The organism is Duganella sp. LjRoot269 (assembly GCF_964254095.1).
Classification (GTDB): Bacteria; Pseudomonadota; Gammaproteobacteria; order Burkholderiales; family Burkholderiaceae_D; genus Rugamonas; species Rugamonas hordei.
Genome location: NZ_CAXUSL020000001.1, coordinates 1 through 115,343, shown reverse-complemented (window position 1 = coordinate 115,343; position 115,343 = coordinate 1). Strand labels below are relative to the sequence as shown.

General features: G+C 64.5%; 75 protein-coding genes, 1 pseudogene and 1 other annotated feature (1 of these 77 running past the window's edge). Of the genes and pseudogenes, 38 read left to right on the top strand and 38 right to left on the bottom strand.

Features of this window, described 5'->3' with window-relative positions:
• The 4 genes from ACSQ3S_RS00380 to ACSQ3S_RS00365 all read left to right on the top strand — a co-directional run.
• A protein-coding gene (locus ACSQ3S_RS00380) for a heme utilization protein (protein ID WP_436141280.1) crosses the window boundary here: on the top strand, positions 1 to 7,339 show its 3' portion. 1,859 nt of this gene lie to the left of the window's left edge; only the last 7,339 of its 9,198 coding nucleotides appear in the window; its start codon lies off the left edge, out of view; the stop codon is at positions 7,337 to 7,339.
• Between the two features lie 443 nt (positions 7,340 to 7,782).
• The gene (locus tag ACSQ3S_RS00375) at positions 7,783 to 16,356 is read left to right on the top strand and encodes a heme utilization protein (RefSeq protein ID WP_436141279.1); all 8,574 of its coding nucleotides are present in this window, start codon (positions 7,783 to 7,785) and stop codon (positions 16,354 to 16,356) included.
• Positions 16,357 to 16,521: 165 nt separating this feature from the next.
• The gene (locus ACSQ3S_RS00370; protein ID WP_436141278.1) at positions 16,522 to 18,699 is read left to right on the top strand and encodes a peptidase domain-containing ABC transporter; all 2,178 of its coding nucleotides are present in this window, start codon (positions 16,522 to 16,524) and stop codon (positions 18,697 to 18,699) included.
• Complete coding sequence (locus tag ACSQ3S_RS00365) at positions 18,672 to 20,039, top strand: HlyD family type I secretion periplasmic adaptor subunit (RefSeq protein WP_176653459.1); 1,368 nt, start codon at positions 18,672 to 18,674, stop codon at positions 20,037 to 20,039. The genes ACSQ3S_RS00370 and ACSQ3S_RS00365 overlap by 28 nt, the downstream gene beginning before the upstream one ends.
• Before the next feature lie 24 nt (positions 20,040 to 20,063).
• On the opposite strand, the gene ACSQ3S_RS00360 is transcribed toward ACSQ3S_RS00365, so the two are convergent.
• From ACSQ3S_RS00360 to ACSQ3S_RS00265, 20 genes are all read right to left on the bottom strand, one after another.
• Positions 20,064 to 20,969, bottom strand: a complete 906-nt coding sequence (locus ACSQ3S_RS00360) for an NAD-dependent epimerase/dehydratase family protein (protein ID WP_436141277.1) — start codon at positions 20,967 to 20,969, stop codon at positions 20,064 to 20,066.
• A complete protein-coding gene (rfbC, locus tag ACSQ3S_RS00355; protein WP_436141276.1) occupies positions 20,966 to 21,523 on the bottom strand; it encodes a dTDP-4-dehydrorhamnose 3,5-epimerase in 558 nt (185 codons plus the stop codon). The genes ACSQ3S_RS00360 and rfbC overlap by 4 nt, the downstream gene beginning before the upstream one ends.
• A gap of 17 nt (positions 21,524 to 21,540) precedes the next feature.
• Positions 21,541 to 22,308, bottom strand: coding sequence for a hypothetical protein (locus ACSQ3S_RS00350; RefSeq protein WP_176653462.1), 768 nt, complete (start codon positions 22,306 to 22,308; stop codon positions 21,541 to 21,543).
• Positions 22,308 to 22,928: a hypothetical protein gene (locus ACSQ3S_RS00345; RefSeq protein ID WP_436141275.1), complete on the bottom strand. Its 621-nt coding sequence runs from the start codon at positions 22,926 to 22,928 to the stop codon at positions 22,308 to 22,310. The genes ACSQ3S_RS00350 and ACSQ3S_RS00345 overlap by 1 nt, the downstream gene beginning before the upstream one ends.
• 7 nt (positions 22,929 to 22,935) lie before the next feature.
• Positions 22,936 to 24,261, bottom strand: a complete 1,326-nt coding sequence (gene rfbH, locus ACSQ3S_RS00340; RefSeq protein WP_176653464.1) for a lipopolysaccharide biosynthesis protein RfbH — start codon at positions 24,259 to 24,261, stop codon at positions 22,936 to 22,938.
• A 24-nt stretch (positions 24,262 to 24,285) separates the two neighbouring features.
• On the bottom strand, positions 24,286 to 25,362 hold the full coding sequence (gene rfbG, locus ACSQ3S_RS00335; RefSeq protein ID WP_436141274.1) for a CDP-glucose 4,6-dehydratase: 1,077 nt from the start codon (positions 25,360 to 25,362) through the stop codon (positions 24,286 to 24,288).
• Entirely contained in the window at positions 25,359 to 26,132 is a 774-nt protein-coding gene (rfbF, locus tag ACSQ3S_RS00330) for a glucose-1-phosphate cytidylyltransferase (RefSeq protein WP_353405512.1), read from the bottom strand. The genes rfbG (ACSQ3S_RS00335) and rfbF (ACSQ3S_RS00330) overlap by 4 nt, the downstream gene beginning before the upstream one ends.
• 129 nt (positions 26,133 to 26,261) lie before the next feature.
• Entirely contained in the window at positions 26,262 to 27,587 is a 1,326-nt protein-coding gene (locus ACSQ3S_RS00325; RefSeq protein ID WP_413449525.1) for a methyltransferase domain-containing protein, read from the bottom strand.
• A gap of 54 nt (positions 27,588 to 27,641) precedes the next feature.
• Positions 27,642 to 30,431: an O-linked N-acetylglucosamine transferase family protein gene (locus ACSQ3S_RS00320; protein ID WP_353405516.1), complete on the bottom strand. Its 2,790-nt coding sequence runs from the start codon at positions 30,429 to 30,431 to the stop codon at positions 27,642 to 27,644.
• Positions 30,421 to 31,494, bottom strand: a complete 1,074-nt coding sequence (locus tag ACSQ3S_RS00315) for an NAD-dependent epimerase/dehydratase family protein (protein WP_176656071.1) — start codon at positions 31,492 to 31,494, stop codon at positions 30,421 to 30,423. The genes ACSQ3S_RS00320 and ACSQ3S_RS00315 overlap by 11 nt, the downstream gene beginning before the upstream one ends.
• A gap of 3 nt (positions 31,495 to 31,497) precedes the next feature.
• Positions 31,498 to 32,523, bottom strand: a complete 1,026-nt coding sequence (dmpG, locus tag ACSQ3S_RS00310; protein WP_176656070.1) for a 4-hydroxy-2-oxovalerate aldolase — start codon at positions 32,521 to 32,523, stop codon at positions 31,498 to 31,500.
• The gene (locus tag ACSQ3S_RS00305) at positions 32,516 to 33,427 is read right to left on the bottom strand and encodes an acetaldehyde dehydrogenase (acetylating) (protein WP_436141273.1); all 912 of its coding nucleotides are present in this window, start codon (positions 33,425 to 33,427) and stop codon (positions 32,516 to 32,518) included. Before ACSQ3S_RS00305 ends, dmpG begins: the two co-directional genes overlap by 8 nt.
• 6 nt (positions 33,428 to 33,433) lie before the next feature.
• Complete coding sequence (locus ACSQ3S_RS00300) at positions 33,434 to 34,366, bottom strand: NAD-dependent epimerase/dehydratase family protein (protein WP_436141272.1); 933 nt, start codon at positions 34,364 to 34,366, stop codon at positions 33,434 to 33,436.
• 1 nt (position 34,367) lies between these two features.
• Positions 34,368 to 36,203 (bottom strand): thiamine pyrophosphate-binding protein, encoded by a 1,836-nt coding sequence (locus ACSQ3S_RS00295; RefSeq protein ID WP_436141271.1) that lies wholly within the window; start codon positions 36,201 to 36,203, stop codon positions 34,368 to 34,370.
• The gene (gene rfbH, locus ACSQ3S_RS00290) at positions 36,203 to 37,528 is read right to left on the bottom strand and encodes a lipopolysaccharide biosynthesis protein RfbH (RefSeq protein WP_176653464.1); all 1,326 of its coding nucleotides are present in this window, start codon (positions 37,526 to 37,528) and stop codon (positions 36,203 to 36,205) included. Before rfbH (ACSQ3S_RS00290) ends, ACSQ3S_RS00295 begins: the two co-directional genes overlap by 1 nt.
• Before the next feature lie 24 nt (positions 37,529 to 37,552).
• A complete protein-coding gene (gene rfbG / locus ACSQ3S_RS00285; protein WP_436141274.1) occupies positions 37,553 to 38,629 on the bottom strand; it encodes a CDP-glucose 4,6-dehydratase in 1,077 nt (358 codons plus the stop codon).
• Positions 38,626 to 39,399 (bottom strand): glucose-1-phosphate cytidylyltransferase, encoded by a 774-nt coding sequence (gene rfbF / locus ACSQ3S_RS00280; protein WP_353405512.1) that lies wholly within the window; start codon positions 39,397 to 39,399, stop codon positions 38,626 to 38,628. Before rfbF (ACSQ3S_RS00280) ends, rfbG (ACSQ3S_RS00285) begins: the two co-directional genes overlap by 4 nt.
• A gap of 143 nt (positions 39,400 to 39,542) precedes the next feature.
• Entirely contained in the window at positions 39,543 to 42,326 is a 2,784-nt protein-coding gene (locus tag ACSQ3S_RS00275; protein ID WP_436141270.1) for an O-linked N-acetylglucosamine transferase family protein, read from the bottom strand.
• A 19-nt stretch (positions 42,327 to 42,345) separates the two neighbouring features.
• Positions 42,346 to 45,543 carry an O-linked N-acetylglucosamine transferase family protein gene (locus tag ACSQ3S_RS00270; RefSeq protein ID WP_436141269.1) on the bottom strand — a complete coding sequence of 1,066 codons (3,198 nt, stop codon included), beginning with the start codon at positions 45,541 to 45,543 and terminating at the stop codon, positions 42,346 to 42,348.
• A 114-nt stretch (positions 45,544 to 45,657) separates the two neighbouring features.
• Positions 45,658 to 55,551 carry a beta strand repeat-containing protein gene (locus tag ACSQ3S_RS00265; protein ID WP_436141268.1) on the bottom strand — a complete coding sequence of 3,298 codons (9,894 nt, stop codon included), beginning with the start codon at positions 55,549 to 55,551 and terminating at the stop codon, positions 45,658 to 45,660.
• Positions 55,552 to 55,759: 208 nt separating this feature from the next.
• Between ACSQ3S_RS00265 and nudC the strand changes: the two genes are divergently transcribed.
• Genes nudC through ACSQ3S_RS00250 form a run of 3 tightly spaced genes read left to right on the top strand, consistent with a single transcriptional unit; the run spans position 55,760 to position 58,497 of the window.
• Positions 55,760 to 56,584: an NAD(+) diphosphatase gene (nudC, locus tag ACSQ3S_RS00260; RefSeq protein WP_436141267.1), complete on the top strand. Its 825-nt coding sequence runs from the start codon at positions 55,760 to 55,762 to the stop codon at positions 56,582 to 56,584.
• Between the two features lie 57 nt (positions 56,585 to 56,641).
• Complete coding sequence (folE, locus tag ACSQ3S_RS00255) at positions 56,642 to 57,208, top strand: GTP cyclohydrolase I FolE (RefSeq protein ID WP_161097328.1); 567 nt, start codon at positions 56,642 to 56,644, stop codon at positions 57,206 to 57,208.
• Positions 57,209 to 57,213: 5 nt separating this feature from the next.
• Positions 57,214 to 58,497, top strand: coding sequence for a thioredoxin family protein (locus tag ACSQ3S_RS00250; protein WP_436141266.1), 1,284 nt, complete (start codon positions 57,214 to 57,216; stop codon positions 58,495 to 58,497).
• Here ACSQ3S_RS00250 and ACSQ3S_RS00245 read toward each other — a convergent pair.
• Positions 58,487 to 60,142, bottom strand: a complete 1,656-nt coding sequence (locus ACSQ3S_RS00245; protein ID WP_436141265.1) for a M20/M25/M40 family metallo-hydrolase — start codon at positions 60,140 to 60,142, stop codon at positions 58,487 to 58,489. The genes ACSQ3S_RS00250 and ACSQ3S_RS00245 overlap by 11 nt on opposite strands.
• Positions 60,143 to 60,188: 46 nt before the next feature.
• Positions 60,189 to 61,079, bottom strand: coding sequence for a LysR family transcriptional regulator (locus ACSQ3S_RS00240; protein WP_436141264.1), 891 nt, complete (start codon positions 61,077 to 61,079; stop codon positions 60,189 to 60,191).
• A gap of 109 nt (positions 61,080 to 61,188) precedes the next feature.
• Between ACSQ3S_RS00240 and ACSQ3S_RS00235 the strand changes: the two genes are divergently transcribed.
• From ACSQ3S_RS00235 to ACSQ3S_RS00225, 3 genes are all read left to right on the top strand, one after another.
• Positions 61,189 to 62,187 carry an aldo/keto reductase gene (locus tag ACSQ3S_RS00235; RefSeq protein WP_436141263.1) on the top strand — a complete coding sequence of 333 codons (999 nt, stop codon included), beginning with the start codon at positions 61,189 to 61,191 and terminating at the stop codon, positions 62,185 to 62,187.
• Between the two features lie 152 nt (positions 62,188 to 62,339).
• Positions 62,340 to 62,630: a DUF4148 domain-containing protein gene (locus ACSQ3S_RS00230; RefSeq protein WP_176655902.1), complete on the top strand. Its 291-nt coding sequence runs from the start codon at positions 62,340 to 62,342 to the stop codon at positions 62,628 to 62,630.
• Between the two features lie 158 nt (positions 62,631 to 62,788).
• Positions 62,789 to 64,384, top strand: a complete 1,596-nt coding sequence (locus ACSQ3S_RS00225; RefSeq protein WP_353405186.1) for a methyl-accepting chemotaxis protein — start codon at positions 62,789 to 62,791, stop codon at positions 64,382 to 64,384.
• A gap of 93 nt (positions 64,385 to 64,477) precedes the next feature.
• On the opposite strand, the gene ACSQ3S_RS00220 is transcribed toward ACSQ3S_RS00225, so the two are convergent.
• The 3 genes from ACSQ3S_RS00220 to ACSQ3S_RS00210 all read right to left on the bottom strand — a co-directional run bounded on the left by ACSQ3S_RS00220 (position 64,478) and on the right by ACSQ3S_RS00210 (position 67,202).
• Entirely contained in the window at positions 64,478 to 64,888 is a 411-nt protein-coding gene (locus ACSQ3S_RS00220; protein ID WP_176655900.1) for a hypothetical protein, read from the bottom strand.
• Positions 64,889 to 64,911: 23 nt separating this feature from the next.
• Positions 64,912 to 66,492, bottom strand: a complete 1,581-nt coding sequence (locus ACSQ3S_RS00215; protein WP_436141262.1) for a methyl-accepting chemotaxis protein — start codon at positions 66,490 to 66,492, stop codon at positions 64,912 to 64,914.
• A gap of 110 nt (positions 66,493 to 66,602) precedes the next feature.
• Complete coding sequence (locus ACSQ3S_RS00210; protein WP_436141261.1) at positions 66,603 to 67,202, bottom strand: NADPH-dependent F420 reductase; 600 nt, start codon at positions 67,200 to 67,202, stop codon at positions 66,603 to 66,605.
• Between the two features lie 111 nt (positions 67,203 to 67,313).
• Here ACSQ3S_RS00210 and ACSQ3S_RS00205 point away from each other — a divergent pair, with 111 nt between their 5' ends.
• Positions 67,314 to 68,237: a LysR family transcriptional regulator gene (locus ACSQ3S_RS00205; protein ID WP_436141260.1), complete on the top strand. Its 924-nt coding sequence runs from the start codon at positions 67,314 to 67,316 to the stop codon at positions 68,235 to 68,237.
• A 1-nt stretch (position 68,238) separates the two neighbouring features.
• On the opposite strand, the gene ACSQ3S_RS00200 is transcribed toward ACSQ3S_RS00205, so the two are convergent.
• Positions 68,239 to 68,853: an OmpW/AlkL family protein gene (locus ACSQ3S_RS00200; RefSeq protein WP_413449031.1), complete on the bottom strand. Its 615-nt coding sequence runs from the start codon at positions 68,851 to 68,853 to the stop codon at positions 68,239 to 68,241.
• 175 nt (positions 68,854 to 69,028) lie between these two features.
• Here ACSQ3S_RS00200 and bufA2 point away from each other — a divergent pair, with 175 nt between their 5' ends.
• The 11 genes from bufA2 to ACSQ3S_RS00145 all read left to right on the top strand — a co-directional run bounded on the left by bufA2 (position 69,029) and on the right by ACSQ3S_RS00145 (position 77,255).
• Complete coding sequence (gene bufA2 / locus ACSQ3S_RS00195; protein WP_176655895.1) at positions 69,029 to 69,295, top strand: BufA2 family periplasmic bufferin-type metallophore; 267 nt, start codon at positions 69,029 to 69,031, stop codon at positions 69,293 to 69,295.
• A 44-nt stretch (positions 69,296 to 69,339) separates the two neighbouring features.
• A complete protein-coding gene (gene bufB, locus ACSQ3S_RS00190; RefSeq protein ID WP_436141259.1) occupies positions 69,340 to 70,170 on the top strand; it encodes an MNIO family bufferin maturase in 831 nt (276 codons plus the stop codon).
• Positions 70,167 to 70,922, top strand: a complete 756-nt coding sequence (locus tag ACSQ3S_RS00185; RefSeq protein ID WP_436141258.1) for an HvfC/BufC N-terminal domain-containing protein — start codon at positions 70,167 to 70,169, stop codon at positions 70,920 to 70,922. Before bufB ends, ACSQ3S_RS00185 begins: the two co-directional genes overlap by 4 nt.
• Before the next feature lie 91 nt (positions 70,923 to 71,013).
• Positions 71,014 to 71,517 carry a (2Fe-2S)-binding protein gene (locus ACSQ3S_RS00180; RefSeq protein WP_176655892.1) on the top strand — a complete coding sequence of 168 codons (504 nt, stop codon included), beginning with the start codon at positions 71,014 to 71,016 and terminating at the stop codon, positions 71,515 to 71,517.
• Positions 71,514 to 73,712: a molybdopterin cofactor-binding domain-containing protein gene (locus tag ACSQ3S_RS00175; protein ID WP_436141257.1), complete on the top strand. Its 2,199-nt coding sequence runs from the start codon at positions 71,514 to 71,516 to the stop codon at positions 73,710 to 73,712. The genes ACSQ3S_RS00180 and ACSQ3S_RS00175 overlap by 4 nt, the downstream gene beginning before the upstream one ends.
• A gap of 14 nt (positions 73,713 to 73,726) precedes the next feature.
• Positions 73,727 to 74,131: a sulfur oxidation c-type cytochrome SoxX gene (gene soxX / locus ACSQ3S_RS00170; protein ID WP_436141256.1), complete on the top strand. Its 405-nt coding sequence runs from the start codon at positions 73,727 to 73,729 to the stop codon at positions 74,129 to 74,131.
• Positions 74,128 to 74,577 (top strand): SoxY-related AACIE arm protein, encoded by a 450-nt coding sequence (locus ACSQ3S_RS00165; protein WP_436141255.1) that lies wholly within the window; start codon positions 74,128 to 74,130, stop codon positions 74,575 to 74,577. The genes soxX and ACSQ3S_RS00165 overlap by 4 nt, the downstream gene beginning before the upstream one ends.
• The gene (soxZ, locus tag ACSQ3S_RS00160; protein ID WP_436141254.1) at positions 74,577 to 74,903 is read left to right on the top strand and encodes a thiosulfate oxidation carrier complex protein SoxZ; all 327 of its coding nucleotides are present in this window, start codon (positions 74,577 to 74,579) and stop codon (positions 74,901 to 74,903) included. Before ACSQ3S_RS00165 ends, soxZ begins: the two co-directional genes overlap by 1 nt.
• The gene (soxA, locus tag ACSQ3S_RS00155; protein WP_436141253.1) at positions 74,900 to 75,655 is read left to right on the top strand and encodes a sulfur oxidation c-type cytochrome SoxA; all 756 of its coding nucleotides are present in this window, start codon (positions 74,900 to 74,902) and stop codon (positions 75,653 to 75,655) included. Before soxZ ends, soxA begins: the two co-directional genes overlap by 4 nt.
• 12 nt (positions 75,656 to 75,667) lie before the next feature.
• Positions 75,668 to 75,982 carry a c-type cytochrome gene (locus ACSQ3S_RS00150; protein WP_436141252.1) on the top strand — a complete coding sequence of 105 codons (315 nt, stop codon included), beginning with the start codon at positions 75,668 to 75,670 and terminating at the stop codon, positions 75,980 to 75,982.
• A gap of 10 nt (positions 75,983 to 75,992) precedes the next feature.
• Positions 75,993 to 77,255, top strand: a complete 1,263-nt coding sequence (locus ACSQ3S_RS00145) for an FCSD flavin-binding domain-containing protein (protein WP_436141251.1) — start codon at positions 75,993 to 75,995, stop codon at positions 77,253 to 77,255.
• A gap of 1 nt (position 77,256) precedes the next feature.
• Here the strand turns inward: ACSQ3S_RS00145 and ACSQ3S_RS00140 are convergent, their stop codons facing one another.
• Positions 77,257 to 78,735 carry an efflux transporter outer membrane subunit gene (locus tag ACSQ3S_RS00140; RefSeq protein WP_353405169.1) on the bottom strand — a complete coding sequence of 493 codons (1,479 nt, stop codon included), beginning with the start codon at positions 78,733 to 78,735 and terminating at the stop codon, positions 77,257 to 77,259.
• Between the two features lie 98 nt (positions 78,736 to 78,833).
• Here ACSQ3S_RS00140 and ACSQ3S_RS00135 point away from each other — a divergent pair, with 98 nt between their 5' ends.
• The 3 genes from ACSQ3S_RS00135 to ACSQ3S_RS00125 all read left to right on the top strand — a co-directional run bounded on the left by ACSQ3S_RS00135 (position 78,834) and on the right by ACSQ3S_RS00125 (position 82,073).
• Positions 78,834 to 79,346 carry a winged helix-turn-helix transcriptional regulator gene (locus ACSQ3S_RS00135; RefSeq protein WP_176655884.1) on the top strand — a complete coding sequence of 171 codons (513 nt, stop codon included), beginning with the start codon at positions 78,834 to 78,836 and terminating at the stop codon, positions 79,344 to 79,346.
• 28 nt (positions 79,347 to 79,374) lie between these two features.
• Positions 79,375 to 80,466 (top strand): HlyD family secretion protein, encoded by a 1,092-nt coding sequence (locus tag ACSQ3S_RS00130; protein WP_436141250.1) that lies wholly within the window; start codon positions 79,375 to 79,377, stop codon positions 80,464 to 80,466.
• Positions 80,467 to 80,534: 68 nt separating this feature from the next.
• Positions 80,535 to 82,073, top strand: a complete 1,539-nt coding sequence (locus tag ACSQ3S_RS00125; protein WP_436144973.1) for a DHA2 family efflux MFS transporter permease subunit — start codon at positions 80,535 to 80,537, stop codon at positions 82,071 to 82,073.
• Here the strand turns inward: ACSQ3S_RS00125 and ACSQ3S_RS00120 are convergent.
• Both ACSQ3S_RS00120 and ACSQ3S_RS00115 read right to left on the bottom strand, forming a co-directional pair.
• Positions 82,056 to 83,264, bottom strand: a complete 1,209-nt coding sequence (locus ACSQ3S_RS00120; RefSeq protein WP_436141249.1) for a DUF2252 domain-containing protein — start codon at positions 83,262 to 83,264, stop codon at positions 82,056 to 82,058. The two genes, ACSQ3S_RS00125 and ACSQ3S_RS00120, sit on opposite strands and share 18 nt — an antisense overlap.
• Positions 83,265 to 83,273: 9 nt before the next feature.
• Complete coding sequence (locus ACSQ3S_RS00115; RefSeq protein WP_436141248.1) at positions 83,274 to 84,005, bottom strand: substrate-binding periplasmic protein; 732 nt, start codon at positions 84,003 to 84,005, stop codon at positions 83,274 to 83,276.
• Between the two features lie 143 nt (positions 84,006 to 84,148).
• On the opposite strand from ACSQ3S_RS00115, the gene ACSQ3S_RS00110 reads away from it, so the two are divergent.
• The 7 genes from ACSQ3S_RS00110 to ACSQ3S_RS00080 all read left to right on the top strand — a co-directional run bounded on the left by ACSQ3S_RS00110 (position 84,149) and on the right by ACSQ3S_RS00080 (position 99,863).
• Positions 84,149 to 90,082 carry a pre-peptidase C-terminal domain-containing protein gene (locus tag ACSQ3S_RS00110; RefSeq protein WP_436141247.1) on the top strand — a complete coding sequence of 1,978 codons (5,934 nt, stop codon included), beginning with the start codon at positions 84,149 to 84,151 and terminating at the stop codon, positions 90,080 to 90,082.
• Positions 90,083 to 90,410: 328 nt separating this feature from the next.
• On the top strand, positions 90,411 to 92,303 hold the full coding sequence (locus tag ACSQ3S_RS00105; RefSeq protein ID WP_436141246.1) for an SPFH domain-containing protein: 1,893 nt from the start codon (positions 90,411 to 90,413) through the stop codon (positions 92,301 to 92,303).
• Between the two features lie 202 nt (positions 92,304 to 92,505).
• Positions 92,506 to 93,663 carry a polysaccharide lyase family 7 protein gene (locus tag ACSQ3S_RS00100; RefSeq protein ID WP_436141245.1) on the top strand — a complete coding sequence of 386 codons (1,158 nt, stop codon included), beginning with the start codon at positions 92,506 to 92,508 and terminating at the stop codon, positions 93,661 to 93,663.
• Positions 93,664 to 93,795: 132 nt separating this feature from the next.
• Positions 93,796 to 94,344, top strand: a complete 549-nt coding sequence (locus ACSQ3S_RS00095; RefSeq protein ID WP_176655877.1) for a type 1 glutamine amidotransferase domain-containing protein — start codon at positions 93,796 to 93,798, stop codon at positions 94,342 to 94,344.
• A gap of 134 nt (positions 94,345 to 94,478) precedes the next feature.
• Positions 94,479 to 95,408, top strand: coding sequence for a hypothetical protein (locus tag ACSQ3S_RS00090; RefSeq protein ID WP_436141244.1), 930 nt, complete (start codon positions 94,479 to 94,481; stop codon positions 95,406 to 95,408).
• Positions 95,409 to 95,504: 96 nt separating this feature from the next.
• Positions 95,505 to 98,828, top strand: coding sequence for an SNF2-related protein (locus ACSQ3S_RS00085; RefSeq protein ID WP_436141243.1), 3,324 nt, complete (start codon positions 95,505 to 95,507; stop codon positions 98,826 to 98,828).
• A 45-nt stretch (positions 98,829 to 98,873) separates the two neighbouring features.
• Entirely contained in the window at positions 98,874 to 99,863 is a 990-nt protein-coding gene (locus tag ACSQ3S_RS00080) for a hypothetical protein (protein WP_436141242.1), read from the top strand.
• A 31-nt stretch (positions 99,864 to 99,894) separates the two neighbouring features.
• Here the strand turns inward: ACSQ3S_RS00080 and ACSQ3S_RS00075 are convergent, their stop codons facing one another.
• Positions 99,895 to 100,215, bottom strand: a complete 321-nt coding sequence (locus ACSQ3S_RS00075; RefSeq protein ID WP_436141241.1) for a nucleotidyltransferase domain-containing protein — start codon at positions 100,213 to 100,215, stop codon at positions 99,895 to 99,897.
• Positions 100,216 to 100,391: 176 nt separating this feature from the next.
• Between ACSQ3S_RS00075 and ACSQ3S_RS00070 the strand changes: the two genes are divergently transcribed.
• Positions 100,392 to 101,638 (top strand): IS3 family transposase gene (locus tag ACSQ3S_RS00070; protein WP_436141240.1). Its coding sequence is split into 2 segments (ribosomal slippage): positions 100,392 to 100,680 and positions 100,680 to 101,638, totalling 1,248 coding nucleotides; the frame shifts between segments, so codons are not numbered across the junction.
• Positions 100,670 to 100,786, top strand: a sequence feature (AL1L pseudoknot). (Overlaps the previous gene by 117 nt.)
• On the opposite strand, the gene ACSQ3S_RS00065 is transcribed toward ACSQ3S_RS00070, so the two are convergent.
• Entirely contained in the window at positions 101,604 to 101,912 is a 309-nt protein-coding gene (locus tag ACSQ3S_RS00065; RefSeq protein ID WP_436141239.1) for an HI0074 family nucleotidyltransferase substrate-binding subunit, read from the bottom strand. The genes ACSQ3S_RS00070 and ACSQ3S_RS00065 overlap by 35 nt on opposite strands.
• A 279-nt stretch (positions 101,913 to 102,191) precedes the next feature.
• On the opposite strand from ACSQ3S_RS00065, the gene ACSQ3S_RS00060 reads away from it, so the two are divergent.
• The gene (locus tag ACSQ3S_RS00060) at positions 102,192 to 102,593 is read left to right on the top strand and encodes a hypothetical protein (protein WP_436141238.1); all 402 of its coding nucleotides are present in this window, start codon (positions 102,192 to 102,194) and stop codon (positions 102,591 to 102,593) included.
• A gap of 504 nt (positions 102,594 to 103,097) precedes the next feature.
• Here ACSQ3S_RS00060 and ACSQ3S_RS00055 read toward each other — a convergent pair.
• A complete protein-coding gene (locus tag ACSQ3S_RS00055; RefSeq protein WP_436141237.1) occupies positions 103,098 to 103,328 on the bottom strand; it encodes a hypothetical protein in 231 nt (76 codons plus the stop codon).
• A 124-nt stretch (positions 103,329 to 103,452) separates the two neighbouring features.
• Between ACSQ3S_RS00055 and ACSQ3S_RS00050 the strand changes: the two genes are divergently transcribed.
• Both ACSQ3S_RS00050 and ACSQ3S_RS00045 read left to right on the top strand, forming a co-directional pair.
• Complete coding sequence (locus tag ACSQ3S_RS00050; protein WP_436141236.1) at positions 103,453 to 103,884, top strand: helix-turn-helix domain-containing protein; 432 nt, start codon at positions 103,453 to 103,455, stop codon at positions 103,882 to 103,884.
• Positions 103,885 to 103,901: 17 nt separating this feature from the next.
• Positions 103,902 to 104,762: an HNH endonuclease gene (locus tag ACSQ3S_RS00045; RefSeq protein ID WP_436141235.1), complete on the top strand. Its 861-nt coding sequence runs from the start codon at positions 103,902 to 103,904 to the stop codon at positions 104,760 to 104,762.
• Between the two features lie 214 nt (positions 104,763 to 104,976).
• Here ACSQ3S_RS00045 and ACSQ3S_RS00040 read toward each other — a convergent pair whose 3' ends face one another.
• Both ACSQ3S_RS00040 and ACSQ3S_RS00035 read right to left on the bottom strand, forming a co-directional pair.
• Entirely contained in the window at positions 104,977 to 105,531 is a 555-nt protein-coding gene (locus tag ACSQ3S_RS00040; RefSeq protein ID WP_436141234.1) for a hypothetical protein, read from the bottom strand.
• Between the two features lie 25 nt (positions 105,532 to 105,556).
• Positions 105,557 to 106,408, bottom strand: coding sequence for a hypothetical protein (locus tag ACSQ3S_RS00035; RefSeq protein ID WP_436141233.1), 852 nt, complete (start codon positions 106,406 to 106,408; stop codon positions 105,557 to 105,559).
• Positions 106,409 to 106,453: 45 nt separating this feature from the next.
• On the opposite strand from ACSQ3S_RS00035, the gene ACSQ3S_RS00030 reads away from it, so the two are divergent.
• Together ACSQ3S_RS00030 and ACSQ3S_RS00025 are read left to right on the top strand one after the other, a co-directional pair.
• The gene (locus ACSQ3S_RS00030) at positions 106,454 to 106,882 is read left to right on the top strand and encodes a hypothetical protein (RefSeq protein ID WP_436141232.1); all 429 of its coding nucleotides are present in this window, start codon (positions 106,454 to 106,456) and stop codon (positions 106,880 to 106,882) included.
• Positions 106,883 to 107,190: 308 nt separating this feature from the next.
• Positions 107,191 to 107,515, top strand: a pseudogene (locus tag ACSQ3S_RS00025) (helix-turn-helix domain-containing protein); the annotation flags it as partial.
• Positions 107,516 to 107,692: 177 nt separating this feature from the next.
• Here the strand turns inward: ACSQ3S_RS00025 and ACSQ3S_RS00020 are convergent.
• The 4 genes from ACSQ3S_RS00020 to dnaA all read right to left on the bottom strand — a co-directional run.
• Entirely contained in the window at positions 107,693 to 109,672 is a 1,980-nt protein-coding gene (locus tag ACSQ3S_RS00020) for a reverse transcriptase domain-containing protein (RefSeq protein ID WP_436141231.1), read from the bottom strand.
• A gap of 502 nt (positions 109,673 to 110,174) precedes the next feature.
• Positions 110,175 to 112,679 (bottom strand): DNA topoisomerase (ATP-hydrolyzing) subunit B, encoded by a 2,505-nt coding sequence (gene gyrB, locus ACSQ3S_RS00015; protein WP_436141230.1) that lies wholly within the window; start codon positions 112,677 to 112,679, stop codon positions 110,175 to 110,177.
• A gap of 54 nt (positions 112,680 to 112,733) precedes the next feature.
• Positions 112,734 to 113,840 carry a DNA polymerase III subunit beta gene (dnaN, locus tag ACSQ3S_RS00010; RefSeq protein WP_161084215.1) on the bottom strand — a complete coding sequence of 369 codons (1,107 nt, stop codon included), beginning with the start codon at positions 113,838 to 113,840 and terminating at the stop codon, positions 112,734 to 112,736.
• A gap of 105 nt (positions 113,841 to 113,945) precedes the next feature.
• On the bottom strand, positions 113,946 to 115,343 hold a 1,398-nt coding region (gene dnaA / locus ACSQ3S_RS00005; RefSeq protein ID WP_176655856.1), incomplete at its 5' end, for a chromosomal replication initiator protein DnaA.

The window sequence follows — 115,343 nt, the reverse complement described above, 5'->3', positions numbered from 1 at the left end:
CATCGCCGCGCTGACCACCGACCAGGTTGTCGCACTGACCTCGGCCCAACTGAGCAGCATGAGCTCGGCCCAAGTGGCCGCGCTGTCGAGCAACGCCATCGGCGCGATTGAAACCGCTGACATCGTCGGCCTGACCACCGCCAACGTCGCCGCGCTGCGCAGTTCGCAGCTGGTGGGCCTGGCCACGGCACAAGTCGCCGCGCTGTCGACCAACCAGGTCGCCGCGCTGAGCACCGCTGCCGTGTCCGGCTTGACCACCAACCAGATCGTTGCGCTGACGACCGCGCAAGCGAGCGCGCTGAGCACCGCGCAAGTGGCCGGCCTGAACACCAACGCCATCGCCGCGCTGGAAACGGCCGACTTCGCAGCACTGAAGTCCGACGCGATTGCCGCCCTGAGCGCCAATCAGGTCAAGGCGCTGACGACCGACCAAGTCGTCGCGCTGACCACGACCGAAGCGGCCGCGCTGAGCACCGCGCAGGTGGCGGCGCTGTCGTCCAACGCCATCGCCGCGCTGGAAACGGCCGATCTGTCGGCCATCAAGACGGCCGCCATCGCCGCCCTGAGCTCCGCCCAGGTCGCGGCCCTGACGACCAAACAAGTCAACACGCTGGCCACCGCTTCGCTGGCCGCGCTGAGCACCGCCGGCATCGCCGCGCTGACCACCGACCAGGTTGTCGCGCTGACCTCGGCTCAACTGAGCAGCATGAGCTCGGCACAAGTCGCCGCGCTGTCGAGCAACGCCATCGGCGCGATTGAAACCGCTGACATCGTCGGCCTGACCACCGCCAACGTCGCCGCGCTGCGCAGTGCGCAACTGGTGGGTCTGGCAACCGCACAGGTTGCCGCGCTGTCGACCAACCAGATCGCCGCGCTGAGCACCGCCGCCGTGTTCGGCCTGACCACCAACCAGATCGTCGCGCTGACCACCGCGCAAGCGAGCTCGCTGAGCACCGCACAAGTGGCCGGCCTGAGCACCAACGCCATCGCCGCGCTGGAAACGGCCGACTTCGCAGCACTGAAGTCGGACGCGATTGCCGCGCTGAGCGCCAATCAGGTCAAAGCGCTGACGACCAGCCAGATCGTTGCACTGACCACGGCCGAAGCGGCCGCGCTGAGCACCGCGCAAGTTGCCGCGCTGAGCACCGCCTCGGTTGCCGCGTTGGAAACGGCCGATCTGTCGGCCATCAAGACGGCCGCCATCGCCGCCCTGAGTTCCGCCCAGGTTGCCGCGCTGGGCACGACGCAAGTCAACACCTTGGCCACCGCTTCGCTGGCCGCGCTGAGCACCGCCGGCATCGCCGCGCTGACCACCGACCAGGTCGTCGCGCTGACTTCGGCCCAACTGAGCAGCATGAGCTCGGCACAGGTCGCCGCGCTGTCGAGCAACGCCATCGGCGCGATTGAAACCGCCGACATCGTCGGCCTGACCACCGCCAACGTCGCCGCGCTGCGCAGCGCGCAGCTGGTGGGCCTGGCCACGGCGCAGGTCGCCGCGCTGTCGACCAACCAGATCGCCGCGCTGAGCACCGCCGCCGTGTTCGGCCTGACCACCAACCAGATCGTGGCGCTGACCACCGCGCAAGCGAGCTCGCTGAGCACCGCACAAGTGGCCGGCCTGAGCACCAACGCCATCGCCGCGCTGGAAACGGCCGACTTCGCAGCACTGAAGTCGGACGCGATCGCCGCGCTGAGCGCCAATCAGGTCAAAGCGCTGACGACCAGCCAGATCGTTGCACTGACCACGGCCGAAGCGGCCGCGCTGAGCACCGCGCAAGTTGCCGCGCTGAGCACCGCCTCGGTTGCCGCGTTGGAAACGGCCGATCTGTCGGCCATCAAGACGGCCGCCATCGCCGCCCTGAGTTCCGCCCAGGTTGCCGCGCTGGGCACGACGCAAGTCAACACCTTGGCCACCGCTTCGCTGGCCGCGCTGAGCACCGCCGGCATCGCCGCGCTGACCACCGACCAGGTTGTCGCACTGACCTCGGCTCAACTGAGCAGCATGGGTTCCGCGCAAATCGGCGCCTTCTCCAGCAACGCCATCGGCGCGATTGAAACCGCCGACATCGTCGGCCTGACCACCGCCAACGTCGCCGCGCTGCGCAGCGCGCAGCTGGTGGGCCTGGCGACCGCACAGGTCGCCGCGCTGTCGACCAACCAGATCGCCGCGCTGAGCACCGCCGCCGTGTCCGGCCTGAGCACCAACCAGATCGTCGCACTGACCACCGCGCAAGCGAGCTCGCTGAGCACCGCACAAGTGGCTGGTCTGAGCACCAACGCCATCGCCGCGCTGGAAACCGCCGACTTCGCAGCACTGAAGTCGGACGCGATCGCCGCCCTGAGCGCCAATCAGGTCAAGGCGCTGACCACGAATCAAGTGGTTGCACTGACCACGACCGAAGCGGCCGCGCTGAGCACCGCGCAAGTTGCCGCGCTGAGCACCGCCTCGGTTGCCGCACTGGAAACGGCCGACTTGTCGGCCATCAAGACGGCCGCCATCGCCGCCCTGAGCTCCGCCCAGGTCGCCGCGCTGACCACCACGCAGGTCAACACGCTGGCCACCGCCTCGCTGGCCGCGCTGAGCACCGCCGGCATCGCCGCGCTGACCACCGACCAGGTCGTCGCGCTGACTTCGGCCCAACTGAGCAGCATGAGCTCGGCACAAGTCGCCGCGCTGTCGAGCAACGCCATCGGCGCGATTGAAACCGCCGACATCGTCGGCCTGACCACCGCCAACGTCGCCGCGCTGCGCAGCGCGCAGCTGGTGGGCCTGGCCACGGCGCAGGTTGCCGCGCTGTCGACCAACCAGATCGCCGCGCTGAGCACCGCCGCTGTGTTCGGCCTGACCACCAACCAGATCGTGGCGCTGACCACCGCGCAAGCGAGCTCGCTGAGCACCGCACAAGTGGCCGGCCTGAGCACCAACGCCATCGCCGCGCTGGAAACGGCCGACTTCGCAGCACTGAAGTCCGATGCGATCGCCGCGCTGAGCGCCAATCAGGTCAAAGCGCTGACGACCAGCCAGATCGTTGCACTGACCACGGCCGAAGCGGCCGCGCTGAGCACCGCGCAAGTGGCCGCGCTGAGCACCGCCTCGGTTGCCGCGCTGGAAACGGCCGATCTGTCGGCCATCAAAACGGCCGCCATCGCCGCCCTGAGTTCCGCCCAGGTTGCCGCGCTGGGCACGACGCAAGTCAACACCTTGGCCACCGCTTCGCTGGCCGCGCTGAGCACCGCCGGCATCGCCGCGCTGACCACCGACCAGGTCGTCGCGCTGACCTCGGCCCAGCTGAGCAGCATGAGCTCGGCGCAGGTCGCCGCGCTGTCGAGCAACGCCATCGGTGCGATTGAAACCGCCGACATCGTCGGCCTGACCACCGCCAACGTCGCCGCGCTGCGCAGCGCGCAGCTGGTGGGCTTGGCCACGGCGCAGGTCGCCGCGCTGTCGACCAATCAGATCGCCGCGCTGAGCACCGCCGCCGTGTCCGGCCTGACCACCAACCAGATCGTTGCGCTGACCACCGCGCAAGCAAGCTCGCTGAGCACCGCGCAAGTGGCCGGCCTGAGCACCAACGCCATCGCCGCGCTGGAAACGGCCGACTTCGCAGCACTGAAATCGGACGCGATCGCCGCCCTGAGCGTCAATCAGGTCAAGGCGCTGACCACGAATCAGGTGGTTGCACTGACCACGGCCGAAGCGGCCGCGCTGAGTACCGCGCAAGTGGCGGCCCTGTCGAGCGACGCCGTCGCCGCACTGGAAACGGCCGATCTGTCGGCCATCAAGACGGCCGCCATCGCCGCCCTGAGCTCCGCCCAGGTTGCCGCGCTGGGCACGACGCAAGTCAGCACCTTGGCCACCGCTTCGCTGGCCGCGCTGAGCACCGCCGGCATCGCCGCGCTGACCACCGACCAGGTCGTCGCGCTGACCTCGGCCCAGCTGAGCAGCATGAGCTCGGCGCAGGTCGCCGCGCTGTCGAGCAACGCCATCGGCGCGATTGAAACCGCCGATCTGGTCGGCCTGACCACCGCCAACGTGGCCGCGCTGCGCAGCGCGCAACTGGTTGGCCTGGCCACGGCGCAGGTCGCCGCGCTGTCAACCAACCAGGTCGCCGCGCTGAGCACCGCTGCTGTATTCGGCCTGACCACCAACCAGATCGTCGCACTGACCACCGCGCAAGCGAGCTCGCTGAGCACCGCACAAGTGGCCGGCCTGAGCACCAACGCCATCGCCGCGCTGGAAACGGCCGACTTCGCAGCACTGAAGTCCGATGCGATTGCCGCCCTGAGCGCCAATCAGGTCAAGGCGCTGACCACGAATCAAGTGGTTGCGCTGACCACGGCCGAAGCGGCCGCGCTGAGCACCGCGCAAGTGGCCGCGCTGTCGAGCGACGCCGTCGCCGCGCTGGAAACGGCCGACCTGTCGGCCATCAAGACCACCGCCATTGCCGCCCTGAGCTCCGCCCAGGTTGCCGCGCTGACCACCACGCAGATCAACAACCTGGCCACCGCCTCACTGGCCGCGCTGAGCACCGCCGGCATCGCCGCGCTGACCACCAACCAGGTCGTCGCGCTGACCTCGGCGCAGCTGAGCAGCATGGGTTCGGTGCAAGTCAACGCTCTGACCAGCAACGCCATCGGCGCGATCGAAACCGCGGATCTGGTCGGCCTGACCACCGCCAACGTGGCCGTGCTGCGCAGCGCGCAGCTGGCTGGCTTGGCGACCGCACAGGTTGCCGCGCTGTCGACCAACCAGATCGCCGCGCTGAGCACCGCCGCCGTGTCCGGCTTGACCACCAACCAGATCGTGGCGCTGACCACCGCCCAAGCGAGCTCGCTGAGCACCGCGCAAGTGGCCGGCCTGAGCACCAACGCCATCGCCGCGCTGGAAACGGCCGACTTCGCAGCACTGAAGTCGGACGCGATCGCCGCCCTGAGCGCCAATCAGGTCAAGGCGCTGACGACCAGCCAGGTCGTCGCACTGACCACGGCCGAAGCTGCCGCGCTGAGCACCGCGCAAGTTGCCGCGCTGAGCACCGCCTCGGTTGCCGCGTTGGAAACGGCCGACTTGTCGGCCATCAAGACGGCCGCCATCGCCGCTCTGAGCTCAGCCCAGGTCGCCGCGTTGGGCACTACGCAAGTCAACACGCTGGCCACCGCCTCGCTGGCCGCGCTGAGCACCGCCGGCATCGCCGCGCTGACCACCGACCAGGTCGTCGCACTGACCTCGGCTCAGCTGAGCAGCATGGGTTCCGCGCAAATCGGCGCCTTCTCCAGCAACGCCATCGGCGCGATTGAAACCGCCGACATCGTCGGCCTGACCACCGCCAACGTCGCCGTGCTGCGCAGTTCGCAGCTGGCAGGCCTGGCGACCGCACAGGTTGCCGCGCTGTCGACCAACCAGGTCGCCGCGCTGAGCACCGCCGCCGTGTCCGGTCTGAGCACCAACCAGATCGTCGCGCTGACCACCGCGCAAGCGAGCACCTTGGGCACCGCGCAGGTTGCCGCGCTGAGCACCAACGCCATCGCCGCGCTGGAAACGGCTGACCTTGCCGCCTTGTCGACCAACGCGGTTGCCGCGCTGAGCGCGAACCAGGTCAAGGCGCTGACCACCAGCCAGGTCGTGGCCCTGAGCACCGCCGAAGCGGCCGCGCTGAGCACCGCGCAAGTGGCCGCCCTGTCGAGCAACTCGATAGCCGCGTTGGAAACAGCCGACCTGTCGGCCATCAAGACGGCCGCCATCGCCGCCCTGAGCTCCGCCCAAGTCGCCGCGCTGACCACCGCGCAAGTCAACACGCTGGCCACCGCCTCGCTGGCCGCGCTGAGCACCGCCGGCATCGCCGCGCTGACCACCAGCCAGATCGTCGCGCTGACCTCGGCGCAACTGTCTTCGCTGGGCACCGCACAAGTGGTGGCGCTGAGCTCCAACAGCATCGGCGCGATCGAGACGGCCGACCTGGTTGGCCTGAGCACGATCGACGTCGCCGCGCTGCGCACCGCGCAGCTGGCCGGTCTGGCCACGGCACAGGTTGCAGCGCTGTCGACCGGCCAGGTCGCCGCGCTGGCCACCTCGGCCTTCGCCAGCGGTCTGAGCACTGCACAGATCTCCGCCTTGACCACCGCCCAGGCCGCATCGCTGAGCGTGAGCCAGGTTGCCGCGCTGTCGACCAACAACCTCGCCGCGCTGGCCACCGCCGCACTGGCTGCCTTCACCACCCAGGAAATCGGCGCGCTGACCGCCAACCAGCTGGGCGCGCTGAATTCCAGCCAGGGCGTGGCGCTGACCTCGACCCAGGTCGCCGCGCTGACCACCGCCCAGGCTGCCGGCCTGTCGACCGCGGCGCTGGCCGCGCTCGACACCGCCGACCTGGTCGCGCTGAGCACCGCCGCGATCGCCGCGCTGAGCACCAGGCAGTTCGTCACGCTGCGCACCGCTGAAATCGCCTCGCTCACCACCAACCAGGTGCACGCGATGACCTCGGCGCAACTGCATGCGATGACCACCGACCAGGTCCATGCGCTGACCACCACGCAGACCCAGGCGCTGTCGTTCCTGACCCCGGTCGCGCTGGACTTGAACGGCGACGGCGTGCAAACCACGGCGCTGGGCAAGGGCGTGCAGTTCGACCTGCTGGCCAACGGCAACAAAGTCAACACCGGCTGGACCGCCGGCGGCGACGGCCTGCTGGCCCTGGACCGCAACCATGACGGCGTGATCAACGACGGTAGCGAACTGTTCGGCTCCGGCACCACGCTGGCCAACGGCCAGAAAGCGGCCACCGGCTACCAAGCGATGGCGGAACTCGACACCAACGGCGACGGCACCATCGACGCCAAGGACAGCGCCTTCGCCGACCTGCGGGTCTGGGTCGACGGCAACACCGATGGCGTCAGCCAGGCCGACGAGCTGAAGTCGCTGGCCGACCTGGGCATCACCAAGCTCAACCTGGACGTCAAGGTGGGCGGGGCAGTCAACAACGGCAACATCCTGGGTCTGACCTCGACCTTCGAGACGGCCGACGGCGCCACCCATGCGGCGGCCGACGTGTGGTTCGCCACCACGCCGGCCAGCAACCTGAGCGGCAGCGTCAGCAACCTGGCGCAGGCGATGTCGGCCTTCGCCGGCTGCAGCACGCCGGCGGCCGCGGCGCCGAAGCTGGATATCCAGGGCAACGGCGTGGGCGGCAGCGTGGCCCAGCTGGCCGACGCGCTCAAGCAGTTCGACGCCAACGGCAAGCCGGTTCTCGGCGCCGAGAGCCAGGCGGCCACCGACAGCGCGCTGCGTCTGAAAGCGTTGCAGTCGCAGGGCGGCCACGGCTTCCTGGCGGCGCCCGGCAAGTAAAGTAGTACCCCGGCGCAAGCCGGATGTAGTGCCACGCGGCAGGGCTCAGGCCCTGCCGTTTGTCCCAAAAAAGTTGTTTTTGAGAAATCATGGCCCGGTTTTTGCATTGCACTGAGTAAACAAAAAAGCTTAATGCAGCGCAAAAAAGGGTCGCTTTGTACGTTCAGGGCGGTGGCCCGCCGGTTTTTGGGCCGTGATTGAATGAAACTATGCGCTGTTCCCTCGCTATTAAAATGTTAACCGGAGGCAAAATCATGGCTGGCGTATCCTAAAGTTGCCTTCGATATTGACGTTAAGAACTAAAGTGCGCGATTTCGTGATCACGCGCATGTAAAACGCAAAGAAATTCCAGTAGCACCCAATTCAGATGGAGCCGCGGGCGAGACCTGTCGGCTCCATCATCTGTCTGTATAGAACTGTGCAGTGCCCCAAGGAGAATGGAAATGAGCCTCGTAACAAGCATGAGTACCGACCAGATCGCAGCTCTGTCGACCCAAACCATTGCTGCCCTCGCTACCAGCGATATCGTAGCGCTCAATTCAGACCAGACTCGGGCATTGACGACCGATCAGGCGGTGGCGCTGACCACCACCCAGATCGCCGCACTGACCACCAAGCAAATGTCGAACGGCTTGACGACCGACCAGATCGTCGCGCTGAGTTCCAATCAGGTAGGTGTGCTGAGCTCGGCTCAGGTCAACGCCATGGCGACCGCCTACATTGCCGCCCTCGAAACGGCCGACTTCGCCGCACTGAAATCGGGTTCGATCGCCGGCCTGTCGACCGGCCAGCTGGCCGCGCTGACCACCGACCAGGTCGTCGCGCTGACCACCAGCCAGGCCAACGCGCTGAGCAGCGCCCAAGTCGCAGGCTTGAGCACCAACGACATCGTGGCCATGGAAACGGCCGATGTGCTGGCGCTGAAAACCGTCGTCATCGCCAGCCTCAGCACCAGCCAGATGGCCGCGCTGACCACCGACCAGGTAGCCAGCCTGTCGACCGCGCAAGTCGCGTCGCTGAGCACCGCCAACCTGGCATCCGGCCTGACCACCGACCAGATCGTCGCCATGAATTCCAACCAGCTGGGCACGCTGAGCACCGCCCAGTTCGGCGCGCTGGGCACCAGTGCCGTGGCCGCGATTGAAACGGCCGACCTGGTCGCCCTGAAAACCAGCCTGATCGCATCGATCAAGTCGTCGCAGCTGGCAGCCCTGACCACCGACCAGCTGTCGAACCTGACCACCACCCAGATTTCCGCGCTGACCACCGCCAGCATGACCGCGCTGAGCACCGACCAGGTCGTCGCGCTGACGTCCAACCAGGCTGCCGCGCTGACGTCGCAGCAAATCGGCGCGCTGTCGACCAACGCCATCGCCGCGATTGAAACGGCCGATCTGGCCGCGCTGAAGACCGCCGTCATCGCCGGCCTGTCGACCGCCCAGGCCAAGGCCCTGACCACCGACCAGATAGTGGCGCTGAGCGCCGGCCAGGTCGGCGCGCTGAGCACCGGCCAGGTGGCCGCGCTGGGTACCGCCTCCATCGCCGCGATTGAAACGGCCGACATCGGTTCGCTGAAGAGCGCCGCCATCGCCGCGCTGAGCACCGCGCAGACCGCCGCGCTGACCACCGACCAGATCGGCGCACTGGGTACCGCGCAAGTGGCGGCCATCACCACTGCCAACGTTGCCGCCCTGACCACCGACCAGATGGTGGCCCTGACCTCGAACCAGCTGGGCGTGCTGAGCACCGCGCAATTCGGCGCACTGACGACCGGCGACGTGGCCGCCATCTCCACCGCCAACATCGTCGGCCTGAAAACCGCGATCATCGCCTCGCTGAAGACCGCGCAGCTGGCGGCGCTGACCACCGATCAACTGTCGAACCTGACCACCAACCAGGTCGCCGCCATCACCACCGCCAACATCGCGGCGCTGAGCACCGACCAGGTTGTCGCGCTGACGTCCAACCAGTTCGGCGCCCTGAGCTCGGCCCAGGTGAGCGCCTTCAGCACCAACGACATCGCCGCCATTGAAACGGCCGACCTGGCCGCACTGAAAACCGGCGTCATCACCGCGCTGACCAGCAGCCAGACCAAGGCCCTGACCACCGACCAGATCGTCGCCCTGAGCAGCAGCCAGGTCGGCGCACTGACCAGCGGCCAGGTCGCCGCGCTGGGCACCGACGCCATCGCCGCGATTGAAACGGCCGACCTCGGCGCGTTGAAGACCTCGGCCATCGCCGCGCTGAGCACCGCGCAGACCGCCGCGCTGACCACCGACCAGATCGTCGCGCTGAGCACCGCGCAAGTGGCCTCGATGACCACCGCCAACCTGGCCTCGGGTCTGTCGACCGACCAGATCGTGGCGCTGAGCTCGAACCAGCTGGGCGCGCTGAGCACCGCGCAATTCGGTGCGCTGTCGACCCAAGACATCGCCGCCATCGAGACCGGCGACATCGTGGGCCTGAAAACCGCGATCATCGCCTCGCTGAAAACCGCGCAACTGGCGGCTCTGACCACCGACCAGCTGTCGAACCTGACCACCAGCCAGATCGCCTCGATCACCTCGGCCAACATCGCCGTGCTGACCACCGACCAGGTTGTCGCCCTGACGTCCAACCAGATCGGCGCCCTGAGCTCGGCGCAACTGAGCGCCTTCAGCACCAACGACATCGCCGCGATTGAAACGGGCGACATCGGCGCGCTGAAATCGGCCGTCATCGCCGGCCTGACCAGCAACCAGACCAAGGCCCTGACCACCGACCAGATCGTCGCCCTGAGCAGCAGCCAGATCAGCGCGCTGTCGAGCTCGCAAGTTGCCGGCCTGAGCACCGCCGCCATCGCCGCGATTGAAACGGCCGACGTCGGCGCGCTCAAAACGGCCGCCATCGCCGCGTTGAGCACCGCGCAGACCGCCGCGCTGACCACCGACCAGATCGTTGCGCTGAGCACCGCGCAGGTCTCGGCTTTCACCACCGCTGATCTGGCTGCAGGCCTGACCACCGACCAGATGGTGGCGCTGAGCTCGAACCAGCTGGGCGCGCTGAGCACCGCGCAATTCAACGCGCTGTCGACCGGCGACGTGGCCGCCATCTCGACCGCCAACATCGTCGGCCTGAAAACCGCGATCATCGCCTCGCTGAAGACCGCGCAGCTGGCCTCGCTGACCACCGACCAGCTGTCGAACCTGACCACCAGCCAGATCGCCGCCATCACCACCGCCAACATCGCGGCGCTGAGCACCGACCAGGTTGTCGCGCTGACGTCCAACCAGTTCGGCGCCCTGAGCTCGGCGCAGCTGAGCGCCTTCAGCACCAACGATATCGCCGCGATTGAAACGGCCGACATCGGCGCGCTGAAATCGGCGGTCATCGCCGGCCTGACCACCAGCCAGACCAATGCCCTGACTACCGACCAGGTGGTGGCGCTGAGCAGCGCCCAGATCGGCGCCTTGAGCAGCGCCCAAGTCGCCGGCCTGAGCACCGCCGCCATCGCCGCGATTGAAACGGCCGACGTTGGCGCACTGAAAACGGCCGCCGTCGCCGCGATGAGCACCGCGCAGACCGCCGCGCTGACCACCGACCAGATCGTTGCGCTGAGCACCGCGCAAGTGGCCTCGATGACCACCGCCAACCTGGCCTCGGGCCTGTCGACCGACCAGATCGTGGCGCTGAGCTCGAACCAGCTGGGCGCGCTGAGCACCGCGCAATTCGGTGCGCTGTCGACCCAGGACATCGCCGCCATCGAGACGGCCGACATCGTGGGCCTGAAAACCGCGATCATCGCCTCGCTGAAAACCGCGCAACTGGCGGCGCTGACCACCGACCAGCTGTCGAACCTGACCACCAGCCAGATCGCCTCGATCACCTCGGCCAACATCGCCGTGCTGACCACCGACCAGGTTGTCGCCCTGACGTCCAACCAGATCGGCGCCCTGAGCTCGGCGCAACTGAGCGCCTTCAGCACCAACGACATCGCCGCGATTGAAACAGCCGACATCGGCGCGCTGAAATCGGCCGTCATCGCCGGCCTGACCAGCAACCAGACCAAGGCCCTGACCACCGACCAGATCGTCGCCCTGAGCAGCAGCCAGATCAGCGCGCTGTCGAGCTCGCAAGTTGCCGGCTTGAGCACCGCCGCCATCGCCGCGATTGAAACGGCCGACGTCGGCGCGCTCAAAACGGCCGCCATCGCCGCGCTGAGCACCGCGCAGACCGCCGCGCTGACCACCGACCAGATCGTTGCGCTGAGCACCGCGCAGGTGGCCTCGATGACCACCGCCAACCTGGCCTCGGGTCTGTCGACCGACCAGATCGTGGCGCTGAGCTCGAATCAGCTGGGCGCGCTGAGCACCGCGCAATTCGGTGCGCTGTCGACCCAGGACATCGCCGCCATCGAAACCGGCGACATCGTGGGCCTGAAAACCGCGATCATCGCCTCGCTGAAGACCGCGCAACTGGCGGCCCTGACCACCGACCAGCTGTCGAACCTGACCACCGCGCAAGTGGCGGCCATCACCACCGCCAACATCGCGGCACTGAGCACCGATCAGGTTGTCGCGCTGTCGTCGAACCAGTTCGGCGCCCTGAGCTCGGCACAACTGAGCGCCTTCAGCACCAACGACATCGCTGCGATTGAAACGGCCGACATCGGCGCGCTGAAATCGGCGGTGATCGCCGGCCTGAGCACCAGCCAGGTCAAGGCGCTGACCACCGACCAGATCGTCGCCCTGAGCAGCAGCCAGATCGGCGGCCTGACCAGCGGCCAGGTGGCCGCCCTGAGCACCGGCGCCATCGCCGCGATTGAAACGGCCGACCTCGGCGCGTTGAAGACCTCGGCCATCGCCGCGCTGAGCACCGCGCAGACCGCCGCGCTGACCACCGACCAGATCGTTGCTCTGAGCACCGCGCAAGTGGCTTCGATGACCACCGCCAACCTGGCTTCGGGCCTGTCGACCGACCAGATCGTTGCGCTGAGCTCGAACCAGCTGGGCGCGCTGAGCACCGCGCAGTTCGGTGCGCTGTCGACCCAGGACATCGCCGCCATCGAGACGGCCGACATCGTGGGCCTGAAAACCGCGATCATCGCCTCGCTGAAAACCGCGCAACTGGCGGCGCTGACCACCGACCAGCTGTCGAACCTGACCACCAGCCAGATCGCCTCGATCACGACCGCCAACATCGCGGCCCTGACCACCGACCAGGTCGTCGCGTTGTCGTCGAACCAGTTCGGCGCCCTGAGCTCGGCACAACTGAGCGCCTTCAGCACCAACGATATCGCCGCGATTGAAACGGCCGACATCGGCGCGCTGAAATCGGCGGTGATCGCCGGCCTGAGCACCAGCCAGGTCAAGGCGCTGACCACCGACCAGATCGTCGCCCTGAGCAGCAGCCAGATCGGCGGCCTGACCAGCGGCCAGGTGGCCGCCCTGGGCACCGACGCCATCGCCGCGATTGAAACGGCCGACCTCGGCGCGTTGAAGACCTCGGCCATCGCCGCGCTGAGCACCGCGCAGACCGCCGCGCTGACCACCGACCAGATCGTCGCGCTGAGCACCGCGCAAGTGGCCTCGATGACCACCGCCAACCTGGCTTCGGGTCTGTCGACCGACCAGATCGTGGCGCTGAGCTCGAACCAGCTGGGCGCGCTGAGCACCGCGCAATTCGGTGCGCTGTCGACCCAGGACATCGCCGCCATCGAGACCGGTGACATCGTGGGCCTGAAAACCGCGATCATCGCCTCGCTGAAGACCGCGCAACTGGCGGCCCTGACCACCGACCAGCTGTCGAACCTGACCACCGCGCAAGTGGCGGCCATCACCACCGCCAACGTCGCGGCCCTGACCACCGACCAGGTTGTCGCGCTGACGTCGAACCAGTTCGGCGCCCTGAGCTCGGCACAACTGAGCGCCTTCAGCACCAACGATATCGCCGCGATTGAAACGGCCGACATCGGCGCGCTGAAATCGTCCGTGATCGCCGGCCTGAGCACCAACCAGGCCAAGGCCCTGACCACCGACCAGATCGTCGCCCTGAGCAGCAGCCAGATCGGCGGCCTGACCAGCGGCCAGGTGGCCGCCCTGAGCACCGGCGCCATCGCCGCGATTGAAACGGCCGACCTCGGCGCGTTGAAGACCTCGGCCATCGCCGCGCTGAGCACCGCGCAGACCGCCGCGCTGACCACCGACCAGATCGTTGCGCTGAGCACCGCGCAAGTGGCCTCGATGACCACCGCCAACCTGGCCTCGGGTCTGTCGACCGACCAGATCGTGGCGCTGAGCTCGAACCAGCTGGGCGCGCTGAGCACCGCGCAATTCGGTGCGCTGTCGACCCAGGACATCGCCGCCATCGAGACCGGTGACATCGTGGGCCTGAAAACCTCGATCATCGCCTCGCTGAAAACCGCGCAACTGGCGGCGCTGACCACCGACCAGCTGTCGAACCTGACCACCGCGCAAGTGGCGGCCATCACCACCGCCAACGTCGCGGCCCTGACCACCGACCAGGTCGTCGCGCTGTCGTCGAACCAGTTCGGCGCGCTGAGCTCGGCACAACTGAGCGCCTTCAGCACCAACGATATCGCCGCGATTGAAACGGGCGACATCGGCGCGCTGAAATCGGCGGTGATCGCCGGCCTGAGCACCAACCAGGTCAAGGCGCTGACCACCGACCAGATCGTCGCCCTGAGCAGCAGCCAGATCGGCGGCCTGACCAGCGGCCAGGTGGCCGCCCTGAGCACCGGCGCGATCGCCGCGATTGAAACGGCCGACCTCGGCGCGCTGAAGACCTCGGCCATCGCCGCGCTGAGCACCGCGCAGACCGCCGCGCTGACCACCGACCAGATCGTTGCGCTGAGCACCGCGCAAGTGGCCTCGATGACCACCGCCAACCTGGCCTCGGGTCTGTCGACCGACCAGATCGTGGCGCTGAGCTCGAACCAGCTGGGCGCGCTGAGCACCGCGCAATTCGGTGCGCTGTCGACCCAGGACATCGCCGCCATCGAGACCGGTGACATCGTGGGCCTGAAAACCTCGATCATCGCCTCGCTGAAAACCGCGCAACTGGCGGCCCTGACCACCGACCAGCTGTCGAACCTGACCACCGCGCAAGTGGCGGCCATCAGCACCGCCAACGTCGCGGCCTTGAGCACCGACCAGATTGTGGCCCTGACGTCCAATCAGCTGGGCGCCCTGAGCTCGGCCCAGTTCAGCGCCTTCAGCACCAACGATATCGCCGCGATTGAAACGGCCGACATCGGCGCGCTGAAAACCGCCACCATCGCCGGCCTCAGCACCAGCCAGGCCGCGGCGCTGACCACCGATCAGGTGGTTGCCCTGAGCAGCAGCCAGATCGGCGCCTTGACCAGCGCCCAGGCCGCGGGCCTGAGCACCGGCGCCATCGCCGCGATTGAAACGGCCGACATCGGCGCGTTGAAAACCGCAGCCATCAGCGGCTTGCGCAGCGCCCAGCTGGCTGCCTTGTCGACCGACCAGATCGTTGCGCTGAGCACCGCGCAAGTGGCCTCGCTGACCACCGCCAACCTGGCCAGCGGCCTGACCACGGATCAAGTGGTGGCGCTGTCGTCGACGCAGATCGGTACCCTGAGCACGGCGCAAGTGAGCGCGCTGAGCACCGGCGCCGTGGCCGCGATTGAAACGGCCGACATCGGCGCGTTGAAGACCTCGGTGATCGCATCGCTGCGCTCGGCCCAGGTCGCGTCGCTGACGACCGACCAGGTGGGCGCGCTGTCGACCGCCCAGGTCGCCGCACTGAGCACCGCCAACATCGCCTCGGGTCTGACCACCGACCAGGCTGTTGCGCTGAGCTCGAACCAGGTCGGCGCGCTGAGCACCGGTCAGGTGGCCGCCCTGGCGACTGCCGCGGTGGCGGCGCTGGGTACCTCTGACATGGCTGCGCTGAAGACCAATATCGTGGCGTCGTTGCAGACCGCGCAGATCACCGCGCTGACGACCGATCAGATCGTTGCGCTGTCGAGCCAGCAGCTGCAAGCGTTGACGACCGGCCAGATCAAGGCACTGTCGACCAACCAGCTGGTGGCGATCGAGACCCAGGACTTCGTCGGTCTGAAAACCTCGGCCATCGCTTCGCTGAGCACCGCGCAGCTGCGTAGCCTGACGACCGACCAGATCCACGCGATGACGACCTCGCAAGTGTGCTCGATCACCAGCGCCCAGGTGCCTGGCCTGTCGACCGACCAGATCGCGGCACTGCCTTCGCCGCTGGGTACGCCGATCGTGCTGGACCTGAACGGCAACGGCATCAACACCCTGGGCCTGTCGGCTGGCGTGAACTTCGATCTGCTGGCTAACGGCAGCAAGGTCAACACCGGCTGGGTGGGCGGCGGCGATGGTCTGCTGGCCCTGGATCGCAACGGCGACGGCGTGATCAACGACGGTAGCGAACTGTTCGGTTCCGGCACCACGCTGGCCAACGGCCAGAAAGCCACCAACGGCTACGCTGCGCTGGGCGAGCTGGACACCAACGGCGACGGCACCATCGACGCCAAGGACAGCGCCTTCGGCAACCTGCGTGTCTGGGTCGACGGCAATGCCGACGGTGTCAGCGAGGCCGACGAGCTGAAATCGCTGGCCGACCTGGGCATCACCAAGCTGAACCTGGATTCGAAACAAAACGCGTCGCTCAACAACGGCAACATTGTTGGCATCACGTCGACCTTCGAGACCAGCGACGGCGCCAGCCACGCAGCGGCGGACGTCTGGTTCCAGATGAGCACGACGGTGGCGGCCAGCCTGAGCTCCTCGGTCAGCGGCCTGTCGGCAGCGATGTCGAGCTTCAGCGCGGCAGCGGCGACGGTGACCACCACCGCCAAGCTGGAAGTGCCGAACAGCGTCAACACGGCAGTGGCCGCGATGGCGGATGCGATCAGCAATTACGACAACAAGCTGACCGCGACCTCCAACGCCGCTTCCACCGAGGAAACGCTGCGACTGAAAGCGCTGCAAGGCGGCAACCACAGCGGTTTCCTGGCTGCCAAGTAATCAGCTTCCAGTAAGGAAGTAAGGACGGCAAGACCTGCGGGTCTTGCCGTTTTTTTTTTAAGCCCCGGAACAACGTGGTAATTCGGGCTGTGTTTCAGCAACACAAAACCCTCCGCCAAGCACTGCACTAGGTTAGAATCCGAAGGCTGGCACGATAGTGCGCCAATGCAAGTTTTAACCTTGATCAGGCTTATGCACGATAAATTCCCCCATACCGCGATACAGTGTCTGACAGCCATCGCGCAGCATCACGGTTTGCAAATCAATCCGGAACGCCTGATCGACGACTACGCGCTGCGCGCGGAAGAGCCGGGCACCGGCGCGCTGCTGCGCATCGCCTCCGATATCGGCCTCAAGGCCAAGGCCGACAAGCTGACCTGGTCGCGCCTGATGGCGCAGGGCGGCGTGTTCCCGCTGATGGCGCGTCTGAACGACGGCAACATGGTGATCGCGGTCGGCGTCAAGCCCGGCGAAAACGGCGCGGAGGACACGGTCGCCGTGCTGAACCCGGCCAACGCCAACGCCGCCGTGGTCATGGTGACGCGCGCCGACTTCGAACGGCGCTGGAGCGGCGACGTGCTGTTCGTCAAACGCCAGCACAAGCTGTCCGACCCCAACCAGCCGTTCGGCCTGCGCTGGTTCATTCCCGAGATCCTCAAGCAGAAGGCGGCGTTCCGCGACATCTTCATCGCCGCCGTCGCCATGCAGCTGCTGGCGCTGGCCTCGCCGATCTTCTTCCAGCTGGTGATCGACAAGGTGCTGACCCACCAGAGCGTGACCACCTTGCAGGTGCTGGCGGTCGGCATCGTCGCCGCGCTGGTGTTCGACGCCACCTTCGGCTTCCTGCGCCAGACGCTGACCCTGGCCGCCTCCAACAAGATCGACATGCGGCTGACGCGCCGCGTGTTCGGCCACCTGCTGTCGCTGCCGATCGACTTCTTCGAGACCACCAGCGCCGGCGTGGTCACGCGCCACATGCAGCAGCTGGAAAAGATCCGCAACTTCCTCACCGGCCGCCTGTTCTTCACCGGCCTGGACCTGATCGCGCTGGTGGTGTTCGTGCCCATCCTGTTCAGCTATTCGTTCAAGCTGGCGATGATCGTGCTGCTGTTTGCGGCAATGATCGCCTGCGTGGTGATGGCCATGGTGCCGACCTTCCAGCGCCGCCTCAACGCGCTGTACTCGGCCGAGGGCCAGCGCCAGGGCATGCTGGTGGAAACCATCCACGGCATGCGCACCGTCAAGGCGCTGGCGATCGAGCCGTCGCAGCGCCGCATCTGGGACCAGCGCTCGGCCGAGGCGATCACCATGCATTTCCGCGTGGGCCAGATCTCGATCGCCGGCAACGCCGTCACCGACTTCCTCGGCAAGCTGCTGCCGGTCACCCTGATCGTGGTGGGCGCGGCCGACGTGTTCGACAGCACCTTGTCGGTCGGCGCGCTGATCGCGTTCCAGATGCTGTCGGGCCGGGTGACCCAGCCTTTGATTTCCATCGTCGGCCTGGTCAATGAATACCAGGAGACGGCGCTGTCGGTGCGCATGCTGGGCGAGGTGATGAACCGCGCGCCCGAAGGCCGCGCCGGCGCCAACGGCCTGCGCCCCATCCTGCAGGGCGAGATCCGCTTCGACGACGTCACCTTCCGCTATCCGGGCGCGCAGGCGATGGCGCTGGACAAGGCCCGCTTCACCATCGAGCCGGGCACCGTGGTTGGCATCGTCGGCCGCTCCGGTTCCGGCAAGACCACCTTGACCAAGCTGATCCAGGGCCTGTATCCGGTGCAGGAAGGCATCGTCCGTTTCGACGGCATCGACGCGCGCGAGATCGAGCTGTCGCATCTGCGGCGCCAGATCGGCGTTGTGCTGCAGGAGAATTTCCTGTTCCGCGGCACCGTGCGCGAGAACCTGTCCGTCACCAAGCCGGACGCCACGTTTGAAGAGCTGGTCGAGGCCGCGGCCGCCGCCGGCGCCGACGAGTTCATCGAGCGCCTGCCGCTGGGCTACGACACCGTGCTGGAGGAAAACGCCTCCAACCTGTCCGGCGGCCAGAAGCAGCGGCTGTCGATCGCCCGCACCCTGGTGGCCAAGCCGCGCATCCTGATCCTGGACGAGGCGGCTTCGGCGCTGGATCCGGAATCGGAGGCGATCTTCATCAACAACCTGTCGCGCATCGCGGTCGGCCGCACGGTGGTGATGATCTCGCACCGCCTGTCGACGCTGGTCAACGCCGACAAGATCATGGTCATGCAGCAGGGCCGTCTGATGGACGCCGGCCGCCACGAAGAACTGCTTACACGTAGCGAAACTTACCAGCACTTATGGAACCAGCAAACAAGTCACCTCTAAGCTTCAAGCGCCGCCGCAAGGACGAGACCGAAATCGAGTTCCTGCCGGATGCGGACGCCATCGAGCGCGGCCCGCTGCCGAAGTTCGTGCGCCTCACGCTGCACGTGCTGATCGGCGCGTTCGCGTTCTTCATCCTGTGGGCCTGCTTCTCGCCGGTGGAGAAGATCGTCGTCGCCCACGGCCGCCTGGTCAATCCGCTGCCCAACATCGTGGTGCAGCCGCTGGACACGTCCATCATCCAGAGCATCGACGTGCGCGTCGGCCAGGTGGTGAAAAAAGGCCAGGTGCTGGCCACGCTGGACCCGACCTTCACCGCCGCCGACGAGCAGCAGCTGCGCGTGCGGCTGGAAAGCCTGGACACCCAGACCGCCGGCCTGCGCGCCGAGCTGGCCGGCCAGCCGGGCGCCGTCACCAACGGCAAGTCGAGCGCCGACTCGCTGCTGCAGGCGCAGCTGTCGAGCGAGCGCAAGGGTAATTTCGAGGCGCAGAAGACCAAGATGGACCAGAACATCGCGCGCCTGAAGGCGGGCCTGGAAACCAACAAGCACGACCAGCAGATCCTGGCCCAGCGCGTGAAGTCGCTGCGCGAAGTGGAGGCGATGCAGGAGCAGCTGATGGCCGAGCAGTTCGGCGCCAAGATGCACTTGCTGGAGGCGCGCGACCGCCGCCTCGAAGTCGAGCGCGACATGGACTTGCAGCGCAACAAGGCGATCGAGATGGCCAGCGAGCTGGCGTCGGCGCAGGCCGAGCGGGCCGCCTTCGACAAGAGCTGGCGGCAGAAGACCATGGAAGACCTGCTGAGCGCCTCGCGCGACCGCGACGGCATCAACGAGCAGCTGGCCAAGGCCGACAAGCGGCACAAGATGGTGCAGATGGTGGCGCCGGCCGACGGCGTGGTGCTGGAGATCGGCAAGCTGTCGGTCGGCTCCATCGTGCGCGAGGCCGAGCCGCTGTTCACGCTGGTGCCGCTGGGCGCCGAGCTGGAAGCGGAAGTGCAGATCGACTCGCTCGACATCGGCTACATCAAGCCGGGCGCGCAGGTGCACCTGAAGGTCGACGCATTCTCGTTCCAGCAGCACGGCATGCTCGACGGCAAGGTCCGCACCATCAGCCAGGACGCGTTCAAGCGCGAGCAGACCGACAAGAACGGTGGCGGCCTCGACGCCTACTACCTGAGCCGCATCCCCTACACCGGCAAGCTGAAAAAGATGACGCCGGGCGCGCAGCTGCTGCCGGGCATGACCTTGTCGGCGGAGATCGTGGTCGGCCACCGCACCGTGATGTCCTACCTGCTGTATCCGCTGACGCGGGCGCTGGACGAATCGATACGCGAACCGTAGGCATTGCCGCCGGCGGCTGAGCGGTTAGGAACTGGTGTTGTGGAACAGCGCCAGTCCGGCGGCCAGGTCGGTTTTGGCTTGCCAGCCAGGCAAGGCCTGGTAGCTGTGCCAGGGAACCATCACTTCGCGCTCGCGGTAAGGGCGGCCGCCCCATTCGATCGCCAGCGGCTTGCCGCTGACCTGCGCATACAGCGCGGCGAGGTCGCGCAAGGGCAGGGGATTGCCGCTGGAGACGCCGTATTCTTCGGTCGCGTTCTGCTGGCGGCCGTCGGCCAGCCGTTCATAGGCGATGACGAAGGCTTCGACGGCATCGTCGATGTACACCAGGTCCATCAGCTGCTCGCCCGGCGACATGCCCAGCGAGCTGCCTTCCAGCGCCACGCGCTTGAGCAAATTCAGCACCTTGGGCCGCGGATCGCCGGCGCCGTAGGTATCGAACAATTTCAGCGTCACCACGCGCAAACCGTGGACTTCGACGTAGTAGCGCAGCAGCGCGCTGAAGGCTTGCTTGGTGGCGGCGTACAGGCATACCGGGTTGTACGCCTGGTCCTCGTAGTGTTCCCACGAGGTGCCGGTGTTGACCAGGCGGCGTATGCCGCAGGCGGCCATCGCTTCGGCCAGCTGGGTCGAGAACAGCAGGTTGGAATGAATCAGGCGCGTGACGTCTTCCGGCTTGTGGGTGGCCAGGAACAGCGAGGCCAGATGGAATACGGCTTCCGGCGCGGCGGCGCGCATGATCTCGATCAGCTGCAGCGTGTCGCCGTTGTGGCGGTGCAGGTGCAGCAGGGGACTCTCCGGCGGCAGGCCGGCCGTCGACGACCCTTCGCGCAGCAGCAGGTGCACCTCCCAGCCATCGGCCAGCAGGCGGCGCGTCAGCGCGGCGCCGACAAAGCCGCTGGCGCCGGTCAGCAGTGCGCGGCGCGCGCTCATGGCTGGCCGCCGTCAAACACGAACGGCGTGTCGAAGTCGGCCAGCGCGCCGAACTGGCGGTCGCGCGCGGACATGATAGGATCCTGGACCGGCCAGTCGATGCCGGCCGAATCCCATGCCAGTCCCGAGTCGTGGGCCGGCGCGTAGGTGGCGGTGACCTTGTACACCATCATCGCCGGTTCCTTCGGCGTGCAGAAGCCGTGCGCCAGGCCGCGCGGCAGGTACAGCATATGGCCGTTGCCGGCGCTCAGCTCCAGCATCAGGTTGTGACCGTAGGTCGGCGAGCCGCGCCGCAAATCCAGCGCCGCGTCCATCACCGAGCCCTGCACGCAATACACCAGCTTGGCGTGATCGTGCGGCGGGGTCTGGAAGTGCAGGCCGCGTACCACGTTGCGATGCGACGCCGAGTAGTATTCCTCGGCGTAGTCGGTGGCCAGGCCGTGCTCGCGGAAGATATCTTCGTGGAAGACCTTGACGAAGCTGCCGCGCTCGTCGCGACGTATGTCCGGGATGATCAGGAAGCAACCGGCGATGTCGGTAGGGACAATTTTCATGGCAGTGTCGATGTCAGTCAGGAACGTGGAATGTTGGCGTCCAACAGCACCAGCGGGCGCGAGATCACCTTGTCGGGCCCCCACTCGGCGATGCGTTTAGCCAGCAGGAAGGCTTGCAGCCGCTCGCAGCAGAACGCCATGCTGCGCGCCAGGTAGCCGTCGCGTTCGATGTAGTGGTGGCGGTAGTAGCGCGACATCACCAGCTCCAGATCGTGCACGATTTCGACGAACCAGGTTACCGGAATGTAGGCCACCGTCGGTGCGGTGATGAAGGCGTTGCCGCTCAAGAAATTGGCGGCCTCGAGGTCGGTGATCACGCCGCAATCGATGGCGTCGCCGAAGAACATCAGCAGCTCGCGCACCGGGCAGTTTGCCTGCAACTGCTGCATGATGGTGCCGTTGAAGGCCACCGAGATCGGTACGATGGGTGTCTTGCCGTCGCCGTAGAAATGCTCAGGCAGGACCCCGGCCAACATGTCCGGATGGGCGTGGTGGTTAAAACCGCGCAGTGTGCCGATCGGATCGGTCAGCGCGAAACGGCGGTAATGGCAGAAGCCGACAAAGCCTTCGGCCTTGTCGGCGATGAGCATGCGGCGGATCTGGAACAGCGCCAGATATTCCCCCAGGTAGCGGTTGCGCGTCGCCTGTTCCGGCGTCAACATCTTGCTCATCGCCAGGCCCGATTCCGGCACGTAGTCGCCCGATCCCAGCATGGTCATGAAGTCGGGCATCTTCCAGGCGAACGGCGCGTGGGCGATGCAGTAATAGAGCGGAGTATCTTTCATCACGCGGGCATGGCTTTAATCAGGTAGTGGGAAGGCTGGGCCTCTTCAAGCAGCCGCATGGCCGTCTCGCCGGTCCGCGCCGCGCGCTGGCGCAGCGCTTCAACCACATGCTCCGGTACCGGCGCGGGATTCAGCATGATGCCGTTGACGACGCGAAAGCCGGCATCCTCGAACAGACCCAGTACGCCGGCGAGCGCCAACCGGTGGCGCGCCGGCTCGGCCGTCTGGTTCCAGTGTTCGCTGTTGGCGATGCGGGCAACCACGCAGGCGTCGTACTGGATGACCTTGCGCACCTGCGCCAGCACCTTGCCGGGGTCGCGCAAGTGTTCCAGCGTGCAGTCGAAGACCCAGCCGTCCGCCCATTCCAGATGTTTATAGAAGACCTCACCGGCTTGGTGCAGGTCGGCCTGGTGCACGCGGTCGGCATACTCGCGGGCCTGCTGGGCCAGTGTCGCATCGGCATCCACCGCCAGCCATGAGGCGGCGGGATAGCGGGCGCGGTACTGGCGGGCCAGGCCGCCATCGGTGCCGCCGGCCTGTATCAGCAGGCGCGCGTTTGGCGGCAGCATCGCGAGGTAGGGCGTGATGTAGGCGGCGTTGGAGGATTCCGGTAAACTCATGGCAGTCTTAGAAGTTCACGCCAAAGAAGGTTTCGAGCTTGTCGACGGCGAAGTCCAGCATCTCGCGGGTCAGGCCTGGGAAGACGCCGATCCAGAAGGTGTCGTTCATGACGCGGTCGGTGTTGGTCAGGTCGCCGGAGACGCGGTAGTTGCGCCCGACCATATAGGGCTGGCGCGTCAGGTTGCCGGCGAACAGCAGGCGGGTGCCGATCTTGTGCTCGTCCAGGTAGGTCAGCAGGTCCACGCGCGAGACGTTGGCCTCAGGCTTGAGCGTCATCGGGAAGCCGAACCACGACGGGTCCGAATGCTCGGTCGCCTCCGGCAGGATCAGGAACTCGGCGCACGACTGCAGGCGCTCCTTCAGGTAGGCGAAGTTGTCCTTGCGGGCCTGGATGAAGCCGGGCGCGCGGTCGATCTGGGCCAGGCCGCAGGCGGCCTGCATGTCGGTGATCTTCAGGTTGTAGCCCAGGTGGCTGTAGGTGTACTTGTGGTCGTAGCCCATCGGCAGCGTGCCCAGGCACTGGCAGAAGCGCTTGCCGCAGGTGTTGTCCTTGCCCGGCGCGCAGTAGCAGTCGCGGCCCCAGTCGCGGAACGACTCGGCGATCATCTTCAGTTCCGGATCGTTGGTGAACACGGCGCCGCCTTCGCCCATCGTGATGTGGTGGGCCGGGTAGAACGACATGGTGCCGATGTCGCCGAAGGTGCCGACCATCTTGCCGTGGTAGGTCGAGCCCAGCGCGTCGCAGCAATCCTCGATCAGCCACAGCTTGTGCTTCTTGCAGATGGCGGTGATGACGTCCAGGTTGTACGGGTTGCCCAGCGTGTGGGCCAGCATGATGGCCTTGGTCTTGGGCGAGATCGCCGCCTCGAGCTTGGTCACGTCGATGTTGTAGGTGCCCAGCTCGACGTCGACGAACACCGGCACCGCGCCGAACTGGATGATCGGGTTGACGGTGGTGGGGAAGCCGGCGGCCACGCCGATCACCTCGTCGCCCTGCTGGATCGCGCGCGCGCCCAGCTTGGGCGAGGTCAGCGTGTTGAACGCGACCAGGTTGGCCGAGGAGCCGGAGTTGACGGTGATGAGGAAGTTCACGCCGATCATCTTGGCCAGCCTGGCCTCGAACTGGTCGTTGAAGCGGCCGGTGGTGAGCCAGGCGTCCAGCGAGGCCTCGACCATCAGTTCCATTTCAGGCGCGCCGACGACCTTGCCGGCCGGCGGGATGACGGTCACGCCGGGCTCGAACGCCTTCGGCACGCTGGCCAGGGCGCCGTATTGGGCCACCAGCTTGATGATCTGTTCGCGGAGTTGTTCCTTGCTTTGTGCTTCACTCATGATTCCAGCCTTGGTTATGTGCGCTTAAAGATGTGCGGTGTTTTGATAGGTGTCGATCTGCGCCAGCGTCAGCGCGCGCATGTCGGCGCCGGCGGCGTGCGCCTGGTGCCATGCGACGATCATGTCGATGGTGTGGCCCAGGTGCCAGCGCGGCTGCCATTGCAGGCGGCTGCGGGCCTTCGAGCAGTCCAGCTTGAGGTAGTGCGCCTCGTGCGGCTGCGGCGCGCTGTCCAGCTCCCAGCTGGCGCCCTTGCCCCAGCTTTCGCACAGGCGCGAGATGATCCATTCCACCGGGCGCGCGTCGATGTCGTGCGGGCCGAAGTTGAAGCCTTCGGCGTACGCGGCGCCGTGGGTGTATAAGTGCTCGGCCAGGGTCAGGTAGCCCGACAGCGGTTCGAGCACGTGCTGCCACGGGCGGATCGCGTGCGGGCTGCGGATGCGCACCGGCTTGCCGGCGGCGATGGCGCGCACCATGTCGGGGATCAGGCGGTCCTCGGCCCAGTCGCCGCCGCCGATGACGTTGCCGGCGCGGCCCGAGGCCAGCGCGACGCCGTGCTCGGCGTGTTTTTCGGGATTGAAGAACGACGAGCGGTAGCCGGCCGTCACCAGCTCGGCGCAGGCCTTGCTGTTGCTGTAAGGGTCATAGCCGCCGAAGGCTTCGTTCTCGCGGTAGCCCCAGGCCCATTCCTTGTTTTCATAGCACTTGTCGCTGGTGACGTTGACCACGGCCTTGATGCCGGGTGTGTGGCGCACCGCTTCGAAGAAGTTCACCAGCCCCATGACGTTGGTGGCGTAGGTCTCGACCGGATTGGCGTACGAGTAGCGCACCAGCGCCTGCGCCGCCATGTGGATGACGATCTCCGGCCTGGCCTTCATCATCGCCTCGCGCAGCGCGATGCCGTCGCGGATGTCGCCGATGACGGAGGTCATGCCGGCGCCGACGTGGGCGGTATCGAACAGGCTTGGTTTGCTCGGTGCTTCGAGGGCGTAGCCGGTGACGTGGGCGCCCAGTTGCTGCAACCACAGGCTCAGCCAGCTACCCTTGAAACCGGTGTGCCCGGTCAGGAAAACACGCTTGCCGCGCCAGAAAGCCGGATTCATGGCCATCGCTTCCACGGCGCCTTGCCGCTGTCCCACAGCTCTTCGAGCAGGACCTTGTCGCGCAGCGTGTCCATCGGCTGCCAGAACCCGTGGTGCAGCCAGGCGTCGAGCTGGTTGCTCTCGGCGAGCTTCTCGAGCGGGCCTTTTTCCCAGATGGTGCTGTCGTCGTCGATCAGGTCGATGACCTTGGGCGAGAGCACGAAGTAGCCGCCGTTGATCCAGTTGCCGTCGCCCTGGGGCTTCTCCTTGAAGCTCATGATGCGCTGGCCGTTCATGTCGATGGCGCCGAAGCGTCCCGGCGGCTGCACGGCGGTCATGGTGGCCAGCTTGCCGTGTTCCTTGTGGAAGGCGATCGAAGCGCCGATGTCGATGTCGGCCACGCCGTCGCCGTAGGTGAAGCAGAAGGCTTCGTCGTTCTCGACGTGCTGGCGCACGCGCTTGAGGCGGCCGCCGGTCAGGGTGTCGGCGCCGGTGTCGACCAGCGTGACCTTCCACGGTTCGGCGTGGCGCTCGTGCACTTCCATCGAGTTCTGCTGCAGGTCGAAGGTGACGTCCGAGGTGTGCAGGAAGTAGTTGGCGAAGAATTCCTTGATGACGTAGCCGCGGTAGCCGCAGCAGATGACGAAGTCATTGATGCCGAACGCGGAATAGCTCTTCAGGATGTGCCACAGGATAGGCTTGCCGCCGACTTCGACCATCGGCTTCGGTTTGACAGTGGTTTCTTCGCTAAGCCTGGTGCCCAAGCCGCCTGCCAGTATCACTGCTTTCATGCTGTCTCCGGGATAGTAAAAGGATTGCTCGCAGACTGCATTGTCAGGCACTGCAGTTGCATTTTAAACGAAAAGCAGAGCGTATTTGGCCTCTTAGCTAGGCTTTTAGCTCCGCAAGGCAACAGTGGATTAGCGCGGAACGGCTTTGATCACGTAGGCGGCGGCTTGGGCGTCTTCCAGCGCCAGGGCCGGATCGGCGCCGACGCTGGCCGCCAGTTGCTGTAAGGCAGCGGTCAGCAAGGGATTTTCCATGCGTTCATGGATGACCGGGGCCCCCTGGACGATCTGGTAGCCGGCCTTCTGGAACACGTCGAAGATGGTGCCGCGCGTGAACCAGCGCAGGTGCGCGCGGTCGAGAATGCCGTTTTCCTCATAGCGAAAGTCGCCCAGGCATAGCTTGGCCTGCACGCTCCAGTGCTGTAGGTTGGGAATCACCGCCACGATGCAGCTGTCGGCCTTCATGACCTTGCGGATGCGGGCCAGCAGTTTTTCCGGATGGACCAGGCGTTCCAGGGCCTTGTCCAGGATCCAGCAGTCGACGCCTGCCTGGTCGCGGAAGAAGTCGTCGCCCAGATGGTCGACGTCGCGCTGCAGCACCAGGTCGCAGGCGCCCTTGTTTTCGCTGGGCGTCTCGGTGTGCAGCTCGACCGCCGTGTAATGCGTGGCGGGGGCCGCTTCCTTGACGTCGCGCGCCAGGAAGCCGTCGCCGGCGCCGATCTCCAGCACCCGCGCCGGCGCGGCCGGCATCAGCGACTTGACCAGCTGGCGCACGCCCGCCGCCTGGTGGCTGGCGCGCTGCCAGTCTTCCAGGTGGTAGCCGCCGGTACGCTTGACGGTACCCTGCCAGTCGTGGCGCAGATAGTTGCGCGGGCCGGGCTGGGTGTTAAGAAAGTCTTCCTTCAACCATTGCAAGCCTTGCACCAGGCTATCCTGGCCGGCGCGGTGCAGGGCCAGCATGGGCTCGGTCATCGGGGCGCCGTGCTTGGTCGGCATCGGCCAGGCCCGCAGCACCTCGATATTGACCAGCATGCAGGCCGGATGCAGGTAGCGCACCGCCCCTTGCTCGTAGTCGACGTCGTAGCCGCCCTCATTGACGTGATTGACATAGCCGACGCCGTACATGCCCGGCTTCAGCTCGGCCGCCATGGCTTCCAGGAAGCCCGGATGCAGCACGAAGATATCGGAATCCAGCACCAGTACCGGCCCCTGCAGCTCCAGGTTCTGGAACGCCCAGGCCATGCCGGGACCGTGGTGGATGTTGTAGTCGAAGTGGATGAAGCGGACGTTTTCATGCCGCGCGCAGACCGCTTCGATGGCGCGGTAGTGCTGCTCGCCCGATCCGTCGATGATGGTGACGGGATTGCTGTAATGAGCCCGGAACGAACTGAGTAAATCCTCGATCAATTCCGCGGAATTGTAGGAAACGGAGATGACGGGAATGTTCTTGACGTCCATGGGCTGCATTATCAGGTGGTTCGGGTGGTTGGCCGCGGTCGTAGAGCCGGCGGCTCAACCCTTGGTTAGCAATATAGTGGTGGCCTGTTGCATCAGGGCGCCGATTTTATCGATCGGGTAGTTGGGCTCGACCTGTTCCCACACCGACGACAGGAACCAGACGCAGTTGACCAGCTTGTTGGTCAGCATCTCGCGCAGCTGCGCGCGGTTGCGCATGAACTTGCCTTGCTGGTGGGCATCGCACAGCAGCTGCAGCCATTCGATGTTGGCCTGGATGCGCACTTTTTCGTTGCGCTGGTCCTGGCCGCCGTGCAGGCGGAAGTAGCTCAGCGCTTCCGGCAGGTAGGCGCAGTCGCTGTTGGACAGCACCGCCAGCCAGGTGGCCACGTCGGACAAGGTGGTGTACTGGCGGCCCAGGAACATGCCGAAATGGCCGGGCAGCTGGCTGCGGCGGAACAGCACGGTGGTCGGTTCGCCCATCAGGTTCTGGCCGTTGCTCAGGATCATGTCGCCCAGCGAGCTGCCGCCGACCGCCGTGGCGATCTCGAACATGCGCTCGGTGCCATGGATGGGCGCAAGGTAACGGCCGTTGGCGTCGATCAACTGGCGGAACGAGGTCACCAGACCGATGTTGGGCTGGCCCAGCATGCAGGCCATCATGCGCTCGATCTTTTCCGGATGGAACAGATCGTCGTCCATCAGGTAGTTGACGTATTCCGCGCTGGAGTTGCGGTAGCAATTGAGGAAGTTGTCCAGCGGACCCAGGCCCGGCGAGCGCAGGTAGCGGATGTTGGCGTAGCGCGCCATGTAGGGGGCGAAGCGTTCGCGCGTCAGCTCGTCGGTGCTGTTGTCGCTGATGACGATTTCCAGGTTGCCCCAGGTTTGCGCCAGGATGCTTTGCAGCGCCAGTTCGGCGTAGTCGGGACGGTTGTGCGTCGGCATCAAAATCGATACCTTGGGCAGGCGCGTGTCGACCTGCGGCGGACGGGCGCCGGCGAATTGCGGCGCCTGCAGGCCGGCATTGCCCTTCAGCGCGATCTGGGCGTAGCGTTCCTCCAGGTCGCGCACGAACTGGGCACTGTCGAACAGCGCGCAGTTCAGGCGCTGCTCGTGCAGCTGGCGCTTGAGCGCCTCGACCTGCGGACGGTCGTGCGCCAGCGCCACGGCCAGGTCTTCGTATTCCTGCTGGGTGGTGGTGATCAGCTGCGGCATGTCGACCGCCTTCAGCAGGCTGCCGGCCATGCGCGACGAGAAGGTGCGGCCGGCGCAGGTCAGCACCGGCAGGCCGGCCCACAGCGCGTCGCTGGCGGTGGTGCCGCCGTTGAACGGCGCGGTGTCGAGGAACAGGTCGGCCACCTGGTAGCGCGCCAGGTAGTCGGCCGGCACCACGCGGCCGGCAAACACCAGCCGCTCGGCCGCCACGCCGGCCAGTTCGGCCTGGCGCGTCAGGTTGGTGCGCACCTCGGGGCTGTCGGCCACCATCCACAGCAAGCTGTTTTCGGTGCGCTTGAGGATGTTCATCCAGCTGTCGAACACCTCGGGATTGAACTTGAAGTTGTTGTTGAAGGCGCAGAACACGAACGCGTCTTCCGGCAGGTTGTTGGCCGCGCGCGTGGGCCTGGCGCCGATGATGCGCTGGCGGTCGTTGATCTGGAAGGTGCGCGGCATGTGCAGCGGCTTCTCGGTGAAATACGGCTCCAGCTCGGGCGGCAGCACGAAGGGGTCGGCGATCACGTAGTCGATGAAGGGCATGCCGGTCGGGCCCGGCAGGCCCAGCCAGGTGATCTGCACCGGCGCCGGGCGGTAGGCCAGGATGTTCGGGCGCGCGCCCAGGGTCAAGCCGTGCAGGTCGACCAGGATGTCGATTTCGTGCGAGCGGATCAGGCGCGCCGCCTCCTCGTCGCTCATGCCGCCGATGCGGATGTGCTGGTCCATGCCGGCGATGACGCGGGCGCGGATCGGCGAGCCGTCCTCGTTGCTCCAGCAAAAGCCGAACACCTCGACCTTGCTGCGGTCGTGCAGGCCGTACAGCTCGGCCGTCAGGATCGACACCGCGTGCGAGCAGAAGTCCGACGACAGGTAGCCGATGCGCAGGCGCTCGTGGCCGTAGCCCTGCGGGCCGGTCAGCGGCTCGACGCCGGCGTTGACCTTTTCGTCGACATAGCGGCGCGAGGCGGCCAGCTGCTGGGCCGGATCGCCCGAGGCGCTGAGCATGGCCAGCGCCGAGGTGCCGACCATCAGCTCGTCGACCGGGATGCCGCAGACGCTGGTGTTGTAGACCGGCCACTTGCACTGCTTCTGGCGCAGGTGCACCCAGTGCGAGATGACGTTCTTCTGCTTCGGATCGATCAGCAGGCTGCGCGTGAGCGCGTCCTCGGCCGCCGGGAAGTCCTTCTGGATCTCCAGCAGGCGGCCCAGGTTGTTGAGCGCCTGGATCACGTGCGGCTGGTCGGCCGGCAGCTTGGGATTGCTGTATTCGAGCAGCGCGCGCCAGCTGGCCAGCGCCTCGTCCGGGCGGCGCAGCCGCTCGAGCAGGGTGCCCAGGTTCAGGTGGCCTTCGTTGAAGCGGGGATTCTGCGCCAGCGCCATGCGGTAGGCGGCTTCTGCCTCGTTCAGCTCGTTGTTGTCGCTGAGCATGACGGCCAGGTTGAACTGCACCGCGTAGGCCAGCGGCGACGGCGTGTTGGCCAGCCAGGCGCGGTACAGCTGGATGCCCAGCGGCCGTTCGCCGGCCTCCACCAGATTCTGGCCGGTCTGGAACAGTTCGACGATCGGGAGGCTGCCCTTCTGGGCCAGCGCCAGCGCGCTGCGGCCGGCGTCCACTACGGTTTTATTAGTTTGCATGAGCTCGAATCGATGGTGGCGCGGCGAACCAGCGGTAGGCTTTCTCTACGGTCTGTTCCAGTGGGCAGGTTTCGCTGACGCCAAGGCGGCGCACGGTGAAGCTGATGTCCGGGTACAGGTCGTCGTCCTTCTGCAGGCGGTTCGGCGCGGTGTTCAGCACCACGCGCGGCTTGGGCGAGACCTGCTCGCCGATCAGGCGCACCAGTTCGTTGTGCGTGACCGCGGTGGCGCTGCCGAGGTTGTACACCTCGCCGTCGACGCCCTTGGCCAGCGCGGCCAGCGTCCACCAGGCCGCGTCCGCGCCGTACAGGTAGCTGCGGCGCGCGCTGCCGTCGCCGTGGATGCGGATCTCGCCGCCGGTCAGCACGTCGCGCAGGAAGTTGTTGATCGCCCACGGACGGTCCAGCTCCTGGTAGGCGCCGGCCAAGGTGAACGGGCGCACCGTCGATACCGGCAGGCGGTACTGGCTGCGGTAGATCGCCGCCGTCATCTCGGCCGCGCGCTTGGCGTCGGCGTAGACGGTGTGCAGCAGGCCGGCCGGCAGCGGGAAGGCGTCGGTCTCCTTCAGCGGGCCGGGACGCTGCGGCGGGCCGGCCACCAGGCAGGAGCTGACGTTGACGAAGCGGCGCAGGCCGTCCAGCTGCGAGGCCGCCTCCAGCGCGTTGTTGATGCCGGAGACGGTGGTCTGGAACACGCGCAGCGGATCGGAGGCGTGCACCCGGTTGTTCGGGATGCCGGCCGCGTGGATCACGTAGTTGGTGTTCTTGGCGAACTCGAACGACGAGCGCACGTCCTGCGAGCGCACGCGGATGTCCAGGCGCGCGGCCAGGTGCGGGTATTTCTGCTGCCATTCGCCGATGTTGCGCGCGTACAGGTCGAGCGTGATGCCCAGGTTGTACTGGTCGTTCATCGCGGCCACCAGTTCGGCGATCCAGGTGCCGAGGAAGCCGGTGCCGCCGGTGACGGCGATGTGCTGGCGCGCCAGCGCGGCGCGCACGTCGGGTTGGGTGGCGCAGGCGGCCAGGGCGTCCTGGCGCGTTTCTGCGAAGCGTGGGTCGGCCATGGTTTAACCTTTCAGTGCTGCTGCGTTTTTCTCGGCCAGGTCGCGCGCGACCTCGATGATCAGGCTTTCCTGGCCGGCCACCGCGTTGCGCTTGCCGAGACCGAAGAAGATGTCGCGCGGATCGACCTTGTAGTCCTCGGCCGCGCGCGCCACCGGCTTGGCGAAGCCGGAGAACACGCCGGCCAGGCCGGAGACGATGGACAGCGGCGAGATCGACGGCGCGACCGGGTTGAATTCCTTCTCGGCGATGTCGGCCGCGTCGAGGATCTTGTACAGGTCGATGCCGGTCTCGAAGCCGAGGCGCTCGAACACGGCCACCAGCACTTCGAGCTGGGTGTTGCCGGCGCCGGCGCCGAAGCCGCGGATGGTGCCGTCGATGATGGTGGCGCCCGCGTTGACGGCGGTGACCGAGTTGATGACGGCCATGCCCAGGTTGTTATGGCCGTGGAAGCCGACCGGAATATTCAGGCCGTCCACCAGCGTGCCGATGCGCTCCTTGACGTCTTCCGGGAAGTAGGCGCCGGCCGAGTCCATGATGACGATCGCCTCGGCGCCGTAGGATTCCATCTTCTTGGCTTCCTCCAGCAGCGTGGCCGGCGTCGCCATGTGGCTCATCATCAGCACGCCCCAGGCTTCCTTGCCGGCCTGGCGCACGTAGTGGATGTGGCGGTCGGTGATGTCGGCCTCGGTGCAGTGCGAGGCGACGCGGAACACGTCGACGCCCAGCTCGATGGCGCGCACCAGGTCCTTCTTGATGGTGCAGAAGCCGGGAATCACGTGGATGCTCATGCGCGAATTCTTCAGGTGCTGGCGCGACACCGACAGGATCTCGTCGTCGCTCAGCCGGCATTCGCCGACCAGCATCGACGAGGCGCCCAGGCCGTTACCGTGGCCGACTTCGAGGATGGGCACGCGCGCATCCTCGGCCGCCTTGCAATAGGCGATGAAGGCTTCGCGGCTCAGCTGGTGGCGCACGGCGTGGTTGCCGTCGCGCAGCGTCGGATCGGTGATCAGGATTTTCTTAGCCATGCTTGCGCTCCTCTTTATGCTTGCTGTGCCTTGCTGCGGCGACCATTTCCGCCATCGCGATGGCGGCGCAGTTGATGATGTCCAGGTTGCCTGCGTATTGCGGCAGGTAGTCGCCGGCGCCGACCACCTTGATGGTGGTGACCACGCGGCCGCCCTCGATGGTCGGCGGCACCACCAGGCCGTAGCCGGGAACGTAGCTTTTCAGCTGGGCCACCATGGCATCGACCGAGGCGCGGATCGCCGGCAGGTCCGGGTTGGCGATCTTGGCGTAGATCGTGGTCTGCATGTCGATCGGCGGGTTGGCCGGGTTCAGGATCAGGATCGCCTTGGCGCGGCGGGCGCCGGAGAAGCGCTGCAGCGCTTCCTCGGTGGTCTCGATGTATTCGTCCAGGTTGGCGCGGGTGGCCGGGCCGGCGCTGCGCGAGGCGATGCTGGAGGCCACCTCGACGTACTCGATGTCCTGGTGCACCGCGCCGATGGCGGCGGCGATCGGGATCGACGACTGGCCGCCGCAGGTGATCATGTTGATATTGCGGGTGCCGGTGTCCAGCGTGGCCTGGGCGTTGATGGCCGGGATGCAGAACTCGCCCAGCTTGGCCGGGGTCATGTCGATCACGGTCTTGCCCAGTTTATCGAGCGCCGCCCAGTGGCCGACGTGGGCCTGGGCCGAGGTGGCGTCGAACACCAGGTCGCAGATGGACGGATCGGCGATGATAGCCTCGATGCCGCGGTCCGAAATGGGCACCCCGAGCTGGCTGGCGCGCTTCATGCCGGCCGAATTGAAATTGCGGCCGGCGAACAGCGTGCAGACCAAATGCTTGGAGCGCATCACCTTGACCATCAGGTCCGTGCCGATATTGCCGGAGCCGATGATGGCGATCTTGAGTTTGTCGGTGCTAGTCATCTTGTTTCACCTAATGGTGTTGTCCCTGCCAAGTATTATGGCCGATTCCGCGCTGATGCCATCGATGGAGGAATAGGCCGGATGGTAGCCCAATTCGGCAGCTTGCCTGTTGAGCGAATAATAATGCGGTTTGGTGCCGGTGGCGTTGACCACCGAGGCTGCGCCGACTTCATAGCGCAGGCCGAAGCGCTGCGCCATGGCGGTTAACAGTTCGACCTTTTCCACCGGAGCAGCGCTGTAGCAGTCGATGGCGCGGTTGCCGGCGGGCGCGCGCAGCACACAGGACACCAGCTGGAGGAAGTCCTGCGGGTGCAGGTAGTCGCGCACCATGCTGCCGGCGTGGGTCTGCAGCACGGTGTCGTCGCGCACGGCGCGCAGCAGGTCGGTGATGAAAAAACGGGCGTTCAGGTCTTGCGTGCGGCTGAAGTAGTTGAACACCCGCAGGTCGGTGATGCAAAGCTCCGGCAGCGCGCGGTGCTTGCATTCGGCGTGCAGCTTGGCCACCCCGTAGTAGTCCTGCGGCTTGAGCGCGTTGAGGTTGACGATGGCCGGGGTGTCCGGGCCGGCCGGCTGCTCGAAACCGCTGCCGTAGGCGGCGCCGCTGGACAGGAAGATGTAGCGGCGTTCGGGATGGCGCTGCAGCTCGCGCAAGGCCAGGTCGTCGAATTCCTGCGTCACGCCGAAGATGGCGCCGCCCATCTGCGCGGCGCGCTGCGGATCGCCGACGCCGACGAAGTTGAGCACCGCGTCATGCGGCGCCTGGCCGTAGTCGGCGTAGACGGCCACCGGAAAGTCCAGCTGGTGCGCGTCCAGCCAGCGCTGTGCCGCCGCCGTGTCGCGCACGTACAGCAGCACTTCGGTGTTGCCCTCGCGCGCGAAGGACAGGATCAGATCTTTGGCGATCTGGCTGCTCGCACCGAGGATGGCGACGCGGTTCATCTTAGAGGGATTTCGATTTTTCGTGCATGCCGCCGATCATGGCCTTGTCCAGCGTGTCGCGCGGGATCAGCGGCGACAGGTCTTCCAGCGGCGGCGACACCAGCGAACCGTCGGCGCGCGCCACCACGCCCAGTTTCGGCGAGAACAGCTGCGTCGGACTCATGAACACTTCGCAGATCACCGGGCCGGTCGCGGCCTGCACGGCCTCCAGCGTGGCGTCGCACTCGTCCCAGCTGCGGATCTGGAAGGACGGGATGTCGAACGCGGTGGCCAGCTTGGAGAAGTCCGGGCAGGACACGCCGGAGGCGCGGTCGGTGCCGACGTAACCGCCCTTGAACAGGGACTTCTGCGTGTGCTTGATCATCAGGTAGCCGTCGTTGTTGAAGATGAACAGCTTGATCGGCAGCTTGTGGTGCACCATGGTCTGCAGCTCTTGCAGGTTCATCATCATGCCGCCGTCGCAGTTCAGGCACATCACCTCGCCGCGGTCGTTGGCGAACGAGACGCCCAGCGCGGCCGGCAGGCCGTAGCCCATCTCGCCCAGGCCGGTGGAGGTCATGAAGCGCTGGCCTTCCTTGAAGCGCAGCACCTGGTGGCCGCTCAGCAGGGCCGTGCCCATGTCGGTGACGACCACCTGGTCCGGCTTGAAGAAATCGTTCAGACGCTGCATGAAGCGGTAGGAGTTCATGAAGCCGTCCTTGTCCGCGTGCTCCGGGCCGACCCAAGGGAACTGCTCCTCATAGGCGCGGCAGGTCTCCAGCCAGGCGGCCTTGGACGGCACCGGCGCGGTGAGGGCCTCAAGACGCGAGATCAGCGCCTCGATGAAGACGCGGGCGTCGCACAAGATGTTTTCCTGCGTGCGCTTGGCGTGCTTGACCACTTCGTCGGCGTCGATGTCGACCACGTCGATGCGCGCCAGGCGCGCCAGTTCGTTCAGGTCGTAGCCGATCTGCGGGATGGCCAGGCGGGTGCCGATGGCCAGCACGTAGTCGCTGTTCTGCAAGATGAAGTTGGCGGCGCGCTGGCCGTAGACGCCGGCGCGGCCGAACACCAGCGGGTGCGACGAATCGATCATGTCGATGCCGGCCCACGACACCAGCGCCGGCGCGCCCAGCTTTTCCAGCAGCGGCGCGATGCGCGTTTCGCCGCCGGCCAGGCGGATGCCGTTACCCAGCCACAGCACGGGACGCTCGGCTTTCAGCAGGGCGGCCAGCACGGAATCGACCTGCGCCGAGACGGTGTCGCTCAGATAGTCGGCGGCGGCAGGCGCTTCGAACTGGGCGATGGTGTCGCGTTCGATGCGCTGCGACTGGATGTCCAGCGGGATCTCGATCCACGTCGGACCCGGGCGGCCGTCCAGCGCGATGTGCACGGCCTTCTGCAGTTCGAGCCGGGTCTGCGCCGGCTGCATCACGCGCATCTGGTATTTGCTGACGCGTTCGACCATCTGGCAGGAATCGTAGCCCTGCACGCCCCACATGCGCAGCGGGTTTTCCGGGAAGGTGAACTTGCTGTTTTCGTTGCCGGCGATGACGATGCAGGGAATCGAGTCGGCCCAGGCCGAGACCACGCCGGTAACGCCGTTGGTCGAACCGGCGCCGGTGGTCAGCAGCGCGGCGGACAGTTTGCCGCAAGTGCGATAGTAGGTCTGCACCGCCATGCAGGCTGCCTGCTCGTGGTGCACGCAGACGATCTCGGTGTAGCCGCGGCGGGTGATGGCTTCGAACAAATGGACGTTGCCGGCGCCGATGATGCCGAAGGCGTGCTGGATGCCCAGGCTTTCCAGGGTCTCCGCGACCAGGTCGGCGACTTTTACTTTAGTGTCTTGCGCTTGCATCAGAAGTTCACGCCAAAGAAGGTTTCGAGCTTGTCGACGGCGAAGTCCAGCATCTCGCGGGTCAGGCCTGGGAAGACGCCGATCCAGAAGGTGTCGTTCATGACGCGGTCGGTGTTGGTCAGGTCGCCGGAGACGCGGTAGTTGCGCCCGACCATATAGGGCTGGCGCGTCAGGTTGCCGGCGAACAGCAGGCGGGTGCCGATCTTGTGCTCGTCCAGGTAGGTCAGCAGGTCCACGCGCGAGACGTTGGCCTCAGGCTTGAGCGTCATCGGGAAGCCGAACCACGACGGGTCCGAATGCTCGGTCGCCTCCGGCAGGATCAGGAACTCGGCGCACGACTGCAGGCGCTCCTTCAGGTAGGCGAAGTTGTCCTTGCGGGCCTGGATGAAGCCGGGCGCGCGGTCGATCTGGGCCAGGCCGCAGGCGGCCTGCATGTCGGTGATCTTCAGGTTGTAGCCCAGGTGGCTGTAGGTGTACTTGTGGTCGTAGCCCATCGGCAGCGTGCCCAGGCACTGGCAGAAGCGCTTGCCGCAGGTGTTGTCCTTGCCCGGCGCGCAGTAGCAGTCGCGGCCCCAGTCGCGGAACGACTCGGCGATCATCTTCAGTTCCGGATCGTTGGTGAACACGGCGCCGCCTTCGCCCATCGTGATGTGGTGGGCCGGGTAGAACGACATGGTGCCGATGTCGCCGAAGGTGCCGACCATCTTGCCGTGGTAGGTCGAGCCCAGCGCGTCGCAGCAATCCTCGATCAGCCACAGCTTGTGCTTCTTGCAGATGGCGGTGATGACGTCCAGGTTGTACGGGTTGCCCAGCGTGTGGGCCAGCATGATGGCCTTGGTCTTGGGCGAGATCGCCGCCTCGAGCTTGGTCACGTCGATGTTGTAGGTGCCCAGCTCGACGTCGACGAACACCGGCACCGCGCCGAACTGGATGATCGGGTTGACGGTGGTGGGGAAGCCGGCGGCCACGCCGATCACCTCGTCGCCCTGCTGGATCGCGCGCGCGCCCAGCTTGGGCGAGGTCAGCGTGTTGAACGCGACCAGGTTGGCCGAGGAGCCGGAGTTGACGGTGATGAGGAAGTTCACGCCGATCATCTTGGCCAGCCTGGCCTCGAACTGGTCGTTGAAGCGGCCGGTGGTGAGCCAGGCGTCCAGCGAGGCCTCGACCATCAGTTCCATTTCAGGCGCGCCGACGACCTTGCCGGCCGGCGGGATGACGGTCACGCCGGGCTCGAACGCCTTCGGCACGCTGGCCAGGGCGCCGTATTGGGCCACCAGCTTGATGATCTGTTCGCGGAGTTGTTCCTTGCTTTGTGCTTCACTCATGATTCCAGCCTTGGTTATGTGCGCTTAAAGATGTGCGGTGTTTTGATAGGTGTCGATCTGCGCCAGCGTCAGCGCGCGCATGTCGGCGCCGGCGGCGTGCGCCTGGTGCCATGCGACGATCATGTCGATGGTGTGGCCCAGGTGCCAGCGCGGCTGCCATTGCAGGCGGCTGCGGGCCTTCGAGCAGTCCAGCTTGAGGTAGTGCGCCTCGTGCGGCTGCGGCGCGCTGTCCAGCTCCCAGCTGGCGCCCTTGCCCCAGCTTTCGCACAGGCGCGAGATGATCCATTCCACCGGGCGCGCGTCGATGTCGTGCGGGCCGAAGTTGAAGCCTTCGGCGTACGCGGCGCCGTGGGTGTATAAGTGCTCGGCCAGGGTCAGGTAGCCCGACAGCGGTTCGAGCACGTGCTGCCACGGGCGGATCGCGTGCGGGCTGCGGATGCGCACCGGCTTGCCGGCGGCGATGGCGCGCACCATGTCGGGGATCAGGCGGTCCTCGGCCCAGTCGCCGCCGCCGATGACGTTGCCGGCGCGGCCCGAGGCCAGCGCGACGCCGTGCTCGGCGTGTTTTTCGGGATTGAAGAACGACGAGCGGTAGCCGGCCGTCACCAGCTCGGCGCAGGCCTTGCTGTTGCTGTAAGGGTCATAGCCGCCGAAGGCTTCGTTCTCGCGGTAGCCCCAGGCCCATTCCTTGTTTTCATAGCACTTGTCGCTGGTGACGTTGACCACGGCCTTGATGCCGGGTGTGTGGCGCACCGCTTCGAAGAAGTTCACCAGCCCCATGACGTTGGTGGCGTAGGTCTCGACCGGATTGGCGTACGAGTAGCGCACCAGCGCCTGCGCCGCCATGTGGATGACGATCTCCGGCCTGGCCTTCATCATCGCCTCGCGCAGCGCGATGCCGTCGCGGATGTCGCCGATGACGGAGGTCATGCCGGCGCCGACGTGGGCGGTATCGAACAGGCTTGGTTTGCTTGGTGCTTCGAGGGCGTAGCCGGTGACGTGGGCGCCCAGTTGCTGCAACCACAGGCTCAGCCAGCTACCCTTGAAACCGGTGTGTCCGGTCAGGAAAACACGCTTGCCGCGCCAGAACGCCGGATTCATGGCCATCGCTTCCACGGCGCCTTGCCGCTGTCCCACAGCTCTTCGAGCAGGACCTTGTCGCGCAGCGTGTCCATCGGCTGCCAGAACCCGTGGTGCAGCCAGGCGTCGAGCTGGTTGCTCTCGGCGAGCTTCTCGAGCGGGCCTTTTTCCCAGATGGTGCTGTCGTCGTCGATCAGGTCGATGACCTTGGGCGAGAGCACGAAGTAGCCGCCGTTGATCCAGTTGCCGTCGCCCTGGGGCTTCTCCTTGAAGCTCATGATGCGCTGGCCGTTCATGTCGATGGCGCCGAAGCGTCCCGGCGGCTGCACGGCGGTCATGGTGGCCAGCTTGCCATGTTCCTTGTGGAAGGCGATCGAAGCGCCGATGTCGATGTCGGCCACGCCGTCGCCGTAGGTGAAGCAGAAGGCTTCGTCGTTCTCGACGTGCTGGCGCACGCGCTTGAGACGGCCGCCGGTCAGGGTGTCGGCACCGGTGTCGACCAGCGTGACCTTCCACGGTTCGGCGTGGCGCTCGTGCACTTCCATCGAGTTCTGCTGCAGGTCGAAGGTGACGTCCGAGGTGTGCAGGAAGTAGTTGGCGAAGAATTCCTTGATGACGTAGCCGCGGTAGCCGCAGCAGATGACGAAGTCATTGATGCCGAACGCGGAATAGCTCTTCAGGATGTGCCACAGGATAGGCTTGCCGCCGACTTCGACCATCGGCTTCGGTTTGACAGTGGTTTCTTCGCTAAGCCTGGTGCCCAAGCCGCCTGCCAATATGACTGCTTTCATACTATCCCCGAATAGTTGTGCTGATTATGTGTGTGGTCCGTACAGGACATATTGTCAGCCACATCCGTCGTATTTTAAACGAAAAGCAGGGCCTGTTTGGGGCGTCTTCAGGAAGGATGGGAAATTTCCACAAAAAAGGAGACTCAGTGGGAAAGTAGCAACTGGTAGCCCTGCCGTAGCACATCGTGCAAGTCGGCCAGATCGAGGCTGGCGCTGGCCGACAGCTGTATGGACAGCGCGGCGTGGCGGCCGGTGAGCAGCGCATTGAGGGCGGCGAGGCGGGCGGCCAGTACCTGTTTGAAAGCGGCGGGGTCGGACAGGAAGGCATGCTGCGCATGGGCTGCGTATAAAAGATGCAAGCCGTCGAGCGCGCAGAGCAGGGCATCGGCGTCGGCCTGCGCGGCGGGTGATGTGCGGGAAGGGCGGTGGCTGGACAGCGGATCGGCCAGGTAGACGCCATCGCGGCCGGCCAGCGCGGACAAGGCCATGGCGATGCCGGACAGATATTGATATTGCCGTCCGTGATAGTGGCCGAAGCCGGCGCCGATAATGCTGCGGCGCAGCAGCAGCGCGCCGGCGTCGCACAGCGTGGCGGTGGCGTTGTGATCGGACGACAACAGCAGGCTGCCCAGCGAGGCGCCGTCGACCACCGTGTCGGTGCCGAATACCGGCGCGCCCGGCAGCGCGGCGCCGTCGTCGTCCTGCGGCTGGCGCCAGCTGCCGACCAGGCCGACGTTCGGATAGGTTTGATAAAAGTGCATCATACGCGCCAGTTTTTCAGGCAGCAGGACGTCGCCCTGCGGCGCGACGGCGATGTATTCGCCCAGCGACAGCGCCAGGCAGTGATCCAGGCTGGCCGCCGGCGACAGGCCGGGTGCGCGGTTGTAGCGCAGCTGCGGATGGCGCGCCAGCAGCGGAGCGATCCGCGCGCGCAACGCGTCGCCGCCGCTGCTGTCGCTGACGATGATCTCGGTGTGGCCCCAGGTTTGCGCCAGCGCGCTGCGCAGCGTGCGTTCGAAGGCGTCGGCATCCGTGTCGGCCGCCGCGATCAGGATGCTGACCAGGGGCAGGCTGGTGTCGGCGCGTTTGGCGTTGCGGCGGTTCAGCGTGCCGCGCGCCACGCGCAGGTAGAGCTGCTCGAGGTTGCGCGCCAGGCGCGGCGTGTCGAAAAGTGCGCTGGTGTCGCGGTTGTCGTTCAGGCGCCGGCGCAGCGCGGCCAGTTGGTCCGGCGCTTGCGCCAGCCGCACGGCAGCGTCCTCGTAGTCGCTCAGGTTCCGGGTGACCAGTTCCGGCAGGCCGGCGGCGTGCAGCAGGCTGCCGCCGATGCGCCCTGCGTAGCTGCGGCCGGAGCAGGTCAGCAGCGGCAGGCCGGCCCACAGCGCGTCGCCGCCGGCGGCGCCGGCGTTGAGGGGCAGCGTGTCGAGGAACAGGTCGGCAGCCTGGCAGCGGGCCAGGGTGTGTTCCGGCGCGTGGCTGGCGAAATACAGTCGGTCGCTGGCGACGCCGTGGCGCAGCGCGGCCACGCGCAGGTTGTCGCGTACCTGTTCGCTGCCGGACGCCAGCCACAGCACGCTGTCCGGCACGCGCTGCAGGATGCGCATCCAGGCGCCGAACATCGGCGGCGCCAGTTTGCTGCTGTCGCCGAAGCTGCAGAAGACGAAGGCGTCTTGCGGCAGCCCGTATGCGGCGCGCCCCAGGCGCGGACCCGTCGCGCGCTGGCGGTCGTTGATCCGGCAGCTGTCCGGCAAATACAGCGGCTGTTCGGTGTAGTAAGGCGCCAGTTCCGGCGGGAGCACCCAGGCATCGGCCAGCACGTAGTCGATGCTGTCGAGCGCCGTGGTGGCGGGATAGCCCAGCCACGCGATCTGCACCGGCGCCGGGCGATGCGACAGGATGCCGGGCCGGCCGCCGACAGCCAGGCCTTGCAGGTCGATGAGGATGTCGATTTCGTGCGCCCGTATCAGCTGCGCCGCCTGCAGGTCGGTGATGCCGGCGATGCGCACGTGATGGTCCAGGCCCTGCACCAGACGCAGGCGCGCGGGCGAGTTGTCTTCCTCGCTCCAGCAGAAACCGTAGACGTCGACCAGCTTGCGGTCGTGCAGCGCGTACAGTTCGGCGGTCTGCGGACAGGCGTCCGGCGACAGGTAGCCGATGCGCAGCTTGCGGTGCATGTAGCCGGCTTGGTCGGACAGCGGCGCCGCGCCGCGGGGCACATGGGCGGCGACATGGCGGCGGGCCGCCGCCAGCTGTACCGCCGGATCGTCGCTGGCGCCGAGCGCGGTGGGGGCCGAGGCGGCCGTCAGCAACTGGTCTTCGTCCAGCCCCGGCAGCGCGGCCAGCACCGGCCATGCGCATTGCTGCTGGCGCAGCCGTACCCAGTGGGCTGCGACCAGCGGCTGGCGCGGATCGAGCTGCAGGCTGCGGGTCAGCGCGTCTTCCGCTTCCGGATAGCGCTGCTCGCCGTCGGCCACGCGGGCGATATTGTTGAACAGCTGGATCTGCAGCTGTCGCGCGTTGGCGGCGGCCGGATCGAGCAGGTCCAGCGCCTCGTGCCAGGTGTCGAGCGCCTCGTCGGGACTGCGGCGGCGCTCCATCAGCGCGCCGAGGCCGAGATAGGCTTCGGTGAAATGCGGTTGGATCTCCAGCGCGCGGCGGTACGAACGTTCGGCGGCGCGCTCGTCGCCGCCTTGCATCTGCAGCACCGCCAGGTTGTACCAGGCCGCGTGCAGCAGTGGGGTATCGCAGTGCTTGATCCACAGCTGGTACAGCGCGATGGCCCGTTCCTGCTTACCCTGCCCGGCCAGCAGTCCGGCGATGCCGATCAGCTCCGTGATCGGCAGCACGCCCAGTCCGGCCTGCGCGAACGCCAGCGTCGCCGCCTCCGCGATATTGCCGGCGGCGATGGCGGCGTTCAGCTGGGCGGACATGCGGGCCTCGATATCCGTATCAGGCGGCGACTGCCACCAGGATGTATTGCGGGGCCAGCGCGTCCTCGACCGCGATCTCCGGATCGACGCCGCTGGCCTGGGCCATCAGGCGTATCGCCGGCAGGTATTTGTCGCGCGCCGGTTCTTCCGGTATGCGCGAGCTGCCGCCGGCGATCTTGAAGCCCGACTGCAGGAACAGGTCGAGCATGGCGCCGCGCGTGAAGATGCGCTTGTGGCCTTTGTTCATCGCCGCGCCCTGGCCGTAGCGCAGGTCGCCGGCGTTGAGGCGGGCCTGAATGCTCCAGTGCTGGAAATTTTGGATGGCCGCGACCACGCGCCCGCCCGGCGCCATGTTGGAGCGGATTTTGGTCAGCACGGCCCACGGGTCGTTCATGTGTTCGAGCACCTCGCCGAGTATCCAGCAATCGGCCCCGCTCACGTGCGACCAGAACTCCGGGCTGGCGCTTTCGATATCCTGGTCGAACACGAAATCGCAATGCGGGCGGGCGGCGTTGGCCGGCGCAGGATCGCGCTCGATGCCGGTGTAGTTGCAGATCGGGTTGCGCTGGCGGTAGGCCTTGGCGAAGGCGCCGTCGTGGCAGCCGACGTCGACCAGCTTGCGGGCGTCGGCCGGCACCATGGACAGCAGGTCCTGGTTGATCTGCGCCGAGGCGGTGGGCAGGTCGTAGTGGTAGCCGCCGGTGCGGATCACGGTGCCCTGCCAGTCGTGCTTGAGGAAGACGCGCCTGGACTCGCGGCTGAAATCCTGGTCGACCCAGTCGACGGCCTCGATCAGGTGATGGGCGCCGGCGCGGTGAATGGCCAGCATGGTCTGGATCATCGGCGCGCCGTGCTTGATCGGCAGCGGCCACAAACGCGCCACGTCGAGATTGACCAGCATGCAGGCCGGGTGCAGATAGCGTATCGGGTTCGCGACGGGGTTCTCATAACCGCCTTCGCTGACGATGCGCAGGTGGCCGGCGCCGTACATGCCCGGCTTCAAATGGCTTTGCAGCGACTCGATGAAGCCGGGGTTGACCACTTCCACGTCCGAATCGAGGAACAGCACTTCGCCCTTCAACCCGAGGTTGTTGATGGCCCAGGTCATGCCGGGGCCATGGTGGATGTTGTAGCCGAACGGGATGAACTCGACGTTGTCGTAGCCGGCCGCCATGGCACGGATTTTTTCCGCGATGTCTGGATTGGAGCCGTCGATGATATACACGCGGTTAGGATAGAACTTGCGCAGCGACGACAGCAGCGCCTCGACCAGGTCGGGCGCGTTGTAGGAGACGGTGACGATGGGGATCTGCGAGGCCGGCAGGCGCGGGACATCTGGCTTCAGCACCGGAGCGGGCTGCGGCGCCAGGCGCGGCGCGGCCGGCTTGGCGATCTGCTGCAGTACCGCTTCCATGTTGCGCACGAAGCGCGGGCTGTCGAACAGCGCGCAGGTCAGGCGGTTGTCGATCAGCTGGCGCTTCATGGCGGCGATGCGCTGCGGATCGTGGGCCAGCGCGACGGCCTTCTCTTCATAGTCGGCGAAGTTGAAGGTGATCAGCTCCGGCAGGTCGACCGCCTTCAGCAGGCTGCCCGCCATGCGCGACGAGAAGGTGCGGCCGGCGCAGGTCAGCAGCGGCAGGCCGGCCCACAGCGCGTCGCTGGCGGTGGTGCCGGCGTTGAACGGGAAGGTGTCGAGGAACAGGTCGGCCAGCTGGTAGCGCGCCAGGTATTCGGCCGGCACGGCGCGGCTGTTGAAGATCAGGCGTTCGCGGGCCACGCCCGCCTGTTCGGCGTAGCGGTACAGGTTCTCGCGCACTTCCGGATAATCGGCCACCAGCCACAGCACGCTGTTGGGCACGCGGCGCAGGATGTTCATCCACACGTCGAACACGTCCGGCGTGAACTTGAAGTTGTTGTTGAACGAGCAGAAGACGAAGGCGTCTTGCGGCAGGTTGACCGAGGCGCGGGTCGGCGTGGGCGCGATCAGGCGCTGGCGGTCGTTGATCTGGAAAGTGTCCGGCAGGTACAGCGGCTTCTCGGTGAAGTCCTTGGTCATCTCCGGCGTGATCAGGAATTCGTCGGCCAGCACGTAGTCGATGCCGGGCAGGCCGGTGCTGCCGGGGAAGCCGAGATAGGTCAGCTGCACCGGCGCCGGGCGGAACGCCAGGATGTTCGGGCGCGCGCCCAGGGTCAGGCCGTGCAGGTCGACCAGGATGTCGATCTCGTGGGCGCGGATGGCGCGGGCGGCCTGCTCGTCGGTCATCTTGTCGATGCGGATGTAGTGGTCCATGGCCTTGACCACGCGGGCGCGGATCGGCGAGCCGTCCTCGCGGCTCCAGCTGAAGGCGTAGACCTCGAACTTGCTGCGGTCGTGCAGCTCATACAGCTCGGCGGTCAGGATCGACACCGCGTGCGAGCAGAAGTCCGACGACAGGTAGCCGATGCGCAGGCGCTGGTGGCCGTAGCCGTGGGCGCCGGTCAGCGGGGCGACGTTGGCGTTGACCTTTTCGGTGACGAAGCGGCGCGAGGCGGCCAGCTGCTGGGCCGGATCGGCGGACGCGCTGAGCATCGCCAGCGCCGACGTGCCCTCCATCATGGTGGCGACGGAGATGTGTTCGAGGCCGCTGTAGACGGGCCATTCGCACTGCTTCTGGCGCAGGTGGACCCAGTGCGTCATCACGTTGGCCTGCTTGGGATCGACGCGCAGGCTCAGTGCCAGCACGGCTTCCGCCTCCGGATAGCGCTTGCGGATCTCCAGCAGGCGGCCCAGGTTGTTGAGCGTCTGGATGTACAGCGAGGTGTTGGTCTTGATGTCGGGCTGGATCGGATCGGTGAGGATGGCGTTCCACATGGCCAGCGCATCGTCGGGACGGCCGGCGCGTTCGAGCAGCGAGCCGAGGTTCAGGCGGCCCTCGACGAAATCCGGATTGAGCGCGATGGCCTGGCGCAGCAGCGCCTCGGCGGCCGCATCGTCGCCCGCGGTGGACAGCACCACGGCCAGGTTGAAGCAGGCCGCATAGGCCATCGGCGACGGCGTGTGGGCGATCCAGGTGCGGTACAGCGCGATGGCGGCCGGCACCTGGCCGCTTTCCTGCAGCACGCCGGCGGCGCCGAACAGGTCGCCGATGGACAGCATCCCCTTGACGGCCATCGCCATGACGGTGCCGAGCGGGCTGGAATCGAAAGAAGCGGGTACGGCGGGAACTTGAACGGTCATAGCATGTATTCTAACCCGGGGCCGGTTCCAACCTGGGGTCAGTTCCGGCAATCTGCCACGCGTGGCAGATTGCCGGAACTGACCCCAGGTTGGAACCGGCCCCGCATTTTAGTTTTAGCGGTTCGGGACGCTGAACCAGGTGCCGGCGTTGTGGTCGGCGCCCGGGGTCTTGTCGCGCTGGGTATCGGTCCAGGCGGCTTGCAGGCCGTGGGCGGCGCGGTATTGACTCAGGGCCTGGGCCAGCGTGGTGTCGGCGCTCTGGGCCGGCGTCGTCAGCTGCGGCGCCGGGGCCGCGGGGGCTGCGGCGTGGCTGGCGGCGAAGCCGGCGATCGCGTTGCTCAGGCCGCTCACCTGCTGCTGCAGCGACGGCGCGCCGGTCGCGGCGCCTTTCTGCGCCAGGAACCAGACGTCGGCGCTGGCGTGCGTGCTGCCATCGGTGCCGGTGTAGCTCGACGTCAGGCCGATGGCGTTGCCGTTCTGTAGCGTCAGCGCGTTGTCGGCGTGCGTGGCGATGCCGGCGATGCCCAGCTGGCCCAGCGTCTTCAGCTCGTCCGCCTGGCTGACGCCGTCGGAGTTGCCGTCGACCCAGACCCGCAGCGCGCCGAAGCTGTGGTCGGCGGCCGTGATCTGGCCGTCGCCGTTGCTGTCGAGCGCCTGCAGCGCGGCGTAGCCGTTGGCCGCCTTGCCGCCGTCGGCCAGCGTGGTGGCGCTGCCGAACAGTTCGCCGCCGTCGTTGATGACGCCGTCGTTGTTGCGGTCCAGGGCCAGCAGGCCGTCGTGGGCGTCGACCCAGCCGGTGTTGACGGCCTTGCCGTCGCCGCGGATGTCGAACTGCACGCCGGCGGCGATGCTCAGCGTGCGCACGCCGTTGCCGTCCAGGTCCAGCACCAGCGGCGTGGCGTAGTTGGTCGACGAGGCGTTCAGCGCCATCGTCTGCGTGACCGTCATCGCCGCCACCTGGCCGCCGGTGAAGGCGTTGGCTTGCGTCACGCTCAGCGCGGTCAGGCCGGCGGTGGTCAGCGACGGCACCTGGCCGGCCGTGAATGCGGCGATCTGGTCGGTCGTGAAGACGATCAGCTGGCTGGTTTTCAGGCCGGCCACTTGCGTGTTGGTCAGGCCGGCGATCTGCGTCGTCGACAGGTAGCCGATCTGCGTCGCCGTCAGCGAGCCGAGCTGGCTGGTGGTCCAGGCGCCCAGCTGGTCGGTGGTGAAGGCGTTGATCTGGTCCACCGTCAGCGCGGCGATCTGGGCGTTCTTCAGCGCGGCCATCTGCTGCGTGGTGAAGGCGGCCGCCTGCGGGCCGGTCAGCGCGTTCAGCTGGGTGGTCGTCAGCGTCTGGATCTGCGACGTGGTCAGCGCCTGCAGCTGGTCGGTGCCGAACACGGCCATCTGGTCCACCGTCAGCGCGGTGATCTGGCTGAGCTTGATTGCGGCGACCTGGGCCGTGGTGAAGGACTGGATCTGGCTGTCCGACAGCGCGGCCAGCTGGGTGGTGGTCAGGTAGCCGACCTGCGCGGTGCGCAAGGCGCTGATCTGGCCGGTGCTCAAGGCGTACATCTGGTCGGCGGTCATCGCGCCCAGCTGGACGCTGGTCAGCGCCTGCACCTGGGCGGTGTTCAGCCCCGGCAGTTGCGTCACGTCGAGGCTGGATACCTGCAAGGTGCCCAGCGCGGCGACGTCCGCCGTGACCAGCGCGCCGATCTGGTTGGTCGACAGCGCGACCACCGCGGTCACGCTCAGCGCGGCCGCTTGCGCGGTGCTCAAGGCTGCGATCTGGTCGGTGCTGAAGACGGTGATCTGGCCCACGTCGATCGCGGCGACCTGCGCGGTCTTGAGGCCGCGCACCTGGTTGGTGGTCAGCGCCACGGTCTGGTCGGTGGACAGGCCGGTGAACTGGACGGCGGTCAGCGCGGCCATGTCCTGGGTGTCGAGGGCGGCGATCTGCGCGGTGTTCATCGCAGCCAGCTGGTCGGCGGTGAGCCACGGCATTTGCGCGGTGGACAGGCCGGTCATCTGGGCGGTGGCCAGGGCGACGATCTGATCGGTGCTCAGGCTGCTGGCCTGGACGGTGGTCAGCGCGGCGATCTGCGCGGTCTTCAGCGCGCCGATCTGGTCGGTGGTCAGCGCCAGGATGGCGTCGGTGCTCAGGCCGTAGGCCAGTTGCGCCGTGCCCAGCGCGGCGATGTGGTCGGTGTCGAGCGCCGCCACTTGCGCGGTCTGCAAGCCGGTGGACAGCTGGCGGGTGGTCAGCGCGGCCAGCTGCGTCGTGCTCAGCGCGTTCAACTGGTTGCTCGACAGCACGCCGATCTGGTCGCTGGTCAGGGCGGCGATCTGGCGGGTGGCCAGCGCGTTGAAGTCGACCGTCTCCAGTGCTGCGATCTGGTCGGTGGTGAGCGAGACGATCTGCTGCGTGGTCAGGGTCGATGCCTGGGCGGTGCCCAGCGCGACGATCTGGTCGGTGGTCAGCGCCTGCACCTGGCCGGTGCTCAGCAGCGAGGTTTGCGCGGTGCGCAGCGCGGTGAGCTGGTCGGTGGTCAGCGCGGAAATACCGTCGCTGCCCAGGCCGTAGACCAGCTGCACGGTGGTCAGCGCCGAGATGTGGGCGCTGTCCAGCGTGACCAGCTGCGCCGTGCTGAGGCCGTTGCTTAGCTGGCTGGTGGTCAGGGCCGCCTGTTCGGCGGTGGTCAGCGCGTTCAGCTGGTCGCTGTTCAGCGCGGCCACTTGCTGGCTGCCCAGGGCGACGATCTGGCGGGTGGCGAACGAGGCCAGGTCTTCCGTTTCCAGCGCGGCGATCTGGCCGGTGGTCAGCGCGGCGACCTGGCGCGTGGCCAGCGAGCTGGCTTGCGCGGTGGTCAGCGCGGCGATCTGGCCGGCGTTCAGGCCGGTGCTGATCTGGTCGGTGGTCAGCACCGTCAGTTGCGCGGTGGCCAGCGTTTGCAATTGGTCGGTGGTCAGCGACAGCAACTGGTCGCTGCCCAGTGTGACGAGCTGGGCCGTGGCCAGCGCGGCCAGGTCCGCCGTCTCCAGCGCGGCGACCTGGTCGCTGGTCAGCGCGGTCAGTTGCACGCTGGTCAGCGAGCGCGTCTGCGCCGTGGTCAGCGCGACGATCTGGTCGGTGGTCAGCGCGCCGAACTGGCTCGCTTGCAGGTTCTTGAGGGCGCTGGTGTTCAGTACGGCGAACTGGTCGGTATTGAGCGCGGTCAGTTGGGCCGTGCTCAGCGACGACAGCTGGACCGAGGTCAGCGCCGCGATTTGCGCGGTGCTCAGCTGGCTGAACTGGTCGCTGGTCAGCGAACCCAGCATTTGCGTGGTCAGCCCGGTGATGGCGCTGCTGGACAGCGCGTTCAGCTGGTCGCTGGTCAGCGCGGCGAACTGGTCGGAACGGAAGGCGGCCAGCTGGTTGCTGCGCAGCGCGACGAAGTCCATGGTGCTCAGCGCGGCGATCTGGCCGGTGCCGAGCGCGGCGATCTGCACGGTGCTCAGCGCCCCCACTTGCGCGGTGAGCAGCGCGGCGATCTGGTCGCCGTTGAGGGCGACGATCTGGTCGCTGGTCAGGCCGACGATCTGGGCCGTGGCCAGCGCTGCGATCAGGTCGGTGGTCAGCGCGCCCACATTGGCGGTGGCGATGGCGGCGATCTGCGCGGATTTCAGCGCGGCGAAATCGGCCGTTTCCAGCGCGTCCAGCTGGTTGCTGCTGAGCGCGGCCACTTGCGCGGTGCTGAGCGAGGCGACCTGCATGCTGCTCAGCGCCACCATCTGGTCGGTGGTGATCGCGCCGAACTGGGCGGCGTTGAGCGCGGCAATCTGCGTGCTCGACAGCGTGACGAAGTCGTCGGTGCTGAGGGCGGCGATCTGGTCGCTGGTGAGGGCGTTCAACTGGCGCGTGGCGATATTGTCCACCTGCAGCGTGGTCAAGCCGGCGATCTGGTCGGTGGTGAGCGAGGAAGCCTGCGCCGAGGTCAGCGCGTCGATCTGGGCGGTGGTCAGGTTTTGCAGCTGGTCCATCGTCAGCGAAATCAGCTGATTCGTGGTCAGCGCCTGCACCTGCGAAGTCTTCAACGCGGCCAGGTCATCGGTGCTCAGCGCCTGCAACTGGTCGGTGCTCAGCGCGGCGAGCTGGGCGGTCGCCAGCGCGGCGGCTTGCAGCGTGGTCAGCGCGCCGATCTGCGTCAGACCCAGCTGGGTGATCTGCAGCGTGCTCAGCGAGGTGAGCTGGGCGGTCAGCAGCGCGGCCAGGTCTTCCAGCTCCATCGCGCCCAACTGGTCGGAACTCAATGCGGCCAGTTGCGCCGTGGCCAGCTGGGACACTTGCTGCGTGGTCAGCTGGACGATCTGGTCGGTGCCCAGCGCGTGGAATTGCGCCGTGGTCAAGCCGTTGAGTTGGGTCGAACCCAGACTCTGGAACTGGTCGATCAGCAGCGAGTTCAACTGGTCGCTGGTCAACGCGGTAAATTGCGCTGCCTTCAGGGCCAGCAGGTCGTCGGTGTTGAGCGCCTGGATCTGGTCCGAGGTCAGCGCCTGCAGCTGGTTGCTGCTGAGCGATTGCGCCTGCGCCGTGGTCAGCGCGGCAACGCGGTCGACCGTCAACGATTGCACCTGGGCGGTGCCGAGTGCCGCGATCTGTGCGGTCTTCAGCGCGGCCAGGTCTTCCAGCTCGAGCGCGGCCAGTTGCTGCGTGGTCAGCGCGGCCACTTGCGCCGTGCTCAGCGACTGGTATTGCTGCGTCGTCAGTTCGATGATCTGGTCGCTGTTGAGCGACTGGAACTGCGTCGAGCTCATCGCGTTCAGCTGGGCGGCGCCCAGGGCCTGCACCTGGTCGATCACCAGCGCGGCGATCTGGTCGGTGGTCAGCGCGGCGATTTGCGCGGACCTCAGCATCAGCAGGTCGGCGGTGGTCAGTACCCGCACCTGGTCGGTGCTCAGCGCGGCCACTTGCGCGGTCGCCAGGCTGCCCGCTTGCGCCGTGGTCAGCGCTGCGACCTGGTCGGTGGTCAGCTCGGTCACCTGAGCGGTGGTCAGGGCGACGATCTGCGAGGTCTTCATCGCGGCCAGGTCTTCCAGCTCCAGCGCCCGCAGCTGGTCGCTGTTCAGGACGGCGACGCCGGCCGTGCTCAGGCTGCCGATCTGGCGGGTGGTCAGGGCGACGATTTGCGCGGTGTTCAGCGCGGCGATCTGGTCGGTCGTCAGGCCGCCGACCTGGGTCGGCGTCAGTGCCTGGATCTGGTCGGTGGTCAGGTTGCTCAGCATGCCCAGCGCGCCCAGTTGCGCGGCGCTCAGCGCGGCAAAGTCGGCCGTGCTCAACGCGGCGATCTGGTCGGTGGTCAGCGAGGACAGCTGGCCGGTTGTCATTGAACTGACCTGGAGGCTGGTCAGCGCGGCGATCTGGTCGGTGCTCAGCAGCTGCACTTGCGCGGTCTTCAGCGCGGCGATCTGCGTGGTTTTCAGCGCGATGACTTCATCGGTGTTCAGCGCGGCCAGCTGGGTGGCCGTCAGGCTGGCGACCTGGCCGGTGGCCAGCGCCGCCACTTGCAGCGTGGTCAGCGAGGTGATCTGCGAGGTCAGCAGGCCCTGGAATTGCGCCGTGCTCAGTGACGACAGCTGCGCCGCCGTCATCGCCTGCAGCTGGTCGGTCGACAGCGCATCCAGCTGGTCGGTGTTCAGCGCCAGCAGTTGCGAGGTCTTCAGCGCGGCCAGGTCCTGGCTTTCCAGCGCGAGCATCTGGCCGTTGGTCAGCGACGCCACTTGCGCGGTGGTCAGGTTGGCGACTTGCGTGACGCTCAGGCCGGCGATCTGGTCGCTGTTCAGCAGCACCAGTTGATCGGTGCTCAGCGCGGCGACCTGCTGGGTCTTGAACGCGGCCAGGTCTTGCGTTTCCAGCGCGGCCAGCTGGTCGGCGGTCATCGCGCGCACTTGCGCGGTGGCCAGGCTGCCCGCTTGCAGCGTGTTCAGCGCGACGATCTGGTCGGTGGTGAGCGACTTGAACTGGGCGCTGCTCAGCGCCGCCATTTGCGTGGCGGTCAGCACGCGGAACTGGTCGGTGCCCAGTGCATCGAGCTGGTCGGTAGTCAGCGCGGCCAGTTGCGCGGTTTTCAGCGCCACGATGTCGGCGCTGGAGAGCACGGCGACTTGCGCGGTGCCCAGCGCGGCGGTCTGGCGCGTGCTCAGGCTGGATACCTGCAGGGTGGTCAGCGCGGCGGCCTGGGCGGTGCTCAGGCTGGCGATGACGTCGGTGCTCAGCGCGGCGAATTGTGCGGTTTTCAGCGCGGCGAAGTCCTGGCTTTCCAGCGCGTTCACCTGGTCGCTGCTGAGGGCGGCGATCTGCTGCGTGGTCAGGTTGCCGACCTGCGCGGTGCTCAGCGCGGCGATCTGGTCGCTGTTCAGCGCGACGATCTGCGCGGTCTTGAGGGCGGCGATCTGCGCCGTCTTCATCAGCGACAGCGTCTGCGTGCCCAGGGCCACCAGCTGGTCGCTGGTCAACAGCGCCACTTGCGCGGTGCCCAGCGACGACACTTGCGTCGTGCTCATGGCGGCGATCTGCGTGGTGTTCAGCGTCGCCAGCTGCGAGGTGCTCAGGCCGTTGAGCTGAATCGTGGTCAGCGAAGCCACCTGGTCGCTGGTCAGCGCGTTCAACTGGTCGCTGCCCAGGCCGATTACTTGCGAGGTCTTCAGCGAGGCCAGGTCGCGCGTTTCCATCGCCACCAGTTGGTCGCTGGTCAGCGATAGCAGCTGGCGCGAGCTCAGGCCGGCATATTGGGCGGTGCTCAGCGCAACGATCTGGTCGGTGCTCAGCAGCTTGATCTGGGTGGTGCCGAGGGCGGCCAGTTGCGCGGTTTTCAGCGCGGCCAGGTCTTCGGTTTCGATCGCCAGCAGTTGGTCGGTCGACAGCGCGGCCACTTGCTGCGTGGTCAGGCTGGATGCTTGCGCGGTGGTCAGCGCGACGATCTGGTCGGTGGTCAGCGCGGCCACTTGTTTGGTGGTCAGCGCCGCGGTCTGCAGCGTTTTCAGCGCCTGCAGCTGGGTGGTGGTCAGCGCGGCGACGGCGGACGTGCCGAGGCCGGCGATCTGGTTGGATTTCAGCGCGCCCAGGTCTTGCGTTTCCATCGCGGCCAGTTGGTCGGTCGACAGCAGCGCCAGTTGTTGCGTGCTCAGGGTGGACGCTTGCGCGGTGGTCAGCGCGACGATCTGGTCGGTGGTGATGGCGGCGACCTGTTTCGACGACAGCGCGTTCAGCTGCGACGATTTCAGCGCGGCCCAGTCGGCCGTGGTCAGCACGGCGATCTGCTCGGTCAGCAGGTAGCCGACCTGAGCGGTGCTGAGGGCGTTCACTTGCAGCGTGGTCAGCGCACCGAGCTGGCTGGAGCTCAGTACCTGGATCTGGTCCGATGTCAGTTGCGCGATCTGCGTGGTTTGCAGCGCGGCGACCTGGCCCGGCGTCAGCGTGGCGATGGCCTTGGTGCCCAGGCCCAGCAGCTGGCTGGTCTTCAGCGCGGCGAAGTCCTGGGTTTCCATGGCGCCCAGCTGGTCGCTGCTCAGCGCGTTCAGTTGGACGGGCGTCAGCGCGCCGGCTTGCGCGGTGGTCAGCGCGACGATCAGGTCGGTGCTCAGCGCGGCGATCTGCAATGAGGTCAGCGCTGCGATCTGCGCGGTCTTCAGCGCGGCAAAGTCGACGGTTTCCAGCGCGTTCAGCTGGTCGGTCGACAGCGCGGCGATTTCACGGGTGGTCAACTGGCTCGCCTGCAGCGTGGTCAGCGCGACGATCTGGTCGGTCGTCAGCGCGGCGACCTGGGCGGTGGTGAAGCTGCCCAGCTGGATGCTGCTCAGCGTGGCGAACTGTGCGGTGGTCAGCGCGGCGACGGCGGCGGTGCCGAGCGCGGCGGCTTGCTGCGATTTGAGCGCCAGCAAGTCCTGGGTTTCCATCGCGGCGACCTGGTCGGAACTGAGCGCGGCCACTTGCTGGGTGCCCAGCGATGCGAACTGCGCGGTGCCGAGGGCGACGATCTGCGCCGTGCCCAGCGCGGCGATCAGGCTGGTGCCGAGGGCGGCAAGCTGGGAGCTCTTCAGCGCGGCGACGTCGCGGGTTTCCAGCGCGGCGATGGCGTTGCTGCCCAGCGCGGCGACCTGGCGGGTGGTCAGCGCACCGGCTTGGGCGGTGGTCAGGCTGACGATCTGGTCGGTGTCCAGCGCGTTCAGTTGCTGGGTCGACAGCGCGGCCAGCTGCGCCGTGGTCAATGCGGCGATCTGGTCGGTGCCCAGGCTGTGGACATTGCTGGTGCTCAGGCCGGCCAGCTGCTGGGTTTTCAGCGCGGCCAGGTCCTGGCTTTGCATCGCGGTCAACTGGTCGCTGGACAGGGCCGCCAGTTGCAGCGAGCTCAGCGCGGCGGCTTGGGCCGTGGTCAGTGCGACGATCTGGTCGGTGGTCAGCGAGGCGATCAGGCCGGTGCCCATGGCGACCAGCGATTGCGAGCGCAGCGCGGCGAAGTTGGCGGTGCCCATCGCGGCCAGCTGCTTGGTCGACAGCGCGGCCACTTGCTGCGTGCCCAGGCCGACGACCTGGTTCGAGCTCAGCACGGAGATCTGGTCGGTGTCCAGCGCCGCCAGTTGCGAGCTCTTCAGCGCGCCGATCTGCAGCGTGGTCAATGCGGCGACCTGGTCGGTGCCGAGCGCGGCGATGCCGTTGCTGGCGATGGCGGCGATCTGGTGGGTTTTCAGCGCGGCCAGGTCCGCCGTTTCCAGCGCGGCGATCAAGCTGGTGCCGAGCGAGGCCATCTGCTGCGTGGTCAGGTTCGAGGCTTGCGCGGTGGTCAGCGCCTGCAGCTGGGCGGTGCCCAGCGCATTGACCTGGGCCGTGCTCATGGCGGCGAACTGCGAGGATTTCATCGCCGCGATGTCGCGCGTTTCGATGGCGGCGATCTGGTCGGAGGTCAGCGCGAGCACTTGCTGGGTGCCCAGCGCGCCAACCTGGGCGGTGGTCAGCGCGACGATCTGGTCGGTGCTCAGGCCGCGTACCTGGCTGGTTTTCAGCGCGGCGACCTGGGCCGTGCTCAGCGCGGCGATCTGGTCGGTGCTGAGCACGGCGGTGGTGCTGGTGTTGAGCGCGTTAAGCTGCTGGCTTTTCAGCGCGGCGAAGTCCTGGGTTTCCATCGCGGCCAGCTGGGTGCTGGACATCTGCGACAGCTGCAGCGTGGTCAGCGCGGCCGTTTGCGCGGTGGTCAGCGCGACGATCTGGTCGGTGCTCAGCGCGGCGAATTGCTTGGTGGTCAGCGCGGCGATCTGCGTGGTCTTCAACGCGGCAAAGCCGCCGGTGCCCAGCGCGGCCAGCTGGTCGCTGCCGAGGGCGCCGATCTGCTGGGTCGCCAGGCTGCCGGCCTGGGCGGTGCTCAAGGCGGCCACCTGGCCGGTGGTCAGCGCGCCAAGCAGGCTGGTGCCGAGGGCGACCAGCTGCTGCGTGGCCAGCGCGGCGATGTCTTCGGTGTCGAAGCTGGTCAGCTGGCCGGTGGTCAGTGCTGCGATCTGGCTGGTCTTCAGGGCGGCGCTCTGGCTGCTGCCCAGCGCTGCGATCTGGTCGGTGCGCAGGCCGCGCAGCTGCTGGGTGCTGAGCGAGGCCAGCGCTTGCGTCTTCAGCGCGGCGATGTCGCCGGTGCCGAGCAGGGCCAGCTGTCCGCTGCCCAGCGTGGCCAGTTGAGCGGTCGCCAGCGCGGCGAACTGGGTGGTGGTCAGGCCGTTGACCAGCTGGTTGGTCGTCAGGCTGAGCAACTGCCCGGTCGACAGCGCCTGGATTTGTTGGGTGGTGATGCCATACCCGAGCTGCTGGGTGTTCAGCGCCTGCAGGTTCTGCGTGGACAGCGCGCGCAGCTGGTTGGTACCAAAGTAGCCGAGCTGCTCGGTGCTCCATGCGGTCATTTGCAGGGTCGTGAGCAGTTGCATGTCCGCAGTCGTCAGCGCGGCGATCTGCGTGGACTGCAGGCTGACGATTTGGTCGGTGGTTAAACCAGGTACGAGTGATGGCATGTTAAGTAATCTCCTTACGGAAATATATCTTACCGCCAAACGGCCTCATAAAGAGAGAAGAGCCCTAAAAGTAGTGTAAATCTTGGTCTGAAAACAATGACTTAGCGCGTTTTATGTCATCAGATTGTCATCAATTCTCACCGTTAAAATAATCATTTAGGAAACACTGTAAGATCATGTTTCGTGATTAACCCAGAACTAGCCTGCCATGCTGCTGACGCCCGCCACATTTTCCCCCATGATCCGCCCGCAAGACCATGCGCGACCGTTGACTTTTGTGTTCCATCGCGGGGAGTTGCTTTTGCGCAACGAAATCCTGGGTTTGCCGGACCCGGATGCGGTGGCGGCGCTGAATTTGCCTGCCGAACGCGTGCACGCGCTGGGCGTCTGGGAGGGCCGCTACTACCAGCTGGCGTGGCTGGAGCAGCCCGAGCTGCCGGGGCCGGACTACGGTTATCACGGCCTGCGCTCGCTGTTCGGCGTGGTGGACGACGGCTTCCTCGGGCTGGCCGGACGGGCGTTCCAGCTGGCCGAATGGGCGCGCACGCATCGCTACTGCGGCGTCTGCGCGACGCCGATGGCGCAGCTGGAGGGCGAGCGCTGCTACAAATGCCCGAACTGCGGCCACTCCGCCTATCCGCGCATCTCGCCGGCGATGATGGTGCTGATCCGCAAGGGCGACTCGGTGCTGCTGGCCATGCACACCAATTCGCCGTACAAGCGCTACACGGCGCTGGCCGGGTTCCTGGAGGCGGGCGAGTCGATCGAGGAAGCGATCCACCGCGAGGTGTACGAGGAAGTCGGGCTGCGGGTGCACAACCTGAAATACTTCGGCAGCCAGTCGTGGCCGTTTCCGCATTCGCTGATGATCGCCTACACCGCCGACTATCTCGATGGCGAAATCCGCGTCGACGAAAGCGAAATCGCCGACGCGCGCTGGTTCGGGCCGGACGATGAATGGCCGGACTTGCCGATCACGGTATCGATCGCGGCGCAGCTCTTAAAGGCTAACCGACCCCAACGCCAGTCCTGATGCGGTGCCGGCATTTTCTATATACTGTCGGCAATCGTAAAAAAAAGGTGTTTCATCATGTCTCATAAAGAATTCTCGGAAGGCGACTGGCGCCGTCTGATCGCCAGTTTCGGCGAAGATCCGGACCGTCCCGGCCTGCTGGAAACGCCCGCCCGCGTCAGCAAGGCATGGAAACACTGGACCTCCGGCTACGGCCAGGACCCGGTCGAGCTGTTGAAGGCGTTTGAGGACGGCGCCGAGCAATACAACGAATTGATCGTGGTGCGCGGCATCCCGGTCTACAGCCACTGCGAACACCACCTGGCGCCGTTCTTCGGCAAGGCCACGGTCGGCTATGTCCCGAACGGCAAGATCGTCGGCCTGTCCAAGCTGACCCGCCTGGTGGACTGCTTCGCCAAGCGCCTGCAGGTGCAGGAACGCATGACCATGCAGATCGCCAATGCGCTGATGGAAGTGCTGGAGCCGAAGGCGGTCGGCGTGGTGGTCAAGTGCCGCCACCTGTGCATGGAAAGCCGCGGCATCCGCACGCCGGGCGAGGAAACCGTCACCTCCGCGATGCTCGGCGAGCTGCAGCCCAATCTGGCGATGCGCACGGAGTTCCTGGCCCTGGCGCGCGAGTCGTAAGCAACATGGCGGCGATCGAATGGCAGCACGGCGGCCTGGATGCCGTTTTCGCACTGGCGCGTGAACAGCGGCGTCCGGTATTCCTGTACTGGGGCGCGGTCTGGTGCCCGCCGTGCAACCGGGTCAAGGCCGACATCTTTGCCCGCGACGAATTCATCGCGCGCTCGCGCCAGGTGCTGTGCGTGCACGTGGATGGCGACAGCCCCGGCGCGCAGGCGCTGGCTGAGCGGTACAAGTTGCGCAGCTATCCAACGCTGGTGCTGTACGCGCCGGACGGCGGCGAAATCACGCGTCTGCCGTGCGAGCTGGACGGCGAATTGTTCGTCGCCGCGCTCGACGAGGCGCTGGCCGTGCATGGGGCCGGATCGTCGGCCGCGCCGGCGCTGCAAGCGGCGCTGTCGGGTGAGCGGACGCTCAGCGCGGGCGAATGGTCGCTGCTGAGCCATTATTCCTGGGACACCGACGAAGGCCAGCTGCTGGGCGCGCGCGATCTGGCGGCGACCCTGCTGGCGCTGGTGCGCGTTTGCGACTCCGCGGATGCGGCGGCGCGCCTCGGCCTGCACGCGCAACTGGCTGCCGCCGGCAAGGACGTCGACGCGGCGGCCAACGCTGGCGCCTTGCTGGCGGTATTTGCGGACGCGCGGTTGGCGCGATCCAATATGGACATCCTCGGCAACAGCGGCATCAACCTGATCAAGCATGCCAGCCGGCGCGAGGAGCTGGTGGCCGCGCTGGGCGGCGCTGCCGCGCAATGGGCCGACGATTTCTGGCTCAGCGCCTCGGACCGTCTGACGGCGGTGCGCCTGCAGATGCGGCTGGCGCGCCTGGTGGCGCCGACGCAGGGCTTGCAGGAGCAGGTGCGTGAGCGGGTCGAGCAGGCATTGGCGGAATCGACCGATCCGTATGAGCGCCACACGCTGGTCAACACAGCGGTCAGCGCGTTGAACGATGCGGGCCTGGCGGCGCAGGCCGAGCAAGTGCTGCTGGCCGAACTGCCGCGTTCGCATTCACCGTATTATTTCATGCTGAGCCTGGCGTCCAGCGCCAAGCGGCGTGGCGACACAGCGGGCGTGCTGGAGTGGTACGGCAAGGCTGCGCAAGCGGCGGTCGGTCCGGCGACGCGGCTGCAATGGAGCGTCACCTACCTGCTCAGCCTGTTGGACTTGGCGCCGCAGGACAGCGCCCGCATCGCGCAAGCGAAGCTGGCGCTGGAAGCCGACATCGCCGCCGCCGGCGCCGATGCCCATCATCAACGCAACCGGTCGCAACTCCAAAAAATCAGCGCTTGAACTCGGCGCCTTCTTTCCACTGGGGCGCGTCCTTGCCTTGGGCGGCCTGGTAGCCGGCCTGGAACAGCAGTTCGATGTCTTCCACCGCGCCGCGCGGGTCCCATTTGGGGTCCACCACGTCGTTGACCGTGTGGTAGCGCTGGGTAGCATATTGCAGCAGCTTGTCGCGGCCGTAGTTGGCAGGCTTGCCGACGAAGTCCACGCTCTTGCCCAGGAAGATCACCGGCACGCCGGCCTTGGCCAGCTCGAACTGGTCGCCACGATAGAAGGTGCCCTGGTCGGTGTTGCTGTCCGCACGGACAGCGCGGCCCTGTCCGCGCGCGATGTTCGCCACGATGGCGTCCGCGGTCGATTTGCCCATGCCGCGCAGCTCCACCGTGCGCGTGCGGCCCCACACATTCATGCTGTCGAGATTGATGTCGAGCAGCGTCTTGTTCAACGGGTACAGCGGATTGCGCGCGTAGTATTTGGCGCCCAGCAGGCCGCGCTCCTCGCCGGTCGTCAGCAGGAACACGATGGTGCGCTTGGGTGCGACCTGCAACGCCTTGTAGGCCTTGGCGATTTCCAGCAAGGCGGCCACGCCGGTGGCGTTGTCCTGCGCGCCATGGAAGATCTGCTGCGTGCGCGTTCCCGGCAGGCTCTCGTCGATGCCGAAATGATCCCAGTGCGCGGTGTAGAGGATGACCTCGTTTTTCAGCTGCGGATCCGACCCGGGTATCCTGGCCACGACGTTGTGCGACGGCAGTTCGCGCCATGCGTTGAGCTCGGTCACGTTCAGCTTGACGCCCAGCGGCACCGGCTTGAAGCTGCGCGACGCCGCCTGCTTCTTCAGCGCCTCGAAATCCTGGCCTGCGGTCTTGAACAGATCGCGCGCGCGGTCGCCTTGCAGCCAGCCCGGTACCGCCGGAAAGTCCGGCAGCGGCGTCTTGCTCTTGATGGTGAAGTTTTCGCGGTCCCAGCTGTTGCGCACCACTTCCCATGGATACGTCGCGGCCTTGGTCTCGTGCACGACCAGCGCGGCGGCGGCGCCCATCTTCGCCGCCATCTCGAACTTGTAGGTCCAGCGGCCGTAGTAGCTCATGGTGCTGCCGCCGAAGACGGCCGGGTCCAGTTGCGACGGCTTTTTCGGGTCCGGTACCGGCGGGTCGTTGATCAGCATGACCAGCGTCTTGCCCTTCAGGTCGACGCCCTTGTAGTCGTCCCACTGGAATTCCGGCGCCTGCACGCCGTAGCCGACAAACACCAGCTCCGAGTTGCCGACCTCGATTTTCTTTTCCATGCGGGCGGTCCACGCAACGTAGTCGTCGCCGAATTTCAGCGGCGTGACCTGCCCGTCCTTGCTGTAACTTAGCGTTGGATGGCTGGAGATGCCGACCATAGGCACCGTTTGCAGATAGGTTCCGTCCGGGTTGCCCGGCTCCAGGCCCATCCGTTTGAACTGCTGCAGCAGATAATCGACGGTAACGGTTTCGCCATGCGTGCCGGGTGCGCGGCCCTCGAACTCGTCCGACGCCAAGGTCGTTACGTGCTCCAGCCAGGTGGCGCCATCGATCTTTTGCAGAGCGGCCTCGACTGGCGACAGTTTGGCCGCCTGGGTAGGGCCGGCACACAAGGCCAGCAGCGCCATCGGCAGGAGCAGTTTCATGAGGAAATAATTGTTAAGAGGGAATTCCTCATTTTGACACAGTTTGTTACTTCAGGACACCAGTCAACCAATCTACGAAGACCCGCACCCGCGGCGAGAGGTGGCGGTTGTGCGAATAAACGATGTTCAGCGGCAGCGGCGCCGGCCGCCATTGCGGCAGGACTTCCTCCAGTTGGCCCGATTCCAGCAGCGGCGCCAGGCCCTGGCGCGGCGCCTGGATCAGGCCGAGGCCGGCCAGGCAGCTGGCCAGGAAGGCTTCGGTGCCGCTGACCGAGACCTGGCTGCGCATGGGCAGGGTGCGTTCGACGCCGTCGGCGTCCACGTATTCCCAGTCGAGGTCGCGCCCGGTCTGGCTGGAGAAGAAATTGACCGCCGTGTGGTGGCGCAGGTCGTCCAGCGTCCGCGGCCGGCCGCAGCGGTCGAGGTAGGCGCGCGAGGCGACGTTGATCTGCTCCATCGAGGCGATATGGCGCGCCACCAGGGTCGAATCGCGCAAGGTGCCGCCGCGCACCGCGCAATCGATGCCCTCGCCGACCAGGTCGGCAAAGCGGTCGTTGGAACCCAGCCGCACCTGGATATTCGGATGGCGCTGGAGAAATTCCGGCAGCCGGGGGATGACGATCAGGTGCGCCAGCCGCTCCGGCAGGTCGACCCGCACCGTGCCGCTGAGCAGGCGGCCGTCGCCGGCAAACAGGCCGTTGATGTTTTCCAGGTCGTTGAGCAGCGCGCTGCAGCGCTCCAGGTACAGCGATCCTTCCACCGTCAGGCTGACCTTGCGCGTGGTGCGCTGGAGCAGGCGCACGCCCAGCTGCTGCTCGATCGCCTGCACGGCGTTGGTGACGGTGGGTTTGGGCAGGTCCAGTTGCTCGGCCGCCTGCGTGAAACTCTTGCAGTCGGCTACCGCCTTGAAGATCTGCATAACCTTAAATTGATCCATAAAGCTGATCCATTGTTATTTATTTTCGAATAAAGTAATAGGATAACCTGTATTTATTACCTTTATCGATAAAAGCATAATGGCTCCACCTCACTGACTGGAGATCACTATGCAAACCCGCAAACTTGGCCGCACCGGCCCGCAAGTCGCCCAACTGGGCTTGGGCCTGATGGGCATGTCCGACCTGTACGGTCCGGCGGACCGCGGCGAAAGCCTGGCCACCATCCGCGCCGCGCTCGACGCCGGCGTCACCCTGCTCGACACCGGCGATTTCTACGGCATGGGCCACAACGAACTGCTGCTGCGCGAGGCGCTGGCCGCCGGCGGCCGCGACCGGGTGCAGATCAGCGTCAAATACGGCGCCATGCGCGATCCCGCCGGCAACTGGGTCGGCATGGACACGCGCCCTGCGGCCACCAAGAACTTCGCCGCGTATTCGTTGAAGCGGCTGGGCGTCGAGCACATCGATATCTACCGCCCGGCGCGGCTGGATCCGAATGTGCCGATCGAAGAAACCATGGCCGGGCTGGCCGAGCTGGTCAAGGCCGGTTACGTCAAGCACATCGGCCTGTCCGAGGTCGGCAGCGAGACCCTGCGCCGCGCCCATGCCGTGCATCCGGTCGCCGACCTGCAGATCGAATATTCGCTGATTTCACGCGGCATCGAGAACGGCATCCTGCAGACCTGCCGCGAGCTGGGCATCGGCATCACCGCCTACGGCGTGCTGTCGCGCGGCCTGATCAGCGGCCACTGGAGCAAGCAGCGCGAGGGCGAGCAGGATTTCCGCGGCCTGGCCAGTCCCCGTTTCCAGGGCGCGAACCTGGACCGCAACCTGGCACTGGTCGAGAAGCTGCGCGCCATCGCCGGCGAGCTGGGCGTGTCGGTGGCGCAGGTGGCCATCGCCTGGGTGGCGGCGCAGGGCGACGATATCGTGCCGCTGGTCGGCGCCCGCACCCGCGTCCGCCTGCGGGAGGCGCTGGCCTCGACCACGCTGAAACTATCGGCCCCCGACCTGGCGCGGCTGGAGCAGGCGGTGCCGGCCGATGCCGCCGCCGGCGACCGCTATGGCGCCCATTCGGCATCCTCGCTGGACAGCGAGAAGGGCTGAGCACGCCATTAATCGGATAAGCGGATGGATTTGTACGGAATATTGCGCTTTTTTATCAGAAAATTTAATACTAAGATGGGTTCATCGACGAAGCAAATGCCGGTAAGCACTCAAAACCGAGCGCTAAACTCAATCTGACAAGGAGCATCAAAATGAACGCCAAATCCATCATCGCATCGGTCTCTCTCCTGGTTGCCGCTGGTGCCGCTTTCGCAGCGCCTACCGACAACGAAGCCACCTTCGACTCCGCTTTCCGCAACCAGGGCGTCAGCACGCTGACCCGCGAGCAGGTCAAGTCCGAGACCATCGCCGCCCTGAAATCCGGCGCACTGGACCGCAACGAAGCGACCGACGACATCGCCTTCCAGGCACCGCGCTCGAAAACGCCTGAGGTCAAGGCGCAGCTGGCAGCGAAGGCAGTCAAGGGCACCGCACAACAGTAATTCGCGCAGTTTTCGCAAGCGGACGCGGCAATTTCCATTGCCGCGTCCGCTTATTTTTTTGGCTTGCAAATAAACGACAGTGGCCCTTGACGTCAGTGCCATGTCAGCAGTTTGAATGTATTCTGGTTCCCATAAAAAATATTAGGAGACTGGGGACCATGAACAAACTATCGTTTCAGCAGAAACTTTGGGTACCGTTGATTTGCAGCCTGCTGTGCATCGCGGCGATCTTCATCTACGAAACCATCCAGGCGCGCAACGTGCGGATCGAGGAGCGCAGCAATGACCTGCGCAATATCGACGATGCCGGCCTCAGCATTCTCAAGCTGTTCGGCGACCGGGCAGCCGCCGGCACACTAAGCAAGGAAGAGGCGCAGAAGCAGGCGATGGCCGTGATCAAGGGCCTGCGCTACGGCAAGGACGGCTACATCACCATCACCAGCGGCACGCGCGCGGTGATGAACCCGTTCAAGGCTGAAAACGACGGCAAGGACATGGTCGATTTCAAGGATCCCAATGGTACCTACCTGTACCGCGACATCCAGGCGGCCGGCGCCTCGCCGACCGGTGAAGGCTTCGTCCGCTACCACTGGGCGCGGCCGGGCGCCAAGGACCCGGTGCCGAAGATGAGCCGGGTGATCCACTATGCGCCATGGAACTGGGACCTGGTCACCGGCGTCTACATGGACGACATCGACGCCGCCTTCCGCGAGTCGCTGCTCAAATCGGCCGGTGTGCTGGCGCTGGTGTGCGCGGTGCTGTGGGCCATCGTCAGCATGGTCAACAAGAGCTTGCGGCACACGATAGGCGGCGACCCCGAATACGTGGGCGAGATCGCGCGGCGCATTGCCGAGGGCGACCTGAGCGCCGCGATCAAGACGCATGAAGCGGACAAGGCCAGCATTCTGTTCGGCATGAAATCGATGCAGCTGCGGCTGGCCGACACGATAGGCGAAATCCGCCGCAGCGCCGACACCATCGCCACCGCGTCAAGCGAGATCGCCTCGGGCAATATGGACTTGTCGGCGCGCACGGAGTCGCAGGCCAGTTCGCTGGAAGAGACTGCGGCCTCGATGGAGGAGCTGACGTCGACGGTCAACCAGAACGCCGACAACGCGGTGCAGGCCAACCAGCTGGTGATGTCGGCCTCGGCGGTGGCGGAGAAAGGCGGGCGCGTGGTGTCGCAGGTGGTACAGACGATGGACACCATCAACGCCTCGGCCACGCGCATCGTCGATATCATCTCGGTCATCGACGGCATCGCTTTCCAGACCAACATCCTGGCGCTGAACGCGGCGGTGGAAGCGGCGCGCGCGGGCGAGCAGGGACGTGGCTTCGCGGTGGTGGCGTCCGAGGTGCGCAACCTGGCGCAGCGTTCGGCGGCGGCGGCCAAGGAAATCAAGGAGCTGATCAACGCCTCGGTGGACAGCATCAGCGCCGGCAGCACGCTGGTGGCCGAGGCGGGCACGACGATGGACCAGGTGGTGGCCAGCGTGTCGCGGGTGACGCAGATCATGGCGGCGATCACGGAAGCGTCGAGCGAGCAGAGCACGGGCATCGGCCACGTCAACATGGCGATCACGGAGATGGATTCGGTGACGCAGCAAAACGCCGCGCTGGTGGAGCAGGCCGCGGCGGCGGCCGGCAGCATGCAGGAGCAGGCCGGCATGCTGGCCGAGCTGGTGTGCCGCTTCAAGCTCAACGGCGACCAGCAGCCCCCCGCCGGCCGCCCGGCCCGCCTGGCGCTGCGCTAAAATCCGGGGTCAGATCCGACATTTGGACACGAGCTCTGCCGTAACGGCCGTTACGGCAGAGCTCGTGTCCAAATGTCGGATCTGACCCCGGGTTTATTTGACGGGTTCGAGGACGGCGGCTTCGAAGACCAGCTTGCCGCCGTCGGCGCGGAATACGCCGATCAGCTCGCCGCCGTCGCCCTTCACGTCCGGATATTGCGTGCAGGTTTGTGTTTCGACCTGCCACATCTGCTTGCCGGCGCGTAGCGTCCACACGTTGTCGCCGCCGGACAGCAGCTCGATCTCCACCTCGTCGGCCGGCATCTCGTCGAGCTGGATGCGGCGCAGGCAGTCCGGCAGCCGCTGCATGATCAGCTCGACGCTACTGGCGCTGCTCCAGAAATGCTTCTGCGAGCGGTGGATGGTCAACGCGTGATTGCCGCTGCTGTCCGCATAGTACGACGCCGAATCGTCGACGCAGGCGGTCAGCATCAATGAGGTCAGGACAATCAGGATCTTGCGCATGGGCCGGCTTCCGTTGGTGTGTGCTATCGAGTATGCAACATTATAGCGGTCCCCGGCGCCGCCCCGGTTTTGAAGAAGCCCACCACCGCCGCCAGCGCCGCCGCCTGCTCCTGCATGCTTTGCGATGCCGCAGCCGCCTGTTCCACCAGCGCCGCGTTCTGCTGCGTCACTTCGTCCATCTGCGTGATGGCCATGTTGATCTGCTCGATGCCGATGGTCTGCTCGTTGCTGGCAGAGGTGATCTCGCCCATGATGTCGGTCACGCGCCGGATGCTGTCGACGATGTCGCCCATCGTCTGCCCGGCCTCGTTGACCAGCCGCGAGCCGTCGTCGACGTTGGCCACCGAGGCCGAGATCAGTTCCTTGATCTCCTTGGCCGCCGCCGCCGAACGCTGCGCCAGGTTGCGCACCTCGGACGCCACCACCGCGAAACCGCGTCCCTGCTCACCGGCGCGCGCCGCCTCCACCGCCGCGTTCAGCGCCAGGATATTGGTCTGGAAGGCGATGCCGTCGATGACCGCGATGATGTCGACGATCTTGCGCGACGAGCTGTTGATGCTGCCCATGGTGTCGACCACCTGGGCCACGATGGCGCCGCCCTTGGTCGCCACTTCCGACGCGCTGCGCGCCAGCGTGTTGGCCTGGCGCGCGTTGTCGGCGTTCTGCTTGACGGTGCTGGTCAGCTCCTCCATCGACGACGCGGTTTCCTCCAGCGAGCTGGCCTGGCCCTCGGTGCGCGCCGACAGATCCATATTGCCGGCGGCGATTTCATTCGATGCGGTGGCGATGGTGTCGGTGCCTTGCCTCACCTGGCCGACCACCTTCAGCAGGCTGTCGTTCATCGACTTGAGGGCGCCGAGCAGGCGGCCTGTTTCGTCGGTCGCATGCACGTCGATGCGCGTCGACAGGTCGCCGCCGGCCACCGTCTCGGCCAGGTCCACCGCCGCGTTCAGCGGCACCGTGATCGAGCGCGTGATGAACCACGCCACGCCGCCGCCCAGCGCCAGTGCCAGCGCGCCGAGGCCGATCTGCACCATCTGCGCGGTGCGCAGCACCGACTCGACTTCGTCGCTGGCCTGCCTGGCCTGCGCGGTTTCATAGACCAGGATATCTTCCAGCGCCTTCAGCACGCCGCGCAGGCTGGGTGCGGCGGTCTGCGTCAAATAGGACGTGGCGTCCTGGATCTCGCCGTCCTTGCGCAGTTCGATGACCTTGTTGTTCTTTGCGGCGCCTTCCTTCAGCAGGCCGTCCAGCGTGGCCAGCATGGCTTTTTCCTTGTCGTCGATGGCGCGCCCGGTGAGAATCTTCTTGGCCTCGCCATACTTCTTGCGCGACTCGGCGATTTTTTCCACCTCGGCGTTCACTTCCGGCGTGCTCGGTACGACCACGATATTGGTCACCGACAGCGTGATGTTGCGCACGTTGTCGACCATGTGATTAACGGCCTCCATCTTGACGTTCTTGTCGTCGACGATGTCGCGCGTGCGGCTGCCGATGCGGGTCATCGAGCTGAGTCCCAGCACGATCACGGCCACCAGCAGCGTCAGTACGATGGCGAAGCCGAAGCCGAGGCGGGTTCCGATTTTGACGTGGTCGAATGACATGGCGGCTATCCTTCACTAAGAAGCGAAAACGGGCACTCAGGGAACTTGATTGTTCCTCAAATTGCCCGCGCATGTCACCTTAATGCTGGGAATGTCGCCATGGAGCAACGTTAGGCGTAGCGCACCAGGTTCAGCACCGGCAGCGGACCGCCGGGGAATTGCGCCAGGCGTCCGCCGCCATCGAGCGTGCCGAGATCGATGCCGGCAAAGCCGAGCTTTTCGATCAGCTGGCCGACGGTGTGCTTGGCATCGGCGTCGTCGCCCGAGTAGAACAGCACGCGGCGGCCGCCTTCCTCTTGCGGATCCGCAGCCAGCAGCGCCGCGACCAGATGGTTGAAAGCCTTGACCACGCGCGCACCGGGCAGCAGTTCCGCCACCACGGCGCTGGAGGCGCGTCCGCGCAGGTCGACGGCCTTGAACGACGGCGCCTCGATGGCGTTGTTGGCGTCGATGACGATGCGGCCGTTCCAGGCCGGCAGATCGCGCACGGCGTCCGCGACGCGGCTCCACTGCACGGCGATGAATACCACGTCGGCCTTGGCGGCTTCCTCGACGGTGACGGCCTTGATCTGGGGGCCCAGTTCCGCGGTCAGCGCGGCCAGCGATTCCGGGCCGCGGCTGTTGGCGATGGAGGCGGCGATGCCGGCGCGGGACAGTTGGCGTGCGATGGCGGTGCCGATGGCGCCCGCGCCGATGATGGCGATGTTCATATTAGCTCCTTGATGTGAGGGTTGGTATGAATCCAGTATGGCCATGCCGGCCTGATAGCGGTAGTATCAGGTATTTAGTATCACTTTCAATCAAACGTTGAAATGTAACGCATGGAAACCCTGTCCAATCTGGAATCCTTCGTCCGCAGCGCGGAATCGGCCAGTTTCTCGGCGGCCGCCCGGCGGCTGGGGCTGACGCCGGCCGCCGTCAGCCGCAACGTGGCGCAGCTGGAGCGCAACCTCGGCGTGCGCCTGTTCCAGCGCAGCACGCGCGGCCTGAAACTGACCGAGGCCGGCGAGCGCTTCCTGCAGTCGGTCGGCGCGGGGCTGGACAGCATCCAGGGCGCCATCGCCGAAGTGACGGCCAAGGCGGGCGAACCGGCCGGCGTGCTGAAACTGAGCGTGGCGCCGCGTTTCGGCCGCGAACAGATACTGCCGCTGATGCCGGCTTTCATGGCGCGCTATCCCGGTGTGACGCTGGACCTGAGTTTCGACAACCGCCCCGTCGATCTGATCGCCGGCGGTTTCGACGCGGCCATCGGCGGTGGCTTCGAGCTGACGCCCGGCGTGGTGGCGCGCGAGCTGGCGCCGGCACATGTGATACTGGTGGCGTCGCCGTCCTATCTGGAGGCGCGCGAACTGCCAGCCACGCCGGCCGGCCTGGCTTCGCTCGATGCGATTGCGATGCGCTCGCCGCACAGCGGCCGCGTGAAGGTACGCATGCTGCGCAACCGTCACGGCGAGGAGATGGCGGCGCAGCTGAAGCCGCGCGTGTTCATCAACGATCCCGATGCGATCTGCGGCGCGGCCTTGCTGGGGATGGGCGTGGCGCCGCTGGTGGTGGCGGACGTGGCGCAGCACCTGGAGAGCGGCGCCTTGCAGCGCGTGCTGCCGGACTGGTATGAGGACATGGGCCCGATCGCGCTCTACTTCACGAGCCAGAAACTGCTGCCCGCCAAAACGCGGGCCTTCGTGGATTTCCTGACCGAGGCGTTGCGCCAGCAAGGACTGGCCCAACGCTACTCGGCTATCTGACTCAGAAGCGGTAGCCGACGCCGACGCCGACCATCAGCGGATCGACCTTGACGCGGCTGGCCTTGGCGCCGCTGATGAAGACGTCGCTGCGGATCTGCACTTTCTTCACGTCGAAGTTGAGCGACCATTTTTTATCGATGGCGTAGTCAACGCCCGCCTGCAGCGCGAGGCCGAAGCTGTCATGTTCCAGGCCGCCCTTGCCGCCGAGGAGATCGACCTTGGACATCGTGGTGTAGTTCACGCCCGCGCCGACGTACGGCTTGACCGGCGCGTCGAGCACGAAGTGATACTGCAGCAGCAGCGTGGGTGGCAGGTGCTTGAAGCTGCCGATTTTCGCGCCGTCGAGCGACACGTCATGCTTTTGCGGATAGGTCAGCACCAGCTCCGCCGCCAGGTTGGGCGTGAAGAAGTAGGACACGTCGAATTCCGGAATCGTCTTGCTGCTCACGCTGAGGCGGTCGGAGGCGCCGGTGCCGCCGACCGGATCGGATTTGTCGGCGGGGTCCAGGTGCACTGCGCGCACGCGCACCAGCCACGGGGTTTCTTCCGCCATCGCTGCGCTGCCTGCGACCAGGCTCAGGGTGGTCAACACTGCTGCTGCTAAAGACTTGCTCATTTCACTTCCTCTTTTGTCGTCGTTAAGTAACGAGACCAAGTCTATTGACGCGGCGCGGTAAAAACTTTGATCCAAGTCAAAATTGAAAAAATATTTTGTGGGGTGTGTAAGTAATGCGGACATGGCGGCGACAGAGGCATGCAGCACCAACCCAACTTACTTTTTGGAGAACCACATGAACAACATCACCCGTTTCGCAGCAATGGCAGCCACCGTCGCAACCATGGCCATGTCTGCATCGGCGATCGCCGCCACGTCGACCGTCAGCGCCGACGACACCGTGCACTGCGCCGGCATCAACAGCTGCAAGGGCCAGAGCGATTGCGCCACCGCCGAAAACGCGTGCAAGGGCCAGAACTCCTGCAAGGGCCACGGCTTCCTCGCCACCAAGGCCGGCGCCTGCTTCGCCAAGAAGGGCAAGATCGTCGACCTGGACAAGTAATTTCAATAGCGCCGGCCCGGCCGGCGCTGATCCGCTGATCATCCATGAACACTACACTGTCATCGCCGGGCTTCGGCCTCGGGCTGCGCCCTGCGCACTACCAGGAAATCATCGACGCACCGTCCGGCGGGCATGACATCGACTGGTTCGAGATCCTGTCCGAGAACTACATGGTCCCCGGCGGCAAGCCGCTGGCCATGCTGGACCGCATCCGCTGGGACTATCCGATGGCGATGCATGGCGTGTCGATGTCCATCGGTACGCCGCAAGGTCCGTCGCAAGACTATCTGCGCGAGTTGAAGAAGCTGATGCAGCGCGTGCAGCCGCTGTGGGTGTCCGACCATTTGTGCTGGACCGGCACGCACGGCACCAATATGCATGACCTGTTCCCGTTGCCTTACACCGAGGAAGCCGTGGCCACCGTGGTGCGCAACGTGAAGCGCGTGCAGGATTACCTGGAACGCCCGCTGCTGCTGGAGAACGTGTCCAGCTATCTGTCCTTCGAGTCGGACACTTTCCAGGAATGGGATTTCGTCGCCGCCGTGGCCGAGGAATCCGACAGCCTGATACTGCTGGACGTGAACAACGTCTACGTCAGCAGCGTCAATCACGGTTTCGATCCGCTGGTTTACCTGGACGCGCTGCCCGGGCATCGCATCCAGCAGATCCACCTCGCCGGCCACAGCGTGCAGGAAGGCTGCATCATCGACACGCACGACCGTGAAGTATCCGATCCGGTGTGGGCGCTGTATGCGGAAGCCTTGCGCCGCTTCGGCCCCGTCGCGACGATGATAGAACGCGACGACAATATCCCGCCGCTGGCCGAGTTGACGGCCGAACTGCGGCGCGCACGCGCCTTTGCGGAGGCGGCATGAGCGCATTGCAGCGGTTGCAGGGCGACTTCCAGGACTACATCCTGGCCGACCAGGCGACAGGCGCCATCCACGCCGCCGTGCGCGAGCAGTACGGCCTGAAGGCCGATGCCCGGCTGGCCATCTATCACCGCGCCTACCGCAGCCGCCTGAAACAGGCGCTGTGCGAGGCATACGACAAGACCTGGACCTTCGTCGGCGACGACATGTTCGCGGACCTGGCCGACAGCTACATCGCCGCGCATCCGTCGCGCCACCCCAACCTGCGCTGGTTCGGCGGCGAGTTTGCCGCACACACGGCGGCCCGGCTGGAGGAATATCCCTTCATCGCCGAACTGGCGGGCCTTGAGTGGGCCTTGAGCCTGGCCTTTGACGCCGAGGATGCCCTGCCGCTGGGGACCGCCGAGATGAGCGCGGTGGCGCCGGAGGCGTGGGGCGCGCTGCAATTCAGGCTGCATCCGTCGGTGCACCTGCTGGATCTGCGCTGGAACGCCGTCGCCCTGTGGCAGGCGCTGGGCGCGGGCGACGAACCGCCGGAGGCCGCGGAATCCGGCGCCGTGATGCACTGGCTGATATGGCGCCAGGGCGAGCAGCCGCATTTCCGTTCCCTGTCCGCGCTGGAGGCGGATGCGCTGCGCCTTGTCGCCGTCGGCGCCACGTTCGGCGAGGTGTGCGAGGCGGCCGGCGAAGAGGCTATGCTGGCGCTGGCCGGCCATCTTCAGCACTGGCTGGCGCAGGGGATTTTGGCGAAATAAGGCAGAAACAATCTCCGTAATGCAAAGTTTTGGTAGCGGGTGTAGTATCACCAGCGGTCTATTCCCGGCAACCGAAATTCAGGAGATCTGCATGGCTAAGTTGAACGTCAATGGCGTCGTACGAGAATATGAGGCGGAGGACGATACGCCGCTGTTGTGGGTCATCCGCGAGCAGCTAGGCCTGACCGGCACCAAGTTCGGTTGCGGCATGGCGCAATGCGGCGCCTGCACCGTGCACATCGACGGCCAGCCCACCCGCAGCTGCGTCTATCCGGCGGCCGCCGTCACGGCCAACCAGAAAATCACCACCATCGAAGGCCTGTCCAAGGACGGCTCGCATCCGATCCAGAAAGCGTGGGCCGCGCTGGACGTGCCGCAGTGCGGTTTCTGCCAGTCCGGCATGATCATGGCCGCCGCCGCCCTGATCCGCGACAAGCCCAAATGTACCGACGCCGACATCGACGCGGCCATGACCAACATTTGCCGCTGCGGCACCTACAACCGCGTGCGCAAGGCGATCCATGTGGCGGTGCGCGGCGGCGATCCGGCCACGGCCGGCCTGAATATCCAGCGTATCGAAGGGAGCAAGGCATGAGCGCCGTGACTGTTTCGGCCTCGCGCCGTGGATTCCTGAAAGGTGCGGCCGCCGGTTTGGTGGTCGCCTTCCATATTCCGTTTGACGCGCTGGCGCAGACCATGGTGCCCGGTGTGGCTCCCGGCGCATCGGCCGCCACGCCCGAAGTCAACGCCTGGGTGGTGGTCAAGCCGGACGACACCATCCTGATCCGCATCGCCCGCTCGGAAATGGGCCAGGGCACGCTGACCGGTCTTGCGCAGCTGGTGGCCGAGGAACTCGACGCCGACTGGAGCAAGGTCACCACCGAATATCCGTCGCCGGGCCAGAACCTGGCGCGCAAGCGCGTATGGGGCAGCTTCTCCACCGGCGGCAGCCGCGGCATCCGCGAGTCGCACGAGTATGTGCGCAAGGGCGGCGCCGTTGCCCGTACCATGCTGGTGCAGGCCGCCGCCGATGCGTGGCAGGTGCCCGCGTCCGAATGCAACGCCGCCGCCAGCGTGATCACGCACGGCCCGAGCGGCCGCACCGTCAGCTACGGCAAGGTGGCCGAAGCGGCGGCCAAGCTGACCGCGCCGGCCGATGTCGTACTGAAGGATCCCAAGACCTGGAAGCTGGCAGGCAAGCGCCTGGCGCGGCTGGACACGGTCGCCAAGACCACCGGCGCGCAGATCTACGGCATGGACCTGAAGATGCCGGGCATGCTGAACGCGGCCATCAAGGATTGTCCGGTCTTCGGCGGCACGGTGAAGAGCTTCGACGCCTCGGCCATCGAGAAGCGTCCGGGCGTGAAGAAAGTGCTCAAGGTCGGCGACAGCGCGGTGGCGGTGGTGGCCGATACCTGGTGGCGCGCCAAGTCCGCGCTGGATGCGCTGCCCATCGAATGGGACAAGGGCCCGAACGCCAAGCTGTCGAGCAAGGATGTCGCGGCCACGCTGAAGGCCGCGCTGGATGCGCCGGAAGCGGTGGTCGGCAATTCGAACGGCGACGCCAAGGCGGCCATCGCCTCGTCGGTGCGCAAGATCGAGGCGGTGTATTCCTTCCCGTGGCTGAACCACGCGACCATGGAAACCATGAACGCGACGGTGGTGTGGACCCCGGAGCGTTGCGAAGTCTGGACGCCGACCCAGAACGGCGAAGCCGCGCTGGCGGCGACGGCCGAAGCGGCCGGCCTGCCGCCGGCCAAGTGCGATGTCTACAAGATGCACCTGGGCGGTGGTTTCGGCCGCCGTGGCGCCACGCACGACTGGGTGACGCAGGCGGTGAAGATCGCCAAGGAGATGCCGGGCACGCCGGTCAAGCTGATCTGGACCCGCGAAGAGGATATGCTGCACGGTAAATACCATCCGATCACGCAGTGCAAGCTGACGGCGGGCCTGGACGCCAAGGGCAACGTGACCGGCCTGCATATGCGCATCGCCGGCCAGTCCATCCTCGCCTCGCTGGGGCAGACGCTCAAGGACGGCAAGGATCCGGTGGTGTTCCAGGGGCTGAACGCGCCGGGGCCGGAAGCGTCGATAGGCTACAGCTTCCCGAACCTGCTGGTGGACCATGCGATGCGCAATCCGCCGGTGCCGGCCGGCTTCTGGCGCGGCGTGAACCTGAACCAGAACACGATCTACCTCGAATGCTTCATGGACGAACTGGCCCACGCGACCAAGCAGGATCCGCTGGCCTTCCGCCGCAAGCTGATGGCTGACCACCCGAAGCACCTGGCCGTACTGAACGCCGTGGCGGAAAAGGCCGGCTGGGGCACGCCGCCGAAGAAGGGCGTGTTCCGTGGGCTGGCGCAGACCATGGGCTTCGGCAGCTACGTGGCCGCCTGCGCCGAGGTGTCGGTGGACAGCAAGACCGGCAAGGTGAAGATACTGCGCATCGTCGCGGCGACCGATCCGGGGTATGCCGTCAATCCGCAGCAGATCGAGGCACAGATCGAAGGTTCCTTTGTCTACGGGTTGTCCGCCGCGCTGTATGGCGAGTGCACCTTGAAGGACGGCCAGATGGAACAGCAGAACTTCGACACCTACCAGGTGCTCAAGCTGGACGAGATGCCGAAGGTGGAGTCCATCGTCATGCCGTCGGGCGGGTTCTGGGGTGGTGTCGGCGAGCCGACGATTGCGGTGGCTGCGCCGGCGGTGCTGAACGCGATCTTCGCCGCCACCGGCAAGCGCGTGCGCGACCTGCCGCTGAAGAACCACAGCCTGAAGAAGGCATAGCGATGCGGGGCGGGATGACAGGTCTGTTCGCACTGGCCATCCTGCTCTGCTGCGCTCGGGCCGGCGCGGCGCCGCTGACGGAACAACCTGGCGACGCGGCACGCGGCCGCGCCATCGTTGCCAGCCGGCAGGTGGGGCTTTGCCTGCTGTGCCATACCGGGCCGATACCCGAGGAGCGTTTTCAAGGGAATCTGGCGCCGGACCTGCGGGGCGCCGGCGGACGCTGGAGCGCCGAACAGCTAAGAGCGCGCATCGTCGATGCCAGCCAGTTCAATCCGGCGACGATCATGCCTTCCTATTACAAGACCGATGGACTTAACCGCGTCGCCGCCGGTTACCAGGGCAAGGCCATACTGGACGCGCAGCAGATCGAGGACGTGGTGGCGTGGCTGCAAACATTGAAGGAGGGCGGGCAATGAAGCGTCGCGATGTGCTGGCGGCAGGCGCAGGGCTGGCGATGCTGGCGCTGGTGCGCCCCGTTGCGGCCACGCCGGCCGACATGGCCGCCGCCGTCGCCGCCTTCACCGGTGGTGTGGCGCCGCGCGAGGGCAAGGTCAGGTTCGATATCGCGCAGTTGATCGACAACGGCAACGCGGTGCCGGTCACCGTGGCGGTAGAGAGCGCGATGACTGCGGCCGACCATGTCGCAGCCATCGCCATCTTCAATGAAAAGAATCCGCAGACCGACGTGGCGGTGTTCACATTGGGGCCGCGCGCTGGCAAGGCCGAAGTATCGACGCGTATCCGGCTGGCGACATCGCAGCGGCTGATCGCCGTCGCGCGCATGAACGATGGCAGCTGCTGGTCAAAATCGGTGGACGTGATCGTCACGCTGGCGGCCTGCATCGAAGGCGAGGCTCCGTGATGGCGCGCGCCCTGATTCATATGCCGGCGACGGCGAAGCGCGGCGAGGTGATCGAAATACGCGCCTTGATCGCGCACGTCATGGAGACCGGCTACCGGCCCGGTGCGGACGGCAAGGTGGTCCCGCGCGACATTATCCGCAAGTTCGTTTGCCGTTACAACGGCGAGCAGGTATTCGGCGCCGAGCTGCACCAGGCGGTGTCCGCCAATCCGTATATCGGTTTCTTCACCGTCGCGACGGAAAGCGGCACGCTGGAGTTCACGTGGGAAGGCGACGATGGCTTTGCGCAGACAGAGAAGATGAACTTGACGGTGAGCGCGGCATGAGAGCCCTTGCCGCGCTGCTGCTGATTTTCTGTCTTCAGGCCGTTGCCGACGATGCGCGGCGCTCCGGCAGCGAATTCATGAGCGCATCCACCCAGGCCATGCAGCGCGACGATACACTCAATCCCGGCATGCTGTGGGTGAGCGGCGGCGAGGCGCAGTGGAACGCCGCCGCCGGCAAGAGCGGCAAGTCCTGCGCCAGTTGTCATGGTGATGCGCGCACGAGCATGCGTGGCGTGGCGGCGCGCTTTCCCGCGTTCGACGGCGCCAGCAAGATGGCGGTCAACCTGAGCCAGCGCATCAACATCTGCCGCGAACGCAAGCAGCAGGCGCCGGCTTTGCGGCTTGAGAGCGAGGAGTTGCTTGGACTGGAGGCTTATGTGGCGATGCAGTCGCGCGGCCTGCCGGTGGCGCCGTCTCAGGACGCGGGAACCAAGGCGGCCGCCGCGCGCGGCAAGGAGCTTTACTTCCAGCGTGTAGGCCAATTGAATTTGTCGTGCGCGCAGTGCCATGACCAGCAGTGGGGCAAGCGACTGGCCGGCAGCACGATACCGCAAGCGCATGCGGCGGCGTATCCGATCTACCGGCTGGAGTGGCAGGCGATGGGATCGTTGCAGCGAAGGCTGCGCAATTGCCTGAGCGGCGTGCGCGCCGAGATACCGCCGCTGGGGGCGCAGGAACTGGTTCAACTGGAAGCCTGGCTGGCGGTGCGCGACCAGGGTATGCCGATGGAATCGCCGGCAGTTCGGCCATAACAGGAGATAGCGATGTTTTCGAAATCCATACTCATCGCCGCGTTGCTGTTCGCGGCAAGCGCGGAAAACGCGGCGCATGCCGATGGCGCGGCGATTTCCTCCGGTGCGCGGCTTGCCGCGACATGCGCAGCCTGCCACGGCACCAACGGCGCCACCAAAGGCGAAACGCTGCCGCCGATCGCCGGCCAGCCGAAGGAGGCGCTGGTGGCCACGCTGCGCGCATTCAAGTCCGGCTCCCGACAGTCGACCATCATGACCCAGATCGCCAAGGGTTATACCGACGAACAGATCGAACTGCTGGCGGCCTATTTCGCCGCCCTCAAGTAAGGAGGTTGCGATGAAACGACGTCAATTCATACAGGCCGCCGGTATCGGTGCCGGCGCCATGTTGGCCGGCTGCGCCTCCATCGGTGGCACGGCGAAACCGCAGGTGGTAGTGGTCGGCGGTGGCTACGGCGGCGCCACCGCCGCGCGCTACGTGCGCATGTGGAGCGAAGGCGCCATTGACGTCACGCTGGTCGAGCCCAACGCCAGTTTTATCTCCTGCCCGCTGTCGAACCTCGTGCTGGGCGGATCGAAGCAGATCGCCGACCTGACCATGTCCTACGACCGCATGCAGGGCATACGCGTGCTGCGCGACACGGTGACGTCGATCGACACCACCAAGCGTACGCTGGCGCTGGCCGGCGGCGCCACACTGTCCTACGACCGCCTGATCGTGTCGCCCGGCGTGGACTTCATGTGGGACCAACTGCCCGGCATGCTCAAACCCGGTGCGCAGGATGCGGTGCTGCATGCGTGGAAGGCGGGCGCCCAGACCGTGGCCCTGCGCGCGCAGCTGGAGGCTATGCCGGACGGCGGCGTGTATGCGATGACGATCCCGGCCGCGCCTTACCGTTGTCCGCCGGGGCCGTACGAACGCGCATCGCAGATCGCTTTCTACTTCAGCCGCGCCAAGCCGAAATCGAAGGTGCTGATCCTCGACGCCAACGACGACGTGGTCTCCAAGGGACCGCTGTTCAAGAAGGTATGGAAGGAGCGCTACGGCGGCATCATCGAATACCGGCCGTCGTTCCGGGCGACGGACGTGGATGCGTCGTCGCGCACCGTGGTCTCGGAACTGGGCGACAAGGTGCAGGCCAATGTGCTGAATGTGATTCCGCCGCAGCGCGCCGGCGCCATTGCCGTGCAGACCGGACTGGCGAATGCCAACGGGCGTTGGTGCGCGGTCGATTTCCTCACCTTCGAATCGACGCAGGTGAAGAACATCCACGTGCTGGGCGACGCGATCCAGGTATCGCCGCTGATGCCGAAGTCCGCGCACATGGCCAACCAGCACGCCAAGGTGTGCGCGGCCGCAGTGGTGGACCTGCTGGCCGGCCGCGCGCCGGACGGCCATCCGATGCTGACCAACACCTGCTACAGCTTCGTCTCCGACAAGGACGTGATCCACGTCGCTTCGGTGCACGCCTACGATGCGGAGAAAAAAACGCTGCTGGTGGTATCCGGCTCCGGCGGCGTGTCGGCGGGACCCAGCGCGCTCGAAGGCGAGTACGCGATGAACTGGGCCCGCAACATCTGGACCGACACGCTGGGATAAATCACCAGCCGCCGCCTGCCGCGCGGAAGGTGGCGACCGCAGCGCGCGCGTTGTCGGCATTGACGCGCGCCATCTGGTCGCGCGATGCCAGCAACTGGCGCTGTTCTTCCAGCACTTCATACAGGCTGACGGCCCCTCCCTGCCATGCCTGTTCGGAAGCGTCGCGGGCGCGGGTGTGGGCGTCCACTTCCTCGCTCAGTTCGTGGTGCTGCAGTTCCAGCTGGGTCAGCGTGACGACGGCGTTCTCCACGTCCTCCGCCGCACGCAGCACGGCTTTGCGGTAGGCGGCCAGCGCCTCAGCGTTGGCGCCTTTGGCGCGGGCGACGTCGGCGTCGATGCGGCCGAAATCGAACAGTCGCCAGCGCAGGCCGGCCGCCACCTGCGGCTGCAGCGAGGCGGCGCTCAACAGGCCTGAAGATCCGAGGCTGGTCACGCCCAGTAGCGCCGACAAGGACAGCTTGGGGTAGTACTCCGCCATCGCCGCGCCGATCTGCGCGTTCGACGCGGCCAGCCGGCGTTCGGCGGCGATGATGTCCGGCCGGCGGCGCAGCAGGTCCGCCGGGCCTTGCGACAGTTCGATGGCCGGCACGCCGCTCTCCGCGCCCTGGGCCGGCGGCGCCAGTTCGGCCGCGTAGGTACCGGGTGCGGCGCCCATCAGCACGTCGAGCCGGTTCAGCTGCACATCCAGTTCGATGCGCAGCGGCGGCACTGTGGCGCGGGCTTGCGACACCAGCGCCTCGGCCTGCGCCGTTTCGCGGCTGGACGCCAGGCCGTCCGCCACCCGCAGCCGCACCAGTTCCAGCAGCCTGGCGTTGGTGGCGATCTGCTCCTGCGCCAGCGCGATGCGGCGCTGCGCACCGCGCACGCGGAAGTAGGCGTCGGCCGCTTCCGCCGTCACCGATACCCGCACGCCGAGACGGTCCGCCTCCGCCGCCTGCGCCTCGGCGCTGGCGCCCTGCGCGCCGCGCTTCAAACCGCCCGCCACGTCCAGCTCCCAGCTGGCGCCGATGCCGGCGTTGTACAGCGACTGCTCGCGGTTGTAGCCGGGCGTTGCGCTGGCCAGCCGGCCCTCGGGGCTATTCAGAGATTGCCGCTGATGCGCGATTCCGGCCGACAGCGCCCCCTCCGGCAGCAGCCGCGCATCGGCCAGCCGCGACGCGGCGCGCGCCTGGTCGACCCGCGCCATGGCCGCCGCCAGGTCCAGGTTCTGCTCCAGCACCCGCGTGACGATGCGCTGCAGGGCCGGGTCGTTGAAGCCGTTCCACCAGGTGTCCAGCGCCGGCGCCGGCAGCGCCGTCTTGCGCTCGGCCAGAGCGCCCGAGGTATGAAAACTGGCCGCCAGCGGCGCGTCCGGACGCTGGTATTCCGGCCCCGTTGCGCAGCCGGCCAGCGTCAATAATGCCAGCAGGCTGGCCGCGGCCACCGCTGAAACCCGCATTCCTGCTGGCTTTGCGGCCGGCGCCTTGAGTTCGTTATTCATTTTGCACCTCTTTTGAAAGTTACTTGCAAGTTCGTATGAAGGAGTATATGCTCGTTTCATTGTGATCGCAATTAATAATTTTTTGAGGGAGTAATTCCATGCTAAAGACCGATTTGAGCGCCATGGCGTGCCCGATCGCCCGCAGCCTCGACAAGGTGGGCGAGTGGTGGAGCATCCTGATCCTGCGCGAATGTTCTTATGGCGAGACCCGCTTTGACGCCTTCCAGAAAAACCTCGGCATCTCGCCGAACATGCTGGCCCGCCGCCTGAACGACCTGGTGGATGCCGGCTTGCTGGAGCGCCGCCGCTATTCCGAGCGCCCGCCGCGCGACGAGTATGTGCTGACCGAGGCGGGACGCGATTTCCGCCCGGTGCTGCTGGCGTTGCTCGCCTGGGGCAACAAACACTTCGCGCCGGAGGGCAAGATGATCGTGCTGCGGGACCGTATCAGCGGCGAGGAAGTGCAGCCGACGCTGATGGACCCGGCGACCGGCGCCGTGATCGACCGCGCGCGCCATGCCGTCGCCGCCGGCCCTGCCGCGCCGGAATCGACCCGCCTTCGCATGCAGCGCATGGCGGAGCGCCGCGCCGCCGCCGAAGCCGCCGCCTGACCCCTTCATTCAATCCACGGAGCACATCATGACCACCACCACCGCCACCGCCGTTCCTGCACAGGTAATTCCTCTTCCCAGCCGCAAGCGCATCATCGTGCGCGCCGTGCTGGCCGCCATCGCGCTGGGCGCCATCGGCTTCGGCTATCACTGGTGGACCGAAGCGCGGTTTTTACAGGACACCGACGACGCCTACGTCGGCGGCAACGTCACCGTGGTCGCGCCCAAGGTGGCCGGCTATATCGCCAAGCTGGAAGTGACGGACAACCAGCATGTGCATGCAGGCGACGTGCTGGCCCGCCTCGACGGCCGCGACTACCGCGCCGCGCTGGCCAAGGCCGAAGGCGCGGTCGCGGCCGCGCAGGCGACGCTGGCCAATCTCGACGCCACGCGCCAGTTGCAGGAAGCGGTGATCGGCCAGGCGCGCGCCGGCCTGGCAGCCAGCGGGGCCGAGACAGCCCGCGCGCGCGACGACCAGACGCGCTATAAAAACCTGTCCGCCAAGGCCGCCGTGTCGCTGCAAAGTTCGCAGAAGGCCGACGCCGAATACAAGCAGGCGCTGGCCGGCGATCAAAAGGCGCAGGCGCAGCTGACGGCGGCGCAGCGTGAGCTGGACGTGATCGGTACGCGCAAGCTGCAGGCGCATGCGGCGCTGGAGCAGGCCGTGGCAGAGCGCGATATCGCCCGGCTCAACCTGGAATACACGGTGCTGCGCGCGCCCATCGACGGCGTGATCGGCAACCGCCGCGCGCGTAGCGGCGCCTATGCCACGGTAGGCAACCAGCTGTTGTCGATCGTGCCGTCCAGCGGCTTGTGGGTGGATGCCAACTTCAAGGAAAACCAGCTGGCCAAATTCAAGCCGGGACAGCGCGCGGACATCGTGGCCGACGTGATGCCGGGGCATGTGTTCCATGGCACCGTGGCCAGCCTGGCGCCGGCCACGGGCGCGCAGTTCAGCATCCTGCCGCCGGAAAACGCGACCGGCAACTTCACCAAGATCGTCCAGCGCGTGCCGGTGCGGATCGTGCTCGATGAGCGCGACGCGGCGGTGGCCTTGCTGCGCCCCGGCCTTTCCGTGGCGGCGGAGATCGACGTGCGCAGCGAGGGCGGCAAGCCATGAGCGCGGCCGTTTCAGTCGGCGCGCCTGCGAAGGCCGCACCGGCACCGTGGACACCGCCGCAGCTGACGATGTCGCAGAAGGTGCTGGCCTTCGCCACCATGTGCGTCGGCATGTTCATCGCGCTGCTGGACATCCAGATCGTCTCGGCCTCGCTCAAGGACATCGGCGGCGGCATCTCGGCCGGCGCCGATGAAACCGTGTGGGTGCAGACCAGCTACCTGATCGCCGAGATCATCGTCATCCCGATGTCCGGCTGGCTGTCGCGGGTGGTGTCGACGCGCTGGCTGTTCGCCGGCTCGGCCGCCGGCTTCACCATCGCCAGCATGCTGTGCGGCGTGGCCTGGAACATCGAAAGCATGATCGCCTTCCGCGCGCTGCAGGGCTTCATCGGCGGCTCGATGATACCGATGGTGTTCACTTCGGCGTTCTACTTCTTCGCCGGCAAGCAGCGCGTGATCGCTGCCGCCACCGTGGGCGCGTTGGCCTCGCTGGCGCCGACGCTGGGACCTACCGTCGGCGGCTGGATCACCGACAACTTCAACTGGCACTGGCTGTTCTTCATCAACCTGGTGCCGGGCATCTTCGTCGCCGTCGTGGTGCCGATACTGGTCAAGATCGACCGTCCCAACCTGTCGCTGATACGCGATGCGGATTATTTCGGCATCGTGCTGATGTCGCTGTTCCTCGGCTGCCTGGAATACACGCTGGAGGAAGGCCCGCGCCTGGGCTGGTTCGGCGACCACGTGATCCTGACCACGGCGTGGGTGGCCGGGCTGGCGGGCATAGGCTTCGTCTGGCGCAGCATGGTGTACGAGCATCCCATCGTCGACCTTCGCGCGCTGAAGGACCGCAACTTCGCGCTGGGCTGCTTCTTTTCCTTCGTCACCGGCATCGGCATCTTCGCCACCATTTACCTGACGCCGCTATTCCTCGGCCGGGTGCGCGGCTTCAGCGCGCTGGAGATCGGACTGGCGGTGTTTTCCACCGGCGTGTTCCAGATCATGTCGATTCCGTTCTACTCCTACCTGGCCAACCGCGTCGACCTGCGCTGGCTGATGATGGTCGGGCTGGCGATGTTTGCGCTGTCGATGTGGAACTTCGCGCCGATCACGCACGACTGGGGCGCGCAACAGCTGCTGCTGCCGCAAGCCCTGCGCGGCATGGGCCAGCAGTTCGCCGTGGCGCCGACCGTGACGCTGACCCTGGGCGGGCTGGCGCCGGAGCGCCTGAAGCTGGCCTCCGGCCTGTTCAACCTGATGCGCAACCTGGGCGGCGCGATCGGCATCGCTGCCTGCGCCACCATCATCAACGACCGCACCAATATGCACTTCCTGCGTCTGGCAGAGCATCTGAACAGCGGCAACGAGGCGATGGCGCAGATGCTGTCCGGCGCCGGCGGCAACCTGCTGGCATGGGGGCTGGATGCAGGCAGCGCGCAGGCCGGCGCGCTCAAGCAGTTATGGTCGCTGACGATACGCGAGGCGCAGACGCAAACCTTCAGCGACGTGTTCCTGTGCGTGATGGCCTGCTTTGTCGTGGCGACGGCGATGGTGCCGCTGATGCGCAAGGTGGCGCCGCCGAAGGCGCCGTCAGCCGACGCTCACTGACTCCAGCCACGGCTTGCAGGCCTGCCACTGCTGCTGCGTGAGCGTGGACATGGCGGCGGAGGCGTCCAGCATGGACTGTACCCAGTCGTCGCGCCGGCCGTAGGCGATCAGGTCGTCGGCGTTGGCGGCGCCGCCGCGGCCGGAGGCGCGCAGCTGGTCCCAGGCCAGGTTGCAGCCCATGGTGGCGATCACGTCTTCCAGGCGGCCCGGCTTCCTGCCGTCCAGATCCACGCGGTCTTCCGACGGCTGCAGGCCGCGTAGCGTGCAGGAGCGGCCGTCCATCGACACCGCGTGCAGGAAGGCGTGATCGACCGCCTGCATGCGTTTCTGCACCGTGACCACGCGGGTGGCCTGGTCCGGCCAGATGGGCTGCCTGAAGTGCATGGCGGCCAGGTGCGGCGCCAGCACCGACGGCTTGCATTCCTTGATGTCCAGCAGGTAGTTCCCGTCGGGAGAACCCTTGCCCTCCACCAGCACGACAAAGCGCATCAGCCCCAGGCTGCCGGTTCCGGCGATGCGGCGCGCGGCGTCGAGCATGGTGTAGAAGCCGGCATCGTCCTGTGTCGCGGCGAAGTCGCGCATGAAGGACTCGATCTTTTCGCGCTGGCCCGGCAATAGCGGCAGCGCCTTGGCGCCGTCCAGCTTCAGGCTGCGGCGCTGGCCTTTGCGCTCGGTGCGCTTGTCGAGGAAGTCGGCGCGCTTGCGCGTTTGCAGCTCGCACAGCAGCGTATTGATCAGGCCTGTGCTGGTTTCCCGTTCGACCCAGCGCGGCTTGCCCTCGGCCAGCGCGGCGCGGTAGGCGTCGGTGCACCGGCGCGACAGCGCCACCGCGTCGCCGGCCGCTATCTTCATGGTCTTGGCGCCGCACTGGATGCTGGCCAGCAGCCGCACCAGGTCCCAGCTGGCGGGCGCCAGCGCGCCTTCGTCGAAATCGTTGATGTCGAAATAGACCTGGCGGTTGTCGCCCTTGTAGCTGCCGAAGTTTTCCACGTGCAGGTCGCCGCAGCTCCACGCCAGCGGCGCCTTGCGGAACAGGGCGTCGTCCGGCAGCGCGTCGTAGAACAGGTGGTCGGCGCCGCGCAGGAACAGGAAGGCGTCTTGCGCCATCTTGCGGTACTTCATCGCCAGCAGCTCTGGATCGCGGCCGGCGTTGTGGGCTTGCAGGGCGGTGATCAGTGCGTTTGCCGGCATGGCGGCCTCCTATCGGTAACGGGCCAGGATCTGGTCTATGCTGCCGTCCTTGAGCATGGCGTCGATGACGCGGTTCGCTTCGGCGAACGGCACCTGCGATTTGCGCGAGAACGCGCACTGCGCCTTGAACGAGGAGAACACCAGCTCCGGCCGCACCTTCAGCCCGGGATGGATGCGCTGCTGGTACAGCAGCGTGGTCTCGCCCACCATCGTGTACTGTGCCTTACCTTCGACCATGCGCTGGACGTTGAGTTCCATGCTGGCCGAGTCGGTGCGGGCGAAACGCTTGCCCAGCACCCGTTCGACGCGCGGATAGCGGTAACCGGCCACGGTGCCGATGGGTTTGTCCTTCAGATCCTTGAGGGAGCGCAGCGGCGGCGCGTCGACGAGGCCGACCACCATCTCGTTGTCGGGCAGCAGCGGCGTGCTCCAGTCGTAGTCGCCGTCGATCCAGAACGGCAGCACGTAGCACATGGCGTCGGCCCGGCCGCCGGCGAGCGCCGGCGTCACGCTCGGCACGTCGACGCTGATGTAGACGGCGCGCCGGCCCAGCCGCTGCGCCAGCGCGTCGCCGAGGTCCTTGATGATGCCGCCGGCCAGCGCGCCGTTCTGGAAGCGGACGATGGGCATGGTCTGGTCCAGCGGCGCCAGCATCACCAGCTCGCCCGGCGCGGCATGCGCGGCCGGCGGCAGCAGGGCCGCCAGCAAGACTGTCAGCAGGGGCAGGACTGGTTTCGGCATGCGCGCTTTCGGGTTCTCCGGGAGAGTTCAATTATAGACGCTGCATGCGGCGTGCGGCACTGTCTTCCGACGGGTGGCAATTGGATAGATTTTCCGGATGGAAACTTTGATATCATGTAAAAATCTCAAAATCCGGGCTCTTTATGCCAATCGATTACCGCTCCGCTTCCTCCTACCGCACTGTTGCCGGCGCCGCCGCGCCTGTTGACGACTTCGGCAATACGCCTGCGACCGCCTCGGCAGTGGCGCTCGATGCCACCGTCAACGGCAAGCTGGAAGCAGACGGCGACCATGACGTGTTCAAGGTCCAGCTAGTCGCGGGCAAGACTTACCGATTTTCCGCTGAGGGGCTGAGCCGCAGCGACCCCATTATCGGAGTGGCCGGCGACTACAGTCACCACAATTTGTCCCTGGATATTCTGGACGCGAACCAAACGGGACTTTTTTCCGCCGAAGTCGGCAGGGACCACAATTACTCTTTTACGCCGATGGCGTCGGGCAGCTACTACGTGTCCCTCAGCGCGGTCGCGCAGGACACCGCCGTGCAGGATTACGTTTTCCGCGCCGGCCTGGCTGGCGACAATACCGGTTCGACCATCGCCACCGCCGGCAAGCTCAATATCGGTGGTGCGGCGGCGAAGGGCCAGCTGGAAGACGGCGGTGCCGACCATGACTGGTTCGCCGTGTCGCTGGTGGCCGGCACCAGCTATTGGTTCACGCTAAAGGGGGATGTCGACCGCGCGGGCACCATGGACGCAAGCACCGGCAATCTGCGATTGTTCGACGCCGGCGGCCAGCCGGTGTCGCCGGCTACCGGTCCTGCCAGCTTTTCCGATAACGCCCCGGTTTTGCCCTTCACCGCCACGGTCAGCGGCACCTATTACCTCGATGTCGGCGCCGCAGGGGGGAGCTTCCAGGTCCAGGCCCAGGTGGCCACGCCGGACGAAGCCGGCAGCGATGCCGCCCACGCGGTGACCATCCAGCTTGGCGCCGCGGTCACCGGCTTGCTGCCGGTGCGCGCCGATGCGGACACGTACAAGGTCAGCCTGGTGGCCGGCACCACCTATGTGCTGCAGCGCACGGCAGCCGACGGTGCCCTATGGAACAGCAAACTCGATACTTCGATCTTCAACGCCAACGGCCAGCAGGCGACTCTCGTGGCCGGCACGGTGGGAAACAAGGAATGCCTGTATTTCGTGGCTGACACGACCGGCGTCTACACGTTGACGGTGGGAAGCACGGGCGCGATCGATCCGTCCAGCGGCGGCTACATGTTGAAGCTGATGGCCAACCCTGACGATTATCCGGCTACGATCCAGACTTCCGGCCTGCTGGAACTGTCCAAACCTGTGCATGGAACGATCAGCGTGGGCGACGTCGACTGGGTGAAGGTACATCTGGACGCCGGCAAGCAGTACGCTTTCGATATGCACAGCGCGAGCACGGCTTTAACGGGGAACAGCCTGGATATGCTGGATGCGCACGGCGCTGTCCTGACCAACGCCCAGTCCAGCGTATTCCTTCCGCAAGATGCGGTTCTTGTGTACACCGCCGCCAGCACCGGCGACTATTATCTGTCCACGCATGGCAACCAACCGGGTTTCGACTATACCCTGTCCGAACAGCTGCTGACCGGCGACACTACCGGTCCAGTGCTGAAATCGGTGTCGATCGCGAACGGCGCCACGAATGCGCCAGTCAGTGGCGGTATCCGGTTCGTGTTTGACGAGCCGGTGACCATGGGGGCGGGCTATGGCGCGGTACTGAAGGATGCCAGCGGCAACCCGCTGACCTGGGGTGTTGGCGGGGTGCAAGCGATAGGCAACAACACGTTGCTGGCGGACGTCGGCGGTCCGCTGAATCCGAATACGACCTATACGCTGACCCTTAGCGAGATACGGGACCTGGCCGGCAATCTGTACACGGGCCCCAGCGTCTTCACCTTTGCCACCGGCGCGGACTTGCCGGCCGACCAGCCCGGCAATCTGGCCACGCCCGACGTGCTGGCGGCGGGCGCCACGACAACTGCCTACATCGACAATCAGCTCGACGACGACTGGTTCAAGTTCCACGCCGAAGCCGGCAAGCGCTACGCGGTCACCACCATTGGCGACGCCGTCCGCGGCGTGGTGATCCATGGCGCCAACGGCGAGACGCTGGCGCCGGATGTGCTGCTGAACCGGCCCGCTTCTGCCGACTATGACTACTTCGTCGAAATCTACGGCCGGCCGTTGATCATCGGCGCCTACACGGTTGGCGTAAAGGAAGTCGTCGACGACTACAGCGTCACCGACACCGGCGCCGGCAAGCTCACGCTGGGCACCGCGCTGAACGGCGCGCTGCAATACGCCGGCGACGTCGACCGCTTCAAGGTCACGCTGGCGTCTAATGTTCTCTACAAGATCACGCTCAGCAACGGCGACGCCGCCACGGCCGCCGACAGCGCGCTGGCGCTGAAAATGTTCGACCCGAGCGGCAAGAGCCTGACCCCCGACTATTCCGGCAGCGCCGGCGGCACCATCATGTACCGGCTGACCCCAACCGCCGCCGGCACCTACACGCTGGACGTCGGCGACAGCTACACCCCGCAGCGCGGCTACACCGTCACCGCCACCGCGCTGGTGGACGAGTACGGCAATACCGCCGCCACCGCCGCCGCGCTGGCGCTCGGCAAGCAGATCGCCGGCTCGCTGCAGATCCCGACCGACAAGGACGTGTTCAGCCTGGACCTGGCCGCCGGCGGCAGCTACCTGGTATCGCTGGCGCGCTCGCAAAACTCCGGCGCGACGCCGCACTGGACGCTGACGGACAGCAAAGGCAACGTCGTCGACGCCGATCCCGTCACCGGCACCAAGGACCAGAGCTTCACCGTCGGCGTCGCCGGCAAGTACTACCTGACGGTCGCCAATCCGAGCCCGAATCCTGCCACCGACTGGGACACCGGCTACGGCCTGAAGGTCAGCGCCGTCGTCGACGACTTCGGCGCGGCGGTCGCCACCGCCGGCAAGCTGGCGATCGGTGCCTCCGTCGCCGGCAAGCTGGAGGCGGGCGGCGGCGACAGCGACTGGTTCGCCGTCACGCTGGAGGCCGGCGCCACCTACACCTTCTCGGTCAAAGGCACGCTACAGGAACTGTACGGCGGCGCCGCCACCGATGCGCCCCTGCGCCTGCTCGACGCCAACGGCAAGCAACTGGCCGTGGTCAACCACCCGACCGGCGCCAATAGCGGCAATCCGCCGCTGTCCTACACGGCGGTGACCAAGGGCACCTACTACATCGACGTCGGCATGGGTCACAGCGGCTTGAGCGGCGACTACACGCTGCAGGCGGCGGTGCTCGTGCCCGACGAGTTCGGCAACGACAACGCACATGCGGCCAAGCTGGCCGACGGCATCGTCGTCAACGGCAAGCTGCAGTCGGCGGTCGACCTGGATGTGTTCAAGATCAGCCTGGCCGAAGGTGCGCTGGTGACGATAGACTTCGGCGCCCCCGCCGGCACGACGGCGAAGATGACCGTCACCGACGGCAGCGGGAACGAGATCAAGGGTGCGCTCCATCACGGCGATACCGGCAACGGCGTCTACCTCGACAGCGCCCAATACCAGGTTGGCGCCGCAGGGGACTACTACGTCACCGTCGCCGGCGGCAGCACGCCGCTGCCGGGCGCCGCCTATTCGGTGAAGGCCACCATCGCCGGCGGCGACGACTTTGCCGGCGACGCCAGCACCACCGGCGTGCTGGCGGCCGCCAAGCCGCAGCACGGTACGATCGGTGTGGCGGGCGACGCCGACTGGTTCCTGGCGCACCTGGAGGCCGGCCACTCGTACAGCTTCACGCTGCAGAATGGCGGCACGCTGGCGACGTCGGGCTTCGGCAAGGCCGGCGGGCCCGGCATCGACCTCTACGCGGCGGACGGCAGCGGCGTAGCCACCACGCTGAACACGGCCGATGTGGGCGTGAGCGTGAGCGCCGTCGCGACCGGCGACTATTTCGTCAGCGTGCACGGCAACGCCTATCAGACCGGCAACTACTCCTTGCTGGAAACCGCCAAGCCCACCACCACGGCCGGCGACGACTACGGCGACGCGCGCGAGACCGCCGCCGTGCTCATCCAGGGCAGGAACATCAGCGGCGTGCTGGGCACGGGTACCGACATCGACATGTTCAAGATCGACCTGGTTGCGGGCACGACCTACACCTTCGACAGCGCGCTGAGCAGTGCGCCAAACTCGGCCATCCAACTGAGCCTGATGGCCGGAGACGGCAGCCCGCTCTACAGCACCGACGGGACGACCGTCAGCTACAGCTACACGCCGACGGCCAGCGGCAGCTACTACATGGCGGTGACCGACAGCATGAAGCTCGCGTCCGGCGCCAAATACACGTTGCTGGCCACCGCCACGGTGGACGACTACAGCGCAACCGCCGCCACCACCGGCAAGCTGGCGGCGGCCGGCACGGCGAGCGGCACCGTGCGCGGCAAGCTGGACGCCGGCGGCGGCGACCGCGACTGGTTCGCCATCGGGCTGGACAAGGGCGGCGAATACACGTTCACGCTGGACGGCGCCACCGGCCACGAAGGCAAGAACACCGATGAACAGGGCGGCGCGACGCTGCGCCTGCTCGATGCGAACGGCAAGGTCCTGGCGGAAGCGCTTGCCGGCGGCGGCACCGGCGCCCTGGGCTACGTGCCCACCGCCAACGGCAGCTACTTCCTCGAAGTGGCGGGCGGCGACGGTCACGCCACCGGCGCCTACACGCTCACCGCCGTCAACGACGCCGACGACTACGCCGGCGACGCCACCACCAGGGGCGCGCTGACGGTCGCCGCGCCGGTCAAGGGCATGGTCGGCGGTCCCGCCGATCAGGACTGGTTCAAGGTCCACATGGACGGCGGCAAGACCTACATCTTCGACATGAATGGCGCCAAGGGGCATGGCGGCACGCTGGATGCGGGCAGCGCCGGCACCGGCCTGTTCCTGTTCGACGCCACCGGCAAGACGCAACTGGCCGTCGCCGACGGGCCGAGCGACGCCACCGGCGAAACCCGCATGGTGTACAAGGCGCAAGCGACGGGCGACTTCTACGTTGCCACCTATGGCACGGTCAAGGGCAGCTATACGCTGGCCGAAAGCATGGGCGCGGCCGACACTACGGCGCCGCGGCTGACCGATGCGTCGGTGGTGGACGGCGCCACCGGCGTGCCGCTGGCGAGCAAGTTCCTGCTCGTGTTCGACGACGCCGTCGTCGCCGGCCCGGGCTTGCGCCTGACCGACGAACACGGCGCGACGCTGACGTCTGCCGTCATTACCGCCAGCGGCAACACGCTGAAAATCGACCCGCACCAGAACCTGACGCCGGGCGCCAAGTACACGCTGTCGCTGCCGGAGGGCAGCGTGCTTGACCTGTCGGGCAACCATTACGCCGGCCACGCCAGCTACACCTTCACCACCGTTGCGCCAGCATCCTCGTCTGCCGCCGGCGACGGCAACGACTTCTTCAGCGCCAGCGGCAACGGCCAGAAGATCGACGGCGGCGCCGGTCTCGATACGGTGTTCTACGACGACACCAAGGTGCCGCTGGAAATCTATGTGCAGGACGGCCACGTGACGGTGTACCAGACCGGTGCGGGCGCGGCCGACACGCTGACCGGCGTCGAGCGGCTGCTGTTCCCTACGCACGCGATGGCGTTCGATGTAAGCGGCGCCGGCGGCGAGGCCTACCGCATGTACCAGGCGGCGTTCGACCGCGCGCCGGATCTCGACGGCCTGGGCTTCTGGATCAACGCGCTGGACTCCGGCCACAGCCTGCAGAGCGTGGCGCAAAACTTCCTCGTCAGCGACGAGTTCAAGAAGCTGTATGGCGACGGTGTCAACAACAAGGATTTCGTCACCAATCTGTACCACAACATCCTGCACCGCGAGCCGGAGGCGGAGGGCTTCAATTTCTGGAAAAATGCGCTGGACGTGGGCACCGAGCGTTCCACTATCCTGGTCAACTTCAGCGAGAGCGCGGAGAATCAGGCGGCGATGCTGCCCATTATCGGCAAGGGCTTCGCCTACATCCCCTACAGCTGATGCGGTTGCCGTGGCGCCGCCGCGATTAGAGGCAGGATTCTAATCGCGGCGGCGCGCCTTGTCCTTTCAAGGCTTTGTGCAAGAATGGTAAGCACGAACTCATTGAACGGTAATAACAAAAACATCGTGTTCACCCCACTCGTCATTGCCCCTGCTGCCTCCGCAGCGCCTGCAGCACCCTCCCCATTCGCCTGCCTGACCATTGCCAGCCCGCCGCGCTAGCTTCGTCCACGCACGCACCCGCACCCCCAGCTTTTTCCACAACCGAAAGGTTTGTATGTCTAGCCTGCTTAGCAGTGATGTGATTTCTATCGCCTTGATTTTTGTAGTGGCGTTGTTTGCAGCGCTGTTGCTGCTGAAGATATCCGGGGCCATCAAGTACATCCCCAACGATCGCGTCGGCGTGATCGAGAAACTATGGAGCCCTTCCGGCTCGGTGCAGAACGGCCTGCTGGCGCTGAACGGCGAGGCCGGCCTGCAGCCCGACCTGCGCCGCGGCGGCTTCCATTTCTTCGCGCCGTTCCAGTACCGCGTGCACATCCATCCGATGGTGTCGGTCACGCAGGGCACCATCGCCTACGTATTCGCCCGCGACGGCCTCGACCTGCCGGCCGGCCAGACGCTGGCCGACAACTCGCGCATCGTCGATTTCCGCGACGTGCGCGCGTTCCTGCGCGACGGCGGCCAGAAAGGCCCGCAGCGCATGGTGCTGCGCGAAGGCACACACATCATCAACCCCGCGCTGTTCGTGGTGATGACCGAAGAATCGACCTATTCGATGTCGCTCGACGCGCTGGAAAAGGCTTACTACCAGCAGATGCGCGGCGTGCTCGACGAGCGCGGCGGCTTCAAGCCCGTGGTCATCAAGGAGGTGACCGGCTCGCATGATTCCGACCAGCTGGCCGTGGTGACGGTGCAGGACGGTCCCGGCCTGCTGAAGGGCGAACTGCTGGCGCCGGACGTGGGCGACAGCCACAACGCCTTCCAGGAGCCGGAAAAATTCCTCGCCGCCGGTGGTCGCCGCGGCCGCCAGGAGCGCGTGCTGGTGGAGGGCACCTACTTCATCAACCGCCTGTTCGCGACGGTGGAGTTCATCAAGAAGACCATCATCCCGGTCGGCTTCGTCGGCGTGGTGGTGTCGTACACGGGCCGCACCGGCACCGATTTGTCCGGCGCCGAGTATTCGCACGGCGAGCTGGTGGAGACCGGCTGCCGCGGCGTGTGGCGCGATGCGCTGATGCCGGGCAAGTACGCCTTCAACACCTACGCCGGCAAGATCGAGCTGGTGCCGACCACGAACTTCGTGCTGATGTGGAAGTCCGGCGAGAGCGGCTCCAACTTCGACAAGAACCTGCGCGAGATCACGCTGATCACCAAGGACGCGTTCGAACCGCACCTGCCGCTGTCGGTGGTGGTGCACATCGACTACCGCAAGGCGCCGATGGTGGTGCAGCGCTTCGGCAACGTGGCGCAGCTGGTCGAGCAGACGCTCGATCCGATGGTGTCGTCGTATTTTAAAAACGTGTCGCAGACCAAGACCTTCATCGACCTGATCCAGTCGCGCAGCGAGCTGCAGAACAACGCGTCGAGCGACATGAAGCTGCGCTTCCAGGCGTATTCGCTGGAGTTCCAGGAAGTGCTGATCGGCACGCCGAAAGCCCAGCCCGGCGACAACAAGATCGAGGACATCATGGCGCAGCTGCGCGACCGCCAGATCGCGCGCGAGCAGGTGGAAACCTTCGCGCAGAAACAGATCGCCGCCGACAAGCAGCGCGAGCTGAACGAAGCCGAGCAGCGCGCCGCCAAGCAGAAGGAACTGACCGGCTCGCTGGTGGATATCTCGATCAAGGAGAACCAGGGCTCGGCCAACGTCAAGGCCGCCGAGAAACGCCGCCAGGAAATCGAGTCGCTGGCGCAGGCCGACAAGTTCCGCCAGGAGATGGAAGGCGCCGGCCGCGCCTCGGCGATCCGTTCGGTGGGCGAGGCCGAGGCATCGGCGATCCAGGCCAAGTCCGAAGCGATGCAGGGCGAAGGCGCCGACAAGCAGCTGATGCAGACCGTCATGCTGCGCCTGGCCGAAGCGTTTGAAACAGCCAAGGTGCCGCTGGTGCCGCAAGTGCAGATGGGCGGCGCCGACAGCAACGCCTTCAGCACGCTGCTCGGCCTGATGGGCGCGATCAAGGCCGGCGAACTGGCCAAGACGATCGAACACCAGGCTTGATCGCTTAAGCCCTGAAACGACGTGGCGGGTAACCTCCACGTCGTTTTTTTGCATAAGTTAGGAAAACGATTACCAAAATCGTACACAGTAATTAGAAGATGATAATATTAAAAAATACTAATTTGAGGTAATCGGTTTACTTCTGAAGTGTAACCGACAAAAATTGCCCGAAACCATAAAAACCACCTTAATAGGAGACTTCATGAATCTAAGCAAACTCGCATTCGTGGCGGCGGCCGCCTTGCTGTCGCTGTCGGCCATGGCCCAGAGCAAGCTGGCCATTTCCAACGCCAACATCAGCGCCAGCGCCAGCGACACCAACCTGCCCGTCAACGTCAACGACGGCTCGCTGACGACGCGCTGGTCGGCCGACGCCACCAACGGCGCGCAATGGCTGCAGTACAACCTGGGCGGCTGCTACAACGTCACCTCGCTGAACCTGGCCTGGTACAACGGCGACTCGCGCAAATACAACTTCCGCCTGCAAACCTCGGTGGACGGCAGCGTCTGGACCGACTCCTTCGTCGGCAGCAACAGCGGCACCTCGGCCGCGCTCAAGCCTTACGACATTCCGGATGTATCGGCCAAATACGTGCGCGTGCTGGGCACCGGCAGCGACGTCAACAACTTCGTCAGCCTGCTTGAGCTGGAGGTCTACACCAACGGCGCCGGCAGCTGCAGCAGCAGCGGCCTCAACCCCGGCCTGCCGCCGGGCGGCAACTTCAACCTCTCGCCGTTCACGCTGCAGATGCCGACCGGCTCGTCGGGCAACGTCGACACCGTCAGCGGCTCGCAGCTGGAAGGCGGCTACACCAACCAGTACTACTTCTACACCGACAGCAGCGACGGCGCGATGGTGATGATGGATCCGCAAGTGGGCTGGACCACCTCCGGCTCGCAGCATCCGCGCGTCGAGTTCCGCGAGAACGCGACCTGGCTGACCGGCGGCACCAACGTGCTGGACGCGACCTTGAAAGTGACCAAGGTGCCGAGCAACACCGCCATCGCCCAGATCTTCCAGGGCAACGGCCCGAGCAAGCCGCTGTGCGAACTGCAGTACAGCTCCAGCGGCGCGGTCAAGCTGTTCCTGGAAAACACCAACCAGGGCGGCGGCGGCACCACCACCACGATCGACACGGTACCGCTGGGTACCAAGTTCACCTATCAGATGACGCTCAAGGGATCGACCATCACCGTCAAGGTCAACGGCACCACCAAGACCTTCACGATGGATTCGAGCTTCAACGGCGAAACCTTCTACTTCAAGGCCGGTAATTACGACCAGTCCGCCGTCTCGGGCACGCCGCAGACGACGCCCGGCACCGTCGTGAAGTTCTACGCGCTGAAGATCACGCACTGATAGCAGTACACTGGCAGCAAGGCAGGCTCCCGGCCCAAGTTCCGGGCCGGGAGCCCGCTAATGTACGTGCGCGCACATGCGGCGCGCGATCGGTATGGCACGCTACTCCGTTCTCACCAGACAGGAGGAATCATGGCTACCGAATTGAAAAACACCAACGTTGCGATCCTGATGACGGACGGCGTGGAGCAGGCGGAATACACCGAACCGCGCCATTTCCTGGAGCAGCAGGGCGCCAAGGTCACGCTGATCTCGACCAAGGCCAAGGGCGAGCACATCCAGGCCTTCAACCACATGCAGCCGGGCTCGCGCTACGAAGTGGAGCTCAACGTGCGCGACGCCAATCCGGCCGACTACGACGCGCTGGTGCTGCCGGGCGGCGTGGCCAACCCGGACCAGCTGCGCCTGCACAAGGAAGCGATCACCTTCATCCGCGACTTCGGCCGCGAAGACAAGCCCATCGCCGCGATCTGCCACGGCCCATGGACCCTGATCGACGCCGGCCTGGCCAAGGGCAAGCACATGACCAGCTGGCCCAGCCTGCAAACCGACCTGCGCAACGCCGGCGCCGAGTGGAGCGACGAGGAAGTGGTGGTCGACGGCAAGCTGATCACCAGCCGCAAGCCGGACGACATCCCCGCCTTCAACCAGGCCTTGCAGCAGCAACTGATGGCCGCCTGAGCGGCTTGAACCATGCAACCCAGTCTGCGCATTTTCCTGCTGGCAAACGAGCGCTACGCCCGCGGCGTAAGACGTAGACTGGAATTGCAGTCGGACACCGTTCGACCGCCAGCGTCTTTATCCAGGAGCCCACCATGACACACACACTCGCAGCAGTTTTTGAAACCCGTGCCGAGGCTAACCGAGCCAAGGACGAGTTGATCCACAGCGGCTACGACCGCGACACCATCACCGTGAGCGACTCCGGCAGCGTGGCGGGGACGCCGCGCATCAACGACGACGCCTCCATCCTCGAGAGCATCAAGCACATGTTCAGCAACCTGCTGGGGCGCGAGCATGCGGACCGGCACGTCTATGCGGAAGCGCTGAACCGCGGCCACGTCGTGCTGACCATCCAGACCCACAGCATGGAAGCGGCCGACCGCGCGGCCGACATCGTCGAGGAATTCAGCCCGATCGACATCGACGAGCACGAAACCATGTGGCGCGCCAGCGGCTGGACCGGCGCCGAAGTCCTGCGCAGCAGCGGTGCCGGCATGGCGCAGGGCAGCCTGGGCGCGCAGCAAAGCGCGCCGGAACTGCACGGCATCCTGCCGCGCGAGAAGGCGGTGGACTTCGCCCGCTCCGAGCAGGGGCTGCTGACGCCGGGCTCGATGCAGCGCGGCCAGGCGAAGGCTGAGCCGGCAGTGGTGGCGCCGGCCAGCGTGCCGATCTCCGCGCAGAGCACGGTGCAGCGCAGCGGCATGCGCATCTACCCGCGCGAGACGGGCAAGCCGAACCAGGACAGCCTGGACATCCTGCGCGGCGACGAGAGCGGCGACGATGCCGAGTACTTCCGCTCGCACTGGGAGAAGACCTTCTCGTACACCGGCAACACCTATCAGGAATACGACCCGGCGTACCGCTACGGCGAATCGATGGCCGGCAATCCCGGCTACAAGGACAAGCCGTGGGAGCACGCCGAGCCTGAACTGCGCAGTGACTGGGAAAACAAGCACCCGCAGTCGAGCTGGGAGAAGTTCAAGGATGCGGTGCGCGAGGGCTGGGATCGGGTGACGAAGTAAACATCGCATCGCACCTTGAAGCCGGGGTGGGGCTGGCGTATCGGCGATAATAGCCATTCGTTAACCATCAACGTGGGCTAGCCTCACCCTTGCTTCATGCTGTTTACCACCGACGATGTACGCAGTCAGTTTGACAGCGCCACTTACTCTCGTGGCGCCGATTACCATCGCCGTAACCTGGTCAAGGAGGCCAGTCTCGACGGCGGCGTCATCAAGGGCAAGGTCAGTGGCAACTCGGCCAGCCCCTACCGGCAATCCATCAAGATGGTCTACCGCGGCCAACGGCGCCACTTCGACGGCGACTGCAGCTGCCCCATGGCGCATAACTGCAAGCACGTGGTGGCGGTGTTGCTGGCGGTCTGCGAGGCGGAGGCCGGTGCCGAACTTCTGCGGGCCGACCAGGGGCTGCCTTACGAGATGAGCAAATGGCTGGCCAACGTCGAGTACCAGACTGAATTGGCGCGACGCCAGAAAAAGATGGTCAAGCCGCCTCCCAAGGTCAACCACCGGCTTGTTTTCGTGCTGATGCCGCAGCCGGGCAACGGTCCGCTGCGCTTGGGGATGTACAAAGGACGCATTGCGGCCGACGGCGTAATCCGCACGGCGACGCCGATCAGTGATCTGTATGGCTTCCACAACACGCCACCGGCATTTCTGCGGGAGGAAGATCGCGTTCCAGCCTCGACCTTTATCGGCTTGATGACGAGTATCTGGGGGACCCCGACACTGGAACCGGCCGGTCACGGCGCGGCCCGGCTACTATCGCAGTTGTGCGAGATGGGCGTGCTTTACCAGGCCGGAGACAAGGAGGATCTGCGTTCAGGGCTGCGGCAACTGCGGCACGGCCCAATCCGCGCCGGCCGGTTGGGGTGGCACGCCACCCAGGACGCCCAAGCCAGCCTGCGGCTGCATTGGGAATTCGAGGACGGCGCCGCCATCGAGCACGTGTTGCCGTCCTCGCCGCCGATGTATGTGACGGCGGGCAATATCGGAGCGCTGAACCTGCCCGATGCCTTCGCCGTGCTGTCGATGAAGGAATGGCTGGCATTGGTCGCCGGCGCACCGCGGCTGGCGCCCGCCCATGTGGCGCCGTTCGCCGTCGAACTGCTGTCCACCAGCCTGAAAGGCCTGTTGCCATTGCCCGGGCTGGACGCCGTGTCGCGTACTGGCATAAAGCCCAAACCGGTGCTGACGCTGGGCAGCGCGCCGTTGTATGCCGCGCCAGGCGGCGCGACACATGGGGATTACGGCATGCTGGCCTTCGAATATGACGGCCAGCGCGTAGGTGCCGATCCGCACATCGAGTTGATACGGGCGGGCGATACGGGCATCGAAACAATTGTTCGTCACCAGGAGGATGAAGCAGCGGCGTGGTCTGTGCTGCGGGCAGCCGGCTTCCATGAACCGGCGACGGAGCGGCTGGTGCCGGGAGCCCCGCAAGGCGAACTGCACCTTGCGTCCGAACGCGCATGGCTGGACGTTGTCGGCCAGACGCTGCCGTCATTGCGGGCTCAAGGATGGCTGATCGAACTGGCGCCGGGCTTCCGCTTCGACCTGGCCGGCATCGACGACTGGTATGCGCAGGTGGGCGACGAGGATAGCGGTAGCGCCTGGCTGGAACTGGAGCTGGGCATCGTCGTCAACGGCAAGCAGGTGCCGCTGCTGCCGGTGCTGGTGCAATTGATACGCCAGGCGCCGCGCGATTTCGAACCCGCCGCGCTGGAAGCGCGCGGTGACGACGAGCCGCTGCTGGCCGCCTTGCCGGACGGCGTGCGGGTGGCGCTGCCATGGGGACGCGTCAAGCCCATCCTGCGTACGCTGGGTGAGTTGTACTTCACCGACCGCATCGGCGATGCGCTGCGCCTGCCGGCGCTGGACGCGGCGCGGCTGGCCGAGTTGGAGGCCGTCGCGCAACTACGCTGGATGGGCGGCGAACGCTCGCGTGCGCTGGGCCGCAAGCTGGCCGCGTTCGAGCGCGTGCGGGTGGTGCAGGCGCCGGCCGGCCTGCAAGCGCAGCTGCGTCCGTATCAGGGCGAGGGACTGGCATGGATGCAGTTCCTGCGCGAATACGGCTTGGCCGGCATCTTGGCCGACGATATGGGATTGGGCAAGACCATCCAGACGCTCAGCCATATTCTGACTGAAAAGGAGGCTGGCCGCCTCGACGTTCCGGCGCTGGTGGTCGCGCCGACCAGCCTGATGACCAACTGGCAGGAAGAGGCGGCGCGCTTCACGCCCGGCCTGCGGGTGCTGGCCTTGACGGGGCCGGATCGTCTGCAGCGCTTTGACGAAATCGGCCAGGCCGACCTGGTGCTGACTTCCTACGCGCTGCTGCCGCGCGACGAGGAAGTGTTGCGCCAGCAGCGCTTCCATCTGTTGATACTGGATGAGTCCCAGTACATCAAGAACAGCCGTTCCAAGGCGGCGCAGACCGCCGGCCTGTTGCAGGCACGGCACCGTTTGTGCCTGACCGGCACGCCGATGCAGAATCACTTGGGCGAGCTGTGGTCGCAGTTCCACTTCCTGATGCCGGGGCTGCTCGGCGACGAGAAAATCTTCAACGCCGATTTCCGCAAGCCGATCGAAAAGGACGGCGACGGCGAGCGCAACGCCTTGCTGATACGTCGCATCAAGCCGTTCATGTTGCGGCGGACCAAGGACAACGTGGCCAAGGAGTTGCCGTCCAAAACGGAAATGGTGCGCATGGTCGAACTGGCCGGCGCCCAGCGCGATCTATACGAAACGGTGCGGCTGGCGATGGACAGCAAGGTGCGCGAGGAGATCGCCCGCAAAGGCGTGGCGCGCAGCCAGATCGTCATCCTCGATGCGTTGCTCAAGCTGCGCCAGGTGTGCTGCGATCCGCGGCTGCTGAAGGCCGGCGGCGCGCTAAAGGCCAATGCGCCATCGGCTAAGCTGCAGGTGCTGATGGAACTGGTCGACGAACTGCTGGCCGAAGGCCGCAAGTTGCTGGTGTTTTCGCAGTTCACCAGCATGCTGGCGCTGATCGAGGCGGAATTACAGGCGCGGGCGGTGCCATATGCCTTGCTGACCGGCGACACCGGCGACCGCGCCGCCCAGGTCGACGCGTTCCAGGGCGGCGAGGTGCCGGTGTTCCTGATCAGCCTGAAGGCGGGCGGCGTGGGCTTGAACCTGACTGCGGCCGACACTGTGATCCACTACGACCCGTGGTGGAACCCGGCGGCGGAAAACCAGGCCACCGACCGCGCCTGGCGCATCGGCCAGGACAAGCCGGTGTTTGTCTACCGCCTGATTGCACGGGGCACGCTGGAGGAAAAAATCCAGGAACTGCAACGCACCAAGGCCGGCCTCGCCGACGCGGTGCTGGCCGGTGGCGAAACGCAAGGCTTGCAGATCACGGCGGAGGATTTGCTGGGAGTACTGTCAGGCAGCCTAGCTTAGGCGCGCCGGTATAATGAACCGATTGTCGTCTGAACGGAACAAGCGGTGAGCGAATACCAATACTATGAGTTCCGCGCGCTGGAACAGCCCCTCAGCGCCGCCCAGCGGGCCGAACTGCGCGCCTGCTCGACGCGCGCCGACATCACGTCGACCAGCTTCATCAACGAATACCATTGGGGCGATTTGAAGGCCGAGCCGCTCGACTGGATGGCGCGCCATTTCGACGCGCACGTCTATTCGGCAAATTGGGGTTGTTGCCACTTCATGCTGGGCGTGCCGTTGGAGACCCTGGATCGTGCCACCGTGCTGGAATTTAGCGGCGGCCGGGATCACGGCGGCTACGGCGGCTCGTCATTCGCGATCTCGGAGCAGGAAGGACGCTGGATACTGACCTGGTCGCTGGATCTGGGTAGTGGCGACAGCGAACGCTTTAACTTCGAAGACGGTCGCGACTGGATGGCGCGCTTGCTGCCACTGCGTGAGGAAGTGATGAGCGGAGACCTGCGGCCGCTGTATCTGGGCTGGATGGCGCGGCTCTGCTCGTGCGAGCTGGACGATGAGGCGCTAGAGCCAGCTTCACCGTCCGGCTTGCCCGCGCCGACGCCGGCCCAGGCGGCGCTGACGGAATTCCTGATGCTGGACCCGGATTTGCTGAGTGTGGCGGTTTCCGCCAGCGGGGTGCGGCGCACGGTGGCGCAGATCGAGGAGGGCCGCGAAGCGGCGGAACGGCTGCGTCTGGACAAGGAGCGGCGCCAACGCGCGCGGCGCGAGAAAAAGGCGCAACTGGAGCGGAGCAAGCGGCTGGCGGAGGTGGCGTCGCGGTCGGAGGCAGTCTGGGCGGAAATCGAACAGCTGCTGCTGCGCGCCACCGGCGCTTCCTATACGCAGGCCGAATCGGCCGTGATCGAGCTGGCCCAGGCGCTGGCGGCCGCTGGCCGCCGCGACGAATTCGACGCCGCGCTCGCGCGCCAGCTGGCCGCCAATGGCAAGCGCCAGGCATGGCGCAACCGGTTGCACAAGGCGGGTTTGCTCTGAGCGCCGCCGGGGTGCGCAGTTATTTATTGTCTCAATACAGGGTTACCCCGTCTGCCAGCATATTGTGTTTCAGCTGAGGATCGGCGACGTCATGATGCAGCGAAACATCCAGTCTGAAAAGTATGGGCAGATCGTCCAACGCCATCCAAAGACGTGAGAATTCGGATGGTGTCATCGTGGGTGCCAACACGGCCATATCGATATCCGAGTGGGGGCGAAAGTCGCCTCGCGCGCGCGAACCATAGATCAGCACGCGGTCGATATTGGGAAACTGCGAAAACACCTGCCGCAGCGAATCCAAAATCGGAGCGCTCAGGCCGAATGTCAAAGTCTTGTCCGCTAAGTTTTCCACGTGCGCGCCTTGTCCGCCAATGCGCGGAATAACTGAAAGCCGTCGTTTTTGATAAAACGATACACCTGTACGGCTTGTGCTTCATCGTAAGTATGACTGGTGAGATTCCGCATGCGATGTAACTGAATCACCCCGGGTTTGAAGGAGGCTCCAACATTTGAGAAAATGGAGCCACCATGAAAAAATCAGTCCGATATTCCCCCGAAGTGATGGAGCGCGCCGTGCGCATGGTCCAAGAGGCCGGCAGCGAGTACGAGTCGCAGTGGGCCGCCATCACGTCCATCGCAGCCAAGATTGGCTGTACCTCGGAAACTTTGCGTCGCTGGGTGCGCCAACGTGAGCGTGACACAGGCCAGCGTGAGGGCATCACCACCGCTGAAAGCGAGCGCCTAAAAGCGCTGGAGCGCGAAGTTAAGGAACTACGCAAGGCGAATGAAATCCTGCGTCTGGCCAGCGCGTTTTTCGCCCAGGCGGAGCTCGACCGTCGCTTCAAATCGTGAGAATGTTCATCGACCAGCACCGCCGAGCGTATGGGGTCGAGTCGATTTGCAAAGTCCTGCAGGTCGCCCCGTCCGGCTACTGGCGTTACGCCGCGCAGCGGCGCAATCCGGCTTTGCGCTGTGCCCGCGCAAAGAGTGATGAGGTATTGGTCCCTCAAATTGAACGCATATGGCAAGCCAACATGCAGGTCTACGGTGCCGAAAAAGTCTGGCGCCAGCTGCGTCGCGAAGGCATTGAGGCAGCCCGGTGCACCGTCGAACGCTTGATGCGCCACGCCGGCCTGCGCGGGGTGATGCGGGGCAAGGTCGTGAAGACCACTATCGGCAATGCGGCCGCACCTTGTCCGCTGGACCGGGTCAACCGCCAGTTCAAAGCACAGCGACCTAACCAGCTCTGGGTGTCCGATTTCACCTACGTATCGACCTGGCAAGGCTTTGTCTATGTGGCCTTTGTGATTGATGTCTTTGCTCGGCGTATCGTGGGCTGGCGCGTCAGCAGTTCGATGCGCACCGACTTCGTCTTGGATGCCTTGGAACAGGCGCTGTACGCCCGCCAACCCGAGTGTGACGATGCCTTGATTCATCATAGCGATAGGGGCTCGCAATACGTTTCCATTCGCTACAGCGAGCGCCTGGCCGAAGCCGGGGTTGAGCCCTCTGTTGGAAGTAAGGGCGACAGCTACGACAACGCGTTGGCCGAGACCATCAACGGCCTGTACAAGGCAGAGCTGATACATCGCCGTGCTCCCTGGAAGACGCGCGAGGCCGTCGAATTGGCGACGCTGGAATGGGTGACCTGGTTCAATCATCATCGCTTACTCGAACCGCTTGGCTATATACCGCTGGCCGAAGCTGAGGCAAACTACTATCGACAACTATCCGAGCAGGCTATGTCACCTGACTCACACCAAACGGCCTCCTAAATTTCCGGGGCGATTCAAACTGACTCCAGCCGTTTCCATCGGCCAACTGCCCTTGCTCAAGTGCCGCCTGCAGAGTGTCTTTTGCGTTCAACACGGTGATGTCCTTGGTCTCCAGCCATAGCTTGAGCGCCTTCCACGCCAACTCATAAGTGAACTCAAAGCGCTGAATCGTGGCATCGCGCATGAAGGAGTTTTCGGGCTGCGCGAGTGCCTCTTCCAGCCTTGTCACGGCGGTCAGAAAATCGTGAACGCGTTCGGCCAGACGGTTGCTCATGATGGTGATTGTGAACGTTGTCGTTTACATTATAGGCTCTTCATCTCATGTCGGCGATAAGGCTTGCTGAAGAAGGGTATTCCAGTTGCTCGTTAAGTTTTTTGCCAGGCAAAAGATATTTCTAGTTAAACGGAGGTCTAACTAATTTGGCCCTGCGAGGTAAGAAAGTAGCTGATGTGGGCTGAGCTGGCGCGGCAATATTGTGCACCTGCGAAGTCTGCCTGCGATAGCGCGGCTCCGCACATATCTTGCTTTCGCGGTTCATATCAGGAGCAACCGATGACCAAGACCTCTGTGTCCAAGATATTTTTAAACCAGGAAGACGCGATCGTCACCGCTCTCTATGTCATGACGTCGAAAGGGACAATCCAATACGAGTGCTTGCCAGGGGGACAAGTACGTATCACTATTGATCAAGACAGTGCCGCATTGTTGAAAGAAAACTCAACACCATCATACGTCTACGTGCAAGAGGGTGGATCGAGGTCGGAATTGTATTTGCACGAACACGAGACCAAGATGGGTGCCCTCGCCGGTCGAGCTGATTGCACATCGGCTGGGGCATATAAGACGGGTGCCGTTGTCGAAATCTCGCCATGTTTACGGGCATTAGGAAAGGTTTTTTATGCTACAGCGGAAGCCCTCGTCGGAACGGTTCCAGACCTGGTGTTCTACCCATAGGATTGATTCAATTCTACAAAGCTCCAATAGCCAACGTCTGTGAGTTTTTTTGAAGGGCACAGTATGTCCAGTTCCGTGTACGCATTCTGAAGCATTCAAAGTAAATCCGAGATCCGCTCGCCGTCAGTGTATCGAGCGTCATGCGTGCCCTGTATCAGCTGCGGAGTTGCAGACTGAGCGGTTTCCAAGGCGTAGCCGCGACACGGAAACAGTGGGGGCGACCAGGAATCATCAGCGCGCCAGGAGAAGTTAGGGCAGCACGGCAAGGAAGTGACATTACGCGCTGCCAAATCCTCGGCGTCGCTGCCGCTGACATCCTGCGACGCATGAGTATGCGGACTAATGTATGACAAGGTGATGATCCGCGCGAAGGTAAGAAGCATCTGTTCTTCACACGCGTGCCGGCCTAATGGGGAAGCTGTGGCATTTCTATCACAACGCCTTTAACGACGCCTATGTCAAGCCGAAGCGCGTGATGGGTTTGCTTAATTTCGTCATTTTTCTTTACCGATAAAATGGTATTGGGTCGGCTCCTTCTGGGCGATCCGTCACGCGACGCAGACGTTGGCGGCGCTCATATTTTGAAGAGATAGCTGTCTGAATAAGCTCGGATGGCATTAAGTTCATTTTCCCGAAACGCTCAGCAGCTGAGCTACCAAATGCCCTCATCAAATTTCGAACGTCCTGCAGTTTTCCTGCCGTCTCGATGTCACATCTACGATTATTCTGACGCATGATTTTTCCTCCACAGCGGTGTGTTTTACGACCAAGTTATCAAAATATGCCCTGAACCTCTTTGACCTCAGATTTATAGTTGAGTTCACTGTTTAATTCATTCTGTGTGGTGTGGCCACATACTGTGTCGTTGCTAAAATTTCTCCATGGAACCACTATTCATGTGGTTACTCATCATGGAATGTGGAATATGGTTACGGCGCGGCAGGAAGGGCAATTTGCCAAGAGGATAGGCAAGGCATTGGCCAAGCAGCGTATCGCCCGGAATCTAACCCAAGAGCAAGTGGCGGCGCTGATTGGGGTGGAGCAGGAAACCATTTCACGCTTCGAGCGCGGCGCCACGCTGCCGCCGTTACTCCGGCTGATCGACCTGGCGGATATTTTCGACGTGCCGCTCGACGTACTGGTGCGCGCCGGTTCCGCCCGCGCGATGGACCAGGCCATTGGTCTTGCCGAGTCCTTAAATACGCTAAGCGAAGAAGATCGCGTCTGGGTGCTCGGTTGGGTCACGGACATGTGCGCCAAACTCGCCGCCGTGGCGGAAGGTAAGAAGTAGCGCATATGACATCCAGTATGACGCAACCCAAGCCGATTCCCCACTTCACGGTGGGCGATGTTTATGACCGTCGGCGCCACATTCATGGCCCCTTCGGTGGTAGCTTTCAAAGTGGCATTGCGCCATCGAGTGCGGTAGATGCCATATTTATCTTTACCGGTGATACTGGCAGCCAGTATGGCTATGCGGATGAAGAAGAAGTGGATGCGCAAGGTGTCCGGTCTTTTTCGTACACCGGTGAAGGCCAAATCGGCGATATGGAATTTGTCCGCGGTAATCGCGCCATTCTTGAACATAGCAATGATGGGCGCGCACTCCACTTGTTTCAGTCTTTAGGAAAGAGTAAAGGGCAGAAGTACTTAGGCGAATTTGTTTACGCGGGTCACAAATTCATGCCAGGGCCGGATCGCAATGGCGAGATACGCCGCCTGATCGTGTTTCGACTGGTCGCTGTGGCGGATGCACGCGCCATTGAAGACGCCGCTGGCGATGATGGGGATGCGCACGCCGCAATCAGCATAACGTTGGCGGATGCGCGCCGCATTGCCTTAGCTGCTGCCGCAGGCGGCGCGGCGCCTGCAAAAGAATCGGCAGCACGGATGCTATACGTGCGAAGTAAAGCAGTCCGAGACTACGTATTGATGCGGGCTGCAGGGAGATGCGAGTCATGCGATCGGCCGGCTCCCTTTGTTCGAAAAAACGGAACCCCTTATCTTGAACCGCATCACACCACCCGGGTATCCGATGGTGGCCCCGATCATCCGCGATTTGTTGGGGCCGTTTGTCCTGCGTGCCATCGAGAACTCCATTTTGGAGTGGAGGGCAAAGAAAAAAATGCGGCGTTGCAAGAACGCTTGCGTGATCTTGAGCGCGATTAACGGAGGTGCTTGCTCAGCAACTTTTGTAGCGGGCGACCTCACCAAGGGATAGTTTCAGGCCTGAATATTCGGGCGAAGAAAATTGGGTAGGAGTAGGTTTTCAACAATTTACTAAAAAATCGTTGAAAACCAGAATGGATAGAAGGAAAGAAAGTTATCAGCAACTTAGAAATCGAATGTGCGACATCTTGGCGCGTGAATCAGCCACCAAGATCTACGCGCCTGCTGCCTTCGGAACACCAATGCAGCCGTACTCATATGAATTTTTCAGTTTCACTTGAGCAAAAGTTCCAGTATTGAGGTTATACATATAATGGATCTGAGTTCGCCACTCAATGTTCCGTTGTGTCTCTACCTTCCATTGCACATAGACCCTCTCAACTTGAAACTTTCTCCATCCTGGATCGGAGAAAAGAGGATCTCCAAAGCTTTGCATAATGATGAGACCAGGTGGTTGTCCGGCAAATAATAACGCATTAACCTCGGCATAAAAGTATCCCTCTCGCTGGCAACCCGGCTGGCGATTAAAAAGAGGCTGAGTACCTCTAGTGCTATCATCGAAGCCCGCAGCGGAGTTTCCTCCCCCAGGCCCACTCGTGCCAACAGTAGGATACCCGACATTCAAAGTTGGCGGTATTCCACCACAATCACCGTAGCAAAATTCTCTTTCCCCATTTACAATGACACTGGTTTGAGCATATGCTGCGCTATGACCACCAATAATTATGGCACTGATATAAGCTACTTTTATTAATAATTTAAAATTCATTTCTCTACCCTCATGTTATAAAAAGCTAGTTTTTACTAAATGGACTAACAGTTTTCCTACCTATTTCCTCCTTGCAACCAAAAGCAAAACGCACAGCTGCGTTTCGCTGCAAAGGATTGAGTTTCCTTTGCAACGCATCGACATATGCTATATCTTCGACGCTAGAGTTTAAAAGTGGAAGTGCTACAGAATAGGCACGTTCAATATCGCGAAAACCGAACTGTCCATTTTCATATGAGTGGCTCATATATCGAATAGCGTCTAGATTTCCCGAACGTGCTGCTTCATTTCCCAATCGCTCTGCTGTTAAAGTAATTTTTCTAGCGAGCAGCTCACCGTCTTCAGGTCGGCTTTTGCGAATGCGAAATTCGGCCAATGGAGCATTCAAGGCGTACATCAGTTTTGCTTCCACAGACCCGAGCTCCGCCGCTTTTTCTAGGAGTTCTATAGGGGTATCTTTATATAAAGATTTTGGATTGATAGTGGGGCATTCATCAGCATTTGAGCTTGGACAGTAGGAAATTAATTTAAATAAAATAATATTCGAAATTGGATCTTTTTCTTTTTTGGATAGAATTGCATCAATATTTTTATAAGAATTTACAATATCGCTAGCAGAGCTATCAGAACTCGGCGTAGAATAGGAAACATCAGAGCCATAAAACGAAGGCGCCTTACACTCTCCACTGACATCTCTAGTTGATGAGGTGGGGGCGGGGGCAATTTTTGTAGAAACAACGGGCTGCGATGTTATTCTGTAAATAGGTTTTGGTGTATCCGAATTCTGATCATCTTTGCTTGCCCATAAAACCAAAAAAACTACTGTTAATGCTACAGCGGTGAAAAAAAAAGTTGATTTTTTTTGATAAAAACTCATATTTTGTTGTACTTTAAATAGGTATTGCTTCTCAAAGGAAACGTTATGAATGGCTTTAGTTTTAAAAATATTGCTGAAGATTGCGAATTAATGTTAGAAATAAAAATTTCAAAAGAAGAAATTATATTTAAGTCGCTGGTTTACAGTGATTTTAAAAACATTTCAATTGCTGCTAATAAATTTCAGCAAGATTTTAATGACCACTTTTCGCAAAAGAACGCTGCTCCTCAAATATTGATTGGCCCGGAAATGGAAAATTCTCCGCATTTCTTTGCTGAGTTTAGAATGAATGAAATGGGAAAGGTTCGTATAAAAATAGATTTATATTCGATTTATAGTGATGTAATTTCAACTGAAATGGATTTCGCATCTATACACCTCATTGCAGATGTCTCCCAAATTGACCAATTCTCTCAGGGGTTAATTGATCTCGCGGAAGGTAAAACGGATCAAGTTGTCTTGCAAGCGCTATAGTTATTTTTTTTCGATTTTCCACATGGATATCATTTTTTTAATTTTTCATAATATTTAAATTAAATATACCTGTTTATTTTGTGAAAAAGCTCACCAATTGTCACAACTTATGAGCGTCTCTAAAAAAAACTCATGAGTAGTGCGTGTTCGGTAATTCTGATATCGAATCAGCCCAGCGTGTACTGCCACAATGAAGCCCCGGTGTTGATTTGCAGCGAAATCTGACCCACTTCACCGCATAATTTGCAAACCGAACTGACCCACGTATAAGACACAATCCTGCTCAGGATATTGAGTGGGGAATCGGAGTGATCGACGTGGCATTACTAGGCATTATTCGACGCTGGCACATTCGCGACCAGGTCCCATTGAGAGAGATCGCCAGGCGTCTGGGCATTTCTAGAAACACCGTCCGACGCTATCTGCGGTCGGAAACCATCGAGCCAGCTTACGCTGAGCGGCGTTCCAGCCGTGCCATCGATAAATACGCATTCCAGCTTTCAGCACTGCTTAAGACCGAGGCGGCCAAGTCACGCAAGCAGCGGCGCACGCTGAAACAGATCCATGAAGACTTGAAGGAATTGGGATTCGAGGGGTCTTACGACAGGGTGGCGGCGTTCGCGAGGGTATGGCGGGAGGGGCAAACTGAGAGGGTCAATCCTGCCAGCAAACGAACAGTACGACATTTCATCGCTCATAACAGGGTACTTTTACCCAGTGAATTTCAGCGGGTTTATATGTATGTCGCAGACTGGAACGCTGCTGTCGGGCTGTAACCGGCATGTCTGACGTACTCTGCTAATTGAAAAATTATTTCAAAAAATCACGGATACGTCCAGCTATCCTCAGAATTGAAAAGATTGTGCGGGCCCACCAATTTGAGTTTTGTGTGAGTTCGGGGGATGCATGAATTAATATGGGCATAGTAATCGGAACAACAATTGCCTCTATAATTTTTGGGGCAATGCGAAGGGTATGTAAAACCTCCAGTTCAGGAGTAGCATGATCACGCCATGTCTGAATGAGTTGATCAAGCACAGACGACGCTAAACAGATATCGTGACCACTACCAAGATAAGCTCCCTGCAAAGCAACACCGGCGACTCGAAAGCTAGAATCGACGAATGGACCCCCACTATTTCCTGGTCGGATCGAGCCAGCCCCCGTGATGGAAAGTAATTTTTGACCTCTATTCGGTTCGAGCAGATTGAGCACTTTTTCGTCGAGAAAGTCGGGGGGATTCCACCTGCGATATGATGGAAAACCTATGAGTTTTCCTGGCGCCCCAACTTCGATGGCTACTGGTGTGCTCGCGAAATATGTGTGCGATGGCAGTGTTTCCATATCGAATGCTAGAATGGCGATGTCGAATTGTTTGTTTCTATATAAGACTCGAGCTGGAAATGACTCTTTGGATTTCGGTCTTATTAGGATCAGATTTTTTTCTATAACGTCAGTAGACAAATAATCTGTATGAAATTTATGTTCACTATACACATCCTCTAGGACATGGTTGCAAGTTACAAGGAAATTTAATTCTTTGTATGCAAATGCAGTACCTTCTCCCCCAACCGCATCAACGCCTATTTTGCCATCCCACTTCACCACGAAGATAGCGTCTTCTGCAGTTTTTAAATCCTGAGCCACTGGCTCGACTTTCAAAGAGGGGGCGATAAATGTCTTGTCAACCCGTTCTATATCGCATAAGAAATTATATCTCTCTGCGAGGCGCGTATACAACAGATCATCTTTCCCACGAACCATGCCTAAATAAAGCAAGCGTCCCCAAATTAGGTTCTTCAATCTTGGAGGGACGTCAATACGTGTTTGCCGTTGCCACGCCCGTTCCCTGATCGGCTTACCAGTGGATGCCAAGACCTTCCCTTCCCAACTTTTTTGGGCATCCTCGTATCCATACGTCTCCCAAGCATGTAGAGCACCTCTTATTTGGTCGACAAATCGACGCGATACGTTAGGGAATTTGTTTATGGTCAGCCCTGTGACTTCCATTTTGGTGTATTTATCGCTGAGCCTAGTCTTTGCAGCGTTTATCGTAAATCCATGATTTACCACGGTTTGATTCAGCACATCGCCTACGCTGACTTTGCCTGAATCCCATACGCAGACGTTGTGTGGTAATTTTTCCTTATGCGGGTGACTAAAAGAAAAAGTGATGTCGTCCGCATATCGGGTGTATATAGCACGATTCTTTCTGGCAAGATTTCTCAGGTCACGGTCTAGGCCCCGACAAATCAAATTCGAGATGAACGGAGATGTTGGCGCCCCTTGAGGCAAAATTCCCTCGCGAGTACATATATGTGCTACCAATGAGGCGACCTGGTGAGAGAAATAAAATGGGTGCTTCCGGAGAGCCCCACGCACGCGCTTAAATGTAATTGAAGGAAAAAAATCTTCAAGATCAATGTTCAGGATATGCTTGGTCCGAGGACTGCAATGCTGTTGGGCATTGGTCAAAATACTTCTATTCTTAACGAAACCGTGAACGCAATCTTGCGGTTCACTCGAAAGGGATTCCAAATAGGATAGAATTTGCCTCTGAAAAGATTTCAATTCTTTAAGAGGCTCATCTATTGCACGCGGCATGCCATTGCGTTTTGAAATAACGAAGCTTCGGTAACGTGGCTTTGGGTAAACGACTTTCTTTAAGTCGTCGTAAGGCATTCCCAAGATGCGCCCCGAAAATTCTTGCACCAATATCTTGGGTAGTGCTGCGTTTATTGAGGTTATATTTGGCATCGGACAAGGAGAAGAAGGAGCCATTCCAAGCATCTTTCTCCTTTACATCATACGCGCTACACATAACTTTCGAGAGCGCGGAAACGGGGGTACCTCATGAAAAGCTGACGTTAACGCAAGCCTAGTTAAGCTCCGCTTGGAATGGCATTTTATTTTATCTCGTAATTTTATTTTTTGCAACATTATAATTGGGAATGATGGCAAACACTTAAACTGACGCTGATTCCGCTCACCTATGAGGGCGTCGAAGTTCGTCGTATACGTGCTGCGGAATTGAATACAGATAAAGAGGTGGATGCCGTCGTTCGCGATCTCATCCAATTTATGATCAAACGGAAAAGAAGCAAGATAATTCGATCCAACTGCGTTGCGCTTCTGGAGCCAGCAAGTACCGCGTGACCACTTCGCGTTATTCAATTTGATAGGCTGGGGCGAATGAAAAAAAACCAACCTCGCCGGTTGGTTTTTTCATTATCTGTGTCACGGTTTTTTCACTAACACGGCATAGTTTTCACTTTCTGCGTCACCCGACAAATTAGACGTCAATGTTACCAGCCCGCAGCGCATTGTTCTCAATGAACGCCCGGCGCGGTTCCACGTCATCACCCATCAACGTAGTGAAGATCTGGTCCGCAGCAATCGCATCCTCGATCTGCACCTTCAGCAAACGGCGCACGGTCGGATCCATGGTGGTCTCCCACAGCTGATCCGGATTCATCTCGCCCAGACCTTTGTAGCGCTGCTTGGACACCACACGCTCCGCCTCGTCGCGCAGCCACTGCATCGCCTGGTGGAAGTCGACCACGGCCGATTCCTTGGTGCGATCGCCTTCGCCGCGGCGCACGTAGGCGCCTTCGCCGATCAGGCCCTTGAACGTGGCGGCCGCGCTGGCCAGCACGTTGTAGTCGGCGCCTTGCACGAAGTCGGCGTCGATCGAGCTGACCTTGATGTTACCGTGATGCATACGCTCGATGCGCAGCGCGTGCTTCTCGGACAGTTCATCCGAAATCACCGTGATCTTGACCGCGATGTCGTTGATCTCGCCCATCATCGCGCGGGCCGATGCTTCGGCCTGCTCTTGCGTGTCCAGGTTCAGGGTCACGCCGGTCATGATGGCGGTCAGCGCGGCGCGGTCGATCACGCGCGTCAGGCGCATCATGATGACGTTGGCCAGGTTGAACTGGCGCACCAGCTCGCCCAGCGGCTCGCCGACGATAGGATCGGCGCCTTCGCGCGGGGTCAGCGCGGCGGTGTTCAGCGCCACGTTCATCATGTAGCTCGCTTCTTCGGCGTCATCCTTCAGGTAGCGCTCGTCGCGGCCGGCCTTGACCTTGTACAGCGGCGGTTGCGCGATGTAGATGTGGCCGCGCTCGACCAATTGCGGCATCTGACGGTAGAACAGGGTCAGCAGCAGCGTGCGGATGTGGGCGCCGTCGACGTCCGCATCGGTCATGATGATGATGCGGTGGTAGCGCAGCTTCTCGACGTTGAATTCGTCCGGGCCGATCGACGTGCCCAGCGTGGCGATCAGCGTGGTGATCTGCTCGGACGACAGCATCTTCTCGAAGCGCGCCTTCTCCACGTTCAATACCTTGCCTCGGAGAGGCAAGATGGCCTGGAACTTGCGGTCGCGGCCCTGCTTGGCGGAGCCGCCTGCGGAGTCACCCTCGACGATGTACAGTTCGCACAGCGCCGGGTCTTTTTCCTGGCAGTCGGCCAGCTTGGCCGACAGGCCCAGGCCGTCCATCACGCCTTTGCGGCGGGTCAGGTCGCGGGCCTTGCGGGCCGCTTCGCGCGCGCGCGCCGCTTCGACGATCTTGCCGCAGATGATCTTGGCGTCGTTCGGTTTTTCCTGCAGGTAGTCCGACAGCGTCTTGGCGACGATCTCTTCGACCGGGCCGCGCACTTCGGACGACACCAGCTTGTCCTTGGTCTGCGACGAGAACTTCGGCTCCGGCACCTTGACCGACAGCACGCAGGTCAGGCCTTCGCGCATGTCGTCGCCGGAGATTTCCACCTTGGCCTTCTTGGCGAATTCCTGCTCGTCGATGTACTTGTTGATGACGCGGGTCATCGCGGCGCGCAGGCCGGTCAGGTGGGTGCCGCCGTCACGCTGCGGGATGTTGTTGGTGAAGCACAGCACCTGCTCGTTGTAGGCGTCGTTCCACTGCATCGACACGTCCACCGAGATGTTGGTGCCCTGGTCCGACATGCGCTCGCCGGTGGCCTGGAACACGGTCGGGTGCAGCACGGTCTTGGCCTTGTTGATGTACTCGACGAAGCCGCGGGTGCCGCCTTCGAAGGCGAAGATTTCTTCCTTGCCAGTGCGCTGGTCGGTCAGCTTGATGTTGACGCCGTTATTCAGGAACGACAGCTCGCGGATGCGCTTGGCCAGGATCTCGTAGTGGAACTCGACGTGGGTGAAGATTTCCTCGTCGGCCCAGAAGTGCACGTCGGTGCCGCGCTTGTCGGTTTCGCCGATGACCTTGATCGGCGAGACGGCGAAGCCGTCCTTCTCTTCCAGTTCGCGGTTCTGCGGCACGCCACGGACGAATTCCATGTAGTGCACCTTGCCGTCGCGGCGGATGGTCAGCTTGAGCAGCTTGGACAGCGCGTTGACGCACGATACGCCCACGCCGTGCAGGCCGCCGGAGACCTTGTACGAGTTCTGGTCGAACTTGCCGCCGGCGTGCAGCTCGGTCATGACGATCTCGGCGGCGGAGCGCTTCGGATCGTGCTTGTCGTCCATCTTCAGGCCGGTCGGCACGCCGCGGCCGTTGTCGGTGATCGAGATCGAGTTGTCCGAGTGGATGGTGACGTGGATTTCCGTGCAGTGGCCGGCCAGCGATTCGTCGATCGAGTTGTCCAGCACTTCGAACACCAGGTGGTGCAGGCCGGTGCCGTCCGAGGTGTCGCCGATGTACATGCCGGGTCGTTTGCGGACGGCTTCCAGACCTTCGAGGATCTGGATCGATGAGGCGCCGTATTCTTCGGTTTTGGCCGGTACTGGTACTGGATTCTCTTCTGGGATGGCGGACATGTGCTGCTTTCTCTGTTATCGATTACTGGTGTTCAAACGGCGGCTGCAAAAAAATCAAATGCGCATCGGCATGACGACGTACTTGAAGTCGGCATTGTCCGGGATCGAGATCAGCGCGGACGAGTTCGAATCGCCCAGGGCCACGTTGACCTGGTCGCACTTCAGGTTGTTCAGCACGTCGAGCAGGTAGGTGACGTTGAAGCCGATGTCGACGCTGTCGCCGCCGTAGTCGATTTCCAGTTCCTCGACCGCTTCTTCCTGGTCGGCGTTGGTCGAGCTGATCTTCATGCTGCCCGGGGTGATGATGCAGCGTACACCCTTGAACTTGTCGCTGGTCATGATGGCGGCGCGCTGCAGCGAGCGCAGCAGCTCATCGCGGCCGATCGTGAACTCGTTCTTGTAGCCTTTCGGGATCACGCGCGTGTAGTCGGGGAACTTGCCCTCGACCAGTTTGGAGATCAGCTCGATGTCGGCAAAGGTCAGCTTGACCTGGTTGGCGGCGATGTCCAGTTGCACGGTCTCGTCGTTCTCTTCCAGCAGGCGCTGCAGTTCGATGATGGTCTTGCGCGGGATGATCACTTCCTGGCGCTCGAACGATTGCTCGGTCTCGACCTGGCAAAACGCCAGGCGGTGGCCGTCGGTGGCCACGGCGATCACGTTCTTGCCGTCCAGGACCAGCAGCAGGCCGTTCAGGTAGTAGCGGATGTCCTGCTGGGCCATCGAGAAGTGCACCATGTTGAACAGGTGCTTCAGCGTTTTCTGCGGCAGGGTGACGGAGGCGCTGTAGCTGTCGGCCTGCTGCACGGTCGGGAATTCCTCGGCCGCCAGGGTCTGCAGCGCGAAGCGCGATTTGCCGGTCTGTACCGTCAGGCGCTTGTTCAGCAGGGTCATCGTCACGTCGCCCGATTCAGGCAGCGCGCGCAGGATGTCGAGCAGCTTGCGCGCGGCCACGGTGGTGCCGGTCACTTCGCTGCCGGAGCCGATGTCGGCGTTGGTGGTGATCTGGACTTCGGTGTCGGTCGACAGGAAGGATACGCTTTCGCCCTCTTTGCGGATGAGGATATTGGCCAGAATCGGCATGGTGTGCCGACGCTCGACAATACCGCTCACGATCTGCAGTGGCCGGAGAAGGGTATCTCGGGTGGTTTTGACCAATTGCATAGATTATCCTCAATAGTAAAGATTAAACGATATTTTTATAACAATGTTGCCTTGTGAGCAGCCGTGCATTTTTGCCTAGATCATAAAGGCAAACCAACTGTCCCGCTAGCCTTTCAACGTCTGTTCCAACACGTGCAGTTCGTGGTTGCATTCCGGGTTCTTGGTGCGGTCCAGCGCGATCTTGCGCACGGCGTGCAGCACGGTCGTGTGGTCGCGGCCGCCGAACAGCTCGCCGATCTCCGGCAGGCTCTTTTGCGTCAGCTCCTTGGCCAGGTACATCGCGATCTGGCGCGGCCGCGCGATGTTGGCCGGGCGACGCTTGGAGTACATGTCGGCCACCTTGATGTTGAAGAAGTCCGCCACCGTCTTCTGGATGTTTTCCACCGAGATCTGGCGGTTCTGCACCGACAGCAGGTCCTTCAGCGCTTCCTTGACGATGTCGATCGTGATGTCCTTGCCGTGGAAGCGCGAGTACGCCAGGATCTTGCGCAGCGCGCCTTCGAGCTCGCGCACGTTCGAGCGCAGGTGCTTGGCCACGAAGAAGGCCACGTCGTCGGAGAAGGTCACGCCTTCCTGCTTGGCTTTCTTGAGCAGAATCGCCACGCGCATTTCCAGCTCGGGCGGCTCGATCGCCACCGTCAGGCCGGAATCGAAGCGCGAGATCAGGCGGTCGTCCATGCCGGTGATTTCCTTCGGATAGGTATCCGAGGTGATGATGATCTGCTTCTTGGCGGCGATCAGCGCTTCAAACGCGTAGAAGAACTCTTCCTGCGTGCGGCTCTTGCCGCCGAAGAATTGAATATCATCGATCAGCAGCATGTCGAGCGAGTGATAGTAGTGCTTGAAGTCGTCGAAGCCCTTGCGCTGGTAGGCGGTCACCACGTCGCGCACGTACTGCTCGGCGTGGATGTAGCGGATCTTGGCGCCCGGCTGGTCGGCCATCACCTGGTTGCCGATGGCGTGGATCAAGTGGGTCTTACCCAGGCCGACGCCGCCGTAGAAGAACAGCGGGTTGTACGACACGCCCGGGTTGTTGGCCACCTGGATCGCGGCGGCGCGCGCCAGCTGGTTGGCCTTACCGGTGACGAAGCTGTCGAAGGTCAGGTCGGTGTTGATGCGGCTCTGCTCGCGGCGCGGCGCGGCCGAGGCCGGCAGTTCCGGCACCGACGGCACCGGGTCGGCCATGCGCGCGTTGCCGCTCGGGACGCCGCCGTTGTGGTCGGGCACGGGCGCGACGGTGGTGGCCTTCTTCGGCGCGGACAGGCGCGGATCGAGCACGAACTGCACCTCGGTCGGCGCTTCCCAGTATTGGCAGGCCAGGGCCGTGATGCGGCTGGCGAACTGGGTCTTCACCCAGTCCAGCTTGAAGCGGTTCGGTGCCGCCACACGCAACTTGCCCGCCTCGTAGTCGAGGGGAATGAGCGGCTTTATCCACGCGCTGAATTGTTGCGGCGTCAGCTCCAGCTCCAGCTGGGCGGAGCAGGTCTGCCAGAAATTTTCCAT

Coding starts and splice junctions, on each gene's coding strand:
- ACSQ3S_RS00375 (WP_436141279.1), top strand. CDS start 7,783: ATGAGCCTCGTAACAAGCATGAGTACCGACCAGATCGCAGCTCTGTCG.
- ACSQ3S_RS00370 (WP_436141278.1), top strand. CDS start 16,522: ATGCAAGTTTTAACCTTGATCAGGCTTATGCACGATAAATTCCCCCAT.
- ACSQ3S_RS00365 (WP_176653459.1), top strand. CDS start 18,672: ATGGAACCAGCAAACAAGTCACCTCTAAGCTTCAAGCGCCGCCGCAAG.
- ACSQ3S_RS00360 (WP_436141277.1), bottom strand. CDS start 20,969: ATGAGCGCGCGCCGCGCACTGCTGACCGGCGCCAGCGGCTTTGTCGGC.
- rfbC (WP_436141276.1), bottom strand. CDS start 21,523: ATGAAAATTGTCCCTACCGACATCGCCGGTTGCTTCCTGATCATCCCG.
- ACSQ3S_RS00350 (WP_176653462.1), bottom strand. CDS start 22,308: ATGAAAGATACTCCGCTCTATTACTGCATCGCCCACGCGCCGTTCGCC.
- ACSQ3S_RS00345 (WP_436141275.1), bottom strand. CDS start 22,928: ATGAGTTTACCGGAATCCTCCAACGCCGCCTACATCACGCCCTACCTC.
- rfbH (WP_176653464.1), bottom strand. CDS start 24,261: ATGAGTGAAGCACAAAGCAAGGAACAACTCCGCGAACAGATCATCAAG.
- rfbG (WP_436141274.1), bottom strand. CDS start 25,362: ATGAATCCGGCTTTCTGGCGCGGCAAGCGTGTTTTCCTGACCGGGCAC.
- rfbF (WP_353405512.1), bottom strand. CDS start 26,132: ATGAAAGCAGTGATACTGGCAGGCGGCTTGGGCACCAGGCTTAGCGAA.
- ACSQ3S_RS00325 (WP_413449525.1), bottom strand. CDS start 27,587: ATGGACGTCAAGAACATTCCCGTCATCTCCGTTTCCTACAATTCCGCG.
- ACSQ3S_RS00320 (WP_353405516.1), bottom strand. CDS start 30,431: ATGCAAACTAATAAAACCGTAGTGGACGCCGGCCGCAGCGCGCTGGCG.
- ACSQ3S_RS00315 (WP_176656071.1), bottom strand. CDS start 31,494: ATGGCCGACCCACGCTTCGCAGAAACGCGCCAGGACGCCCTGGCCGCC.
- dmpG (WP_176656070.1), bottom strand. CDS start 32,523: ATGGCTAAGAAAATCCTGATCACCGATCCGACGCTGCGCGACGGCAAC.
- ACSQ3S_RS00305 (WP_436141273.1), bottom strand. CDS start 33,427: ATGACTAGCACCGACAAACTCAAGATCGCCATCATCGGCTCCGGCAAT.
- ACSQ3S_RS00300 (WP_436141272.1), bottom strand. CDS start 34,366: ATGAACCGCGTCGCCATCCTCGGTGCGAGCAGCCAGATCGCCAAAGAT.
- ACSQ3S_RS00295 (WP_436141271.1), bottom strand. CDS start 36,203: ATGCAAGCGCAAGACACTAAAGTAAAAGTCGCCGACCTGGTCGCGGAG.
- rfbH (WP_176653464.1), bottom strand. CDS start 37,528: ATGAGTGAAGCACAAAGCAAGGAACAACTCCGCGAACAGATCATCAAG.
- rfbG (WP_436141274.1), bottom strand. CDS start 38,629: ATGAATCCGGCGTTCTGGCGCGGCAAGCGTGTTTTCCTGACCGGACAC.
- rfbF (WP_353405512.1), bottom strand. CDS start 39,399: ATGAAAGCAGTCATATTGGCAGGCGGCTTGGGCACCAGGCTTAGCGAA.
- ACSQ3S_RS00275 (WP_436141270.1), bottom strand. CDS start 42,326: ATGTCCGCCCAGCTGAACGCCGCCATCGCCGCCGGCAATATCGCGGAG.
- ACSQ3S_RS00270 (WP_436141269.1), bottom strand. CDS start 45,543: ATGACCGTTCAAGTTCCCGCCGTACCCGCTTCTTTCGATTCCAGCCCG.
- ACSQ3S_RS00265 (WP_436141268.1), bottom strand. CDS start 55,551: ATGCCATCACTCGTACCTGGTTTAACCACCGACCAAATCGTCAGCCTG.
- nudC (WP_436141267.1), top strand. CDS start 55,760: ATGCTGCTGACGCCCGCCACATTTTCCCCCATGATCCGCCCGCAAGAC.
- folE (WP_161097328.1), top strand. CDS start 56,642: ATGTCTCATAAAGAATTCTCGGAAGGCGACTGGCGCCGTCTGATCGCC.
- ACSQ3S_RS00250 (WP_436141266.1), top strand. CDS start 57,214: ATGGCGGCGATCGAATGGCAGCACGGCGGCCTGGATGCCGTTTTCGCA.
- ACSQ3S_RS00245 (WP_436141265.1), bottom strand. CDS start 60,142: ATGAAACTGCTCCTGCCGATGGCGCTGCTGGCCTTGTGTGCCGGCCCT.
- ACSQ3S_RS00240 (WP_436141264.1), bottom strand. CDS start 61,079: ATGGATCAATTTAAGGTTATGCAGATCTTCAAGGCGGTAGCCGACTGC.
- ACSQ3S_RS00235 (WP_436141263.1), top strand. CDS start 61,189: ATGCAAACCCGCAAACTTGGCCGCACCGGCCCGCAAGTCGCCCAACTG.
- ACSQ3S_RS00230 (WP_176655902.1), top strand. CDS start 62,340: ATGAACGCCAAATCCATCATCGCATCGGTCTCTCTCCTGGTTGCCGCT.
- ACSQ3S_RS00225 (WP_353405186.1), top strand. CDS start 62,789: ATGAACAAACTATCGTTTCAGCAGAAACTTTGGGTACCGTTGATTTGC.
- ACSQ3S_RS00220 (WP_176655900.1), bottom strand. CDS start 64,888: ATGCGCAAGATCCTGATTGTCCTGACCTCATTGATGCTGACCGCCTGC.
- ACSQ3S_RS00215 (WP_436141262.1), bottom strand. CDS start 66,492: ATGTCATTCGACCACGTCAAAATCGGAACCCGCCTCGGCTTCGGCTTC.
- ACSQ3S_RS00210 (WP_436141261.1), bottom strand. CDS start 67,202: ATGAACATCGCCATCATCGGCGCGGGCGCCATCGGCACCGCCATCGCA.
- ACSQ3S_RS00205 (WP_436141260.1), top strand. CDS start 67,314: ATGGAAACCCTGTCCAATCTGGAATCCTTCGTCCGCAGCGCGGAATCG.
- ACSQ3S_RS00200 (WP_413449031.1), bottom strand. CDS start 68,853: ATGAGCAAGTCTTTAGCAGCAGCAGTGTTGACCACCCTGAGCCTGGTC.
- bufA2 (WP_176655895.1), top strand. CDS start 69,029: ATGAACAACATCACCCGTTTCGCAGCAATGGCAGCCACCGTCGCAACC.
- bufB (WP_436141259.1), top strand. CDS start 69,340: ATGAACACTACACTGTCATCGCCGGGCTTCGGCCTCGGGCTGCGCCCT.
- ACSQ3S_RS00185 (WP_436141258.1), top strand. CDS start 70,167: ATGAGCGCATTGCAGCGGTTGCAGGGCGACTTCCAGGACTACATCCTG.
- ACSQ3S_RS00180 (WP_176655892.1), top strand. CDS start 71,014: ATGGCTAAGTTGAACGTCAATGGCGTCGTACGAGAATATGAGGCGGAG.
- ACSQ3S_RS00175 (WP_436141257.1), top strand. CDS start 71,514: ATGAGCGCCGTGACTGTTTCGGCCTCGCGCCGTGGATTCCTGAAAGGT.
- soxX (WP_436141256.1), top strand. CDS start 73,727: ATGACAGGTCTGTTCGCACTGGCCATCCTGCTCTGCTGCGCTCGGGCC.
- ACSQ3S_RS00165 (WP_436141255.1), top strand. CDS start 74,128: ATGAAGCGTCGCGATGTGCTGGCGGCAGGCGCAGGGCTGGCGATGCTG.
- soxZ (WP_436141254.1), top strand. CDS start 74,577: ATGGCGCGCGCCCTGATTCATATGCCGGCGACGGCGAAGCGCGGCGAG.
- soxA (WP_436141253.1), top strand. CDS start 74,900: ATGAGAGCCCTTGCCGCGCTGCTGCTGATTTTCTGTCTTCAGGCCGTT.
- ACSQ3S_RS00150 (WP_436141252.1), top strand. CDS start 75,668: ATGTTTTCGAAATCCATACTCATCGCCGCGTTGCTGTTCGCGGCAAGC.
- ACSQ3S_RS00145 (WP_436141251.1), top strand. CDS start 75,993: ATGAAACGACGTCAATTCATACAGGCCGCCGGTATCGGTGCCGGCGCC.
- ACSQ3S_RS00140 (WP_353405169.1), bottom strand. CDS start 78,735: ATGAATAACGAACTCAAGGCGCCGGCCGCAAAGCCAGCAGGAATGCGG.
- ACSQ3S_RS00135 (WP_176655884.1), top strand. CDS start 78,834: ATGCTAAAGACCGATTTGAGCGCCATGGCGTGCCCGATCGCCCGCAGC.
- ACSQ3S_RS00130 (WP_436141250.1), top strand. CDS start 79,375: ATGACCACCACCACCGCCACCGCCGTTCCTGCACAGGTAATTCCTCTT.
- ACSQ3S_RS00125 (WP_436144973.1), top strand. CDS start 80,535: ATGTCGCAGAAGGTGCTGGCCTTCGCCACCATGTGCGTCGGCATGTTC.
- ACSQ3S_RS00120 (WP_436141249.1), bottom strand. CDS start 83,264: ATGCCGGCAAACGCACTGATCACCGCCCTGCAAGCCCACAACGCCGGC.
- ACSQ3S_RS00115 (WP_436141248.1), bottom strand. CDS start 84,005: ATGCCGAAACCAGTCCTGCCCCTGCTGACAGTCTTGCTGGCGGCCCTG.
- ACSQ3S_RS00110 (WP_436141247.1), top strand. CDS start 84,149: ATGCCAATCGATTACCGCTCCGCTTCCTCCTACCGCACTGTTGCCGGC.
- ACSQ3S_RS00100 (WP_436141245.1), top strand. CDS start 92,506: ATGAATCTAAGCAAACTCGCATTCGTGGCGGCGGCCGCCTTGCTGTCG.
- ACSQ3S_RS00095 (WP_176655877.1), top strand. CDS start 93,796: ATGGCTACCGAATTGAAAAACACCAACGTTGCGATCCTGATGACGGAC.
- ACSQ3S_RS00090 (WP_436141244.1), top strand. CDS start 94,479: ATGACACACACACTCGCAGCAGTTTTTGAAACCCGTGCCGAGGCTAAC.
- ACSQ3S_RS00085 (WP_436141243.1), top strand. CDS start 95,505: ATGCTGTTTACCACCGACGATGTACGCAGTCAGTTTGACAGCGCCACT.
- ACSQ3S_RS00065 (WP_436141239.1), bottom strand. CDS start 101,912: ATGAGCAACCGTCTGGCCGAACGCGTTCACGATTTTCTGACCGCCGTG.
- ACSQ3S_RS00060 (WP_436141238.1), top strand. CDS start 102,192: ATGACCAAGACCTCTGTGTCCAAGATATTTTTAAACCAGGAAGACGCG.
- ACSQ3S_RS00055 (WP_436141237.1), bottom strand. CDS start 103,328: ATGCGTCAGAATAATCGTAGATGTGACATCGAGACGGCAGGAAAACTG.
- ACSQ3S_RS00045 (WP_436141235.1), top strand. CDS start 103,902: ATGACGCAACCCAAGCCGATTCCCCACTTCACGGTGGGCGATGTTTAT.
- ACSQ3S_RS00040 (WP_436141234.1), bottom strand. CDS start 105,531: ATGAATTTTAAATTATTAATAAAAGTAGCTTATATCAGTGCCATAATT.
- ACSQ3S_RS00035 (WP_436141233.1), bottom strand. CDS start 106,408: ATGAGTTTTTATCAAAAAAAATCAACTTTTTTTTTCACCGCTGTAGCA.
- ACSQ3S_RS00030 (WP_436141232.1), top strand. CDS start 106,454: ATGAATGGCTTTAGTTTTAAAAATATTGCTGAAGATTGCGAATTAATG.
- ACSQ3S_RS00020 (WP_436141231.1), bottom strand. CDS start 109,672: ATGCTTGGAATGGCTCCTTCTTCTCCTTGTCCGATGCCAAATATAACC.
- gyrB (WP_436141230.1), bottom strand. CDS start 112,679: ATGTCCGCCATCCCAGAAGAGAATCCAGTACCAGTACCGGCCAAAACC.
- dnaN (WP_161084215.1), bottom strand. CDS start 113,840: ATGCAATTGGTCAAAACCACCCGAGATACCCTTCTCCGGCCACTGCAG.